The organism is Streptomyces filamentosus, assembly GCF_014654895.1.
GTDB lineage: Bacteria > Actinomycetota > Actinomycetes > Streptomycetales > Streptomycetaceae > Streptomyces > Streptomyces filamentosus.
The window spans coordinates 55,581-165,126 of sequence record NZ_BNBE01000005.1 but is presented as its reverse complement, the minus strand read 5'-3'; the positions used below and the strand labels follow the sequence as shown (position 1 = coordinate 165,126).

General features: G+C 74.9%; 110 protein-coding genes and 1 tRNA gene (2 of these 111 only partly in view). 41 read left to right on the top strand and 70 right to left on the bottom strand.

Annotation, left to right across the window (positions count from 1 at the left end):
* From IE326_RS40295 to IE326_RS40225, 15 genes are all read right to left on the bottom strand, one after another.
* Positions 1-291, bottom strand: partial view of an aspartate aminotransferase family protein gene (locus IE326_RS40295; protein WP_190045147.1) — the 5' portion only. Its footprint begins 1,095 nt before the window's first position; 291 of the gene's 1,386 nt are visible here — the first part of the coding sequence; its start codon is at positions 289-291; its stop codon lies off the left edge, out of view.
* 10 nt (positions 292-301) lie between these two features.
* A complete protein-coding gene (hpnH, locus tag IE326_RS40290; protein WP_150234945.1) occupies positions 302-1,318 on the bottom strand; it encodes an adenosyl-hopene transferase HpnH in 1,017 nt (338 codons plus the stop codon).
* A gap of 7 nt (positions 1,319-1,325) precedes the next feature.
* The gene (locus IE326_RS40285; RefSeq protein WP_190045146.1) at positions 1,326-2,072 is read right to left on the bottom strand and encodes a phosphorylase family protein; all 747 of its coding nucleotides are present in this window, start codon (positions 2,070-2,072) and stop codon (positions 1,326-1,328) included.
* Positions 2,072-4,099, bottom strand: coding sequence for a squalene--hopene cyclase (shc, locus tag IE326_RS40280; protein WP_150234949.1), 2,028 nt, complete (start codon positions 4,097-4,099; stop codon positions 2,072-2,074). Before shc ends, IE326_RS40285 begins: the two co-directional genes overlap by 1 nt.
* Positions 4,100-4,207: 108 nt before the next feature.
* Positions 4,208-5,308, bottom strand: a complete 1,101-nt coding sequence (locus IE326_RS40275; protein WP_150234951.1) for a polyprenyl synthetase family protein — start codon at positions 5,306-5,308, stop codon at positions 4,208-4,210.
* Entirely contained in the window at positions 5,305-6,738 is a 1,434-nt protein-coding gene (gene hpnE, locus IE326_RS40270) for a hydroxysqualene dehydroxylase HpnE (RefSeq protein ID WP_150234954.1), read from the bottom strand. The genes IE326_RS40275 and hpnE overlap by 4 nt, the downstream gene beginning before the upstream one ends.
* Positions 6,738-7,682, bottom strand: coding sequence for a presqualene diphosphate synthase HpnD (gene hpnD, locus IE326_RS40265; RefSeq protein WP_190045145.1), 945 nt, complete (start codon positions 7,680-7,682; stop codon positions 6,738-6,740). Before hpnD ends, hpnE begins: the two co-directional genes overlap by 1 nt.
* Complete coding sequence (gene hpnC, locus IE326_RS40260) at positions 7,679-8,602, bottom strand: squalene synthase HpnC (protein WP_229915928.1); 924 nt, start codon at positions 8,600-8,602, stop codon at positions 7,679-7,681. Before hpnC ends, hpnD begins: the two co-directional genes overlap by 4 nt.
* A gap of 291 nt (positions 8,603-8,893) precedes the next feature.
* The gene (locus IE326_RS40255; RefSeq protein ID WP_030751929.1) at positions 8,894-9,529 is read right to left on the bottom strand and encodes a TetR/AcrR family transcriptional regulator; all 636 of its coding nucleotides are present in this window, start codon (positions 9,527-9,529) and stop codon (positions 8,894-8,896) included.
* Between the two features lie 120 nt (positions 9,530-9,649).
* On the bottom strand, positions 9,650-10,438 hold the full coding sequence (locus IE326_RS40250) for an ABC transporter ATP-binding protein (protein WP_150234958.1): 789 nt from the start codon (positions 10,436-10,438) through the stop codon (positions 9,650-9,652).
* On the bottom strand, positions 10,431-11,354 hold the full coding sequence (locus IE326_RS40245) for an ABC transporter permease (protein ID WP_150236239.1): 924 nt from the start codon (positions 11,352-11,354) through the stop codon (positions 10,431-10,433). Before IE326_RS40245 ends, IE326_RS40250 begins: the two co-directional genes overlap by 8 nt.
* A gap of 171 nt (positions 11,355-11,525) precedes the next feature.
* Positions 11,526-12,305 (bottom strand): CDP-alcohol phosphatidyltransferase family protein, encoded by a 780-nt coding sequence (locus IE326_RS40240; protein WP_150234960.1) that lies wholly within the window; start codon positions 12,303-12,305, stop codon positions 11,526-11,528.
* On the bottom strand, positions 12,283-13,344 hold the full coding sequence (locus tag IE326_RS40235; RefSeq protein WP_150234963.1) for an iron-containing alcohol dehydrogenase family protein: 1,062 nt from the start codon (positions 13,342-13,344) through the stop codon (positions 12,283-12,285). Before IE326_RS40235 ends, IE326_RS40240 begins: the two co-directional genes overlap by 23 nt.
* The gene (locus IE326_RS40230; protein WP_150234965.1) at positions 13,332-14,069 is read right to left on the bottom strand and encodes a phosphocholine cytidylyltransferase family protein; all 738 of its coding nucleotides are present in this window, start codon (positions 14,067-14,069) and stop codon (positions 13,332-13,334) included. Before IE326_RS40230 ends, IE326_RS40235 begins: the two co-directional genes overlap by 13 nt.
* Positions 14,066-15,871: a DUF5941 domain-containing protein gene (locus IE326_RS40225; protein ID WP_190045161.1), complete on the bottom strand. Its 1,806-nt coding sequence runs from the start codon at positions 15,869-15,871 to the stop codon at positions 14,066-14,068. Before IE326_RS40225 ends, IE326_RS40230 begins: the two co-directional genes overlap by 4 nt.
* A 409-nt stretch (positions 15,872-16,280) precedes the next feature.
* Between IE326_RS40225 and IE326_RS40220 the strand changes: the two genes are divergently transcribed.
* The 3 genes from IE326_RS40220 to idi all read left to right on the top strand — a co-directional run bounded on the left by IE326_RS40220 (position 16,281) and on the right by idi (position 19,495).
* Positions 16,281-17,222, top strand: a complete 942-nt coding sequence (locus IE326_RS40220) for a cation diffusion facilitator family transporter (RefSeq protein WP_150234976.1) — start codon at positions 16,281-16,283, stop codon at positions 17,220-17,222.
* A gap of 212 nt (positions 17,223-17,434) precedes the next feature.
* Entirely contained in the window at positions 17,435-18,700 is a 1,266-nt protein-coding gene (locus IE326_RS40215) for a bifunctional class I SAM-dependent methyltransferase/N-acetyltransferase (protein ID WP_229915927.1), read from the top strand.
* 156 nt (positions 18,701-18,856) lie between these two features.
* Positions 18,857-19,495, top strand: coding sequence for an isopentenyl-diphosphate Delta-isomerase (gene idi / locus IE326_RS40210; RefSeq protein ID WP_373310418.1), 639 nt, complete (start codon positions 18,857-18,859; stop codon positions 19,493-19,495).
* Here idi and IE326_RS40205 read toward each other — a convergent pair.
* Together IE326_RS40205 and IE326_RS40200 are read right to left on the bottom strand one after the other, a co-directional pair.
* Complete coding sequence (locus tag IE326_RS40205) at positions 19,461-19,976, bottom strand: ATP-binding protein (RefSeq protein ID WP_150236242.1); 516 nt, start codon at positions 19,974-19,976, stop codon at positions 19,461-19,463. The two genes, idi and IE326_RS40205, sit on opposite strands and share 35 nt — an antisense overlap.
* Positions 19,977-20,106: 130 nt before the next feature.
* A complete protein-coding gene (locus IE326_RS40200) occupies positions 20,107-20,805 on the bottom strand; it encodes an HdeD family acid-resistance protein (RefSeq protein ID WP_150234978.1) in 699 nt (232 codons plus the stop codon).
* Between the two features lie 72 nt (positions 20,806-20,877).
* Here IE326_RS40200 and IE326_RS40195 point away from each other — a divergent pair, with 72 nt between their 5' ends.
* On the top strand, positions 20,878-21,630 hold the full coding sequence (locus IE326_RS40195) for an enoyl-CoA hydratase/isomerase family protein (protein WP_190045144.1): 753 nt from the start codon (positions 20,878-20,880) through the stop codon (positions 21,628-21,630).
* 3 nt (positions 21,631-21,633) lie between these two features.
* Here the strand turns inward: IE326_RS40195 and IE326_RS40190 are convergent, their stop codons facing one another.
* The gene (locus IE326_RS40190; protein ID WP_190045143.1) at positions 21,634-22,275 is read right to left on the bottom strand and encodes a DJ-1/PfpI family protein; all 642 of its coding nucleotides are present in this window, start codon (positions 22,273-22,275) and stop codon (positions 21,634-21,636) included.
* Between the two features lie 14 nt (positions 22,276-22,289).
* The gene (locus IE326_RS40185; RefSeq protein WP_190045142.1) at positions 22,290-23,276 is read right to left on the bottom strand and encodes a GlxA family transcriptional regulator; all 987 of its coding nucleotides are present in this window, start codon (positions 23,274-23,276) and stop codon (positions 22,290-22,292) included.
* 244 nt (positions 23,277-23,520) lie between these two features.
* Here IE326_RS40185 and IE326_RS40180 point away from each other — a divergent pair, with 244 nt between their 5' ends.
* Positions 23,521-24,387, top strand: coding sequence for an SCO6745 family protein (locus tag IE326_RS40180; protein WP_190045141.1), 867 nt, complete (start codon positions 23,521-23,523; stop codon positions 24,385-24,387).
* A 119-nt stretch (positions 24,388-24,506) separates the two neighbouring features.
* Positions 24,507-26,909 (top strand): Tex family protein, encoded by a 2,403-nt coding sequence (locus IE326_RS40175; protein WP_190045140.1) that lies wholly within the window; start codon positions 24,507-24,509, stop codon positions 26,907-26,909.
* Positions 26,910-27,111: 202 nt separating this feature from the next.
* Here IE326_RS40175 and IE326_RS40170 read toward each other — a convergent pair whose 3' ends face one another.
* The 5 genes from IE326_RS40170 to IE326_RS40150 form a co-directional block, all read right to left on the bottom strand.
* On the bottom strand, positions 27,112-27,516 hold the full coding sequence (locus tag IE326_RS40170) for a hypothetical protein (protein ID WP_150234986.1): 405 nt from the start codon (positions 27,514-27,516) through the stop codon (positions 27,112-27,114).
* Positions 27,513-28,244 carry a 2-phosphosulfolactate phosphatase gene (locus IE326_RS40165; RefSeq protein ID WP_190045139.1) on the bottom strand — a complete coding sequence of 244 codons (732 nt, stop codon included), beginning with the start codon at positions 28,242-28,244 and terminating at the stop codon, positions 27,513-27,515. Before IE326_RS40165 ends, IE326_RS40170 begins: the two co-directional genes overlap by 4 nt.
* Entirely contained in the window at positions 28,244-29,881 is a 1,638-nt protein-coding gene (locus IE326_RS40160; protein WP_150234990.1) for an ABC-F family ATP-binding cassette domain-containing protein, read from the bottom strand. The genes IE326_RS40165 and IE326_RS40160 overlap by 1 nt, the downstream gene beginning before the upstream one ends.
* 73 nt (positions 29,882-29,954) lie before the next feature.
* Complete coding sequence (locus IE326_RS40155; protein WP_150234992.1) at positions 29,955-30,260, bottom strand: hypothetical protein; 306 nt, start codon at positions 30,258-30,260, stop codon at positions 29,955-29,957.
* 116 nt (positions 30,261-30,376) lie between these two features.
* Positions 30,377-31,687, bottom strand: a complete 1,311-nt coding sequence (locus IE326_RS40150; RefSeq protein WP_229915925.1) for a M14 family metallopeptidase — start codon at positions 31,685-31,687, stop codon at positions 30,377-30,379.
* A 204-nt stretch (positions 31,688-31,891) separates the two neighbouring features.
* Between IE326_RS40150 and IE326_RS40145 the strand changes: the two genes are divergently transcribed.
* Positions 31,892-33,445 carry a M1 family metallopeptidase gene (locus IE326_RS40145; RefSeq protein WP_190045138.1) on the top strand — a complete coding sequence of 518 codons (1,554 nt, stop codon included), beginning with the start codon at positions 31,892-31,894 and terminating at the stop codon, positions 33,443-33,445.
* Positions 33,446-33,469: 24 nt separating this feature from the next.
* Here the strand turns inward: IE326_RS40145 and IE326_RS40140 are convergent, their stop codons facing one another.
* Positions 33,470-34,378: an oxygenase MpaB family protein gene (locus tag IE326_RS40140; RefSeq protein WP_190045137.1), complete on the bottom strand. Its 909-nt coding sequence runs from the start codon at positions 34,376-34,378 to the stop codon at positions 33,470-33,472.
* Positions 34,379-34,517: 139 nt separating this feature from the next.
* The gene (locus IE326_RS40135; protein WP_150235000.1) at positions 34,518-35,009 is read right to left on the bottom strand and encodes a F0F1 ATP synthase subunit B family protein; all 492 of its coding nucleotides are present in this window, start codon (positions 35,007-35,009) and stop codon (positions 34,518-34,520) included.
* 172 nt (positions 35,010-35,181) lie between these two features.
* On the opposite strand from IE326_RS40135, the gene sph reads away from it, so the two are divergent.
* Complete coding sequence (gene sph, locus IE326_RS40130) at positions 35,182-36,162, top strand: sphingomyelin phosphodiesterase (RefSeq protein WP_190045136.1); 981 nt, start codon at positions 35,182-35,184, stop codon at positions 36,160-36,162.
* A gap of 22 nt (positions 36,163-36,184) precedes the next feature.
* Here the strand turns inward: sph and IE326_RS40125 are convergent, their stop codons facing one another.
* Both IE326_RS40125 and IE326_RS40120 read right to left on the bottom strand, forming a co-directional pair.
* Entirely contained in the window at positions 36,185-36,655 is a 471-nt protein-coding gene (locus tag IE326_RS40125; protein WP_190045135.1) for a hypothetical protein, read from the bottom strand.
* Between the two features lie 94 nt (positions 36,656-36,749).
* Positions 36,750-37,232: a macro domain-containing protein gene (locus IE326_RS40120; protein WP_150235006.1), complete on the bottom strand. Its 483-nt coding sequence runs from the start codon at positions 37,230-37,232 to the stop codon at positions 36,750-36,752.
* Between the two features lie 83 nt (positions 37,233-37,315).
* On the opposite strand from IE326_RS40120, the gene IE326_RS40115 reads away from it, so the two are divergent.
* From IE326_RS40115 to IE326_RS40105, 3 genes are read left to right on the top strand one after another with little or no spacing between them, the layout of a single operon-like run.
* A complete protein-coding gene (locus tag IE326_RS40115; RefSeq protein ID WP_150235008.1) occupies positions 37,316-37,525 on the top strand; it encodes a helix-turn-helix domain-containing protein in 210 nt (69 codons plus the stop codon).
* Entirely contained in the window at positions 37,525-38,067 is a 543-nt protein-coding gene (locus IE326_RS40110) for a Clp protease N-terminal domain-containing protein (protein WP_150235010.1), read from the top strand. Before IE326_RS40115 ends, IE326_RS40110 begins: the two co-directional genes overlap by 1 nt.
* A gap of 41 nt (positions 38,068-38,108) precedes the next feature.
* A complete protein-coding gene (locus IE326_RS40105; RefSeq protein WP_150235013.1) occupies positions 38,109-38,846 on the top strand; it encodes a MerR family transcriptional regulator in 738 nt (245 codons plus the stop codon).
* Here the strand turns inward: IE326_RS40105 and IE326_RS40100 are convergent.
* The 4 genes from IE326_RS40100 to IE326_RS40085 are packed head-to-tail and all read right to left on the bottom strand — an operon-like array spanning position 38,833 to position 44,648.
* Entirely contained in the window at positions 38,833-41,022 is a 2,190-nt protein-coding gene (locus IE326_RS40100; RefSeq protein WP_190045134.1) for a 3-hydroxyacyl-CoA dehydrogenase NAD-binding domain-containing protein, read from the bottom strand. The genes IE326_RS40105 and IE326_RS40100 overlap by 14 nt on opposite strands.
* 39 nt (positions 41,023-41,061) lie before the next feature.
* Positions 41,062-42,276 carry an acetyl-CoA C-acetyltransferase gene (locus tag IE326_RS40095; RefSeq protein WP_190045133.1) on the bottom strand — a complete coding sequence of 405 codons (1,215 nt, stop codon included), beginning with the start codon at positions 42,274-42,276 and terminating at the stop codon, positions 41,062-41,064.
* A 54-nt stretch (positions 42,277-42,330) separates the two neighbouring features.
* Positions 42,331-43,482 carry an acyl-CoA dehydrogenase family protein gene (locus IE326_RS40090; protein WP_150235018.1) on the bottom strand — a complete coding sequence of 384 codons (1,152 nt, stop codon included), beginning with the start codon at positions 43,480-43,482 and terminating at the stop codon, positions 42,331-42,333.
* Positions 43,479-44,648 (bottom strand): CaiB/BaiF CoA transferase family protein, encoded by a 1,170-nt coding sequence (locus IE326_RS40085; RefSeq protein WP_190045132.1) that lies wholly within the window; start codon positions 44,646-44,648, stop codon positions 43,479-43,481. The genes IE326_RS40090 and IE326_RS40085 overlap by 4 nt, the downstream gene beginning before the upstream one ends.
* Before the next feature lie 189 nt (positions 44,649-44,837).
* Between IE326_RS40085 and IE326_RS40080 the strand changes: the two genes are divergently transcribed.
* Positions 44,838-46,055: a saccharopine dehydrogenase family protein gene (locus IE326_RS40080; RefSeq protein ID WP_190045131.1), complete on the top strand. Its 1,218-nt coding sequence runs from the start codon at positions 44,838-44,840 to the stop codon at positions 46,053-46,055.
* A gap of 30 nt (positions 46,056-46,085) precedes the next feature.
* Here the strand turns inward: IE326_RS40080 and IE326_RS40075 are convergent, their stop codons facing one another.
* The 3 genes from IE326_RS40075 to IE326_RS40065 all read right to left on the bottom strand — a co-directional run bounded on the left by IE326_RS40075 (position 46,086) and on the right by IE326_RS40065 (position 47,590).
* Positions 46,086-46,517, bottom strand: a complete 432-nt coding sequence (locus tag IE326_RS40075) for a RidA family protein (RefSeq protein WP_150235024.1) — start codon at positions 46,515-46,517, stop codon at positions 46,086-46,088.
* Between the two features lie 181 nt (positions 46,518-46,698).
* Positions 46,699-46,839 carry a morphogenic membrane protein MmpA gene (gene mmpA / locus IE326_RS40070; RefSeq protein ID WP_158718690.1) on the bottom strand — a complete coding sequence of 47 codons (141 nt, stop codon included), beginning with the start codon at positions 46,837-46,839 and terminating at the stop codon, positions 46,699-46,701.
* A gap of 49 nt (positions 46,840-46,888) precedes the next feature.
* Complete coding sequence (locus IE326_RS40065) at positions 46,889-47,590, bottom strand: endonuclease V (protein ID WP_190045130.1); 702 nt, start codon at positions 47,588-47,590, stop codon at positions 46,889-46,891.
* A 64-nt stretch (positions 47,591-47,654) separates the two neighbouring features.
* On the opposite strand from IE326_RS40065, the gene IE326_RS40060 reads away from it, so the two are divergent.
* Entirely contained in the window at positions 47,655-48,206 is a 552-nt protein-coding gene (locus tag IE326_RS40060) for an SMI1/KNR4 family protein (protein WP_308440366.1), read from the top strand.
* 71 nt (positions 48,207-48,277) lie between these two features.
* Positions 48,278-48,577, top strand: coding sequence for a YciI family protein (locus tag IE326_RS40055; protein WP_190045129.1), 300 nt, complete (start codon positions 48,278-48,280; stop codon positions 48,575-48,577).
* A gap of 9 nt (positions 48,578-48,586) precedes the next feature.
* On the opposite strand, the gene IE326_RS40050 is transcribed toward IE326_RS40055, so the two are convergent.
* The gene (locus IE326_RS40050; protein ID WP_190045157.1) at positions 48,587-49,654 is read right to left on the bottom strand and encodes a WD40/YVTN/BNR-like repeat-containing protein; all 1,068 of its coding nucleotides are present in this window, start codon (positions 49,652-49,654) and stop codon (positions 48,587-48,589) included.
* 150 nt (positions 49,655-49,804) lie between these two features.
* Between IE326_RS40050 and IE326_RS40045 the strand changes: the two genes are divergently transcribed.
* The 3 genes from IE326_RS40045 to IE326_RS40035 all read left to right on the top strand — a co-directional run bounded on the left by IE326_RS40045 (position 49,805) and on the right by IE326_RS40035 (position 52,893).
* Positions 49,805-50,284 (top strand): (4Fe-4S)-binding protein, encoded by a 480-nt coding sequence (locus IE326_RS40045; protein ID WP_190045128.1) that lies wholly within the window; start codon positions 49,805-49,807, stop codon positions 50,282-50,284.
* Positions 50,285-50,440: 156 nt separating this feature from the next.
* Positions 50,441-50,857 carry a spore wall synthesis regulator SsgD gene (gene ssgD, locus IE326_RS40040; protein WP_030751803.1) on the top strand — a complete coding sequence of 139 codons (417 nt, stop codon included), beginning with the start codon at positions 50,441-50,443 and terminating at the stop codon, positions 50,855-50,857.
* Between the two features lie 383 nt (positions 50,858-51,240).
* On the top strand, positions 51,241-52,893 hold the full coding sequence (locus tag IE326_RS40035) for an ABC-F family ATP-binding cassette domain-containing protein (RefSeq protein WP_190045127.1): 1,653 nt from the start codon (positions 51,241-51,243) through the stop codon (positions 52,891-52,893).
* On the opposite strand, the gene IE326_RS40030 is transcribed toward IE326_RS40035, so the two are convergent.
* Positions 52,879-53,355: an ATP-binding protein gene (locus IE326_RS40030; RefSeq protein ID WP_229915924.1), complete on the bottom strand. Its 477-nt coding sequence runs from the start codon at positions 53,353-53,355 to the stop codon at positions 52,879-52,881. The genes IE326_RS40035 and IE326_RS40030 overlap by 15 nt on opposite strands.
* A gap of 204 nt (positions 53,356-53,559) precedes the next feature.
* Here IE326_RS40030 and IE326_RS40025 point away from each other — a divergent pair, with 204 nt between their 5' ends.
* The 3 genes from IE326_RS40025 to IE326_RS40015 all read left to right on the top strand — a co-directional run bounded on the left by IE326_RS40025 (position 53,560) and on the right by IE326_RS40015 (position 55,892).
* Positions 53,560-54,405: a helix-turn-helix domain-containing protein gene (locus tag IE326_RS40025; RefSeq protein ID WP_150235035.1), complete on the top strand. Its 846-nt coding sequence runs from the start codon at positions 53,560-53,562 to the stop codon at positions 54,403-54,405.
* A gap of 15 nt (positions 54,406-54,420) precedes the next feature.
* Positions 54,421-54,690, top strand: coding sequence for a hypothetical protein (locus IE326_RS40020; RefSeq protein WP_190045126.1), 270 nt, complete (start codon positions 54,421-54,423; stop codon positions 54,688-54,690).
* A gap of 227 nt (positions 54,691-54,917) precedes the next feature.
* Positions 54,918-55,892 (top strand): acyl-ACP desaturase, encoded by a 975-nt coding sequence (locus IE326_RS40015; RefSeq protein WP_150235036.1) that lies wholly within the window; start codon positions 54,918-54,920, stop codon positions 55,890-55,892.
* 165 nt (positions 55,893-56,057) lie between these two features.
* On the opposite strand, the gene IE326_RS40010 is transcribed toward IE326_RS40015, so the two are convergent.
* The gene (locus IE326_RS40010; protein ID WP_051804365.1) at positions 56,058-56,333 is read right to left on the bottom strand and encodes a WhiB family transcriptional regulator; all 276 of its coding nucleotides are present in this window, start codon (positions 56,331-56,333) and stop codon (positions 56,058-56,060) included.
* 126 nt (positions 56,334-56,459) lie between these two features.
* The gene (gene ligD, locus IE326_RS40005) at positions 56,460-57,482 is read right to left on the bottom strand and encodes a non-homologous end-joining DNA ligase (RefSeq protein WP_150235039.1); all 1,023 of its coding nucleotides are present in this window, start codon (positions 57,480-57,482) and stop codon (positions 56,460-56,462) included.
* A gap of 52 nt (positions 57,483-57,534) precedes the next feature.
* Between ligD and IE326_RS40000 the strand changes: the two genes are divergently transcribed.
* The 3 genes from IE326_RS40000 (at position 57,535) to IE326_RS39990 (ending at position 61,388) form a co-directional block, all read left to right on the top strand.
* Positions 57,535-58,593 carry an ATP-dependent DNA ligase gene (locus IE326_RS40000; RefSeq protein ID WP_150235041.1) on the top strand — a complete coding sequence of 353 codons (1,059 nt, stop codon included), beginning with the start codon at positions 57,535-57,537 and terminating at the stop codon, positions 58,591-58,593.
* A gap of 356 nt (positions 58,594-58,949) precedes the next feature.
* Complete coding sequence (locus IE326_RS39995) at positions 58,950-59,198, top strand: hypothetical protein (RefSeq protein ID WP_373310420.1); 249 nt, start codon at positions 58,950-58,952, stop codon at positions 59,196-59,198.
* Positions 59,199-59,282: 84 nt separating this feature from the next.
* Positions 59,283-61,388: an MDR family MFS transporter gene (locus tag IE326_RS39990; RefSeq protein ID WP_190045125.1), complete on the top strand. Its 2,106-nt coding sequence runs from the start codon at positions 59,283-59,285 to the stop codon at positions 61,386-61,388.
* Positions 61,389-61,478: 90 nt separating this feature from the next.
* On the opposite strand, the gene IE326_RS39985 is transcribed toward IE326_RS39990, so the two are convergent.
* Positions 61,479-61,925, bottom strand: coding sequence for a YchJ family protein (locus IE326_RS39985; RefSeq protein ID WP_150235045.1), 447 nt, complete (start codon positions 61,923-61,925; stop codon positions 61,479-61,481).
* Between the two features lie 102 nt (positions 61,926-62,027).
* Here IE326_RS39985 and IE326_RS39980 point away from each other — a divergent pair, with 102 nt between their 5' ends.
* Positions 62,028-63,371: a 6-phospho-beta-glucosidase gene (locus IE326_RS39980; protein ID WP_190045124.1), complete on the top strand. Its 1,344-nt coding sequence runs from the start codon at positions 62,028-62,030 to the stop codon at positions 63,369-63,371.
* Between the two features lie 52 nt (positions 63,372-63,423).
* Here IE326_RS39980 and IE326_RS39975 read toward each other — a convergent pair whose 3' ends face one another.
* From IE326_RS39975 to IE326_RS39965, 3 genes are all read right to left on the bottom strand, one after another.
* A complete protein-coding gene (locus IE326_RS39975; RefSeq protein WP_150235049.1) occupies positions 63,424-64,242 on the bottom strand; it encodes an SAM-dependent methyltransferase in 819 nt (272 codons plus the stop codon).
* 77 nt (positions 64,243-64,319) lie between these two features.
* On the bottom strand, positions 64,320-64,556 hold the full coding sequence (locus tag IE326_RS39970) for a DUF397 domain-containing protein (protein ID WP_030495614.1): 237 nt from the start codon (positions 64,554-64,556) through the stop codon (positions 64,320-64,322).
* Positions 64,557-65,429 carry a Sco1979 family transcriptional regulator gene (locus tag IE326_RS39965; protein WP_190045123.1) on the bottom strand — a complete coding sequence of 291 codons (873 nt, stop codon included), beginning with the start codon at positions 65,427-65,429 and terminating at the stop codon, positions 64,557-64,559.
* 262 nt (positions 65,430-65,691) lie between these two features.
* Here IE326_RS39965 and IE326_RS39960 point away from each other — a divergent pair, with 262 nt between their 5' ends.
* From IE326_RS39960 to IE326_RS39950, 3 genes are read left to right on the top strand one after another with little or no spacing between them, the layout of a single operon-like run.
* Positions 65,692-66,198: an ATP-binding protein gene (locus IE326_RS39960; protein ID WP_150235053.1), complete on the top strand. Its 507-nt coding sequence runs from the start codon at positions 65,692-65,694 to the stop codon at positions 66,196-66,198.
* Positions 66,192-66,629, top strand: a complete 438-nt coding sequence (locus IE326_RS39955; RefSeq protein ID WP_373310414.1) for a hypothetical protein — start codon at positions 66,192-66,194, stop codon at positions 66,627-66,629. Before IE326_RS39960 ends, IE326_RS39955 begins: the two co-directional genes overlap by 7 nt.
* Positions 66,630-66,663: 34 nt before the next feature.
* Entirely contained in the window at positions 66,664-67,374 is a 711-nt protein-coding gene (locus IE326_RS39950) for a class I SAM-dependent methyltransferase (protein ID WP_190045121.1), read from the top strand.
* Here IE326_RS39950 and IE326_RS39945 read toward each other — a convergent pair.
* The 5 genes from IE326_RS39945 to IE326_RS39925 form a co-directional block, all read right to left on the bottom strand.
* Positions 67,371-68,921, bottom strand: coding sequence for a hypothetical protein (locus tag IE326_RS39945; protein ID WP_190045120.1), 1,551 nt, complete (start codon positions 68,919-68,921; stop codon positions 67,371-67,373). The genes IE326_RS39950 and IE326_RS39945 overlap by 4 nt on opposite strands.
* A 74-nt stretch (positions 68,922-68,995) precedes the next feature.
* Positions 68,996-69,083: transfer RNA gene (locus IE326_RS39940), tRNA-Leu, on the bottom strand.
* Positions 69,084-69,362: 279 nt separating this feature from the next.
* Positions 69,363-70,010: a class F sortase gene (locus IE326_RS39935; RefSeq protein ID WP_190045119.1), complete on the bottom strand. Its 648-nt coding sequence runs from the start codon at positions 70,008-70,010 to the stop codon at positions 69,363-69,365.
* A gap of 87 nt (positions 70,011-70,097) precedes the next feature.
* Entirely contained in the window at positions 70,098-70,631 is a 534-nt protein-coding gene (locus IE326_RS39930; RefSeq protein ID WP_150235060.1) for a hypothetical protein, read from the bottom strand.
* 165 nt (positions 70,632-70,796) lie between these two features.
* The gene (locus tag IE326_RS39925) at positions 70,797-71,741 is read right to left on the bottom strand and encodes a beta-ketoacyl-ACP synthase III (protein WP_150235062.1); all 945 of its coding nucleotides are present in this window, start codon (positions 71,739-71,741) and stop codon (positions 70,797-70,799) included.
* Positions 71,742-71,961: 220 nt separating this feature from the next.
* On the opposite strand from IE326_RS39925, the gene fdhD reads away from it, so the two are divergent.
* Positions 71,962-72,804: a formate dehydrogenase accessory sulfurtransferase FdhD gene (gene fdhD, locus IE326_RS39920; RefSeq protein WP_150235064.1), complete on the top strand. Its 843-nt coding sequence runs from the start codon at positions 71,962-71,964 to the stop codon at positions 72,802-72,804.
* Between the two features lie 64 nt (positions 72,805-72,868).
* On the opposite strand, the gene IE326_RS39915 is transcribed toward fdhD, so the two are convergent.
* Both IE326_RS39915 and IE326_RS39910 read right to left on the bottom strand, forming a co-directional pair.
* Positions 72,869-73,282 (bottom strand): (2Fe-2S) ferredoxin domain-containing protein, encoded by a 414-nt coding sequence (locus tag IE326_RS39915; RefSeq protein WP_150235066.1) that lies wholly within the window; start codon positions 73,280-73,282, stop codon positions 72,869-72,871.
* 25 nt (positions 73,283-73,307) lie between these two features.
* On the bottom strand, positions 73,308-74,336 hold the full coding sequence (locus IE326_RS39910) for a bile acid:sodium symporter family protein (protein WP_150235068.1): 1,029 nt from the start codon (positions 74,334-74,336) through the stop codon (positions 73,308-73,310).
* A 165-nt stretch (positions 74,337-74,501) separates the two neighbouring features.
* On the opposite strand from IE326_RS39910, the gene IE326_RS39905 reads away from it, so the two are divergent.
* From IE326_RS39905 to IE326_RS39890, 4 genes are all read left to right on the top strand, one after another.
* Positions 74,502-75,374 carry a LysR family transcriptional regulator gene (locus IE326_RS39905; RefSeq protein ID WP_190045118.1) on the top strand — a complete coding sequence of 291 codons (873 nt, stop codon included), beginning with the start codon at positions 74,502-74,504 and terminating at the stop codon, positions 75,372-75,374.
* A gap of 467 nt (positions 75,375-75,841) precedes the next feature.
* Entirely contained in the window at positions 75,842-77,683 is a 1,842-nt protein-coding gene (locus IE326_RS39900) for an AMP-dependent synthetase/ligase (protein ID WP_229915923.1), read from the top strand.
* A 186-nt stretch (positions 77,684-77,869) separates the two neighbouring features.
* Positions 77,870-78,664 carry an aldo/keto reductase gene (locus IE326_RS39895; protein ID WP_150236249.1) on the top strand — a complete coding sequence of 265 codons (795 nt, stop codon included), beginning with the start codon at positions 77,870-77,872 and terminating at the stop codon, positions 78,662-78,664.
* Positions 78,665-78,683: 19 nt separating this feature from the next.
* Positions 78,684-79,148, top strand: a complete 465-nt coding sequence (locus IE326_RS39890) for an RICIN domain-containing protein (RefSeq protein ID WP_190045117.1) — start codon at positions 78,684-78,686, stop codon at positions 79,146-79,148.
* Between the two features lie 91 nt (positions 79,149-79,239).
* Here the strand turns inward: IE326_RS39890 and IE326_RS39885 are convergent, their stop codons facing one another.
* The 3 genes from IE326_RS39885 to IE326_RS39875 all read right to left on the bottom strand — a co-directional run bounded on the left by IE326_RS39885 (position 79,240) and on the right by IE326_RS39875 (position 83,210).
* The gene (locus IE326_RS39885; protein ID WP_190045116.1) at positions 79,240-80,190 is read right to left on the bottom strand and encodes a class I SAM-dependent methyltransferase; all 951 of its coding nucleotides are present in this window, start codon (positions 80,188-80,190) and stop codon (positions 79,240-79,242) included.
* Positions 80,191-80,453: 263 nt separating this feature from the next.
* Positions 80,454-82,634 carry an FG-GAP-like repeat-containing protein gene (locus IE326_RS39880; RefSeq protein ID WP_190045115.1) on the bottom strand — a complete coding sequence of 727 codons (2,181 nt, stop codon included), beginning with the start codon at positions 82,632-82,634 and terminating at the stop codon, positions 80,454-80,456.
* Positions 82,635-82,907: 273 nt separating this feature from the next.
* A complete protein-coding gene (locus IE326_RS39875; protein ID WP_150235080.1) occupies positions 82,908-83,210 on the bottom strand; it encodes a 4a-hydroxytetrahydrobiopterin dehydratase in 303 nt (100 codons plus the stop codon).
* A gap of 105 nt (positions 83,211-83,315) precedes the next feature.
* On the opposite strand from IE326_RS39875, the gene IE326_RS39870 reads away from it, so the two are divergent.
* A complete protein-coding gene (locus IE326_RS39870) occupies positions 83,316-84,122 on the top strand; it encodes a helix-turn-helix domain-containing protein (RefSeq protein ID WP_190045114.1) in 807 nt (268 codons plus the stop codon).
* Here the strand turns inward: IE326_RS39870 and IE326_RS39865 are convergent.
* Entirely contained in the window at positions 84,112-84,528 is a 417-nt protein-coding gene (locus IE326_RS39865; RefSeq protein ID WP_150235084.1) for a hypothetical protein, read from the bottom strand. The two genes, IE326_RS39870 and IE326_RS39865, sit on opposite strands and share 11 nt — an antisense overlap.
* Before the next feature lie 264 nt (positions 84,529-84,792).
* Between IE326_RS39865 and IE326_RS39860 the strand changes: the two genes are divergently transcribed.
* Complete coding sequence (locus IE326_RS39860) at positions 84,793-86,004, top strand: low temperature requirement protein A (protein ID WP_190045113.1); 1,212 nt, start codon at positions 84,793-84,795, stop codon at positions 86,002-86,004.
* A 39-nt stretch (positions 86,005-86,043) separates the two neighbouring features.
* Here IE326_RS39860 and IE326_RS39855 read toward each other — a convergent pair whose 3' ends face one another.
* The 6 genes from IE326_RS39855 to IE326_RS39830 form a co-directional block, all read right to left on the bottom strand.
* Positions 86,044-87,855 (bottom strand): alpha/beta hydrolase, encoded by a 1,812-nt coding sequence (locus tag IE326_RS39855; protein ID WP_190045112.1) that lies wholly within the window; start codon positions 87,853-87,855, stop codon positions 86,044-86,046.
* 134 nt (positions 87,856-87,989) lie between these two features.
* Positions 87,990-88,223, bottom strand: coding sequence for a hypothetical protein (locus IE326_RS39850; protein WP_190045111.1), 234 nt, complete (start codon positions 88,221-88,223; stop codon positions 87,990-87,992).
* A 62-nt stretch (positions 88,224-88,285) separates the two neighbouring features.
* Complete coding sequence (locus IE326_RS39845; protein ID WP_150235091.1) at positions 88,286-88,666, bottom strand: hypothetical protein; 381 nt, start codon at positions 88,664-88,666, stop codon at positions 88,286-88,288.
* A 66-nt stretch (positions 88,667-88,732) separates the two neighbouring features.
* Positions 88,733-90,169: an amino acid permease gene (locus IE326_RS39840; protein WP_190045110.1), complete on the bottom strand. Its 1,437-nt coding sequence runs from the start codon at positions 90,167-90,169 to the stop codon at positions 88,733-88,735.
* Between the two features lie 83 nt (positions 90,170-90,252).
* Positions 90,253-92,412, bottom strand: coding sequence for a phage holin family protein (locus IE326_RS39835; RefSeq protein WP_190045109.1), 2,160 nt, complete (start codon positions 92,410-92,412; stop codon positions 90,253-90,255).
* A gap of 208 nt (positions 92,413-92,620) precedes the next feature.
* The gene (locus IE326_RS39830; RefSeq protein ID WP_150235098.1) at positions 92,621-93,025 is read right to left on the bottom strand and encodes a recombinase family protein; all 405 of its coding nucleotides are present in this window, start codon (positions 93,023-93,025) and stop codon (positions 92,621-92,623) included.
* A 116-nt stretch (positions 93,026-93,141) separates the two neighbouring features.
* Between IE326_RS39830 and IE326_RS39825 the strand changes: the two genes are divergently transcribed.
* Complete coding sequence (locus IE326_RS39825) at positions 93,142-93,921, top strand: MBL fold metallo-hydrolase (protein ID WP_150235100.1); 780 nt, start codon at positions 93,142-93,144, stop codon at positions 93,919-93,921.
* The gene (locus IE326_RS39820; protein WP_229915922.1) at positions 93,918-94,580 is read left to right on the top strand and encodes a DedA family protein; all 663 of its coding nucleotides are present in this window, start codon (positions 93,918-93,920) and stop codon (positions 94,578-94,580) included. Before IE326_RS39825 ends, IE326_RS39820 begins: the two co-directional genes overlap by 4 nt.
* Here the strand turns inward: IE326_RS39820 and IE326_RS39815 are convergent.
* From IE326_RS39815 to IE326_RS39805, 3 genes are all read right to left on the bottom strand, one after another.
* A complete protein-coding gene (locus tag IE326_RS39815) occupies positions 94,560-95,600 on the bottom strand; it encodes an MBL fold metallo-hydrolase (protein ID WP_150235102.1) in 1,041 nt (346 codons plus the stop codon). The genes IE326_RS39820 and IE326_RS39815 overlap by 21 nt on opposite strands.
* Positions 95,601-95,693: 93 nt before the next feature.
* Positions 95,694-96,929: an aminotransferase class I/II-fold pyridoxal phosphate-dependent enzyme gene (locus IE326_RS39810; RefSeq protein WP_150235105.1), complete on the bottom strand. Its 1,236-nt coding sequence runs from the start codon at positions 96,927-96,929 to the stop codon at positions 95,694-95,696.
* Between the two features lie 105 nt (positions 96,930-97,034).
* Entirely contained in the window at positions 97,035-98,231 is a 1,197-nt protein-coding gene (locus tag IE326_RS39805; protein ID WP_190045108.1) for a sulfite oxidase, read from the bottom strand.
* A 476-nt stretch (positions 98,232-98,707) separates the two neighbouring features.
* On the opposite strand from IE326_RS39805, the gene IE326_RS39800 reads away from it, so the two are divergent.
* Positions 98,708-99,544: a methyltransferase domain-containing protein gene (locus IE326_RS39800; protein WP_190045107.1), complete on the top strand. Its 837-nt coding sequence runs from the start codon at positions 98,708-98,710 to the stop codon at positions 99,542-99,544.
* A 13-nt stretch (positions 99,545-99,557) separates the two neighbouring features.
* Here the strand turns inward: IE326_RS39800 and IE326_RS39795 are convergent, their stop codons facing one another.
* Positions 99,558-101,519, bottom strand: coding sequence for a DUF5107 domain-containing protein (locus tag IE326_RS39795; protein ID WP_190045106.1), 1,962 nt, complete (start codon positions 101,517-101,519; stop codon positions 99,558-99,560).
* 201 nt (positions 101,520-101,720) lie between these two features.
* Between IE326_RS39795 and IE326_RS39790 the strand changes: the two genes are divergently transcribed.
* The gene (locus tag IE326_RS39790) at positions 101,721-102,056 is read left to right on the top strand and encodes a DUF6204 family protein (protein WP_150235113.1); all 336 of its coding nucleotides are present in this window, start codon (positions 101,721-101,723) and stop codon (positions 102,054-102,056) included.
* Here the strand turns inward: IE326_RS39790 and IE326_RS39785 are convergent.
* The 3 genes from IE326_RS39785 to IE326_RS39775 all read right to left on the bottom strand — a co-directional run bounded on the left by IE326_RS39785 (position 102,037) and on the right by IE326_RS39775 (position 103,324).
* Entirely contained in the window at positions 102,037-102,588 is a 552-nt protein-coding gene (locus IE326_RS39785) for a GNAT family N-acetyltransferase (protein WP_150235115.1), read from the bottom strand. The genes IE326_RS39790 and IE326_RS39785 overlap by 20 nt on opposite strands.
* Before the next feature lie 131 nt (positions 102,589-102,719).
* Positions 102,720-103,076 carry a hypothetical protein gene (locus IE326_RS39780; RefSeq protein ID WP_190045105.1) on the bottom strand — a complete coding sequence of 119 codons (357 nt, stop codon included), beginning with the start codon at positions 103,074-103,076 and terminating at the stop codon, positions 102,720-102,722.
* Complete coding sequence (locus tag IE326_RS39775) at positions 103,073-103,324, bottom strand: lipopolysaccharide assembly protein LapA domain-containing protein (RefSeq protein WP_150235119.1); 252 nt, start codon at positions 103,322-103,324, stop codon at positions 103,073-103,075. Before IE326_RS39775 ends, IE326_RS39780 begins: the two co-directional genes overlap by 4 nt.
* 158 nt (positions 103,325-103,482) lie before the next feature.
* Between IE326_RS39775 and IE326_RS39770 the strand changes: the two genes are divergently transcribed.
* The 3 genes from IE326_RS39770 to IE326_RS39760 all read left to right on the top strand — a co-directional run bounded on the left by IE326_RS39770 (position 103,483) and on the right by IE326_RS39760 (position 106,271).
* Positions 103,483-104,262, top strand: a complete 780-nt coding sequence (locus tag IE326_RS39770; protein WP_190045104.1) for a GntR family transcriptional regulator — start codon at positions 103,483-103,485, stop codon at positions 104,260-104,262.
* Between the two features lie 211 nt (positions 104,263-104,473).
* Positions 104,474-105,562: an adenosine deaminase gene (locus IE326_RS39765; protein WP_190045103.1), complete on the top strand. Its 1,089-nt coding sequence runs from the start codon at positions 104,474-104,476 to the stop codon at positions 105,560-105,562.
* A gap of 55 nt (positions 105,563-105,617) precedes the next feature.
* On the top strand, positions 105,618-106,271 hold the full coding sequence (locus IE326_RS39760) for a GntR family transcriptional regulator (RefSeq protein WP_150235125.1): 654 nt from the start codon (positions 105,618-105,620) through the stop codon (positions 106,269-106,271).
* 34 nt (positions 106,272-106,305) lie between these two features.
* On the opposite strand, the gene IE326_RS39755 is transcribed toward IE326_RS39760, so the two are convergent.
* The 3 genes in view from IE326_RS39755 to IE326_RS39745 are tightly spaced (at most 26 nt apart) and all read right to left on the bottom strand, a layout consistent with a single transcriptional unit that may run on beyond the window.
* A complete protein-coding gene (locus IE326_RS39755; protein WP_190045102.1) occupies positions 106,306-107,250 on the bottom strand; it encodes a S66 peptidase family protein in 945 nt (314 codons plus the stop codon).
* Positions 107,247-109,247, bottom strand: coding sequence for a S9 family peptidase (locus IE326_RS39750; RefSeq protein WP_190045101.1), 2,001 nt, complete (start codon positions 109,245-109,247; stop codon positions 107,247-107,249). Before IE326_RS39750 ends, IE326_RS39755 begins: the two co-directional genes overlap by 4 nt.
* Positions 109,248-109,273: 26 nt before the next feature.
* A protein-coding gene (locus tag IE326_RS39745) for a M20/M25/M40 family metallo-hydrolase (RefSeq protein ID WP_190045100.1) crosses the window boundary here: on the bottom strand, positions 109,274-109,546 show its 3' end. The gene runs 1,098 nt beyond the window's last position; the window shows 273 of its 1,371 coding nt (coding positions 1,099-1,371); the start codon falls outside the window, past its right edge — the gene reads right to left on this strand; its stop codon occupies positions 109,274-109,276.

The window sequence follows — 109,546 nt, the reverse complement described above, 5'->3', positions numbered from 1 at the left end:
GTCGAAGCGGGTGAGGTCGGGCAGGTCCGCGTCGAGGACGTCGTGCAGGGCCTTGCGGACGACGGGGTGGTGCCGGCCGAGGCCCATGACGCCGAAGCCCGCGAGCATGTCGAGGTGGTCGACGCCGTCGGCGTCCCAGAAGTGGGCGCCGGCGGCCCGCTCGTAGACCTTGTCGAAGCCGATGGTGTGCAGCATCCGGGGCAGCTGCGGATTGAGGTACCGGGCGTGCAGCTCGTACCGCTCGCCGCCGCGCTCGGCGAGGAGCGCCCGCAGGTCGAACCCGTCGGTCATGGCCGGCCCCTCAGCCGCCGGAGACGGTCTCGCGGACCGCCCGCAGCGACTCCTTGAGCGAGCCCATGGTGGCGAGCACGGCGGTGGGTTCGTAGCCGCAGTGCGCCATGCAGTTGGCGCAGCGCGGGTCCTTGCCCCGGCCGTACTTGTCCCAGTCGGTCTCCTCGACGAGCTCGCGGTAGGTGGGGACGTAGCCGTCGCTCATCAGATAGCAGGGGCGCTGCCACCCGAAGAGGGAGTAGTTGGGGATCGCCCAGGCGGTGCAGGGGAAATCGGCCTTCCCTTCGAGGAAGTCCAGGAAGAGCGGCGAGTGGTTGAGCCGCCAGCGGCGCCGGTTGCCGCCGGCGAACGCCTTCTTGAAGAGTTCCCTGGTCTGCGCGACGCCGAGGAAGTGTTCCTGGTCGGGCGCCTTTTCGTAGGCGTAGGCGGGCGAGATCATCATTTCGTCGACCTGGAGGTCGTCGTTGAGGAAGTTCAGCACCTCGATGATCGTCTGCGGGGTGTCGGTGTTGAAGAAGGTCGAATTCGTGGTGACCCGGAATCCGCGCCGCTTCGCCTCCTTGATCGCCGCCACCGCCTCGTCGAAGACGCCCTCCTTCGCCACCGATTCGTCGTGGCGCTCGCGCAGTCCGTCGATGTGCACGGCGAAGGCGAAATACGGCGAGGGCGTGAACTTGTCGAGCTTTTTGCGCAGCAGCATCGCGTTGGTGCAGAGGAAGACGTACTTCCTGCGGGCGACCAGCTGGCGGACGATCTCGTCGATCTGCGGGTGCATCAGGGGCTCGCCGCCGGCGATGGAGACCATCGGGGCGCCGGACTCCAGGACGGCGCCGACCGCCTGGGCGACCGGCATGCGCTGCTTGAGCACCCCGGCCGGGTGCTGGATCTTGCCGCAGCCCTCGCACTTGAGGTTGCAGGCGTAGAGCGGCTCCAGCTCCACGATGAGGGGGAACTTGTCCCGCTTGCGGAGCTTCTGTTCGAAGAGATAGGTCCCGACCCGGACGGACTGACGGAGCGGCATGGCCATGACCGGCTCACCTCCTGGGGAGCAGCAGAGAACGGTGCCATTCGAAGAAAGCGGGAAGGACGGCACGAAGGACGCGGAAGGCCGATATTCCCCCGCGTACCGTGCCGATCCGGACCAGTTCGTGTTCGGGGGCGTCCACGACCACCCGTACGGCGGCAAGGGGGCGGGGTCCGGCCGCCCGTGCGGTACGGAGGGTGGCGGCGGACTCCATGTCGACGGCGATCGCCCCGCCGGCGGCCAGCGCGGCCCGCTCGGGGCCCCGCACCACGTGGTCGGAGCCGGTCAGCGGGCCGGTGTGGACGGTCCGCCCGGGCACCGCCCTGGCCAGTGCTTTGACGAGCAGGTCGGTGCCGTCGCAGGCGAGCGGGCCGCCGGGGCCCCGGGTCTCCTCGGCGACCACCAGGTCGCCGGGGTGCATGCCGGGGGCGAGCCCGGCGCAGAAGCCGGAGGCGATCACGGCGGCCCCGGCCCAGCCCTCGCGGGCCAGCGCCCGCTCCACGCCGCGGGCGGCGTGGGCGGGCCCCATGCCCGTGCGGACCACCCGGACCGGTCCCGGCGCCCCGCCGCGCTCGCCGCCGCCGCGCAGGGCGAGGCGCTCGATGCCGAGGGCGCAGGCGACGAGGAGCGGGGGGACGCCGGCCCCGGCTCCTCCCGGCTCGCCCGGCCTTCCGGGTGCCCCCGGTCCTTCCGGCGCTCCCGGCCTTCGCGGCACCCCCGGCGGGCCCGGCTCGCCCGGCGGGCGGTCCCGGCCCATCACCGCCTCCCGCCGGGCTCGGGCTCGCCGTGCACGTACCGGCCGAGCGCGGTGAGCGGGAAGACCTGCCGGTAGAGGTGGTAGTTGATGGAGAAGTCCCAGGGGAAGCCGGTGCCGGTGAAGTACGGCTCGTCCCAGGAGCCGTCCTCGCGCTGGGTCTCGGCCAGCCAGGCCACGCCCCGCCGGACGGTCTCGGAGTCGCGCTCCCCGGCGGCGAGGAGGGCGATGAGGGCCCAGGCGGTCTGCGAGGCGGTCGAGGCGCCCCGGCCGATCCAGGAGCGGTCGTCGTACGAGCGCAGGTCCTCGCCCCAGCCTCCGTCCCGGTTCTGCGCGGAGGCGAGCCAGGCGACGGCCCGGCGGACCGCCGGATGGGAGCCGGGGACGCCGGCGGCGGCGAGCGCGGGCAGCACCGCGCCGGTGCCGTACACGTAGTTGACGCCCCAGCGGCCGAACCAGGCGCCGTTCGGGTCCTGTTCGGCGAGCAGCCAGTCGATGCCCCGGCGGGTGCGCGGGTCGGCGGCCAGGCCCTCGTAGGCCAGCATCTCCACCACGTGGGCGGTGACGTCGGCGGAGGGCGGGTCGATGACCTCGCCGAAGTCGCAGAAGGGCAGCTTGTTCGGCAGGACGCTGGTGTTGTCGGCGTCGAAGGCGGCCCAGGCGCCGTTGCCGGACTGCATGCCGGCGGTCCAGCGGACGGCGCGGGCGACGGCCGCGTCGACCCGGGCGGGGTCGGGGTGGCGGACCCGGCGCAGCGCGAGGACCACCTCGGCGGTGTCGTCGATGTCGGGGTAGTTGTCGTTGTGGAACTCGAACGCCCAGCCGCCCGGCGGGAGTCCGGGGCGGCGCACCGCCCAGTCGCCGGGCCGGGTGATCTCCTCGTCGAGCATCCAGTCCGCGGCCTTCACCAGCGCCGGGTGGTCGGCGGGCAGGCCCGCGTCGGCGAGGGCGACGGTGGCGAGGCAGGTGTCCCAGACCGGCGACTGGCACGCCTCGACCATGCGGACGGGACCCTCGGGCTCCTCGCGCCAGACGGCGAAGCGGTCCAGGGACTCCAGGCCGGCCCGCATGACCGGGTGCCCCAGGTCGTAGCCGAGGAGGTGGAGGGCGATCAGCGAGTAGACGGCGGGCGGCTGGATGCCGCCCCAGCAGCCGTCGTTCTCCTGCCGCTCGACGATCCAGCGGGCGGCGGTGTTCATGGCCGCCCGGCGCAGGGCGCGCGGCGCGAAGCGGTGGTAGACGTGCAGGGCCTTGTCGAGGCGCTGGAAGAGCCCGTCCCAGCCGGTGAGCGGGGCGAGCGGGCGGGGCGGCGCCGGGCGGTCCGGGTCGGCGTGCAGTTCGTCGAGGGAGAAGGGCGCCGGGCGGACCGGGCGCTTCGCGGAGACGACGGTGAGCGGCACGATGGTCTGCCGGGCCCAGCAGCCGAAGTCGTAGATGTTCAGCGGGAACCACGACGGCAGGAAGATCAGCTCGGGCGGCAGCTCGGGCAGGTCCTCCCAGCGCCACCAGCCGAAGAGGGCCAGCCAGATGCGGGTGAAGACGCGGGCGGCGGCGAGCCCGCCGCGCTCCCTGACCCAGGCGGCGGCGCGGGCCATGTGCGGGTCCTCGGGCCGGTCGCCGGCGAGCCGGAGGGCGACGTACGCCTCGACGGTGGCGGAGAGGTCGCCGGGGCCGCCGTGGAAGGTGGGCCAGGTGCCGTCCTCGTACTGCCGGCTGCGGATGTGGCGGGCGGCGGCCGCGGTGGTGTCGGGGTCGAGGATGCCGAGGAAGCGGCGGAGCAGCAGGTCCTCGGCGTCCATGGTGACGTTGGTCTCCAGGTCGCCCTTCCACCAGCCCTCGGGGGCCTGGCGGGCGAGGAGGTGGCCGGTGGCCGCGCGGACGGCCCGGGCGGCGGCCTCCTCCAGCTGTGCGGGGCCGGTCGTGGTGTGCTGCGGAGCGGTGGTCTGTGGAGTGGTGTGCGGTGGAGTGGTGCTGGCCGCGGGCGCGAGGGGGCCGAGAGCCCCGGCGTTTCCGTCGGTCGTCGCTGTCATGGCTTCCCCTTCGTGGCAGTCGGTCTCTTCTGCTCCTGCGGGTCTGCCGTCGGCCGGCGCCGGATGGCACCGGCCGGCGACTGCGCACTCATATCTGGCTGTGGATGATCATTTCTTCCGTACGACGACGAAGTCGGCGAGGGCGATCAGCTGGTCGCGCACCCGGGCGGGCATGTCGACCTCGTCCAGGGCGGCGAGGGCCTTTCCGTGCTGGCGGCGGGCCTCCTCCGCGGTCCACTCGCGGCCGCCGGCCTCCTCGATGAGGGCGGCGCGGTGGGCGAAGTCCTCCTCGGTGAAGGAGGCGAAGGCGGTGGACCGGGCGTCCTCGGCGAGGAGGAGGCCGAGCCGCTCGGACGCCTCGCCGCCCGCCGCGAGGGCGGCGACGACCGGCAGCGACTTCTTCCGCTGCCGCAGGTCGCTCCAGGTCTGCTTGCCGGTGGCGTCCGGGTCGCCCCAGATGCCGAGGAGGTCGTCGACGGCCTGGAAGGCGAGGCCGAGGTGGTGGCCGTACTCCTCCAGCTTGTCGGCGGTGCGGTCGTCGGCGCCGCCGAGGACGGCGCCGATGGAGACGGCGCAGGCGAGGAGGGCGCCGGTCTTGTTGCCCTCCATCTCCAGGCACTCCTCGACGGTGACCCGCTCGCGGTGCTCGTAGGAGATGTCCTGGGCCTGGCCGTCGATCAGCTTGCGGTTGGCGGTGGTGAGCCGGCGGGTGGCGCGGCCGGCCTCGACGGTGCCGAGTTCCAGGAGGACCTCGTTGGCGAGGGCGGAGAGGGCGTCGCCGACCAGGATCGCCTGGGCGGGGCCGTACACCTTCCACACCGTGTCGCGGTGGCGGCGCTGCTCGTCGCCGTCCATCAGGTCGTCGTGGAGCAGCGAGAAGTTGTGGACGAGCTCGACGGCGACCGCGCCGGGGATGCCGACCTCGGGGGCCGCGCCGGCGGCCTCGGCGGAGAGCAGGGCGAGCGCGGGACGCACGGCCTTCCCGCTGTCGGCCTCGGTGGGGTTGCCCTGGGCGTCGATCCAGCCGAAGTGGTAGGCGGCCACGGTGTCCATGGGCGGCGCCAGACGGGCGACGGCCGCCCGCATGACGGGGGCGGACAGCGTCCGTCCCCTCTCCAGCAGGGCGTTGACGTCGGCGGTGTCGACGGCCGGGGTCCCCGGGGGCACGGTCGGCACGGTCTCTCCTCTGGTTCCTGTGATCACACTCATGCCGCCTCCTGCAGCGGGTGGTCGTGGCGGCGGCCGAAGGCGGAGAGCGCGGCGCCGGCGGCGCTGAAGCCGCTTCGGACGGCACTCTCCATGGTCGCGGGCCATCCGGTGGCGGTCCAGGCGCCGGCCAGGTAGAGGCCGGGCGCACGGGTGCGGGCGGCGGGGCGGAGGCGCCCGACGCCCGGTGTGGGGGCGAAGGTGGCGGTCCGCTCGCGGGTGACGAAGAAGTCGCGGACGCCGGCGCCGCGGGCGGCGGGCAGCAGCCGCTCCAGCTCCGGCAGGTAGCGCGCGCGGAGCGCGGCGACGGGCACGTCGATGTCGTCGTGGGCGGCGGACTGCGAGATGGCCAGGTACTGGCCGCCGCCGGTGAGTCCGGAGGAGTCGGTGCGGTCGAAGACCCACTGCACCGGGGAGCCGAGGGCGGTGAAGAAGGGCTGCTTCAGGACCTTGCGGTCGTAGACGACGTGCAGGCCGAGGATGGGCGCGGTGGCGATGTCGAGGAGCCGGTCGGCGTCGTCGAGCGCGCCCTCCGGGAGCAGTCCGTGGGCCTCGGCCTGGGGGACGGCGAGGACGACGGCGTCGGCCTCGACGCGCTCGCCGGGCACGTCCACGGTCCAGCGGCCGTCCTCGGTCCGGGAGATCCGCTCGGCCTTGGTGCGCAGCAGGGTGCGGACGCCGAGCCCGTCGAGGACCTTGCCGGCGAGGGTGTCGTGGAGGTGGCCGAGCGGCACGTGGGCCCAGCCGATGTCGGCGGCGCCGGGGTCGGAGAGCAGCCCGGTCCTGAAGACCATCGCGGCGAGGCCCATCGAGGCGTCGGGGGCCGCGGCGTTGAGGGTGGGGACGCCGACGAGGTCCCACAGGGCCTCGACGGTCCGGCGGGACTGGCCGTGGCGGCCGAGCCAGGTGGCGAAGTCGACGCCGTCGAGGGCGGGGTCGGCGGGGTCGAGCTTCTTGAGGGCGAGCGCGGCCCGTCCGACGGAGAGCCGCTCGGCGAGGGAGAGGTGGGGGTACGCGGCGAGGCTGCGGGCCAGGTGGAGGGGGACCGGCAGCGGGTCGCGGCGGATCCGGCCGAGGCGGGGGCCGCGGGGGTGGCCCACGTCGAGGACGGGCACGTCGAGCCGGTCCTGGAGGGGGGCGAGGCGGGCGCCGTCGACGCGGTCGAGGAACCAGCGGTAGGCGGTGCAGCAGCGCAGGTAGACGTGCTGGCCGTTGTCGACGGCGAGGTCGCCGCGGCGGAAGGAGAAGGCGAGGCCGCCGAGGCGGGGGCGGCCTTCGAGGAGGGTGACGGCGACGCCGGCCTCGGCGAGCCGGAGCGCCGTGGTGATGCCGGCGAGTCCGCCGCCGACGACGACGGCGCGGGGGCGGTCGCCGGTACGGGCTCCGCCGGCCGGGCGGGGGGCGTCCTCGGGGGTCCCGTCGGTGGCGGGCATCAGGCGGGCCTCCTGACGGTGCGGCGGGCGATGTGGCGGGCGTCGAGGCCGGAGAGGCCGCGGACGGCGACGTACGCCTTCTCGGGTCCGGGCAGCGAGACCCGGCCGCGGAGCACGGCGCCGGGGTCGCGCTCGATGCGGTCGAGGAGGCGGCGGTAGATGCCGGCCATGGCGGCGACGCAGGCGCCGCTGCGGCGGTCGAGCATCGGCAGGAGCCGGTAGCCCTCGGCGAAGAGGGCGCGGGCGCGTCGGACCTCGAAGTGGACGAGGCCGGCGAAGTCGGCGCCGGCCGGCAGGACCGGGGAGCCGAAGCCGGCCTCGCAGCCGAAGCGGGCGAGGTCGTCGGCGGGGAGGTAGGTGCGGCCGTTGCCGGCGTCCTCGCGGACGTCGCGGAGGATGTTGGTGAGCTGGAGCGCGAGGCCGAGGGTGTCGGCGTACTCGGCGGCCCGGTGGGCGTCGGCGGCGCCGGGCTGGGTGCCGAAGACGCCGAGGGAGAGCCGGCCGATGGCGCCGGCGACGCACCGGCAGTAGACCTTGAGCTCGTCCCAGGTGCGGTAGGTGGCGCCGCGGACGTCCATGAGGACGCCGTCGATCAGCTCGTCGAGCCCTTCGAGGGGGATCGGGAAGCGGCGGGCGGAGTCGGCGAGGGCGACCGCGACGGGGTCGGTGTCGTCCTCGGCGACGTCGTCCTTGCGGATCCGGTCGAGGAGGGTCCGGGTGGCCTCCAGGCGCGCGTGCTTCACCTCGGGGGCGAGGGGGCCGTCGCCGATGTCGTCGACGCGCCGGGAGAAGGCGTACAGCGCCGACATGGCCTGCCGCCGGTCGGCGGGCAGCAGCCGGATGCCGTAGGCGAAGTTGCGGGCCTGTTGTCCGGTGACGGCCTCGCAGTAGCTGTACGCGGCCTGGACCGGCGCGGACGGCCTGGTCGGTTCCTCGGCGGTCACGTTCCCCCCTCACGGCGCGCCCGGAGCAGGACCGTTCCCGCCCGGCGCGCGAGGCTCGGCTTGGTGGGCTTCGGCGGTCCGGCGAGGACGTCGAAGCCGGCGTCGGCGATGGCGTCGAGCGCGGCGAGGCCGCCGGCGGTGAAGCCGGCCAGGAGCAGGCGGAGGCGGCCGTGGACGCTGCCGACGAGCGGGGTGCCGGCGTGCAGCAGGGCGCGGGCGCGGTCGGCCTGGAAGGCGATCAGGGAGCGCACGGCGGCCCCGGCGGTGGGCCGGGCCAGGTCGTCCTCGGTGACGCCGAAGCGCTTCAGGTCCTCGGCGGGCAGGTAGACCCGGTCGCGGCCGAGGTCCTCGGCGACGTCCTGGAGGTGCTCGACGATCTGGAGGGCGGTGCAGATCTCGTCGGAGCGGCGGATCCGCTCGGGGGTGGCGGTGCCGGTGATGCCGAGGACGATCCGGCCGACGGGGTTCGCGGAGAGCTCGCAGTACGCGAGGAGGTCGTCGTACGTCTCGTAGCGGCGGACCAGCTGGTCCTGCCGGTTGGCCCGGAGCAGGCCGAGGAAGGGCTCGGGGGTGAGCCCGCGGCGGCGGACGGTGGGCCGGAGGGCGCGCAGCAGCGGGTGGTGCGGGGTGGCGCCGGCGTCGAAGACCCGCTCCAGGTCCCGCTCCAGGGCGTCGAGGAGGGCGAGCGGGTCGGCGGCCGCCTCGGGGCCGAGGCCGAGCAGGCGGGCGTCGGCGCCGCCGGGGGCCAGGTCGCCGTCGCCGATGTCGTCGACGAGGCGGGCGTAGCCGTAGACGGCCATGAGGTCGTCGCGCCAGGCGCGGGGCAGGAAGAAGGGGGCCACCGGGAAGTTCTCGTCCGCGGCCTTGCCGAGTGTGGTGCGCGAGGGGTCGTCGGCGCGCACGTGCCGGGCGGTCGTCACCGGGCGGCGCCCGGCGCGGGGACGGCGACACCCACGTGGAGCTGGAGATTCTGCGTCATGGCCGTCATATCTCCCGTTCTACACTGCCGATCCAATCCATCCTATTTCGGACACGCCGCCGCGCACGGAGCAGGCGTCCCCGGTGCTTTCCGGGGGCGCCGGGAGCGATGTGGATCAGACCGGTACAGCTTACGTTGTACGAGGGATGTCGCCATTCGGGGGGTGCGCGCCGCCACGCGGGGGCCCGGCGCCGGGCCCGCCCGGGGCGGCGCACCGGTGCCGGGGGCGGGGTCAGCGGGCGCGGGCTCCGGAGACGACCATGGCGAGGGTGGTCTCGACGACGTCGTCGCGGCGCTGGGCGGGGAGCCTGCGCAGCGGGCCTTCGAGGAGGAGCAGGGAGAGGCCGTGGACGGCCGACCAGGCGGCGGCGCCGGCGGCGGGCCGGCGGCCGGCGGTCCGGCCGAGGGCCTCCAGGGCGTCCTTGAGCAGGGTGAAGGCCCGGATCTCGGGCTCCGGCGGGCGCGGGGCGCCGGCCGGCGGCTCCTCGGGGGCGGGGCGGACGGCGCCGAAGGCGGCGCGGTAGAGGCCGGGGTGCTCGACGGCGAAGCCGACGTAGCCGCGGCAGAGGGCGGCGAGCCGGCGCTCGGCGGCGAGGGCGGGGTCGTCGGCACCGGGCTCGCGGGCGGCGGCCCGCTCCATGGCCTCGGCGAGCCGGGCCCTGGCGTGCAGGCGCACGGTGCGGAGCAGTTCGCCGCGGCCGTCGAAGTGCCGGTAGGCGGCGGTGGGCGAGACGCCGACCCGGCGGGCCGCCTCGCGCAGCACGACCCGTTCGGGGCCGCCCTCGCCGGCGAGGTCGACGGCCGCGCAGATGAGGGCGTTGCGCAGGTCGCCGTGGTGGTAGTTCTTTCCTCCCGAGATCCCTGGCATGGGCTCATCCTGCCCGATGTTGACCGCATGAACATTCCGTCCCGCGGGCCGACCGGCGAAAACCGGAAGCGCCCCCCGCCGTGGGGCGGGGGGCGCTCGGGGCGCGGTGCGGCGCGGAGGTCAGCGGGCGGTCTCGCGCTCGTACGCCTTGAGGACCTCGTCGGTCGGGCCGTCCATCAGGAGCTGGCCCTTCTCCAGCCAGAGCACCCGGTCGCAGGTGTCCCGGATGGACTTGTTGCTGTGGCTGACCAGGAAGACCGTGCCGGCCTCCTTGCGCAGCTCGCGGATGCGCTCCTCGGAGCGGATCTGGAACTTGCGGTCACCGGTGGCGAGCGCCTCGTCGATGAGGAGCACGTCGTGGTTCTTGGCCGCCGCGATGGCGAAGCGGAGCCGGGCGCCCATGCCGGAGGAGTAGGTGCGCATGGGCAGGGAGATGAAGTCGCCCTTGTCGTTGATCCCGGAGAAGTCGACGATGTCCTGATACCGCGCGTGGACCTCCTCGCGGCTCATGCCCATGGCGAGGCCGCCGAGGATGACGTTGCGCTCGCCGGTGAGGTCGTTCATCAGGGCCGCGTTGACGCCGAGCAGCGAGGGCTGGCCGTCGGTGTAGACCCTGCCGCTCTCGGTGGGGAGCAGGCCGGCGATGGCGCGCAGCAGGGTGGACTTGCCGGAGCCGTTGGTGCCGATGAGGCCGATGGCCTCGCCGCGGTAGGCGGTGAAGGTGACGCCGCGGACGGCGTGGACCTTGCGGACGCCCCGGCTGACCTCGGCCTTGCCCTTGCCGACGATCCGGCTGAGGGCGGCGGTGGCGCTGCCCTTGCCGCCGCCGCCGGCGTTGACCCGGTAGACGATGTGGACGTCGTCGCAGATGACGGTGGGCGCCTGCGCGCTCCGGTCGGTGTCAGCCACGGCCGTACCTCTCCTCTGCCTTCCAGAAGTAGACGAAGCCGCCGACGCCGGCGACCAGCGCCCAGGCGAGGGCGGTGAGCCAGACGTGGCCGGGCAGGTTCTCGGAGCCGTAGCCGTCGATGAGGGCGAAGCGGACGAGGTCCATGTAGACGGCCGCCGGGTTGTACATGAGGACGTCCGCGATCCACTGCGGCTTGTCCTTGAGCATCACGGTGATGGAGAACATGACGCCGGAGGCGTACAGCCAGGTCCGCATGACGAAGGGCATCAGCTGGGCGAGGTCCGGGGTCTTGGCGCCGGCCCTGGCCATGACCAGCGCGAGGCCCACGTTGAACACGAACTGGAGGAAGAGCGCCGGGATCACCAGCAGCCAGCTCGCCGAGGGGTAGCTGCCGGAGACCATCACGATCGCGACGAGCACGATCATCGAGTACAGCAGCTGCTGGAGCTGCTGGAGCGAGAAGCTGATGGGGAGGCTGGCGCGGGGGAAGTGCAGTGCCCGGACCAGTCCGAGGTTGCCGGAGATCGCCCGTACGCCGGCCATGACGGAGCTCTGCGTGAAGGTGAACACGAAGATGCCGGTGACCAGGAAGGGGATGTAGACGTCCTTGTCCATGCCCCGGTCGGCGCCCAGGATCAGCCCGAAGATCAGGTAGTAGATCAGGGCGTTGAGGAGCGGGGTCGCCACCTGCCAGATCTGGCCGAGCTTGGCCTGGCTGTACTGGGCGGTGAGCTTCGCCGAGGAGAAGGCCATGATGAAGTGGCGATGGCTCCACAGCTGCCGGACGTACTCGAACAGTCCGGGTCGGGCGCCGCTGACCGCGAGGCCGTACTTGGCGGCGAGCTCTGCCGGGGCCAGGCCCTCGTCGACGGAGGACGGAGGCGCGCTCGTCGCGACCGCCCCGCCCTGGTGCATGTCACTCACAGTCGAAACTTTCGTGTTCACGATGTGCGGCACGTCGGGGTGCCACGATGTCAGCTGACCGGTGGGCGGCCCCCTGCCGGGCCCGCCGCCACACCGTACGCCATCCGGGCGGCCCGCCGGGACGCCGGTCGATCTTCCGGCCGGCGGTCCGCCCGGGGGCTCCTACTTCAGTCTGCTGGACGCCAGGACCGAGACGAGGTGCAGCAGCGTCTGGAGCAGGGCGATGCCGGCGAGGACGGCGACACCGAGGCGGGAGAAGAAGAGGTCGCCGCGGAGCTGGTCGGCCACGGCCAGGACCAGGATCAGCAGGGACGCCTCGATGCCGAGGATCAGCCGGTGGAACTTGAGCGCGGCGGCGGCCCGGCGGGCCAGCGCCATGCCGGAGGAGCGGGGCTCCGCGGCCGACTCCTTGACCGGGGGCATGCCGTTCTGGTGGCGGGCGACGCCGACCAGGTCGGTCTCGGCCTTGATCAGGATGGCGCCGAGCGCGGCCAGGGTGCCGAGGAAGGCCCACAGCCAGTCGATCCGGCCCTCGCCCCACAGGTCGGCGGCGCGCAGGCCGAAGCCGACGAGCACGGCCGCGTCGCACAGGTAGGCGCCGACCCGGTCCAGGTAGACGCCGGCCAGCGAGTACTGCTTCTTCCAGCGGGCCAGTTCGCCGTCGACGCAGTCGAGCAGCAGGTACATCTGCACCGCGACGACGCCGAGGACGGCGCCCCACACGCCCGGCACCAGGAGCGCCGGGGCGGCGAGGACGCCGGCCAGGGTCATCAGGTACGTCAGCTGGTTCGGGGTGACCCGGGTGTTCGCCAGCTGGCGGGTGATCCGCAGGGAGATCTCCCGCATGTAGAGGCGGCCGCCCCAGTGCTCGCCGCTCCGCCGGTCCTTCACACCCGGCGGGTGGACGACCGGTCGGAGCTCAGCTACCGATGGCTTTGGCATAGTCGGCGTACGCGTCCCTGATCTCGTCGGCGGACAGGTCGAGGTGTTCCAGGATGGTGAACCGGCCCGGCCGGGTCTGCGGGGCGAACTCCACCGCGCGGACGAACTCGTCGGCCGTGAAGCCCATCTCCTCCGGCAGCACGGGCAGGCCGTGCCGGCGCAGGGTCTCCACGATCACGCCGGCCTCGTCGCGGGCACCGCGCAGGTGCATCGCGAAGGCCGCGCCGAGGCCGCACTGCTCGCCGTGGCTGGCCGCGCGCTCCGGGAAGAGCAGGTCGAAGGCGTGGCTGATCTCGTGGCAGGCGCCCGAGGAGGGGCGGCTGTCGCCGCTGATCGACATGGCGATGCCGGACATCACCAGGCCCTCGGAGAGGGTGACGAGGAAGTCGTCGTCGCCGACGCCGCCGGGGTGCCTCAGGACCGCCTCGCCCGCGCTGCGGGCCATGGCGGCGGCGAGGCCGTCGATCTTCTCGCCGGTCTCGCGGTGCGAGAGCTCCCAGTCCGCGAGGGCGGAGATGTTGGAGATCGCGTCGCCGATGCCGGAGCGGATGAAGCGGATCGGGGCGTCCCGGATCACGTCGAGGTCGATGACCAGCGCGATCGGGGTGGGCACGCCGTAGGAGCCGCGGCCGTTGTCGTTGTCCAGGGTGGAGATCGGCGAGCAGATCCCGTCGTGCGACAGGTTGGTCGCTATGGCCACCAGCGGCAGCCCGACGCGGGCGGCCGCGTACTTGCTGACGTCGATGATCTTGCCGCCGCCGAGGGCGACCACGGCGTCGTACCGCTTGCCGCGCATGGCGTCGGCGAGCTTGACCGCCTCGTCGATGGTGCCGCCGCCGACGGTGTACCAGTCGGCGCCCGGGAGCTCCGGGGCGAACTGGTCGCGGAGCTTCAGGCCGGAGCCGCCGCTGATGGCGACGGCGATCTTGCCGTTGCTGGAGATCCGCTGGTCCGCGAGGAGCGCGGACAGGTCGTCCAGCGCTCCCCTGCGGATGTCGACGACGACCGGCGACGGGATGAGTCGGGTCAGTACCGGCACGCGATCTCCCGGCCCTTGGCGAGGTCGTCGTGGTTGTCGATCTCGACCCAGGAGACCTCGCCGATGGGCTCGACGTCGACGGTGAAGCCGCGGTTGACGAGCTCCTGGTAGCCGTCCTCGTAGTAGAGGTCGGGGTCGCGCTCGAAGGTGGCCTTCAGGGCGTCGGCGAGCTCCTCGGCGGCCTCGGCCTCGATGAGGGTGACGCCGATGTACTCGCCGGTCGCCTCGGCCGGGTCCATCAGCTTCGTGATCTTCTGGACGCCCTTGCCCTCGGCGGTGACGACCTTCATCTCCTCGTCGGCGAGCTGCTTCACCGTGTCGAGGGCGAGGATGATCTTCTGGCCCTTGCCGCGGGCGGCGAGCAGGGTCTTCTCGACGGAGACCGGGTGCACGGTGTCGCCGTTGGCGAGGATCACGCCGCGCTTGAGGACCTCACGGGCGCACCACAGGGAGTAGGCGTTGTTCCACTCCTCGGCCTTGTCGTTGTCGACGAGGGTGATCCGGAGACCGTACTTCGCCTCCAGGGCCTCCTTGCGGGCGTAGACGGCCTCCTTGCGGTAACCGACGACGATCGCGACCTCGGTGAGGCCGATCTCCGCGAAGTTCTTCAGCGTGAGGTCGAGGATGGTGGTGTCACCGTCCACGGGCACGAGGGCCTTCGGGAGGGTGTCGGTGTACGGGCGCAGTCGCCGTCCGGCACCGGCTGCCAGAACGAGGCCGATCATGCTGTTTCTCCTTCGTCGTGAACGGCGGGTGCTCCGGAGGAGACCCAGAAGCGGATGGACTCCACGAGCACCACGAGGGCGAGCGCGCCCGCCAGGGCGGTCAGCGCCGACGTGAAGTCGTCGCCGCGGTCCACGAGGAGGGCGGCGAGGACGGTCACCAGGAGCGTGCGCCCCTCGTGTCCGCCGGTGATCCGCACCAGCCAGGCGGGCGGCGCGCCGGTGCCTCCGCGGATGCGGTACACCGTGTCGTAGTGATGGTAGGCGACCGCCGCGACCAGGCCGAATGCGGCGGGGACGGCCTGCGGGACGTCCGACCGGGCGGCGAGGAGCAGGACGGTGCCGTACTCCGCGGCGCGGAAGAGCGGCGGGACGAACCAGTCGAGGGCGCCCTTGAGGGGGCGGGCGACGGCGAGGCCGGCGAGGAGGACGTAGCCGCCGGCGGCGCCGACCGTGGCCCAGCTTCCGACCGGGGCGGTGGCGGCGACCGCGAGCATCAGGGCGGCGCCGAGGAGGGCGGCGACCGGGGCGGGCACCGGGAGGCGGCGCAGGACCCGGGCGGCCGCCGAGGCCAGGGGGCCGGAGTCCACGAGGTCGGCGAGGGCCCGGGCGGCGCGGTCGGTGCGCGGGCCCCGGCGCTTCACGGAGCGCAGCAGACGGCCCGCGGTGGTGTAGCAGGCGGCGAAGGCGCAGCCGAAGATCAGGGCCCAGAAGACGATCCGGGGGCTGGTCGCGGCGGTGAGGACGGCGATCATCGCCCAGCGCTCGCCGATCGGCAGGATGATCATGCGGCGGGCCCAGACGGTCCAGCCGACGCCGTCGAGCCGGCTGGAGAGGGCCAGGCTGGTTTTGGCGGTGGCGCCCGCGGCCTCGGCGTTCGACTCGTTGAACGCGAAGTCCACGACGTGCCGGCAGGTCATGAGGATCATCGCGGCGAGCGCGAGGGTCCACACGTTGTCTCCGTCGCGGGCCGCGCCGAGGGCGAGGCCGGCGTAGAAGGCGTACTCCTTGGCGCGGTCGAAGGTGGCGTCGAGCCAGGCGCCCATCGTCGAGTACTTGAGCGCGTAGCGGGCGAGCTGCCCGTCGGTGCAGTCCAGGACGAAGGAGACGAGGAGCAGGACGCCGGCGGCGACGTAGCCGCCGCGCTCTCCGGTGGCCGCGCAGCCGGCCGCGATCAGGGCGGTGAGCAGCGAGGCGGTGGTGACCTGGTTGGGGGTGAGGCCCCGGCGGGCGCACCAGCGGGCGATGTACCGCGAGTAGGTGCTGATGAAGAAGGTGGTGAAGAAGCCGTCGTGGGCCTTCACGGCGGAGCGGAGGCGGACGGCCTCGTCGTCGACGGCGTCGACGGCGGCGCGGGCCTCGTGGCGGGCCGCGGCGTCGGCGGGGACGGCGGCGACCAGGGTGCCGAGCTGCGGCCGGTGCACGGCGACGCCGTCGGCGTCGAGGGCGTCGGCGAGGGCGCCGGGCAGGTCGTCGGCGGTGTCGGGGGCGGCCGGGGCGGTGGGCGCCGGGGCGGCGGTCAGCGCGCGGACCAGGGCCGGGCGGGCCTCGGGCTGCGCGGCGAGCGCGCCGGACACGGCCGCGGCCGGGAAGCGGGGGTCGGTCAGCGCGAGGCGCAGGGCGTGCCGGTGCCCGACGAAGCGGGAGTCGACGAGGGCGACGCGCTCGCCCGCGGGGACGGCGGCCAGGAGGGCGCGGGCCTCCTCGGCGCCGGAGGCGCGGCGGACGTCGAAGCCGAGCGACCGCAGATCACCGTCGAGCGAGGATCCGGGTGCCGGCGGGCCGGTGAGGATGGCGGTCGACAGACGAACTCACTCCTTGGAACGGGCAGAGGGCCGACGGGGCACGACGGCCCGGGCACGGCGGTGCGTCCCGGCACCGGGCGGCGGCACGTCGGCTGAGGCTATCGGATGAACCGCTCAGGAGTTCACCGAGGCTTCGCGCCCCGGACTCCCCCCGGTCCCGCGGTCGCCGCCGGGGTGCGCGGCACTCCGGTGTGATCATCATCGGGGATCGGCGGCCCGCCCTCCAAACCGGTGACCCGGGGGCCTCGGAGGACGTTCCGGCAGGTGATCGCGGGGAAACCGTCCTTCTCGACATCGTCGCAGGTCAGAGCAATGACAACGGTGTTCAGTACCGTGTTGCACATACCCCCCACCCGTAGTTCACTGGCGATCCGGGGCACCGACGGAACAGGACTTGGGAGGCCACGTCATGGGGGCTGGACACGACCACGGGCACAGCCACGGGGGGACGCCGCCGACCGGCACCGCGGGCGCCGCGTACCGCAGCCGGTTGCGGATCGCGCTCGGCATCACGCTCTCCGTGATGGTGGTCGAGATCGTCGGCGGCCTGGTCGCCGACTCGCTCGCGCTGATCGCCGACGCGGCGCACATGGCGACGGACGCGATCGGCCTCGCGATGGCGCTGCTCGCGATCCACTTCGCCAACCGGCCGCCGTCCGGGAACCGCACCTTCGGCTTCGCGCGGGCGGAGATCCTGGCGGCGCTCGCCAACTGCCTGCTGCTGCTCGGCGTCGGCGGGTACGTGCTCTACGAGGCGGTCCAGCGGTTCATGGAGCCGGCCGAGACCAAGGGCGGGCTCGCGATCGCCTTCGCCGTGGTCGGCCTGGTCGCCAACGTCGTCTCGCTGTCCCTGCTCATGCGGGGCCAGAAGGAGAGCCTGAACGTCCGCGGCGCCTACCTGGAGGTGATGGCCGACGCGCTCGGCTCGGTGACGGTGATCATCTCCGCCACGATCATCCTGGCGACCGGCTGGCAGTACGCCGACCCGATCGCCTCCCTGGTCATCGGCCTGATGATCGTGCCGCGCACGGTGAAGCTGCTGCGCGAGACGCTGGACGTGCTCCTGGAGGCGGCGCCGAAGGGCGTGGACATGGCGGAGGTGCGGGCGCACATCCTGGCCCTGCCGGGCGTCGAGGACGTGCACGACCTGCACGCCTGGACGATCACCTCGGGGATGCCGGTGCTCTCCGCGCACGTGGTGGTGGACGCGGGGGCGCTGGACTCGGTGGGCCACGAGAAGATGCTCCACGACCTCCAGGGCTGCCTGGGCGACCACTTCGACGTGGAGCACTGCACCTTCCAGCTGGAGCCGGCCGGCCACGCCGAGCACGAGGCCAAGCTCTGCCTGTGACGCCCCGCCCGCCGGGGGCCGGACTGTTAGGCTCGGCGTACGAACACGTGCGTGAGAGGAGCTGGGGTTGATGACCGTCGCGATGGAGGCCGCCTTCCGCGGCCGCACCCGGTCCAGCTTCAGCTCCCGGGTCTCCGGCTGACCTGATCCCGGTTCTTCCACCGGTCCGTCACGTCGTCGGCCGGGACCCCCTTCACACGAGGGTCTCCACGTTGTCCGACCACGACATCCAGAACGACCGGGCGTCCCACGACGCCTTCTTCGCCCTGCACCACGGCCTGCCGCGCCAGGGTCCGGGCTCCGACGCCACCACCCGGCGTCTCCTCGCGCTCGCGGGGCCGCTCCCCGAGCGTCCGCGCGTCCTCGACCTGGGCTGCGGCCCGGGGCGGTCCGCGCTGCTCCTGGCCGCCGAGGCGCACGCCGAGGTGACCGCCGTCGACACCCACGAGCCGTTCCTCGACGAGCTGCGGGCGGCTGCCGCCGCCCGCGGTCTCGGCGGCTCGGTCCGGGCCGTACGGGAGGACATGGGTGCCCTGCCCTTCCCCGACGGCTCCTTCGACCTGGTCTGGGCCGAGAGCTCGGTCTTCGTCCTCGGCTTCGACCGGGCGCTCGCCGAGTGGCGCCGGCTGCTGGCACCGGGCGGCACGCTGGTCCTCACCGAGTGCGTGTGGACCACGGACGCGCCCGCCCCGGAGGCCCGCGCCTTCTGGGACGAGCACTATCCGCTGCGCACGGCCGGCGAGCTCGCCGCCGTCGCGGTCGGGACCGGGTACCACGTGCTCGGCACCTTCCTCCAGCCGGACGGCGACTGGGACGAGTACTACGTCCCGCTGGCCGCGCACGCCGACGCCGCCGACACCTCCCTGCCGGGGATGGCCGGGGCGGTGGCGGGGGCGCGCGCCGAGATCGCGCTGCGCCGGGCGCACGGCGGCGACTACGGCTACGCGGGCCTCGTGCTCCGTCCGGCCGATCCCCGCTGGCCCACCCGCCCCGAGCGGGAGGCCGACCACGGGGCCGTACGGGAGGTGACCGCGGCGGCCTTCGGGTCGCCGGCCGAGGCCGAGCTGGTCGACGCCCTGCGCGCCGACCCGGACGCCTGGCTGCCGGGGCTCTCGGTGGTGGCCGAGGCGCCGGACGGCACGGTCGCGGCGCACGCCCTGATCACCCGGTGCCGGGTGGGCGGGGCTCCGGCGGCGGCGCTCGCGCCGGTCTCGGTGGCGCCGGAGCACCAGCGGACGGGTGCGGGGCGGGCCGTCGTGCGGGCGGCGCTCGACGCGGCGCGGCTCGCCGGGGAGCAGCTCGTGCTCGTGCTGGGCCATCCGGAGTACTACCCCCGGTTCGGCTTCGTACGTGCGTCCGAGTATGGAATCAAGCCAGGTTTCGAGGTTCCGGACGAAGCGATGATGGCGCTCGTCCTGGACGGTTCCGGGCCGGTTCCGGCGGGCACGATCGCCTATCCGGCGGCTTTCGGGGTCTGACCTGCCCCTGACGGTCCTCCGTCGGCCCGCCGCTCCCCCGTGCCGGTGTACTCCGGTGCGGTGGGAGCGGCCGGGCTCCGGCGGCCGAAGTGCGGACAAGCCGCTTTTGTGCGGCAGACTGGGGTGGCCCCCACGGGCCGAGGACCGAAGCGAAGGATGGGTATGCCGACCACACAGGGCACCGCGGCCGCGATCGCGCCGGGGCTTGCGTCGAAGCTCTCGTCGAACGGCACGGAGCCGTCCGCCACCCCGGAGCCGATCATGCTGGAACTGGTCGACGAGGCCGGGAACACCATCGGTACGGCGGAGAAGCTCGCCGCCCACCAGGCACCCGGGCAGCTGCACCGCGCCTTCTCGGTCTTCCTCTTCGACGAGGAGGGACGGCTGCTGCTCCAGCGCCGGGCGCTCGGGAAGTACCACTCCCCCGGCGTCTGGTCGAACACCTGCTGCGGGCACCCCTACCCGGGCGAGGCGCCCTTCGCGGCGGCCGCCCGGCGCACCTTCGAGGAGCTGGGCGTCTCCCCCACGCTGATGGGCGAGGCCGGCACGGTCCGCTACAACCACCCGGACCCGGCCTCGGGCCTGGTGGAGCAGGAGTTCAACCACCTCTTCGTCGGCCTGGTGCAGGCCACCCCGGCGCCGGACCCCGAGGAGATCGGGGAGTACGCCTTCGTCACCCCGGCCGAACTGGCGGAGCGGCACGCGGCCGCGCCGTTCTCCGCCTGGTTCATGACGGTGCTCGACGCGGCGCGTCCGGCCATCAGGGAGCTGACGGGTCCCGCCGGGGGCTGGTGACCCGGTCGTCCGCCGCCCCCGGCCCCGGTGCCATCGGGGCCAGGGGCAGCGCCGCCCAGATGATCTTTCCGCCGCCCGCGGTGTGCTCGACGTCGCAGGCGCCGCCGGACTCCAGGGCGATCTCCTTCACCAGGAGCAGGCCCCGGCCGCCGGTCTGGCCGTGGTCCGCCTCCAGGGCCTTGGGCCGGTAGGGGTGGTTGTCCTCGACGGACACCCGGACCCACTCCGGCCCGATGGCCACCTCCACCGCTATCTCCGGGGAGAGCAGCGCCGCGTGCCGCACGGCGTTGGTGACCAGCTCGGAAACGATCAGCAGCAGCCCGTGCCGGATGTCCTCGTGGACCGGAACCCCCTGGCGGGCCAGCAGGTCGCGTACCGCGTGCCGGGCCTGGGGGACGGAGACGTCGACCGCGGGAGCGGTGAAGCGCCAGACTCCTTCGTAGGACGGTGGCCGGGCGGGGACACCTCCGCGGGTCTCCATGGTCCGGTTCCCACCCTCGTGCTCGATTCTCGCCACGCTTCGAGTCTTGGCAATCCGGAGGGGTCTCCCGGCCTACTGACCAGAAGTCGACACCTATCGGCCGACTTCTGATCGTTGGAGTATGCCGACGTCAGTTGTTCGACTGTTCCTGTCCGTTTTCCATGGACTTCGGGGCAGTCGCGGCATCCGGACCAGGGGCCGGTTCCGGCTTCGGCTCCCGCTTCGGTTCCGGCTTCGGGGTGACCATGCCGACGATCCTGCGGCCGCCGACGCCGATCGCGATCAGGCCGAGGCCGTCGAAGAGCAGCGCCAGGGAGAAGAAGCAGCCGAGGACGTACCGGCTGCTGTCCGGCCAGTCGAAGAGGACCAGCAGGCCCAGGAGCAGCCCGAAGGCGCCCTGGAGCAGCGTCCAGCCGAACTGCGGGCCCCGCACCACCACGCTGCCGACCAGCCGGAAGAGGCCCCCGGTGAGGAAGAGCAGCGCGGCGAACATCGTCAGCGCCTCGGCCGACCCCTCCGGATGGCGCAGGACCACGCAGCCGGCCGCGAGGTTCACCGCCGCGACCACCGCCGCCAGCCAGAAGTAGCTGGTGCCCCTCGACTGGAACGCCTGGAGGAGGCCCACCAGGCCGCCGATCAGCAGCAGCCACCCGAAGAGCCACATGGAGGTCAGGGTGGCGAGCCCGGTGTAGGCCAGGCCGACGACGCCGCAGACCACCAGGATCACGCCGAGCGCGGCCAGCCAGCCGAAGCTCCGGCCGAGCTTCTTCCCCTCGCGGGCCATCTCCTGCACGGGATCGACGCCGTCGTCCCGGTTCTCGTCGGCCATCGTGGCTCCTCTCGGCTGCCTGACGACCCCTTGCCGATCGTACGTTCGGCACCGGCGGATAGCATCCGGCCCATGGAGACCGTGGAGCCGCAGCTCGTCGCCGGCGTCGAGGACGGGGTCGCGACCCTCGTCATCAGCAACCCCGCCAAGCGCAACGCCATGACGGCCGGGATGTGGCGGGCCCTGCCCGCCGTCCTCGGCCGCCTCGCCGCCGACCCGGCGGTCCGGGTGCTGGTGCTGACCGGCGCCGGGGACACCTTCTGCGCCGGCGCCGACATCTCGGCGCTGCGCGAGCCGGGCGACGAACAGCAGGCGCTCGCGGTCCGCGCCGAGGAGGCGCTCGCCGCCTTCCCCAAACCGACCCTCGCGGCCGTCCGGGGCTACTGCGTCGGCGGCGGCAGCCAGCTCGCCGGCGCCTGCGACCTGCGGTTCGCGGCCGAGGGCGCCCGCTTCGGGATCACCCCGGCGAAGCTCGGCATCGTCTACCCCTCCTCCTCCACCCGGCGGCTGACCGCCCTGGTCGGCCCCGCCACCGCCAAGTACCTGCTGTTCTCCGGGGAGCTGATCGACACCGAGCGGGCGCTGCGGACCGGCTTCGTGGACGAGGTGCACCCGGCGGAGGGGCTGGACGAGCGGGTGGCGGAGTTCTGCCGGACCCTCGCCTCCCGTTCGCTGCTCACCCAGGCGGCGGCCAAGGAGTTCGCCGACGGGCGGCTCGACCGGGACGCGCACTGGGCCGGGCAGGCGCGCGGCAGCGGCGACACCGCGGAGGGGGTCGCCGCCTTCCTGGAGCGCCGCGCGCCCCGCTTCACGTACGGGCTCTGAGGCTCAGCCCTGCGGCAGGTCCGCGGCCGCCGTGCCGCGCCACCGCTCCACCAGGTGGGCGGGGGCCTTGAGCGGGGAGCCCGCGTCGTACGGCGGCTGCGGGTCGTACTCGGTGAGCAGCTGGACGGTCATGGCGGTGTCGTCGCCGGCGATCCGGCCGAGCAGGTGCAGTCCCATGTCGATGCCGGAGGAGACGCCGGCGGCCGTCACGTACTTGCCGTCGAAGACGACCCGCTCGCCGGTGGGTTCGGCGCCCAGTTCGCGCAGTTCGTCGTGGGCCAGCCAGTGGGTGGCCGCGCGGCGGCCGTCGAGCAGCCCGGCGGCGGCGAGCAGCAGCGCGCCGGTGCAGACGGACGTGGTCCAGGTGCTGGTGGCGTCGGCGGTGCGCAGCCAGTCCCGGATCTCCGGGTCGTCCATGGCCCGGCGGGTCTCCGGGCCGCCGGGGACGAGCACGACGTCGGGGTGCGGGACGTCGGCGAGGGCCTTGTCGGCGACGAGCGCGAGGCTGCCCTGGTCGTTGCGGACCGGGCCGGGCTCCTTGGCGACGAGGACGGTCTCCGCCCCGGGGAGCCGGGACAGGATCTCGTACGGTCCGACGGCGTCGAGCGAGGTGAAGCCCTCGAAGAGCAGGACGGCGATCTGCATGGGTGCGATCCCTTTCAGCTGACGGGTGCGGTGACGGGTGCGTGGAAGCGGCGGCGGTAGTCGGCGGGGGCGGTGGCGAGCGCCTTCACGAAGGCGCGGCGCATCGCCTCGGGGGTGCCGTAGCCGGCGGCGCGGGAGACCTCCTCGACCCCGAGGGTGGTCTCCTCCAGGAGCCTGCGGGCGTGTTCGAGGCGGATCCGGTCGACGTAACGGCCCGGGGTGATCCCGGTCTCGGCGTGGAAGGCGCGGGCGAAGTGCCGGGGCGAGAGCCTGGCGCGGGCGGCGAGCCGCTCCACCGACAGGTCGCCGTCGGGGTGCTCGGCGATCCACGCCTGGAGGTCGCGCAGCGGTTCGCGGCGGGCGGTCTGGGCGGCGAGCTGGACGCTGAACTGGGCCTGGTTGCCGGGCCGTCGCAGGAAGACCACGAGGAGCCGGGCGATGGTGAGCGCCGCCTCCCGGCCCAGGTCCTCCTCCACCAGCGCGAGGGCCAGGTCGATCCCCGCGGTGACCCCGGCGGAGGTGGCGATCCGGCCGTCCCTGACGAAGATCGGCTCGGGGTCGACCTCCACCTCGGGGTGGCGGCGGGCGAGGTGCTCGCAGGCCATCCAGTGGGTGGTGGCCCGGTGGCCGTCGAGCAGCCCCGCCTCGGCCAGCCGCAGCGCCCCGGTGCAGACCGAGACCAGCCGCTCGGCGCGCGGGCCGTGCGCGCGCAGCCAGTCGACGAGGGCCGGGTCGGCGCCGCGGGTGCCCTCCCCGCCGGGCACCACCAGGGTGTGCGGCGGCCCGTCGGCGACGGCCTCCTCCAGGGAGGCGTCGGGCAGGATCCGCAGGCCGCTGCCGGTGCGGACGGGTCCGCCGCCGAGGGACGCGGTACGGATCGGGTACGGGTCCTCCTCGGCGCCCGAGGCCCAGCCGGCGGCGTGGAACACCTCGACGGGCCCGGTGACGTCGAGGCTCTGCACGCCGTCGAAGAGGACGACGAGGACGGGACGCGGGGTCATGACCCCCATCCTTCGGGGCGGACGGGGAGGGCGGCAAGGTCGTCCACCCCACCTTTCCTGCCATCCGGGCGGCGGGGGCGGGCCCGTGGGCGTCTTCGCGCGGCCGGGCGGGCCCGCGGGGGGCGTTCGCGCGGCGGGGGCGGGCCTGTGGGCGTCTTCGCGCGGCGGGGGCGGGCCCGCGGGACGCCTCCGCGCGGCCGGGGGGCGGTTCCCTCCGTACCAAGCAGTCGGTTAGGTTCTGGGCATGACCACCACACTGGCCCCGAAGGCGGGGCGCCACTGTCAGGGCGTCCTCAACCCGATCCACTCCACGCTGTACTTCTCCCCCGACCTGGACCGGGAGTTCGGCGCGCTCGGCTTCACCGACACCAGCGCCATGCGGCTCGCCGCGCGCAGCGCCCCGCTCGGTGCCGTCGGGGCGGGCACGGTCGCCGCGACCTTCTACAACTACAACCACGAGCTGCTCGCCCGGCACCTCCCGGCCGTCTGGGAGACCGCCTCGCCCGCGGCCGTCCTCGACGCCCGGCTGCGGACCGCCGACGCCACCCTGCGCCGGCTGCTCGGCGAGGAGACCGTCTCCTCCCCGGAGATGGCCGAGGCCGCCGTCCTCGCCCTGCGGGCCGCCGAGGCGTGCACCCGGCACGCCCGCCCCCTGTACGCCGCCAACGCGGACCTGCCGGTGCCCGAGGAGCCGCACCTCGCCTACTGGCACGCGGCGACCCTGCTGCGCGAGCACCGCGGCGACGGCCACCTCGCCGCCCTGCTCTCCGCCGGCCTGGACCCGGTCGAGGCGCTGGTCTCCCACACCGCCACCGGCAAGGGCATGGCGCCGCGCTGGGTCCTCGGCTCCCGGGGCTGGCGCCGCGCCGACTGGGAGGCCGCGGGGGAGCGGCTGCGCGAGCGCGGGATCCTGGCCGAGGACGGCGAGCTGACGGAGAGCGGCGTCCGGCTGCGCGCCGACCTGGAGGACCTCACGGACCGCCTGGACGCCGCCCCGTACGAGCACCTCGGCGCGGCCGGCGTGGCGCGGCTGACCGAGCTGGGCCGGAAGCTGCTGATCACCGCCGCCGGCGCGGGCGCCTTCCCCGCCGACCTCATCGGCAGGGGCTGACCCGCCCCGGCACCGGCCCGGTTCCGGCGCGCGGAACCGGGCCGGTTGCCGCGTCCGGGTGACGGACGCGGCAGAATGCCCGTGCAAGCCAGTGGTACGAGCAGACGGGTCGGGACACGGTGACGACGTCCATCGAAGCAAGGATCGCCGAGGAACTCGGCGTACGCGAGCGACAGGTGAGGGCGGCGGTCGAGCTCCTCGACGGCGGTTCCACCGTGCCGTTCATCGCGCGCTACCGCAAGGAAGCGACCGAGACGCTCGACGACGCGCAGCTGCGCACCCTGGAGGAGCGGCTGCGCTACCTGCGGGAGCTGGAGGACCGGCGGACCGCCGTCCTCGACTCGGTGCGGGAGCAGGGCAAGCTGACCGGGGAGCTGGAGGCCCGGATCCTGGCCGCCGACACCAAGGCGCGCCTGGAGGACATCTACCTGCCCTTCAAGCCGAAGCGGCGCACCAAGGCGCAGATCGCCCGCGAGGCCGGGCTCGAACCGCTGGCGGAGGGGCTGCTCGCCGACCCGTCGGTGGACCCGGTCGCCGCCGCGACCGCCTTCGTCGACGCGGACAAGGGCGTCGCCGACGCCCCGGCCGCCCTGGAGGGCGCGCGGGCGATCCTCACCGAGCGCTTCTCCGAGGACGCCGACCTCATCGGCGAGCTGCGCGAGCGCATGTGGGGCCGGGGCCGGCTGGTCGCGAAGGTCCGGCAGGGCAAGGAGGAGGAGGGCGCCAAGTTCGCCGACTACTTCGACTTCGCCGAGCCGTTCACCGCGCTGCCCTCGCACCGGATCCTCGCGATGCTGCGCGGCGAGAAGGAGGACGTCCTCGCCCTGGAGCTGGAGCCGGAGGAGCCCGTCGACGGGCCGTCCTCGTACGAGCCGATCGTGGCGGGCCGCTTCGGCATCGCCGACCGGGGGCGCCCCGGCGACAAGTGGCTCCAGGACACGGTCCGCTGGGCCTGGCGCACCCGGATCCTCACGCACCTCGGGATCGACCTGCGGGTGCGGCTGCGGACGGCCGCCGAGGACGAGGCGGTGCGGGTCTTCGCGGCGAACCTGCGGGACCTGCTGCTCGCCGCCCCGGCGGGCACCCGGGCGACGCTGGGCCTCGACCCCGGCTTCCGCACCGGCGTGAAGGTGGCGGTGGTCGACGCGACCGGCAAGGTCGTCGCCACCGACACGATCCACCCCCACGTCCCGGCCAACAGGTGGGACCAGGCGCTGGAGCGGCTGGCGCGGCTCGCGAAGGAGCACGCGGTCGAGCTGATCGCCATCGGCAACGGCACCGCGTCCCGCGAGACCGACAAGCTCGCCGCCGAACTCCTCGCCAAGCACCCCGAGTTGAACCTGACGAAGGTGATGGTCTCGGAGGCCGGCGCCTCCGTCTACTCGGCCTCCGCCTTCGCCTCGCAGGAACTCCCGGACCTGGACGTGTCGTTGCGCGGTGCGGTGTCGATCGCCCGGCGCCTCCAGGACCCGCTGGCCGAGCTGGTGAAGATCGACCCGAAGTCGATCGGCGTCGGCCAGTACCAGCACGACCTCGCCGAGACGAAGCTCTCCCGCTCGCTCGACGCGGTCGTCGAGGACTGTGTGAACGGCGTCGGCGTGGACGTCAACACCGCGTCCGCGCCGCTCCTTTCGCGGGTCTCCGGGATCAGCTCCGGCCTCGCCGAGAACATCGTGGCGCACCGCGACGCCCACGGCCCCTTCCGCTCCCGCAGGGCGCTCAAGGACGTGTCGCGGCTCGGCCCGAAGGCGTACGAGCAGTGCGCGGGCTTCCTCCGCATCCGGGGCGGCGACGACCCGCTGGACGCGTCGGCGGTGCACCCGGAGGCGTACCCGGTGGTGCGGCGGATGGCGAAGACCACCGGCGGCGAGGTCGCCGCGCTGATCGGCGACACCGGCACGCTGCGGTCGCTGCGGCCCGCCGACTTCGTCGACGACTCCTTCGGCCTGCCGACCGTCACCGACATCCTGCGCGAGCTGGAGAAGCCGGGCCGCGACCCCCGGCCCGCCTTCAGGACCGCCACCTTCAAGGAGGGCGTCGAGAAGATCGGCGACCTGGTGCCGGGAATGGTCCTGGAGGGCGTCGTCACGAACGTGGCGGCGTTCGGGGCGTTCGTGGACGTCGGTGTGCACCAGGACGGTCTGGTGCACGTCTCCGCCATGTCGAAGACCTTCGTCAAGGACCCCCGGGACGTGGTGAAGCCGGGCGACGTGGTGAAGGTGAAGGTCCTCGACGTCGACATCCCGCGGAAGCGGATCTCGCTGACGCTGCGGCTGGACGACGCGGCGACGGCGGCGACGGAGGGCGGCTCCGGCGAGCACGGACCCCGGCGCGACCGGGGCGGGCGGCCGCCGCAGCAGCGGCAGGGCGGCCAGGGGCGTGACCAGGGGCGCGACCGGGGTCAGGGGCGCCAGGGCGGGGGTCAGGGCCAGAAGCGCCAGGGCGCCGCGCCGGCGAACAGCGCGATGGAGGACGCCCTGCGGAAGGCGGGTCTCCTCGGGGACGGGCGCCAGCAGCGCTGAGCCCGGCGGGGCACGGCGGAGCGGAGGCGCCCGCGAGGGCGCCGTTCCGCCGTGCCCACCCGCTGCGCCCCTTGCGGGACACCCGCCCGCGACGGAGCAGCGGAGCCGCGCGGGCGCCGGGTCCCGGGGTGGACACCGCCTTGGCGGAGGGCCCGCCCACGACGAGGGGCGGGCCGCCCCGGCGGAACGCCCCCGACGGGGATCACGGCAGGAAGCGGAGTGCCCAGTCGGCCCGGTTGGCCACGGTCAGGTCGTCGTCGCGGGTCATCGGCCGCAGGACGGTCTCCGCGGTCTTCGGGTCGGCCTGCACGAGGTCGACGATCTCCGCGGCCAGGCCGTCCTGGTCGTCGCCGAGGTCCACCGCCGAGGCGCGGACCAGGACCGGGAGGGTCTCCGCTCCGCCGAGGGCGGCGACGACGCCGCCGAGGAGTTCGCGGGCGTAGCCGTTGCGCTCGGCGACGGCCCCGGCCAGTTCGGACTCCAGGCGGGGCAGCAGCGCCCGGTCGCCGCCGGCGGCGATCTCGTCGGCGAGGTCGATCGTGGCGTCGACGTCCGCGTCGAGGTCGTCCAGCATCGCGAGGAGCCGGGTCACGCTGTCGTCGGTCATGGTGCCTCCGTAAATGCGCCGTCCGTGAGGACGGGGACGGCGGTCGACGCGTCGGTCTCGGCGGCCACCTCCACGTCCTGCGGATAGCCGTACTCGTACAGTTCACGGCCCGAGGCGCAGCCGTGCAAGGCGGCGGCCGGGTCGTCCGTCGCCGCCCACAGCGTGGCCGCCGCGGTCGCCTCGGGGGTCGGGTGGAGCCCGGGCGCGAGGGCGCGCAGGGCGTCGAGGACCGCGCCGGCCCCCAGGTGGTCCTCCAGGGCGGGGCGCAGCGAGCCGTCCGGCCACCGCTCGCCGGAGGCGATCACGGCGAGGGGGCGCGCCTCGGAGCCGTACCCCTGCCGGAGGAGCCACTGGGCGACGGCGGTGCGGTTGCGGAGCGAGGCGGCGACGACGGTCGCGCCGCCGGCCTCGGCGGCGATGGTGGAGCCGTTCGGGGAGGGCAGGACCAGCCGGGGCGGGGCGGGGGCGGTGCGGAGCGCCGCCGGGGAGAGCGACCAGGGGTGCGCGGCCGTGACCCGGCGGCGGCCGACCGCGAGGGCGGCGTCGTGCTCCCGGGCGTACGCGGCGGCCGTGGCGTCCCGCCGGCGGTAGGGGAGGACGGCGGTGCCGCGCTCGACGGCGACGCCGACGGCGGTGGTGAAGGAGAGCACGTCGACGACGACCAGGCAGGCCGCGGCGGGGGCCAGGGCCCGCGCCTCGGCGGGGCCCCAGCCGAAGGAGACCGTCATCAGAGCTCGGTCGCCTTGCCGTCCGCGACCTCGATCCTGCGGTTCACGCGGACCGCGTCGAGCATGCGGCGGTCGTGGGTGACCAGGAGGAGGGTGCCCTCGTAGGTGTCGAGGGCGGACTCCAGCTGTTCGATGGCGGGCAGGTCGAGGTGGTTGGTCGGCTCGTCGAGGACGAGGAGGTTGACGCCGCGGCCCTGGAGGAGGGCGAGGGCGGCGCGGGTCCGCTCGCCCGGGGAGAGGGTGGTGGCGGGGCGCAGCACGTGGTCGGCCTTGAGGCCGAACTTGGCGAGCAGGGTCCGCACGTCGGCCGGTTCGGTGTCGGGGACGGCGGCGCAGAAGGCGTCGAGGAGCGTCTCGGTGCCGTGGAAGAGCTTGCGGGCCTGGTCGACCTCGCCGACGACGACGCCGGGTCCGAGGGCGGCGTGGCCGGAGTCGAGCGGGAGGCGGCCGAGGAGGGCGGCGAGCAGGGTGGACTTGCCGGCGCCGTTGGCTCCGGTGACGGCGACCCGGTCGGCCCAGTCGATCTGGAGGGTGACGGGGCCGAAGGAGAAGTCGCCGCGGCGGACCTCGGCGTCGCGGAGGGTGGCGACGACGGAGCCGGAGCGGGGGGCGGCGGCGATCTCCATCCGCAGCTCCCACTCCTTGCGGGGCTCGTCGACGACGTCCAGGCGCTCGATCATGCGCTGGGTCTGGCGGGCCTTGGCGGCCTGCTTCTCGCTGGACTCGCCGCGCAGCTTGCGGCCGATCTTGTCGTTGTCGGTGGCCTTGCGGCGGGCGTTGCGGACGCCCTTGTCCATCCAGTTGCGCTGCATGAGCGCGCGGCTCTCCAGGGCGGACTTCTTGTCGGCGTACTCCTCGTACTCCTCGCGGGCGTGCCGGCGGGCGGTGGCCCGCTCCTCCAGGTAGGCGTCGTAGCCGCCGCCGTAGAGGGTGATCTGCTGCTGGGCGAGGTCGAGTTCGAGGACCTTGGTGACGGTGCGGGTGAGGAACTCGCGGTCGTGGCTGACGACGACGGTGCCGGCCCGCAGGCCCTTCACGAAGGCTTCGAGGCGCTCCAGGCCGTCGAGGTCGAGGTCGTTCGTCGGCTCGTCGAGGAGGAAGACGTCGTAGCGGGAGAGGAGGAGGGAGGCGAGGCCGGCGCGGGCGGCCTGGCCGCCGGAGAGGCCGGTCATCGGCTGGTCGAGGCCGACGGTGAGGCCGAGGGAGGCGGCGACCTCCTCGGCGCGCTCGTCGAGGTCGGCGCCGCCGAGGTCGAGCCAGCGCTCCAGGGTGGTGGCGTACGCGTCGTCGGCGCCGGGGGTGCCGTCGACGAGGCCCTGGGTGGCCTCGTCCATGGCGGCCTGGGCGGCGGCGACGCCGGTGCGGCGGGCCAGGAAGTCGCGGACGGTCTCCTCCGGGCGCCGCTCGGGCTCCTGCGGGAGGTGGCCCACGGTCGCGGTCGGCGGCGAGAGGCGGACCTCGCCCTCCTCGGGGGCGTCGAGTCCGGCGAGGAGCCGCAGCAGGCTCGACTTGCCGGCGCCGTTGACGCCGACGAGGCCGATGACGTCGCCGGGGGCGACGACGAGGTCGAGGCCGGCGAAGAGGGTGCGTTCGCCGTGGCCGGCGGCGAGGTCCTTGGCGACGAGTGTGGCAGTCATCAGACCACGCATCCTACGTGGGCGCGGGGCCGCCGGGGCGGGGCCGGGTGTCCGGTCCCGCCCCGGCGGTCGCTCACCTCCCGAACGGGGGGCTCACGATCTCGTCGGCGCGCTCGCACTGCCGGGCGCGGCGGTCCAGGGCGTCGGCGCGGGCGGCGGCGCGGCGGGCCTCCTCGCGGGCGCCGAGGCGCTTGAGCTGGGCGGCGCGGCTGCGCTCGGCGTGGGCCTGGCGCCGCAGCTGCTCCGGGTGGCAGGTGCCGCTGACGGCCGCCTCGGCGGCCGGGGCGGCGGCGGTCTGCCCGAGCAGCAGGCCCCCGGCCAGCAGCGTCGTGGCGAGCAGGGCGGGCAGGATGCGGCGCGCGGGCGTCGCGTGGTGCATGGGTTTCTCCAAGTCGGGGGCGTGGCGCCCCTGGTGAGGCATGGTCAGTACCGGTCGGTAACTTTACGTGTCCCGAAGGGACCGGCCGGACGTGACCCGCCGTGCGCACCCGATCGTCAGCACTTCTCCACAGGACGCCCATCGACCAGGGGGTGGGCCGCGCGCCCGTCGAGCAGCAGGGGGACGAGGAGCCGCAGCGGCTGGCGCAGCGGCACGAGGGCGCCGCCGTCCGGCTCCGGCCGCACCGTCACGCCGTGCAGGGCCAGTTCGTCGGCGACCTCCGCGTGGCGGGCGGCGTCGAGGCGGTAGCCGCAGGGCGGGTCGGCGATGACCTCGGCGGGCTCCGGCGGGTCGTTGTCGGCGCCGCCGAGGTGGACGGGGCCGCTGTCGGCGAGGCCGGTGAGCCGGGCGGCGGAGGTGGCGGCGGCGAGCGGGCCGCCGCGCTCGGAGACGTACGCGAGGACCGAGCGCAGGACGGTGCGGTGGGTGGCGACCCGGCGCAGGGGGCCGAGGGCGGGGTCGCGCTCCTCGGCCTCGCCGAGCGGGTCGGCCCGGGTCTCGGCGAGGAGGGCGGCCATGTGCTTGATGCCGGCCGTGTTGCGCAGGATGCGCTCCTGGCCGTCGCCCGCGACCTGCTTCACCGGCCGGCCGGTGAGGGGGTCGGTCCAGATGCCGTAGACGCCGTGGGTGTACCCGGCGAGGCCGGCGCCGGGGCGGACGTACTCCTCCGTGAGGGCGAGGGACTCGGCGTGGACGCGGGGGTCGGTGTCGAGGCTGCGCGGCCAGAGGGCGAGCAGGTCCTTGTCGTAGTACTCGGGGGTGGCCTCGTACTCGTGGAGGTCGTGGACGAGGTCGGGCCTGCGGTCGCGGAGCACGGCGGCGAGGGCGCGGGCCTCGGGGGTGCGCAGGGCGAGGTGGTCGCGGTTGACGTCGATGCCGGCGGCGTTGCCCCGGGTGCCGGCCTCGCGGCCGTCGGGGTTGGCGTCGGGCACGACGAGGACGGTGGTGCGGGCGAGGAGGCGCAGGGTCGCGGGGTCGCGGGTGAGGGCGAGGTCGCGGACGGCGGTGAGGCACGCCTCCCGGCCGGCGGGTTCGTCGCCGTGCTGGCTGCACACGAGCAGGAGGGTGACGGCGCCGTGCGGGGCGCCGAGGGCGGCGAGCCGCAGCGGCCTGCCCTGCTCGCTGGTGCCGATGACGGTGACCGCGACCCGGTCGCTGCCCCGGTCGACGGCGGCGAGGAAGTCCCGCTCCTCCGCCCCGGTGGTCCAGCGGGCGCCGCCGCTCGTCTCGAAGCCGGTCCGGGGCGGGGCGGGCCGCTCGGCGGGGGCGGCCGCCTTCGCCGGGAAGGTCACGAGGGGCAGTCCGAGCACGGCGGTCCCGGCGGCGAGGGCCAGGGCGCGGCGCGTGGCACGCGATCGCATCGGCATGGGGCGGAACGTACTCGCCGTCCCCGCCGGGACGGAAGACCGCGTACGGGAATCGGGTGAACCGGTGCTTCGTGTCGGCCGAATGGCGATCGTGTGACGGGACGCGCCCTTTACGTGACCCTGCGTCGCGTGGTTCATAGAGTCCGAACTAAGGACCGACGCCCACCCACGCGTCTTACGTTTCTTATGACTTGGGGAGCACCCGTGCACCGCAGAATCATCGTTCCGAGCGCCCTCGCCGCCTCCCTCCTGCTGGCGATCCCGGCATCGGCGGCCGACTACGTCCCGGGCGCGCCGGGCATCGGCGACTCCTACTACCCCGCCAGCGGCAACGGCGGCTACGACGTCTCGCACTACGACCTGCGCCTGAAGTACCAGCCGGCCACCGACCTCCTGGAGGGCACGGCGACGATCCTGGCGACGACCACGCAGAACCTCTCCCGCTTCAACCTGGACCTGGGGCTGAAGGCGAGCGAGGTGCGGGTCGACGGCCGGCTCGCGAGGTTCACCGCCACCGGGGAGCACGAGCTGGAGATCGTCCCGGCCGTGCCGCTGCCGAGGAACAAGCAGGTCACGGTGGTCGTGCGCTACGCGGGCAAGCCGTCCGGGTTCAAGGTCGACGGCTGGTCGGCCTGGCACCGCACCCCGGACGGCGGCGTCGCCGCGCAGGAGCCGGACTCGGCGGCCTGGTGGTTCCCGTCCAACGACCACCCGCGCGACAAGGCCACCTTCGACGTGTCGGTGTCGGTGCCGGACGGCACCCAGGCGATCAGCAACGGCGTGCTCCAGTCGCAGTCCTCGCGGCTCGGCTGGACCCGCTTCAACTGGCGTTCCAACAAGCCGCAGGCGACGTATCTGGCCACGCTCGCGGTCGGGAAGTTCGACATCACGACGGACACGACCGCGAACGGGCTGCCTGTCCTCAACGCCTACAGCAAGGACCTCGGCGACAACGCGGGCGCGGCCCGGGCCTCGATCGAGCGGACCGCCGAGGTCGCCGAGTGGCTGGAGGGGGTCTTCGGCCCGTACCCGTTCAACGCGCTCGGCGGCTACGTGCCCAACGTGACCAGCGGGTACGCCCTGGAGACGCAGACCAGGCCGTTCTACAGCCCGCGCCAGTTCGCGAACGGCGCGAACGTGTCGGTGGTCGTGCACGAGCTGGCCCACCAGTGGTACGGCGACAGCGTGTCGGTGCGCGACTGGAAGGACATCTGGGTCAACGAGGGCTTCGCCCGCTACAGCCAGTGGCTGTGGTCGGAGAAGGAGGGCGAGGGCACGGCCCAGGAGCTGGCGGACTACGTCTACGCGACGCGGACGGCCGAGGACCCGTTCTGGACGGTGCGGCCGGGCGACCCGGGTCCGGACAACCAGTTCCACATCGCCGTGTACGACCGGGGCGCGCTGGCGCTCCAGGCGCTGCGGAACGAGATCGGCGACGAGGACTTCTTCGCGATCCTGAAGGGCTGGCCGCAGCGGTTCGCGCACGGCAACGCCCGGGTCGCGGACTTCGTCCGGTACGCGGAGCAGGTCTCCGGCAAGCCGCTGGCCGCGCTCTTCGACACCTGGCTGTACGAGCCGTCGAAGCCGGCCGCCGGACCCTCGCCGGCCGCCTCCGCCGCCTCCGCGCCGGCTTCCGCCGCGGCTTCCGCGCCCGCTTCCGCCGGGCGGACGGCGGCTTCGGCGGGCAAGCCGGTCCAGCCGAAGTCCTGGAAGAAGATCGCGGCGACGAACACGGTCCACGAGCACGGGGACCACTGAGGCACCGCCCCGGGAGGCCGCCCGTCAGCGACGGGCGGCCTCCCGGGCGCGCCGGGCGAGCGGGAGGTAGCGCAGCCGCTCGGGCAGGGCGGGGACGACGGCGCGGACGACCCGGGCCAGGCGGCGCAGCCGGCGCTCCTGCTCCGGCGTCCACTCCAGGCCGATGGCGGCGCGGGCGTCCGGCGGCATCAGGCCCACGGTGAGGAAGGCGCGGACCCGCTGGAAGGGGCGGCGGAGCAGCGGCCACAGGGGGCGCAGCGCGAGCCGCAGGAGCAGCGGGCCCCGGTCGGGGGCGGGCACGGGGGCGTCCGGGTCGATGAGCTCGCGGACGACGGCGGTGGCCTCCAGCTCCTCGGCGAGGACCCGGCGGTAGTAGGGCCAGAACTCCTCGGCGGTCTGCGGCATGTCGCGGTCGTGGATGCCGAGGATCCGGCCGACCTGGAGCCACTCCGCGTAGAGCCGGCGGTCCTGGGCCGCGGTGAGGGGCCGGTGGAGCAGGGCGAGGCCGTGCCGGTAGACGGGGTAGCCGGTGGCGTGCACCCAGGAGTAGTAGGCGGGCGTCAGCGCGTGGTAGCGGCGCCCGTGGGCGTCGGCGCCCTGGATGTCCCGGTGCAGCGCGCGCAGCCTGCGCCCCTCGGCGGCGGCCGCCTCGCCGCCGTACACCCACAGCTGGAGGGAGCGCAGCGAGCGCTCGCCCCGGCCCCAGGGGTCGGTGCGGAAGACGGAGTGCTCGTCGACGCCCGCGCCGATCGCGGGGTGGGCGACCTGCATGGTGAGGGCGGCGGGGAGCATGAGGAGCGCGCGGACGTCCCCGGCGACGCTCCACAGGACGCCGCCGACGGGCGGCGGGGCGGGGTCGGCGGGTGCGGACCGGCCGCGCGGGCCGGGCCCGCCGGCCGGGGCGCCGGTGACGGCCTCGCTGCGGGTGCTCATACGGGGGTCCCCTGCCTCTCGCGTCGGTGGCGGCCCCTCCAGGGTGCACCCCCGGGGGCGGTACGACGACGCCGGGGCCGTGCCCGGGGGCTCTCGCCCCGGGCACGGCCCCGGCGGTGGTGGTGCGGGTCGGTCGCGGTCAGGCGCGGTCGGCGCCGACCGGCTCGCCGACGATGCGGCCGGCGAGGGCGTGGGCCCAGGCGTCGACGTCGGCGTTGAGCTCGCGCTCGGCGGCCTCGCGCTCGCTGGCGATCTTCGCGGTGCCGGCGGCGAGGATGGCGTCGCGCTCGGTCTGGCCCTCGGCGCGGGCGGCGGCGATGGCGGCGGAGCCCTCCTCGACGGCCTTGGAGCGGATGCGGGCGGCCTCGTGGCGGGCCTCGGCGAGCTCGGCCTCGTACTGGGCGCGGATCTCGGCGGCCTCGGCGCGCAGGTCGTCGGCGCGGCCGGTGGCGCCCTCGGTGGCGTCCTCACGCTTGTCGAGCGTGTCCTTGATCTTCGGCAGGATCACCTTGGCCATGAAGAAGAAGGTGATGAAGAACACGACGAAGCCGAGGATGAGCTCGGCCCAGACGGGGTTGAGCGGACCGAGGTCCATGTTGAAGATCTTGGCGTTGGAGGCGAGGGTCGTCATGGCGCGCATTCTACCTGGTCCCGGAAGCGGCGAATCGTACACCCGGGCGATCGTTGGCGCGCTCGTACGACGCAGGCAAGATTCCCGGCACCCAGAGGCTACCGGAAGGTAACTACGGCTGGTTGTATGGCCCGCGCCGAGTCCAACCCCCCACTCCTCGAAGGGAGTTCACGTGTCCCTCAGCACGTTCCGCCGCATCTCCGGTGCCGCCGTGTCCCTCGCGCTCGCCGCCGGCGCCCTGGCGGCGGCCGCACCCGCCGCCTCCGCGGCCCCCACGGAGGCCCCCCGCCTGAAGGTGCTCACCTACAACGCCTTCCTCTTCTCGAAGAGCCTGTACCCGAACTGGGGACAGGACCACCGGGCCCGGGCGATCCCCGCCGCCCCCTTCTTCCAGGGCCAGGACGTCGTGGTGCTCCAGGAGGCCTTCGACAACTCCTCCTCGGACGCGCTCAAGGCGAACGCCGCCGCGGCCTACCCGTACCAGACGCCCGTCGTGGGCCGCTCCAGGACCGGCTGGGACGCCACCGGCGGCGCCTACTCGGCCACCACCCCCGAGGACGGCGGGGTGACGATCCTCAGCAAGTGGCCGGTCGTCCGCAAGGAGCAGTACGTCTACAAGGACGCCTGCGGCTCCGACTGGTACTCGAACAAGGGCTTCGCCTACGTCGTCCTCGACGTGAACGGCAGCCGCGTGCACGTGGTCGGCACCCACGCCCAGTCCACCGACCCGGGCTGCTCGGCGGGCGAGGCGGCGCAGATGCGCAGCCGGCAGTTCAGGGCGATGGACGCCTTCCTCGACGCGAAGAACATCCCGGCGGGCGAGCAGGTGATCGTCGCGGGCGACATGAACGTCGACACCCGCACCCCCGAGTACGCCACGATGCTCGCCGACGCGGGCCTGGCCGGCGCCGACGCCCGGACCGGGCACCCGTACTCCTTCGACACCGAGCTGAACTCGATCGCGGCGGACCGCTACCCGGACGACCCCCGCGAGGACCTCGACCACGTCCTGTACCGGGCGGGGAACGCCCGCCCGGCGAACTGGACGAACCACGTGGTCCTGGAGTCGACCGCGCCGTGGACCGTCTCCAGCTGGGGCACGACGTACACGTACACCAACCTGTCGGACCACTACCCGGTGACCGCCTCCTGATCCCCGGGCCGCTCCCCGGGCGTCAGTAGCCGGGGCCGCCGAAGACGCTGTAGACCCAGGCGGCCACGGCGACGCCGACCAGCAGCAGCACCACCCAGGAGCCGGCACCCGTGTGCCGGCTCCCGGCCGTGCGCCGCGCCTTCCCCCGCTTCCGCTCCCCCGCTGGGCGGCCGGCCCGGGACGGCCCGGGGTCCGGGTCGGCCGCGGCGGCGACCTCGGCGAGCATCCGGCGGCAGACGGTGGCCAGTTCGGCGACCGGCACGGTCAGGTCGACCACGACCTCGGTACGGGCCGGGGCCGTGGTCCCCCCGTCGAGGAGCCGCCCGGCCCGCAGCAGCGCCTGGTCCTTGCCGCCCGTCGGCGCGAGGCTGATCCAGCGCCCCACGTGCTCCCCCCGGATCACGACGCCCCCGCCCCGCTCCCGGTACACCGTGTGCTCCCGCCACAGGACCCCGGCCAATTCCGCCGCCGTCTCCCTGAGTTGCGCGTACATCCCACTCCCCTGTCCCGTGCCCGCCGACGCGGACCGGCCGCCGACTCTAACCCCCGCGCGACCGTCCCCCCGGCCCGGCCCCGGCCGCCGCCCCTTACGCGCCGAAGTCGTACACGGTGACCGGTATCCCCCGCGCCACCAGCCGCTCCCCGACCAAGGGCTCCACCCGGTCCCAGGTGCCGCCGGCGAGCCCGCAGCCGATCCGGGGCATGTGGACGGAGGCGCCGAGCCCGACGGCCCTGTCGGCGAGCGACCCCAGCGCCCGGTCGATCGCCTCGTAGCGGACGGGGACGGCGGTGCTCCGCGCGGTGCGGATCCCCCGCTGCCCCACCAGGTTCGCCACCCAGAGCCGCGGCGCGACCTGGACGAACTGCGCCGCGCCGAGGCCGAAGTCGTTGGTCGCGCGCTCCCGGTACCAGCGGCGGTACGCCGCCTCCGGCTCCGGCCAGCGGCGGGAGACGGCGAGCACGAAGCCCCTGCCCCAGCCGCCCAGGTCGTTGCAGACGTGGGCGACGATCCGGACGCCCTCGCCCCGGGGGGCGGTGGCGTCGCCGTGCGCGTAGGTGATCCCGGTCATGAGGAGACCGTAGACGGCCGCTCCGACAGCGGGGTATGTCAACCCTGGTTGACAGAGGTCGACTGTCAACCTACATTGACAGAATGACCGATGCGACCGATCTCGCCGCGCGGGCCGGTGACCGCGATCCCCGGGTGGGGCTGCGGGCCGTGTCCGCCCTGCGGCGGCTGTTGGAACAACTGGAGGCCGTCCAGGTGCGCAGCGCGCGCAACCAGGGGTGGTCGTGGCAGGAGATCGCCACCGAGCTCGGCGTCAGCCGGCAGGCCGTTCACAAGAAGCACGGGAGGCAGTGATGTTCGAGCGGTTCACGAAGGCGGCACGGAACGTGGTGAAGGGGGCGGTCGGGCACGCGGAGCGCGGCGGGGCCGGATCCGTGGGCGCCGAGCACCTGCTGCTCGCGCTGCTCGACCGGGAGGACACCCGGGCGGCGGCGGTGCTCGGGCGGCTGTGCCCGGCGGAGCGCCGGCCGGCGCTGGTCGCCGCGCTCGCCGACGCGCGCCGGCGGGCCGGGCTGTCCCGGGCGGACTCCGAGGCGCTCGCGGACCTGGGCATCGACGTCGACGCGATCGTCGCCCGCGTCGAGGAGACCCACGGGACCGGGGCGCTCTCCGGCGGCCGCAGGTCCTCGGGGCGCAGGCCCTTCTCCCGGGAGGCGAAGACCGTCCTGGAGAAGTCCCTGCGGATGGCACTGGCCCGCAAGGACCGGGAGATCGGCGACGAGCACCTGCTCCTGGCCCTCACCGCGGCCGGCGGGGTCGTCGCGGAGGCGCTGGCCGACCACGGGGTGACCCACACCGCCGTCGAGGCCGCCCTCGCCGCGCCCGCCCCGCTCTGAACCCTTTTACAGCGCTGGTGAGACAGCAATACTGTTGAACCATGGAGGACGTGAGCGACGAGGGACTGCCGCCGGGCTTCACGGTCGACGAGCTGGCCGCTCGGGCCGGGGTCACGGTGCGGACCGTGCGGTTCTACGGGACGCGGGGGCTGCTGCCGCCGCCGGTGATCGGGCCCCGGCGGGTGGGGCGGTACGGGCCGGAGCACCTGGCCCGGCTCGCGCTCATCGAGGAGCTCCAGCGGCAGGGCATGACGCTCGCCGCGATCGAGCGGTACCTGGAGCAGCTGCCCGCCGACCTGAGCGCGCAGGACCTCGCCGTGCACCGGGCGCTGGTGGCGTCCTGGGCGCCCGAGTCCGCCGAGACGATCACCCGGCGCGAGCTGGAGCGGCGGGCCGGGCGGGAGCTCGCCGACCGGGACGTCGAGCGGCTCGCCGCCATGGGGGTGCTGGAGGCCGGCGGGGATCCGGACGTGTTCCGGCTCGACGGGTCGCTGCTGCGCCTCGGGGTCGAGATGCTGGACGTGCCCATCGAGCACGACACCATCCTGGCCTCGCGGACCGTGCTCCTGGACCACGCCCGGTCCGCCGCGCAGGAATTGGCCCGGCTCTTCCAGGAGCAGGTGTGGAACCCGTACCGGGAGAGCGGGGAGGACCCGGACCACCTGACCGCCATGAAGTCGCTGTCCGCGCACATGCAGCCGATCGTGGTCCAGGCCCTCGTCACCGCCTTCCAGCGGTCCCTGAGCGAGGAGTTGCGCTCCGCGTTCAGGAACCGCTGACCCGCTGGTCCGTGAACGTCTCGCCGCGCTCGGCCTTCTCCACCAGGAGGGCCGGCGGGGCGAAGCGCTCGCCGTAGGTCTCCGCCAGTTCGCGGGCGCGGGCGACGAAGCCGGCGACGCCGCCCTCGTAGCCGTTGACGTACTGGAGGATGCCGCCGGTCCAGGCGGGGAAGCCGATGCCCATGATGGAGCCGATGTTGGCGTCGGCGACCGAGGTCAGGACGCCCTCCTCCAGGAGGCGGACGGTGTCCAGTGCCTCGGAGAAGAGCATCCGCTCCTGCATGTCGCGGAAGGGGATCTCGTACCCGGGCCTGGTGAAGTGCTCGCGCAGGCCCGGCCAGAGCCTGCCGCGCTTGCCGGACTCGTCGTAGTCGTAGAAGCCGGCGCCGCCGCTGCGGCCGGGGCGGCCGAACTCGTCGACCATGCGGTCGATGACGACCTCGCCGGGGTGGGTGACCCAGGTGCCGCCCTCGTCCTCGATCGCCTTCTTCGTCTCGTTGCGGATCTTGCGCGGGAGGGTGAGGGTCAGCTCGTCCATGAGGGAGAGGACCTTCGCCGGGTACCCGGCCTGGGCGGCGGCCTGCTCGACGGAGGCGGGCTCGATGCCCTCGCCGACCATGGCGACGCCCTCGTTGATGAAGTGGCCGATGACCCGCGAGGTGAAGAAGCCTCGCGAGTCGTTGACGACGATCGGCGTCTTGTTGATCTGGCGGACCAGGTCGAAGGCGCGGGCCAGGGCCTCGTCGCCGGTGCGCTCGCCCTTGATGATCTCGACCAGCGGCATCTTGTCGACCGGGGAGAAGAAGTGCAGGCCGATGAAGTCGGCCTGGCGCTCCACGCCCTCGGCGAGGACGGTGATCGGCAGGGTGGAGGTGTTGGAGCAGAGCAGCGCGTCGGCGTCGACGACGTGCTGGATCTCCTGGAAGACCTTGTGCTTGAGCGCGGTGTCCTCGAAGACGGCCTCGATGACCGCGTCGCAGCCGGCCAGCGCCTGCGGGTCGGAGGTCGGGGTGATCCGGGCGAGGAGGGCGTCGGCCTTCTCCTGCGTGGTGCGGCCCCGGGAGACGGCCTTGGCGCAGAGCTTCTCCGAGTACGCCCTGCCCTTGGCGGCGGCCTCGTCGGTGACGTCCTTGAGGACGACCTCGATGCCGGCGCGGGCGCAGGAGTAGGCGATGCCGGCGCCCATCATGCCGGCGCCGAGCACGGCGACCTTGCGGACCTGGCGCTTCTCGACGTCCTTGGGGCGGCTGGCGCCGGAGTTGACGGCCTGGAGGTCGAAGAAGAACGCCTGGATCATGTTCTTCGCGGTCTGGCCGGTGACCAGCTCGGTGAAGTAGCGGGACTCGATGACCTGCGCGGTCTCGAAGTCCACCTGGGAGCCCTCGACGGCGGCGGCCATGATGTTGCGCGGGGCCGGGTAGGGGGCGCCGTTGAGCGTCTTGCGCAGGTTGGCGGGGAAGGCCGGCAGATTGGCGGCGAACTTCGGGTTCGACGGGGTGCCGCCGGGGATCCGGTACCCGGGGACGTCCCAGGGCTGGGCGGACTCCGGGTGCGTGTCGATGAAGGCGATGGCCTTGGCCATCATCTCCTCAGGCGTGGACGCCAGTTCGTGGATCAGACCGCTGTCGAGGGCGCGCTTCGGCGTGTACTGGGTGCCCTGGAGGAGCACCTTCAGGAGGGCGTCGGTGATGCCCATGAGGCGGACCGTGCGGGTGACGCCGCCACCGCCGGGCAGCAGGCCGAGGGTGACCTCGGGGAGGCCGATCTTGGAGCCGGGCGCGTCCAGCGCGATCCGGTGGTGCGAGGCGAGCGCGATCTCGTAACCGCCGCCCAGGGCGGCGCCGTTGAGGGCGGCGACGACCGGCTTGCCGAGGGTCTCGATGCGGCGCAGGGCGCGCTTCATGTCCATCGCGGCGTCGAAGATGTCCTTGGCGTGCTCGGGGCCCGCCTGGATCATGTCCTTGAGGTCGCCGCCGGCGAAGAAGGTCTTCTTCGCGGAGGTGTAGATGACGCCCCGGATCGAGTCCTTCTCGGCCTCCAGGCGGTCGGCGACGGCCGTGATCGACGCGCGGAACGCCTGGTTCATGGTGTTGGCGGACTGGTTCGGGTCGTCGAGGACGAGGGTGACGATCCCCGTGTCGTCCTGCTCCCAGCGGATGGTGGTGCTCTCGCTCATGACTGATGCTTCTCCGGTTGAAGGGTGCGGACGGGGAGGTCAGACGCGCTCGACGATGGTGGCGATGCCCATGCCGCCGCCGACGCAGAGGGTGGCGAGGCCGTAGCGCTTGTCCTGGCGCTCCAGCTCGTCGACGAGGGTGCCGAGGATGATCGCGCCGGTGGCGCCGAGCGGGTGGCCGAGCGCGATGGCGCCGCCGTTGACGTTGACCTTGTCCAGGGAGACGCCCATGTCCTTGACGAAGCGCAGGACGACCGCGGCGAAGGCCTCGTTGATCTCGATGAGGTCGATGTCGTCGATGGTCAGGCCGGCCTTGGCGAGCGCCTTGCGGGCGGCCGGGGCGGGGCCGGTGAGCATGATGGTGGGCTCGGAGCCGGAGACGGCCGCCGCGACGATCCGGGCGCGGGGCGTCAGCCCGTACCGCTCGCCGATCTCCTTCGAGCCGACGGCGACGAGGGAGGCGCCGTCGACGATGCCGGAGGAGTTGCCCGCGTGGTGGACGTGGTCGATCTCCTCGACCCAGTGGTACTTCTGGAGCGCGACCGCGTCGAAGCCGCCGAGCTCGCCGATGTCCTTGAAGGACGGCTTGAGCTTCGCGAGGGAGTCGGCGGTGGTGCCGGGGCGCATGAACTCGTCGTGGTCGAGGACGGTCAGCCCGGCCCGGTCGACGACGGGGACGACCGAGCGGGCGAAGCGGCCCTCCTTCCACGCGGTCGCGGCGCGCTCCTGGGAGAGGGCGGCGTACTCGTCGACGTCGCGGCGGCTGAAGCCCTCGATGGTGGCGATGAGGTCGGCGCCGATGCCCTGCGGGACGAAGTTCGTCTCCAGGTTGGTCATCGGGTCGGCGAACCAGGCGCCGCCGTCGGAGGCCATCGGGACGCGGGACATCGACTCGACGCCGCCGGCGAGGACCAGGTCCTCCCAGCCGGAGCGGACCTTCATCGCGGCCATGTTGACCGCTTCGAGGCCGGAGGCGCAGAAGCGGTTCTCCTGGACGCCGGCGACGGTCTCGGGGAGGCCGGCGGCGATGGCGGCGATGCGGGCGATGTCGGAGCCCTGGTCGCCGACCGGGCCGACGACGCCGAGGACGATGTCGTCGACGGCGGCCGGGTCCAGGCCCGGGTTGCGGGTCTGGATCTCGCGGATCAGGCCGGTGACGAGGTCGATCGGCTTGGTGCCGTGCAGGGAGCCGTTGGCCTTGCCGCGTCCGCGCGGGGTGCGGATCGCGTCGTACACGTACGCTTCGGTGCTCACGGGAAGCCTTTCACGGTGAGGGTTTTCTCGGAGGGGTGCGGGAAGGGGCGGGACTCAGCCGAGGAGGGAGCGGCCGATGATCTCCTTCATGATCTCCGTCGTGCCGCCGTAGATGGTCTGGATGCGGCCGTCGGTGAAGGCGCGGGCCACCGGGAATTCGCTCATGTAGCCGTATCCGCCGTGCAGTTGCAGGCAGCGGTCGGCGACCCGCTTCTGGAGCTCGGTCGCCCACCACTTGGCCATGGAGGCGTTGACGGGGTCGAGCCCGAGCCCGGTCGGGTCGGCGTGCTCGGCGATGCAGCGGTCGACGAAGGTGCGGGTGACGGCGCACTCGGTGGCCATCTCCGCGATCTCGAAGCGCACGTGCTGGAGCTTGGCCAGCGGCCGGCCGAAGGCCTCGCGCTCCTTGACGTAGCGGGTGGTGAGCTCCAGGAGGTGCTCGGCGCCCGCGATGCCCGCGACGGCGATGGCGAGCCGTTCCTGGGCGAGGTTGGTCATGAGGTGGACGAAGGCGCCGTTCAGCTCGCCGAGGAGGTTCTCCTTGGGGACGCGGACGTCCTTGAAGAAGAGTTCGGCGGTGTCCTGGGACTTCTGGCCGATCTTGTCGAGGTTGCGGCCGCGTTCGAAGCCCTCCATGCCGCGCTCGACGACGAGGAGGGAGAGGCCGTGGGCGCCGCCCTCGGGGGTGGTCCTCGCGACGACGATCACCAGGTCGGCGAGGATGCCGTTGGAGATGAAGGTCTTGGAGCCGTTGAGGATCCAGTGGTCGCCGTGGTCCTCGGCGGTGGTGCGGATGCCCTGGAGGTCGGAGCCGGCGCCGGGCTCGGTCATCGCGATGGCGGTGACGATCTCGCCGGAGCAGAAGCCGGGCAGCCAGCGGCGGCGCTGCTCCTCGGTGGCGAGCTTGGTGAGGTAGGGGCCGATGATGTCGTTGTGCAGGCCGATGGCGAGGCCGGGGGCGGCGGCCCTGGTGAACTCCTCGGCGAGGACGGAGGCGTACCGGAAGTCGGGGTTGCCCCCGCCGCCGTGCTCCTCCTCGACGGCGAGGCCGAGCAGGCCCTGGCGGCCGGCGGCGAGCCACGCCTCGCGGGAGACGATGCCGTCCTTCTCCCACTGCTCGTAGTGGGGCAGCACCTCCTTCTCCAGGAAGGTGCGGACGACCGCCCGGAAGGCTTCGTGGTCCTCGGTGTAGAGCGTGCGCTTCATGCGGTCTTCGACTCCTGGGTGGGCGGGACGTCCTGGGCGGGGTGCAGGGCGGGGACGCCCCAGTCGCGGACGACCTCGGCGGTGTGGGCGCCGGGCAGGGCGGGGCCGGTACGGAGGGTGCCGGGGGTGGCGGAGAAGCGGGGCGCGGGCGCGGGCTGGACAAGGCCGCCGTGCTCGGCGAAGGTGGCGCGGGCCGCGAGGTGCGGGTGGGCGGGGGCCTCGCGGAGCGAGAGGACCGGGGCGACGCAGGCGTCGGTGCCCTCGAAGACCTCGGTCCACTCCGCGCGCGTACGGCTCCGGAAGCGCGCGGCGACGGCCTCGCGCAGCTCGGGCCAGCGGGCGAGGTCGCCCCGGAGGGCGTCGGCGTCGGGGAGGCCGAGGAGGCGGGCGAACTCGGCGTAGAAGCGCTGTTCCAGGGCGCCGACCGCCATGTGGCCGCCGTCGGAGGTCGCGTAGACGCCGTAGAAGGGGCAGCCGCCGTCGAGGAGGTTCGAGGCGCGCCGGTCCTGCCAGCCGCCGGCGGCGAGCATGGCGTGGATCATGCTGGTGAGGTGGGCGGTGCCGTCGACGATGGCGGCGTCGACGACCTGTCCCTCGCCGTGCGTCCGTGCGTGCTGGAGGGCGGCGAGGACGCCGATGACGAGGTAGAGGGAGCCGCCCGCGTAGTCGCCGACGAGGTTGGCGGGGACGGCCGGCGGGCCGTCGGGGTCGGGTCCGATCATGCCGAGGGCGCCGGTGACGGCGATGTAGCCGATGTCGTGTCCCGCGGTGTGGGCGAGCGGGCCGTCCTGGCCCCAGCCGGTCATCCGGCCGTAGACGAGCCGGGGGTTGCGGGCGAGGCACTCGGCGGGGCCGACGCCGAGGCGTTCGGCGACGCCGGGGCGGTATCCCTCGACGAGGACGTCGGCGCGCTCGACGAGGTCGAGGATGGCGGCCGGGCCGCCGGGGGCCTTGAGGTCGAGGAGGACCGAGCGCTTGTTGCGGTTGGTGAGGTCCTTGGCCGGGTCGACGCCGAGGCCGGGGCCGCCGGGGCGGTCGACGCGGACCACGTCGGCGCCGAGGTCGGCGAGGAGCATGGCGGCGAAGGGCCCGGGGCCGATGCCGGCGAGTTCCACGACCCGGACGCCCGCGAGCGGTCCCGTCCGCTCGGTCTGCCGCGTGTCCATCGAGCCCCCAGAGTGTGTGACACCAATGATGTAACACCGAAGATGCTAGGAACGTGTTCCACTCGGCACAAGCCCCCGGGCCGAGCAAGCGCTTGGAGATCCGGTGGGGCGGGCCGGTCCGCTATCCTCCGCCGACGGCGCGGCGACCGGACGTGACGACGCGCGACCAGGCGACGGGAGTGGGGCTCGATGGAGACAGGGGCGGACGCGGGGCGGGAGACCGGACCGGGTGCCGGGGCGCGGCCGTACGACGTGGTCCTCTACGGGGCGACCGGGTTCGTCGGGGAGCTCACCGCGGAGTATCTGGCCGGGCACGCCCCCGCCGGGTGCCGCTGGGCCCTCGCCGGCCGCTCGCGCGCGAAGCTGGCGGCGCTGCGGGACCGGCTCGCCGCGGACCGGCCGCACCTCGCCGGCCTGCCGCTGCTGGTCGCCGACTCCGGCGACCCCGCCTCGCTGCGGGAGCTGGCCGGGTCGGCGCGGGTGGTGGCCTCCACCGTCGGTCCGTACGTCTGGTACGGCGAGGGCCTGGTCGCGGCCTGCGCGGACGCCGGCACCGACTACCTCGACCTGACCGGCGAGGCCGAGTTCGTCGACCTCGTGTACGTCCGCCACGACGCCCGCGCCCGGGAGACCGGCGCCCGGCTCGTGCACGCCTGCGGCTTCGACTCGGTCCCGCACGACCTGGGCGTGCTCTTCACCGTGGAGCAGCTGCCGGAGGGCGTGCCGCTGCGGATCGACGGCTTCGTCCGGGCCGGTGCCGTCTTCTCCGGCGGCACCTTCGCCTCCGCCCTGACCGCCTTCGGGCGCGGCCGGGAGATGCTCCGGGCCGCCCGCGAACGCCGCCTGCACACGCCCCGGTTGATGGGCCGCCGGGCCCGCGCGCCGCTCGGCGCGCCCCGGTTCAGCACCGAGACGGGCACCTGGGCGCTGCCGCTGCCCACCCTGGACCCGCAGGTGGTGGCCCGCTCGGCCGCCGCACTCGCACGGTACGGCCCCGACTTCCGCTACCGCCACTACGCCTCGGTGAGGACCCTCCCGATGGCGCTCGGCGGCACGGCGGCGCTCGGCGCGACCGTCACGGCGGCCCAACTGCCGCCCGTGCGGCGCTGGATGATGGACCGTTACGGGGCGGGCGAGGGCCCGTCGGCGGAGCGGCGGGCGCGCAGCTGGTTCACGGTCCGCTTCGTCGGCGAGGGCGGCGGACGGCGGGTGTTCACCGAGGTGTCCGGCGGGGACCCCGGGTACGACGAAACGGCGAAGATGCTCGCCGAGTCGGCGCTCTGCCTCGCCCTGGACCCGCTGCCGAAGACGGCGGGCCAGGTCACGACGGCGGTGGCGATGGGCGACGCCCTCATCGCCCGGCTGCGGGCGGCGGGGCTGCGCTTCCGGGTGGCCCACGCGGAGTAGCGGGGCCGCCCGGCCCCTCGGGGGCGCGCCTCACCAGCCGATCATGTCGGGGGCGGCGTGGTCGATCACCACCGCGTCGATCTCGATCTCGACCAGCCACGCGGGGTCGATGAACCGGGACACCTCCACGAAGGTGCAGGCCGGGCGGACGGCGGCGAAGCGCTCGCCGTGGGCGCGGGCCGCCTCCCGCCAGGTGGTGGCGTCGGTGAGCAGGACGCGGGTGCGGACGACGTCCTCCAGGCGGGCGCCCGCCTCACGGAGGGCCGCCTCGGCGATGTCGAGGCAGCGGACGGTCTGGGCGTGGACGTCGCCGGGCGCGGTGGTGGTGCCGTCCGGCGCGATCGGCGCGGTGCCGGCGACGGAGACGTACGGCCCGTGGCGCACCGCGCGGGAGAAGCCGATCTCCGGTTCGAGCGGGGAGCCGGAGGAGACGAGCCGGCGGGAGGTCGTGTGCAGGTCCATCCGCTCTTCCTTCCCGCCTCCGGGGCGACTGAAGCCAGGGCCCGCAGGCGAACGGGAGAGCCCCGCGGCCGGGGCCCGTGAGCCCGTGGTCAGGGCCCCGTGGGGCGGAGGGGCCGGCGGACCGGGGCCGCGTGGACGCGCCGCGGCGGCGCGTCCCGCTCCCCGGCGGGCGGCCGCCCGCTCACCCGGTGGTCCAGTCGGCGAGCACGTACAGGATGGCGCAGGTCCAGGCGAGCGCGGAGAGTGCCGCGACGGCGAGGACGAACGGCAGCGCGCGGCCCCCGGAGGGACGGCGCGGGGAGGTGGTCACCGGAGTCGTCATGACGGCCACTGTGCCGTGGGGGTCTGACAACGGGCATCCGTACGGGTACTCAGCTCCGCTCGGCCGCCAGGGCCTCGGCGAGGGCGCGGCGGCAGAGCGCGTCGGCGCGCCGGGTGGTCTCGGGGACGCGGTAGCGCGGCGCGAGCGCCAGGGTGTGCGCGCAGGCGCCGGCCAGGGAGATCCGGTGCCCGGCGGAGACGAAGACGGGCTTCACCCCGCGGCGGGTGCGCAGCGCCCGGCCGACCTCCTCCCCGCCGTCGAGCAGCGGCGCGAAGTCGCCCCGCTCCGGCCCCGGTTCGTCGTGGGAGAAGGTGAAGGGGTTCTTGGCGACGCCGATCGAGGGCCGTCCGGTGAGCACCCCGAGGTGGCTGGCGAGCCCGAACCCGCGCGGGTGGGCGACGCCGTAGCCGTCGCAGACCAGCAGGCCGGGGTCGGCGGTGAGGGAGGCCAGGGCGGCGAGGACGGTGGGGACCTCCCGGAAGGCCAGCAGGCCGGGGACGTACGGGAAGGAGACCCGGCCCACGGCGGTGGCCTCCTCGACCACCTCCAGGGTCGCCGCGTCGAGCACCACGGCCGCCGCCGCGACGAGGTCGCGCCCGTCGTCGTAGGCCACGTCGAGCCCGGTGACGTGGCCCTCCCCAGCCGCCGGCCCCTCCTCGTCGAGCACGAGCCGCTCCCGCAGCTCCCGCTGGACGGCCAGCGCCGCTTCCTCGTCGGCGGGCCAGCCCGCCGGAACCCCGATGATCCCCATGCCGGCCACCCTACGGGCGCCGCCCGGCACGCGGTCCCACGGCCTTTCGGTAGCGTCCCTCCCCGTGACCGCGATCGACGCCCTCGTGCGCCTCTGCCCGCCGCCCGCCGTGGCGTGGGAGGAGGTCGAGCGTTCCCTCGGCCTGCCGCTGCCCGCCGACTACAAGCGGCTGGTGGGGACGTACGGCTGCGGGGTCTTCGACGAGACGGTGTGGCTGCTCGCCCCGGGCGCGCCCCGCGCCGACGAGGACCTGCTGGCGCAGACCGCCGAACGGGCCGGGGTCCTGGAGTCGTTGTGGGAGATCGGCGAGGAGCGGCCCGGGGAGCTGGAGGAGCCGGGTGCGCGGGTGGTGCCCTGGGCGTACGAGGAGGGGTCGGGGGCCTTCCTGTACTGGCTGGTGCGGCCGGGCAGGCACCCCGACGAGTGGACCGTGCTCTACAACGAGGGGCGCGGCCCGCTCTGGGAGGCCCACGCCACGGGCTGCGCCGCCTTCCTGCACGCGGTCCTCACGGGCACGGCGGAGACCGCGTACTTCGGCTTTCTGTACGAGGTCCTGGCGCCGGCCGCGCACCGCTTCGAGTCCGCCGCGGACGTCCTCGGCGGGTGTTCGCCCTGATCGCCGTGCCCGGACCGCCGACGGCCCGGGCACTCGATCGTCGTGTCGGAGGCCGCCGGTAGCCTGGGCGCATGTTCGTACTCGAATTGACCTACACCGGGCCCGTCGAGCGTGCCGACGCCCTGATGGACGCGCACATCGCCTGGCTCGACGCGCAGTACGCCGCCGGGGTGTTCCTCGCCTCGGGGCGGAAGAACCCCCGGGACGGCGGGGTGATCCTGGCGGCCGGGGCCGACCGGGCCGAGATCGAGCGGATCGCGGCGGCCGACCCCTTCTCCGCCGAGGGCGTGTGCGCGTACCGGATCACCGAGTTCTACGCGACGAAGACCGCGGAGGGCCTGGCCGGCTACCGCGAGCAGCCGCCGGCCTGACCCGCCGCCTCAGGGACGGACGAGCCGGGCGGCCCGGCCCTTCTCGCCAGAGGCCCAGCAGCCGCCGTCCGGGGCGCAGTCCACGGTGTCGTAGGAGCCGGTGTCCACGGTCCGCCAGGTGCGGCCGCCGTCGCGGGTGAGGTCGGTGCCGGTGGGTCCGACGGCGAGGGCGGCGTTCCGGTCGTGCGGGAGCCAGGCGACCCCGGAGCGGTACGCGGGCGGGGGCGTGCCGGCCGGGGTCCAGGTGCGGCCGCCGTCGGCGGTGACGGCGGCGGCCCTCGGCGAGGGCTGTCCGGTGCGGTAGTCGCCGCCGACGGCGAGGCCGTGCGCGCGGTCCCGGAAGGCGAGCGCGAAGACGCCCCGGGCCGGGTCGCCCGCCGGGACCGGGCTGTCGGTGACGGTCCAGGTGCGGCCCCGGTCGGCGGAGTGGAAGACCCGGGCGGTGGCGCCGCCGCCGGTGGCGAACCAGACGTCCTTCCCCCGCCCCTTCGTCCCGGCGGTGACCAGGCACTGCCCGCTCGCGGCGAACCCGGCCTCGCCGGGGAGCGCTTCGGGCATGCCGGTGTCGGGCAGGACGGCCCAGCTGCGGCCGCCGTCGCGGGTGGCGAGAATCCGGAACCTGCCGTCGACCGGGTCGCTCAGGGCGAGGCCGTGGCGGCGGTCGAGGAAGGTCACGCAGTCGTAGAAGGCGCGCGGATCGGTGTTGCGGAAGGACTCGGTCCAGGTGGCTCCGCCGTCCTCGGTGCGCAGCAGCCGGGACGCCTCGCCCTCGCCGATGGCCAGGACGACGGCCCGGCGGGCGTCGAAGGCTTCGACGTCGCGGAGCTCAAGCCCCTCCGCCCCGGGCGGCGAGACGTTTCTCCAGGTGCGGCCCGCGTCGGTGGTCCGCAGGACGGTGCCCTTCGACCCGGCGGCCCAGGCCGTGCGGTGGTCCACCGCGGCCAGGCCCCGGAGGCGGACGTCGGTGCCGGTGGGGGTGGACTGCCAGCCGGGCGCGGGGGCCGCGGGGGTCTCCCCGGCCCGCGCGGGGGCCGCCAGGGTCAGCGCGAGCGCCGCCCCCACCAGTCCCGCCGTCATCGTGCGCCGCGGCGTTCGCAACTTTCGCACAGGTGTCATGGCGCCGGAAGCTAGTGGCGCCGGCCCGGTCCGTCCAGAGGGCCTCCGGCCCGGGCTCCCGGTCGGCCCCGCCGGAGTGCGGGGCGCCCCGGGCGTTCCTAGGCTGGGCGCATGACTGAGGGAACAGCTGGGCCGGGGGCGGAGCCCCCGATCGCGGAGAAGCCGCGGATCAAGGAGTACGACGGCGAGGGCATCACCGTCACCTTCGAACCGCGCCGCTGTCTGCACGCGGCCGAGTGCGTCCACGGCCTGCCCGAGGTCTTCGACCTGTCCCGCCGCCCCTGGATCCTGCCGGACGCCGCCGCGGCGGAGCGGGTCGCCGAGGTGGTCCGGCGCTGTCCGTCCGGGGCGCTCCAGCACCACCCGCCCCAGGGCGGCCCGGAGGAGCGGCCGGACGTCCCGACCACCGTGCGCCGCTCCCCCGCGGGACAGCTGGTGGTACGGGGCGACCTGCTGGTCACGGGCGAGCACGGGGTCCGGCACGAGACCCGGGTGATGCTCTGCGGCTGCGGGGCCTCCGGGAACCAGCCGTACTGCGACCACTCGGGTCCCTGCGCGGAGCCGGACGACGACGTGGCCGAGGAGCGGTAGGCCGGGAGCGGCGGGAGGGTGGTCGCCGTCCGGCGGTGACGCACCTCACGTGGGGGTCGGGTGCACGTTCCGGCGGTTCCGCTCGTCTTCATGGGTGTCAGGTGCCCTGGTGTCGGGGAGACGCACAGGATCGCAACCCCGCGAGAGGAGCCCGCCGTGTCCGCCGTGATCGAGCAGCCCGTCCAGGCCCGTCTGGTCGCTTCCGCTCCCCGGATGGAGACCGTTCCCGCCACCCTGCGCTACGACCGCGAGGATCCCTACGCGGTCAGCATGGCCTTCCCGCCGCCGGCCACCCTGGAGGGCGTCGAGGTCTCCTGGGCGTTCGCCCGCGAGCTCCTGGCGCAGGGCGTCGAGCGCCCCGCCGGTGACGGGGACGTACGGCTGCGCCCGTACGGCTACGACCGCACGGTCGTGGAGTTCCACGCCCCCGAGGGCGTGGCCATGGTGCACGTGCGCACCTCGGAGCTGCGCCTCTTCCTGGAGCGCTCGCAGCACCTGGTGCCGGCCGGCCGCGAGCACCAGTACCTGGACTGGGACCGGGACCTGGACGAGCTCCTGGGCGGCCTGTCGTAGGCCGACGCCCCCGTCCGGCCTTCACGGCGGTCCCGTCGCGGCCCTACGGCGGCCCCGTCGCGGTCCTTCCGTCGGCCTTCCGCGGTCCTTCCGGCGGCCTTCCGGCGGCCTTCCCCGGGATCCTCCGGGGCCGCCGTAATTCGCTTGCCCCCTCCCCCGGCGGCTCCTACCGTCGGTGAGGTCCCATCGCCTCCAGGTCGGAGAAGGAACGTTGTTCATCTGAGGTCCGAGACACCGTGCCGCGCGCGCCTCCGTGCTGCCGTGCGTGCCCTTCTCGACCTCGTGGACGAGCGCCCGTTCCCCCCGTGCCGCCCGCGTCCCGGTGTCTCACGCGTCGCACCACGCCCACACCCACGCTCGCGTTCGCGGTACCGGAGGCCCTCGTGTCATCTCGTCCTGTCTTCCTCTCCACCTCGTCCCTCTCCTTCTCCTGGCCCGACGGGACCGGCGTCCTCGACGGCCTCGACCTGACGGTCGGGCCCGGCCGCACCGGCCTGGTCGGGGTGAACGGCTCGGGGAAGTCCACCCTGCTGAAGCTCCTCGCCGGCGAGCTCGCACCGACCTCCGGCACCGTCCGGACGTCCGGCGAGATCGGCCACCTGCCGCAGGACCCCGCCCTGGACACCGGCCTGCGGGTCGACGGGATCCTCGGGATCGCCCGGAAGCGGGCCGCGCTGCACGCCGTCGAGGCCGGGGACCCGGCGGAGGAGCACTTCGCCGTGATCGGCGACGACTGGGACGTCGAGGAGCGGGCCAGGGCCGTCCTCGACCGGGTCGGCCTCGGCGGGATCGGCCTGGACCGCACGGTCGGCGAGGTGTCCGGCGGCGAGTCGGTGCTGCTGCGCCTCGCGGCGCTGCTGCTGGCCCGGCCCGACGTGCTGCTGCTCGACGAACCCACCAACAGCCTGGACCTGTACGCCCGTTCCCGTCTGTACGAGGCGCTGGAGGGCTGGTCCGGGGTGCTGGTGGTGGTCAGCCACGACCGGGAGCTCCTGGAGCGGGTCGACCGGATCGCCGACCTGCGCGAGGGCGGGGTGAGCTGGTACGGCGGCCCCTGGTCCGCGTACCAGGAGGCGCTCGCCGCCGAACAGGAGGCGGCGCAGCGGATGGTGCGGGCGGCCGAGGCGGACGTCCAGCGGCAGCGGCGGGAGCTGTCGGACGCCGGGATGCGGCTGGCGCGCCGGCGGCGGTACGCGCAGAAGAGCTTCGAGAACAAGGCCGTGCCGAAGGTCGTGGCGCACGCCCGGCGGGGCGAGGCGCAGGTCTCGGCGGGCAAGTACCGCGCCCTGCACGCGAACCGGCTGGCGGAGGCGCGGGAGCGGCTGGACGCGGCCGTGGAGGCGGTGCGGGACGACGACGGGATCCGCGTCGAGCTGCCGCGGACCTCGGTGCCGCCGGGGCGCGAGGTGCTGCGGCTGCGGAACCTGGAGCTGCGGTACGGGGCGCGGGTCGCGGGGGAGTTCGAGGTGCGGGGCCCGGAGCGGATCGCGCTGGCGGGCCGCAACGGCGCCGGCAAGACGACGCTGCTCCGGACGATCGCCGGGGAGCTGGCGCCGGTGGCGGGCGAGGCGGAGGTGCTGGTGCCGCTCCGCTTCCTGCCGCAGCGGCTGGACGTCCTGGACGAGTCGCTGAGCATCGTGGAGAACGTGGGGCGCTTCGCGCCGGGGGCGTCGGGGAACACGATCCGGGCCCGGCTCGCGCGGTTCCTCTTCCGGGGGGCGCGGGCGGAGCAGCCGGTGGGCACGCTGTCGGGCGGCGAGCGGTTCCGGGCGACGCTGGCGGCCCTGCTCCTCGCGGAGCCTGCCCCGCAGCTGCTGCTGCTGGACGAGCCGACGAACAATCTGGACCTGGCGTCGGTGCGCGAACTGACGGCGGCGCTCGACGCGTACGAGGGGGCTCTGGTGGTGGCCAGTCACGACCTGGCGTTCCTGGAGTCGCTGGGGATCACCCGCCGGCTGCTCCTCGACGGCACGCTGCGGCCGACGTCGGCGGAGGAGCTCCGGGCGGTGCTGGAGGACCCGTCAGCGGTGGAGTAAGGCCCAGGACTTGGTGCCGCCCTCGGGTGTGAGGGCGGGCGCCAGGCCCCAGTCCCCGCCCTGTTCGTCGACCGCCGCGGCCAGCAGCCACATGCTGCGGCTGCGGCGGTCCCTGCACGCCTCGGCGGCCTCCGGCCGGGAGTGGGCCGGATGCTGGTCGTAGAGGACGATCCGCAGGGCGTCGTACTGCCAGCGGACGCGCAGGGCCATCTCCCGGTCGGGGGTGAACCGGTAGGCGGTGGCGACGAGTTCGGAGGCGGCGAGGGCGGCGGTCTCGCGGAGCCCGGTGAGGTCGTGGCGGGTGAGGAGGTCCCGGACGGCCCGGCGGGCGAGGCCCGCGCAGTAGGCGCCGCCGGGGAGCAGCATCGAGTAACTGAGGTTCTCCGCCGCGGGGGGTATGGGTTCGGCCGCCGGGGGGACGGCCGGAAGGCAACGCAGGGCGCCCTTCATCGGATTGCTCACATTTCCTGTACATGGGGGTGCTCTGCACACGGTCACGGTCGCCCCGTGTGAGACTTGCGCTACCGACCGTAGCGCAGAAGCGGAGCACAGTGCTACTACTTGCTCGTATCGCGCGCCACGGGTGTCGTTTCCGGACAGAAACCGATCGACGGCTCGGGAACGGGGGCGGCAGGGGGCCGCCCCGGCAGGACGAGGGAGAAGCACGTGCCACCCAGGAGCAGTCCGACCGCGCGCCAGCAGCGGCTCGGCGCCGAACTGCGCAAGCTGCGCGAACAGTCGGGGATGTCGGCCCAGCAGGCCGCCGCCCTCCTGGGCGTCGACCGCACCCGCATCCCCAACGTGGAGTCCGGCCGCTTCGGCATCAGCCCCGAGCGAGTGCGGACCCTGGCCTTCAACTACGGCTGCCCCGACACGGCCCTGGTGGACCTGCTCGCCGGCATGGCCCAGGAGCGGGACCGCGGCTGGTGGGAGGAGCACCGCGGCCTCCTCCCGCCCGCCCTCCTGGACATCGCCGAACTGGAGTACCACGCGTCCGAGTTGGCCACCGCCGTGACCACCCACGTGCCCGGACTGCTCCAGACCGAGGAGCAGGCGCGGGCGGTCTTCGACACCGCCGTGCCGCCGCTGCCCGGCCCCGACCTGGAGGCCCGGCTCGCCCTGCGGCTGCGCCGCCAGGAGGTCCTGGACCGGCCGGTGCCGTACGAGGCGGTGATCCACGAGGCGGCGCTGCGCATGCAGTTCGGCGGCCCGAAGGTCGCCCGCGCACAGCTGGAGCACATCCTGGAGCAGTCCGAGCGGGCCACCGTCACCGTGCGGGTGATCCCGTTCGCCGCCGGGGGTTTCCCGGGGGCCGGGCAGTCGTTCACCTATGTGTCCGCGCCCGTGCCGCACCTCGACACCGTGCAGCTCGACTCCTCGCACGGCTCGATCCTCCTCGACGCCGACATGAAGCTGCGCCGGTACCGGGGACTGCTGGACCGGCTGCGCGGACTCGCCCTGTCCACCGCCGACTCACGCGCGTTCGTCCACTCCCTGGCCCAGGACCTGTGAAGGACCCCCTCCACCATGCCCCACACCCTCGACGCCGCCGCCGCGTCCCCCGCCGCCCGCCCCGCCGCCAAGCCGGCCGCCGCCACCGCCCCCTCCGCCGACATCGCCTGGGGCGAGGCGTTCTGCAGCGAGGGCGCCAACTGCTTCCGCTTCGGCCTCGACGACTCCGGCCGTGCCTACATCGGCTCGACCCTCGCCCCCGGCGAGTACGTCAGCGACTCGGTGGAGGCACTGCGCGCGCTGATCTCCGCGGTGAAGTCGGGGGCCGCGGACCATCTGCTCTGAGCGGCCGTTCAGTTGTTCACGGGTGATCCCCTCCCGTTCACGGGTGACCTCCCCCGACGTGACCTGTGTCTCTTTTCCCAGGACTGACCAGGGAACATAACAGAACGTAACCGGACATCGTCCGAGCGGGGGTTGGTCACGCTTTACGGGGGCCTTAACCTACGGTCTCGTAACCTACGAGTCCGTAGGTAGTTCCGTTTGCCCTGTCTCCGTCCCCAGGAGTTCCCGTGACGCTCACCTCTCCCCACCTCGACAGTTCGGCCGGGTGGACCGACGCCCGGTTGCTGTACGCGCTGGAAGAGGTCGTCGAGAAGGAGCTCAACCGGCACCTCAAGGTCGTCAAGGACTGGATGCCGCACGAGTACGTGCCGTGGTCGGACGGGCGGAACTTCCCGGGCTTCTTCGAGGACGGCGAGGCGTGGGACCCGTCGCAGTCCAAGGTCACGGACATAGGGAAGACCGCGCTCGTGGTGAACCTCCTGACCGAGGACAACCTGCCGAGCTACCACCACGAGATCGCCTCGCTCTTCGGCCGCGACGGCGCCTGGGGCACCTGGGTGCACCGCTGGACCGCGGAGGAGGGCCGGCACGGCATCGTCATGCGCGACTACCTGCTCGCCTCGCGCGCCGTGGACCCGGACAAGCTGGAGCAGTTCCGGATGTCCCACATGAGCGAGGGCTTCGAGTCGGACAACCGCCACTCGATGCTGCACTCCGTCGCGTACGTGGCCTTCCAGGAGCTCGCCACCCGCATCTCGCACCGCAACACCGGCCACCAGTCCGGCGATCCCGTCTGCGACCGGATGCTCGCCCGCATCGCGCTCGACGAGAACCTGCACATGATCTTCTACCGCAACCTGCTGAAGGCGGCGCTGGAGATCGCCCCCGACCTCGCCATGCAGGCCGTCCGGGACGTGGTGGTCGACTTCCGGATGCCCGGCCACGGCATCCCCGGCTTCGAGCGGGCCGCCGCGCAGATGGCGATCGGCGAGATCTACAACATGCGCATCCACCACGACGACGTCCTGGAGCCGGTCATCCGGCACCTGAAGGTCCTGGAGATCTCCGGCCTCGGCCCCGACGGGCTGCGCGCCCAGGAGGAGCTGGGCCTCTTCATGAACGGCCTGGACACCGAGGCCGCCAAGTTCGACGCGAAGCTGGCCGCCCGCAAGGCCCGGATGGCCGCCCGCGCCGCCGGCTGACCGGCCGCACCCGGGCCGGATCCGCACCCCGGCAGGACGCGTACCCGCCCCGGGTCCGGTTCCGGGTCCACATCCGGTTCCGGGTCCGCACCCAGGTCCGGGTCCGGGCCCGGCGGTACGGTCCGCTCCCCGGCTCCGGTCCCCCCGCGTCCGCTCGCGCGGCGGTCACTCGCCGCCGCGCAGGCGGCGGATCCGGAGCCGCTCCTTCTCCGAGAGCCCGCCCCACACGCCGAAGCGCTCGTCGTGCGCGAGCGCGTACTCCAGGCACGCGACGCGCCCCTCGCAGGCGCCGCAGAGCTGCTTGGCCTCGCGGGTCGAGGAGCCCGGGGCGGGGAAGAAGAACTCCGGCCCGGCCTGGGCGCACAGCGCGTCCTCGCGCCAGGCGAGGTCGGCCGCGGGGCGGGGGGCGGGGAGGGTCAGGACGTCGGTGTGGGTCTGCATGGCTCCACCGTGCCGGGCCGCGCTAAACACACCGTCAACGTCCGATCAATGCGGCTCGTCGAACACCCCCGATCCGTTTCCCTGCGCCCCCCGCACCCCGCATCCCCGCGCCTCCGCACCCCACCCCTACCCCTCCTCCTTCTTCGCCCGGCTCGGCCGCACCCGCTTCGGCTCGCCCGGCATCTTCGGGTAGTCGGGCGGATACGGCAGGTCCCCCAGGCCGCGCTCGGCCTCGTCGCGCCGGGACAGCTCCAGCAGCGACTCCAGGCCGAAGCGCTCCTCGTCCATGTCCGCGTGCACGTCGCCGAGTTCGGCGTACCGGGCGGGCATGGTGCGGATGTCGAAGTCCTCCGGCACCGCCTCGTCCAGCTCCTCCCAGCGCAGCGGGGCGGAGACCGGGGCGTGCGGCCGGGCGCGGACCGAATAGGCGGAGGCCATCGTGCGGTCGCGGGCCGCCTGGTTGTAGTCCACGAGGATCCGCTCGCCGCGCTCCTCCTTCCACCAGGCGGTGGTGACCCGGTCCGGCATCCGCCGCTCCAGCTCCCGCCCGCAGGCGATGGCCGCCCGCCGGACCTCGGTGAAGGTCCATTCGGGGCGGAGCGGGACGAAGACGTGCAGGCCGCGCCCGCCGGAGGTCTTGGGCCAGCCGCGCAGCCCGTGCCCGTCGAGGACGGCCCGCAGCTCGTGGGCGGCCCGGACGGCGTCGGCGTAGCCGGTGCCGGGCTGCGGGTCGAGGTCGAGGCGGAGCTCGTCGGGGCGGTCGGTGTCGGCGCTCCGGACCGGCCAGGGGTGGAAGGTGAGGGTGCCGAGGTTGGCGGCCCACAGCACGGCGGCCGGGCCGGCCGGGCACAACTCCTCGGCCGTGCGGCCGCTGGGGAAGGCGACGCGCGCGGTGGGGAGCCAGTCGGGCCGGTTCCCGGGAGCGTGCTTCTGGAAGAAGGACTCGCCGGTCACCCCGTCGGGCCAGCGCTGGAGGGTGGTGGGCCGGTCCCGCAGGGCGCGCGTGATCCCGTCGCCGACGGCGAGGTAGTAGTCCACCAGGTCGAGCTTGGTGTAGCCGGGCTCCGGGAAGTAGACCTTGTCCGGGTGGGAGATCCGGACGGTGCGCCCGCCGGCCTCCCGTTCCACCGCTGCCGCCTCGCGTGCCATGAGCGCCACCCTAGAACTGGTCGACATCCCCCGCACATCGGACAATCCACCCATGGATCTGCCGGTGATGCCGCCCGTGAAACCGATGCTCGCCAAGGCCGTGAAGAAGATCCCGCCCGGGATGCAGTACGAGGCGAAGTGGGACGGCTTCCGGGCCGTGGTCCACCGCGACGGCTCCGAGCTGGTCATCGGCAGCCGCACCGGCAAGCCCCTCACCCGCTACTTCCCCGAGCTCGCCGAGGCCCTCGGGGAGCGGCTGCCGCCGCGGTGCGTGGTGGACGGCGAGATCGTCGTCGAGCACGGCGGACGGCTCGACTTCGACCGGCTCGCCGAGCGGATCCACCCGGCCGCCTCCCGGATCCGGCTGCTCGCGGGGACCAGTCCGGCCCGTCTCGTCGTCTTCGACCTGCTCGCCCTCGGCGACGACTCCCTCCTCGACGTCCCGCTGGCGGAGCGCCGCGCGGCCCTGGAGCGGGTGCTCGCCGGGGTCGCCGCCCCCGTCCACCTCGCCCCCGCCACCCGGGACGCGGAGCTGGCCGCGCGCTGGTTCGAGCGGTACGAGGGCGCCGGGCTCGACGGGGTGGTCGCCAAGCCGCTCGACCTGCCCTACCGGCCGGACGCCCGGGTGATGTACAAGATCAAGCACGAGCGGACCGCCGACGTCGTCGTGGCCGGCTACCGCCTCCACAAGAGCGGCCCCGTGGTCGGCTCGCTCCTCCTCGGCCTGTACGACGACCGGGGCGTCCTCCAGCACGTCGGCGTCTGCGCCGCCTTCACCGCCCGGCGCCGGGCCGAGCTGGTCGAGGAGCTGGAGCCGCTGCGGACGGATCCCGGGGACGGGCACCCGTGGGCGGCGTGGGCGCGGGAGGAGGCGCACGAGGACGCCCGGCTGCCCGGCGCGCCGAGCCGCTGGTCCGGCGGGAAGGACGCGTCGTGGGTGGCGCTGCGGCCGGATCGGGTCTGCGAGGTGGGCTACGACCACATGGAGGGGAACCGCTTCCGGCACACCGCGCAGTTCCGGCGATGGCGCCCGGACCGCGCTCCGGAGTCCTGCGGTTACGCGCAGCTCGACGAGCCCGTCTCGTACGACCTGGCGGACGTGCTGGGCTGAAGATCATCCCGGTTCCGGCGCTCCGGCGCCACGTGATTTCCTTCACACAGGGATCACCGTCCCGGGGCTTGCGTCCCTCCCGCACGGCTGCCCCGCCGGCCGTCCGCACCCCCGATATGCAGGGACCTTGCGCCGTCCCGATCCGGCGCCGGGCCCCGTACCTGCGGGAACGCCGGAGTGCGCGATCACCGGGGGCGGGCGGTCCCCCGCGGGTGCGCCCGCGTGCGCCGGGGAGGCCGGGCGCCCCCGCCGCACCCCGGCCCCGGGGCCGTACCGGAACCGGCCCTGCCATCCGGTACGTATGGAGGTGAGAGCCCTTCCCGTACGCCCCCACGAACCGCTAGGACTGACCCGTGATCGCCTCGCCCTCGCCCCTCGTACCCGTCCCGATCCCCGACCGCGTGGCCGCCCTCATCGGCTCCTGTCTGCCCGCGCACGTCCTCCAGGCGGAGATCGAGGCGGACTGCGCGGCGCGCGAGGTCTACCGCTTCAGAGGACCGCTCTGCGCCGAGGACCGGGCCGACCGCGAGCACGCGCTGGCCGTCCTCGCCCGGGCCAACAAGATCCTCGCCAAGCACCACCCGAGCCTGCCCGTCCGCCCCTGAGAACGCCACCGGGCGGCGCCGGGCCGCCACCTGTTCGGCGGTGTCCCACGGGCAGCGGGACCGGGCCGGTGTGACGCTGCGAAGGTGACCACGACCAGCGACGCAGCACCCGTCTCCCCGGCCGCGCCCGCACCGCCCGTGCTCGACGGCCGCCGCCGCAACATCGTGTTCGGCACGATCATGCTCGGCGTGCTCCTGGCCGCGCTCGACCAGACGATCGTGGGCACCGCCCTGCCCACGATCGTCGCGGACCTCGGCGGCGCCGCCCACATGTCGTGGGTCGTCACCTCCTACCTGCTCGCCGAGACCGTGGCGACGGTCCTCGTCGGCAAGTTCGGCGACCTCTTCGGCCGCAAGCTGATCTTCCAGGTCTCCGCCGTCGTCTTCATCACCGGCTCGTTCCTCTGCGGCCTCGCCACCAACATGACGCTGCTCATCGTGTGGCGCGGCCTCCAGGGCATCGGCGCCGGCGGGCTCATGGTCACCTCGATGGCGCTGATCGCCGACGTGATCCCGCTGCGCGAACGCGGCAAGTACCAGGGCGCGATCGGCGCCGTGTTCGGCGTCTCCACCGTCATCGGGCCGCTGCTCGGCGGCCTGTTCACCGACCACGCGAGCTGGCGCTGGGCGTTCTACGTCAACGTGCCGATCGCGATCCTCGTCGTCATCGCCGCCGCCCGGACGATCCCCTCGGTCCGCTCCGCGAGCCGTCCGGTCATCGACTACCTCGGCATCGCACTCGTCGCCGTTGGCTCCAGCGCCCTGATCCTGGCGACCAGTTGGGGCGGCAACGAGTACGCGTGGGGCTCCGGCGTCATCATCGGGCTCTTCGCCGGCGGCCTGCTCGCCCTCGCCCTCTTCTGCTGGGCCGAGGTGCGGGCCGCCGAACCCATGCTGCCGATGCGGCTGTTCCGCAACCCGGTCTTCACCGTCTGCTCGGTGCTCAGCTTCGTCGTCGGCTTCGCGATGCTCGGCGCGATGACCTTCCTGCCGACCTACCTCCAGTACGTGGACGGGGACTCGGCCACCATCTCCGGCATCCGCACGCTGCCGATGGTCGTCGGCCTGCTCATCGCCTCGATCTACAGCGGCAACGTGGTCAGCAAGACCGGGCACTACCGGATCTTCCCCATCGTCGGCTGCGCCGTCATGGGCCTCGGGCTCTACCTGCTGTCGCTGATGGACGAGAACACCGGCACCTGGCTGGAGTCGCTGTACATGTTCGTGCTCGGCGTCGGCATCGGCCTGTGCATGCAGGTCCTCACCATCGCCGTGCAGAACACCGTCGACTACGCCGACCTCGGCACCGCCACCTCCGGCGTCACCTTCTTCCGCACGCTGGGCAGCTCCTTCGGCACCGCCGTCTTCGGCACCATCTACGCCAACTCCCTGAAGCCCAACCTCACCACCGGGATCACCGAGGCGTCCGTCCTCGGCGGCCCCGTCGGCATCCCCCCGGAGACCGTCGCCCAGGCCGCGCAGAGCCCGGCCGGCCTCCACTCCCTGCCCGGCGGCGTCGCCGCCCCCATCGTGCGGGCCTACGCCGAGACCCTGCACACCGTCTTCCTGTGGACCGTGCCCGTCGCCGTCGTCGGCTTCGTCGTCGCCCTCTTCCTCAAGCAGGTGAAGCTGCGCGACTCGGCCCGGGAGGCCGCGCCCGACATGGGCGAGGGCTTCGCCTCCCCCACCGGCAGCGGCGACTCGGCACAGCTCCTCGAACTGGCCGTGGGACGGCTGCTGCGCCGGGTCGACACGGACACCGCCCGCCGGATCGTCGCCGGCTCCGACACCCGGCTCGACACGGCCGGCGCCTGGGCGGTCATGCAGGTGGAGCTGTACACCCGGACGGTCGGGCACGCGAGCCTCGGGCTGATCGCGGCGAGCCGGCGGCTGCCGCCCGAGGTGATCTTCCCGGTCTTCGACCGGATGGTCGACGAGGGCTTCCTCACCCGGGACGGCAACCTCCTCTCGCACACCGCCGCCGGGGCCCGCGAGGCGGAGGTCATCACCCGCGCCTGGGGCGACTGGCTCGCCGACCGCCTGGAGCAGGAGCGCGACCGCCCCAGCGGCCCCCAGCTCCGCGCGGCCGCCGACGCCATCGCGAAGAAGGCCGTGGCGGAGGACCTCGCCACGGGCCTCCCGGCGAGGCGCGCGGAGCGGACCCCGGCGGGGACCGCGCCGGGCCGCTGACGCCGGGAGGCCCGGCAGGGCCGGCCGGGGGAACCCGCACGGCCACCGGCAGGGCCAGAGGAACCGGCGCGGCCGGGGGAACCGACGGGGTCAGTCGTCGAGGAAGTCGCCGTCGACGTAGACCCAGGCGCCGTCGTGGCGGGCGAAGCGGCTGCGCTCGTGCAGCGAGCCGGGCTCGCCGCCGTGGACGTACGAGGCGCGGAAGGTGACCGTGCCCCGCTGGTGGAAGGCGCTGCCCTCGGTGGCGGCGCCGATCTCCAGTCCGGTCCAGCGCATGCCGGGGTCCAGGTCGAGGGTGTCCGGCCGGGTCCCGGGGGCCCAGGTGCGCAGCAGGTAGGCCGCGTCGCCGACGACGAAGGCGCTGTAGCGGGAGCGCATCAGCAGTTCGGCGGTGGGCGCGGCGTCCGTGCCGCCGTGGAAGCGGCCGCAGCAGGCGCCGTACGCGGCGTCGAGCCCGCAGGGGCAGGGCGAGGCGGCGGTGACGGTCGGGGCGGGCGCGGGCGGGCGGCGGCGGGGGCCGGTCTTGCGTCGGGACATGCCGCCATTCTCCCCCGGCCGGTGCCCGGGATGCGGACGGCGGCGTGGACGCCGGTCCCGCTTCGGTCCGCATCCCGGGGGCGGCCCAGTAGCGTACGGGGCATGCGACTGACGATTCTCGGAGGCGGCGGGTTCCGGGTGCCGCTGGTGTACGGCGCGCTGCTCGGCGACCACGCCGAGGGGCGGATCACCCACGTCACCCTGCACGACCTCGACCCCGGCCGGCTGGCGGCCGTCGCGCGGGTCCTCGCGGAGCAGGCCGAGGGAGTGCCGGACGCGCCCGCCGTCACGGCCATCACCGACCTCGACGAGGCGCTGCGCGGCGCGGACTTCGTCTTCTCCGCGATCCGGGTCGGCGGCCTGGAGGGCCGGGCCGCCGACGAGCGGGTGGCGCTGGCCGAGGGCGTCCTCGGGCAGGAGACGGTGGGCGCGGGCGGGATCGCGTACGGCCTGCGGACGGTGCCGGTCGCCGTCGCCCTGGCCCGCCGGATCGCCGTGCTCGCCCCGGACGCCTGGGTCATCAACTTCACCAACCCGGCGGGGATGGTGACGGAGGCGATGTCCCGGATCCTGGGCGACCGGGTGGTCGGCATCTGCGACTCCCCGGTGGGCCTGGGCCGCCGGGTCGCCCGGGTGCTCGGCGCGGACCCGGACCGGGTGTGGATCGACTACGCCGGCCTCAACCACCTGGGGTGGCTGCGCGGGCTGCGGATCGACGGGCGGGACGAGCTGCCGCGGCTCCTCGCGGACGAGGAGCTGCTCGGCTCCTTCGAGGAGGGCCGGCTCTTCGGCCCCGAGTGGCTGCGGTCGCTGGGCGCGGTGCCCAACGAGTACCTGCACTACTACTACTTCAACCGGGAGGCGGTCGCCTCCTACCGGGGCGCGGAGAGGACCCGGGGGGCGTATCTGCTGGACCAGCAGGCCGGGTTCTACGCGGAGGCGGCGAAGCCGGAGGTCCGGGCCCTGGACGCCTGGCACCGCACGCTGGCCGACCGGGAGGCCACGTACATGGCGCACAACCGGGAGGCCGCCGGGGCCGGGGACCGGGCCGAGGAGGACCTGGAGCCGGGCGGCTACGAGAAGGTGGCGCTCGCGCTGATGCGGGCCATCGCGCGCGGCGAGCGGGCCACGCTGATCCTCAACGTCCGCAACGGCACCGCGCTGCCGGGGCTCGACGCGGACGCGGTGGTCGAGGTGCCGTGCCTGGTGGACGCGGGCGGCGCCCGGCCGGTGGCGGCCGACCCGCTGCCGTACCACGCGATGGGCCTGGTGACCGCGGTGAAGGCGGTGGAGCGGGAGGTGCTGGCGGCGGCGGAGAGCGGGGCGCGGGCGGACGCGGTGAGGGCCTTCGCGCTGCACCCGCTGGTGGACTCGGTGGCGGTGGCCCGTCGGCTGCTCGACGGCTACGCGGCCGTCCACCCGGGCCTCGCGTACCTGCGGGGATGAGGAAGCGGGGGGAGGGCCCTCGGGCCCTCCCCCCGCCGACGCGCTCGTACGGTCAGGGCTTGCGGGCCACGGCGGCCCAGCCCGGGATCGGGTCGTCGCCCTGGACCTGCACCGGCTCGCCCAGCTCGGGATGCCACTCGGCGGTGAGGGACACCCCGGGCTCGACGATCTCCAGGCCGTCGAAGAAGGCGGCCAGCTCGTCGCGGGTGCGGGGCCGCAGGGTCAGCCCGCGCGCCTTGTACATGCCGACGGCCTTCGCCGCGCCCTCGGGGTCGAAGTCCCCGGTGACGTGGGAGAGGACGAGGTAGCTGCCGGGCGCCAGCTTCTCGACCAGCTTGGCGACGATGTCGTGGGCGCCGTCCTCGTCCCCCAGGAAGTGGAGCAGGGCGAGCATCGACAGCGCGATGGGCCGGTCGAAGTCAAGGACCTTTCCAGCCCTTTCGAGGATGATCTCCGGGTCGCGGGCGTCCGCCTGGATGTACTCGGTGGCCCCCTCGGGGGTCGAGCGCAGCAGGGCGGCCGCGTGCGCGAGCACGATCGGGTCGTTGTCGCAGTAGACGATCCGGGACTCCGGCGCGGCCGTCTGCGCGATCTGGTGCAGGTTGGGCTCGGTCGGGATGCCGGTGCCGACGTCCAGGTACTGGCGCACGCCGTGGGCGCTGAGCCAGCGGATGGCGCGGTGCATGAAGGCGCGGTTGACCCGGGCCATGTCACGGCCCCGGGCGTCGACGGTGAGGAGCTGGCGGGCCATCTCCTCGTCGACGGGGTAGTTGTCCTTGCCGCCCAGGAACCAGTCGTACATGCGCGCGGGATGCGGCTTGCTGGTGTCGATCCGCGTCTCGCTGCGGACGGATGCGGGGTCCTGGGTCATCGTCGGCTCTCCTGGTCGGGACGAACGGGTGGCGCTGCTACAAGAGTTACGTGACGTGAGGGGCGTGGCGGAAGGGGTCAGGTGAGCAGGAAATCAGCCTGACCGGATTTCGCTCCCGCGATGAAGGCGGCGATCTCCCCGTGGGTGTAGATGAGGGCGGGTCCTTCAGGGTCTGCGGACTGTCGCACGGCGACCCTGCCGTCGGCCAGCTTCATGGCCTCCACGCAGTTGCCCCCGTTCCCGCCGCTCCAGGGCTTGTGCCATCCCTCGGCACCGAGCTCCGCGGCGGGCATGCCGTTGTATATGCGATCCATTCACAGCTCCTTGCGGAGGTCCCGGAGGATCTCCTTCGTGCGTTGTGCAGTCGCGGCCTGCGCCGCCATACGGTCCATGACCTCCAGGTGGGACGCCACCTCCGGTCGCGCGTCGAGGTAGACGGCGCCGGTCAGGTACTCGCTGTAGACCATGTCCGGGAGTTCGGGCATGGCGAAGCGGAAGAGGACGAAAGGACCGTACGTGCCGGGGTGGTGGCCGGACGCGAACTCCGCGATCTGCAGGGTGACGTTCGGCAGCTCGGACGCTTCGAGCAGCCGGTCGAGCTGGTCGCGCATCACCTCGGGCCCGTCGCCGACCGGCCGGCGGAACACCGTCTCGTCCATGATGACCCAGAACTTCGGGGCGTCCTCCCTGGTCAACAGGGACTGGCGCTCCATCCGCAGGGCCACGTGCCGAGCGATGTCCTCTTCCCTGGCGTCGCCGCCACCGCCGACCGCACCGCTGCGCAGGATGGCGCGGGCGTATTCCTCGGTCTGGAAGAGACCGGGGACGAACTGGGGTTCGTAGGAGCGGATGAGGCTCGCGGCCCCCTCCAGGCTGACGTACATGGAGAACCAGCCGGGCAGCACGTCGTGGAACCGCTGCCACCAGCCGGGCAGGTTGGCCTCCTCGGCGAGGGCGACGAACGCCTCCGCCTCGGCGTCCGTGATCCCGTACGCCTGGAGCAGCAGCTGCACGTAGGGGATCTTCAGCGCGACCTCGGCGGTCTCCATGCGGCAGATCGTGGCCGGGGCGACGTGGAGGACCTTGGCGGCCTCCTCGCGCTTCAGGCCGGCGCGCTCGCGCAGGTCCTGAAGACGACGGCCGAGGACGACCTGTCCCACCGTGGGGGCGGACCGCGGCTCGCTCACTTCAGACCTCCCCGACGCGCTGTTTCGATGAGTGTGCCACGAAGGTCGGCCAGAGAGAACACGGCACTCTGCAATTTTCAGAGTGCCACTTGCCAAGTGTCCGAGTCAGGAGGACAGTGTTCCGGTGAACCAGTACACACTGCCGCCGGTGCGCCCCCGGGCCCCGGCGACAGCGACGTACGGCAGCCCTGCCCACTGTTGTGAGGAACCGGTCGTGGCCTCTGGTAACGCGCAGCCCTCAGGTCTCATGAGCTCCCGAGTCATGGCCCAGCGCCCACAGCCCCGGCACGATCCGCTGCCCCACGAGCCGCACCACCACGCCCCGCTCCACCCCGAGGCGCTCCCCCGCGAGCCCCGCCGGTACGAGCCCCGCCACCGCTTCGCCTTCGAGCTGCCCGCCCGCACCCAGTCCGTGGGCCGCGCCCGCCGCCTCGTGGAGGAACGGCTGATCCTCTGGGGCTGCGCGGCCGGGACGCGCGACACGGCCGCCCTGGTCATATCCGAGCTCGCCACCAACGCGGTGCTGCACACCGCCAGCAGCCGGATCGTCTGCGAACTCCGCGAGAACGCCACCACCCTCCGCATCTCCGTACGGGACGAGGGCGGCCCCGCGGGCCCCCGGATACGCGACTGCGGCGCGGAGGAGCGAGGCCGCGGCCTCCTCATCGTCGACGCGCTGTGCGCGGCCTGGGGCGCCGAGCGCACCGGCCACGGCACGGCCCAGATCGTGTGGGCGGAGCTCTCCCGCGGACTGGGGGACCCATGCTGAGGTCCATGGCGACCCTGCTCGTCCCCCGCGCCCGCCGTTCCCCCGAGAACGGCCCCCGCCCGGCCGCCGTGACCGCCACCCGCCTCGCGGTCCCCACCGGCCTGCACACCGGACTCGGCTGCGACGCCGTCGGCGTCCCCGCCCGCTTCGGCTTCAAGATCCTCTCCCGGCTCCCCGCCAAGGGCTGCGTGTACGCCGACACCGACTGGTGGTGGTGGCTCGTCCCCGGCGGCTCCGACCTGGACCTGACCTGGCCGCTGCCCGCCTGCTACGCCCCCGGCGCCGAGATCCCCGACCGCGGGCCGCGCCTGATCCACCACCCCGACGGCACCTCTCCCTACACCCCGCCGATCCCCCTCTACCTGCTGGCCTGCCAGCTCACCGGCACGGCTCCCGCCTGGCCCGCCCCGCCGGTGCGCAGCGCGCTCTGACCCGGGCGGCCCGCACCTGCGTAGAGTCGGCCCCATGTTCACCCCGCAGGGCCCGACCCTCCGCGAACTGACCAGGCAGGCGCTCTCCTCCGTCGAGCAGGGCTACGACCTCCTGGCGCCCAAGTTCGACGCGACGCCGTTCCGCACCCCGGACCGGGTCCTCACGGCGGTGACCCGCGCCCTGGGGGACCTGGGCCCCTTCGAATCCGGCCTGGACGTCTGCTGCGGCACCGGCGCCGGCCTCCCCGTCCTCCGCTCGGTCTGCGCGGGCCGCGTCACCGGCGTCGACCTCAGTACGAACATGCTGGCCGAGGCCCGCCGCCGGCACCCCGACGCGACCCTGGTCCGCGCCGACGCCCTCGCCCTCCCCTTCGTCTCCGCCTTCGACCTGGCCGTCAGCTTCGGCGCCTTCGGCCACTTCCTCCCCGCCGCCCAGCGCACCCTCTTCGCCCGGGTCCACACCGCCCTCCGCCCCGGCGGCACCCTCGCCTTCCCCCTCCCCGCCCCGCCCCCCGTCGGCTCCCTCCCCTACTGGACCCTCTGGGCCTTCGACGCGGCCATGCGCCTCCGCAACGCCCTCTGGCGCCCCCCGTTCGTCATGTACTACCGCACCTTCCGCCTCCCCAACGTCCGCACCCGCCTGGAACGCACCGGCTTCACCGTCACCCACCAGCCCCTCCCCGAATTCGGCACCCGCCCCGACGGCAGCCCGAACTGCCGGCTGGTGGTGGCGCGGAAGTCCTAGCCCTTCGGCCCGGCGGACCCGCACGTGACGCGCGCGGAGTCCGCCGGGGCGAGGCGCAGCCGCTCCAGGGGCACCTTCAGGGCCGCCTTCTCCCCGGCGTCCCACAGCACCACCACTCCCCCGGAGTCGCCGAGCCTCAGGTAGGGGCGCTTCGGCTCCAGGACGCCCCCGTCCACCGGGACCTCCGCGAGCTTCCCGACCGGGGCCAGGCACACCCACTCGGGCTCGATCCCGTAGTACCCCTTCGGGGTGCGGCCCGCGGCGGCGGTGGCGGCGGCCTTCTCGCCGGCGATCTCCGCGCCGAGCAGGCCGAGACCGAGGAACCCCATGCCGACCAGCAGGACGCTCAGCAGGAACACCACGAAGTTGCCGAACATGCGGTCCTTGACGTGCCAGTGGAAGTGCTTCATGTACCCGAGCACGCTCGGGGCCAGGAACCACAGGCCGAGGCACGCGGTCAGCTTCAGCATCGCCATGAACTGGAAGGCCCGCGGCACCTCCACGTCCTCCAGGTCGACGTCGAAGGCGTCCAGGTACAGGACGTGCAGGGCGGTGCCCACACCGGGCAGCAGACCGAAGGCGAGGGGGATCAGCGCCGGGAGCAGCCAGGGGGCCACTCGCTGCCAGCTCCACTGGCGCACCAGGAGGCGAATGCCGTTCGCGACGACCGCCCCCGCCAGCAGGGCCACGAGAACCGGGGCGGCGAACCCCTGGTCCGGGACCTGCCGGCCCACGTAACCGCCTCCTCCGGCTCCGAGGAGGACGAGGAAGGCCGCGAAGGCCGCCGTGCCGAAGGGGGAGCCGTCCTGCGGGATCCGCCACCCGGCGACCGCCGCGCACCCGGCGACGCCCGCCAGCACCGCGGTGCTCGTCCATGACCACCGGTCCTGGGAGACGAGGACGTCCGCCAGGTGTGCGCCCAGCAGGAAACCCAGCAGCACGAACACGAGGAGGCGGCTCATCATCCGCAGGGAGTCCCGGCGGCTCCCGATCCTTCGCGAGGGCGTCGGCGCGGCGCCCATCGCACGCCGCGCCACCGCCGCCGGGCGGGCCGGAGTGCCGGGCAGCGGTCGGGTGGCCAGCCACCCCGCGGCCTGGGGCGTCGTCGCCATGATCAGACGCCCCGTGTCCCGGGTGCCGAGGTTCTCGGCGCTCCAGCGCAGGAACCTGCCCCGCAGCCGGGCCGTCGCGCTCGCGCCGGCGGGGACCTCGGGCGGCTCGTGGACGAACCACCTCGGGAGGTCCTTCGGGTCCCGGCCGACGCACTCCACCGCCTGCACCTGCAGATCGAGCCGGAGCTCGTCGGCGACGAGTTCGATCCGCTCCCGGGCGCCGAAGGCCGCGTTGAACCGGCTCCCCGGAAACCGCGCCTCGATCACGTAACGGACGCGGCGCTCGACCAGCGGGTCCGTGTCCCGGCCCTGCCGGTCCAGCACCGGCCAGCCCCTGGCCGCCAGGGCCTCCTCGAACAGCTCGTGCTCGCTCCGCAGTCCGCGGAGTTCGACGAGTGCCGTGGCCCGCTGGTCGAACCTGAACGCGCGCGACATCCGCCGCCCCTCCCCCGAAGGTACAGATGAATGACGAAAAGGCCGGTCGATACGAGATCGACCGGCCTGCTCCGTGGTGTCCGAGGGGGGACTTGAACCCCCACGCCCGATAAAGGGCACTAGCACCTCAAGCTAGCGCGTCTGCCATTCCGCCACCCGGACAAGGTGTCTGTCGTCTCGCGGGTTCTCCCCGCGGCGACATGGATAACTCTACCAGGGGTTCGCGGGGGCTTTCACCAGCGTTTTCCGTGGTCAGTCGTGGTGGGTGGAGGGGGCGGTCCCGTGCGCCGGCGGACCCCGGGTCCCGGCCGGACGCACGGGGACCGCCCATCCCCGGGGATGCCGCCGTGGCGGCCGGGAGCCCGGCGCCCCCCGACGCCTGCTCCGGGGGACACGATGACCCTGGGGGGCTGGTCCAGGCCAGTCGGTGTCCGGAATACGTCAGGTCAGGGAGTGTGAGCGGACGGTGGTGAGGCGGGCGGAGACGACGACGTTGCCGGTGTAGCCGGTGGCGGGGGCGTAGGAGCCGCCGCAGGTGATCACGCGGAGTTCGGGGGCGGCGGTGGAGGCGTAGACGCGGTCGGCGGGGAAGTCGGCCTTGGGGACGAGTTCGACGGAGTGGACCGTGAAGACGGCCGTGCGGCCGTCGGCCCGGCGGATCTCCACCGTGCGGCCCCGGGTGAGGGCGCCGAGGGCGTGGAAGACGGCGGGGCCCGCGGGGGTGTCGACGTGGCCGACGACGACGGCGGTGCCGGGTTCGCCGGGGGTGACCGCGCCTCCGTACCAGCCGGCCCGGTCGGGGTGGTCCGGGGACGGGGCCTCCAGCCAGCCGTCCGGGTCGAGGCCGACGCGGGTGAGGGGGGCGTCGACGCCGAGCGCGGGAATGGTGACGGCGAGGGGCGCGGAGGCGGGCAGGCCGGGGCGGGCCGGGGGCGGGGGCTGGGCCGGGGCGGCGGCCTCGGCGGCGAGGGGGCGGGGCGGGCCCGCGGCGGTGAGCTGCTGCGTACCGCCGCGAACGAGGTGGACGCCGGCGAGGAGGAGGACCGCGACGACGCCCCAGGCGCCGCGCCGGCCGTACGCGCTGTCCACCGGCTCGGGCCTCCTCGTCTCGGGTGCGGGGCGGTGCTGGTCGCCCCTCCGCCCCGGACCTCGTCACTCCGGGGCGGAGGGGCCGTCTCAGGGGCGCCCGCCGGCGCGGCGGCGGGTGAGGACGACGGCCGTGCCGAGCGCCCCGGCGATGAGGGCGGCTCCGGCGGCCAGTTCGGCGGCGCCGAGCGCGTCGGAGCCCGTGGAGCCGCCGAATCCGGCCTTGACGCCCTTGTGGGGGGTGAGCGGGGCGGGCGGGGTGGTGTGCGCCGGGGCCACCGTGAGGGTGGTGGTGCCGCGCTCGCCCTTGCAGTCGAAGGCGATCTCGTACTCGGCGCCGATCCGGGCGTCGGCGTCGACGGTCGCGCTGCCGGGCCGGCCCTCGGTGAGGGTCACGGTGTCGAAGACGCCCGAGGTGACGGTCACGGACGGCACCTCGCAGCCGTCGCTGGTCAGGGTGACGGTGCCGCCGGGGGCGACGGTGCGGGGGGTGACGGAGAAGCCGAAGGACGTGACGTTCCGGCCGGTGCCGTCCTCGGCGGGGGCCGCAAGGGCCGCGGGGGCGGACAGGGCCACCGCCGCCGTGGCGAGCAGGGCGGCGGAAGCGGTGCGTATCGCGCGCATGCGGTCCTCCGGGTCGCGGCGGGGCGCGGGCGCGGAGCCGCTCCGCGTCCGGGGCCGGCGCGGGCGGCGCCGGTACCCCCACCGCGATCGAAGCTAGGTCCGCGCGGGGGGCGCCGCCACCGGGCTCCGCCCGCGCTCCGCCGTACGGGGCACGCGGTGGTGCGCTCAGGGGACGCGGACGACCTGCCCGGCGTAGGAGAGGTTGCCGCCGAAGCCGAAGAGGAGGACGGGGGCGCCGGAGGGCAGCTCGCCGCGCTCGACGAGCTTGGCGAGGGCGAGCGGCACGGAGGCGGCGGAGGTGTTGCCGGAGTCGACGACGTCCCGGGCGACGATCGCGTTGACCGCGCCGATCTTCGCGGCGAGCGGTTCGATGATGCGCAGGTTGGCCTGGTGGAGGACGACGCCGGCCAGGTCCTCGGGGGCGATGCCGGAGCGGGCGCAGGTCTCGCGGGCGAGGGCGGGCAGCTTGGTGGTGGCCCAGCGGTAGACGCTCTGGCCCTCCTGGGCGAAGCGGGGCGGGGTGCCCTCGATGCGGACGGCGTTGCCCATCTCGGGGACCGAGCCCCACAGGACGGGGCCGATGGCGCCGGTGTCGGTCTCGGTGGCCTCGACGACCGCGGCGCCGGCGCCGTCGCCGGTGAGGACGCAGGTGGTGCGGTCGGTCCAGTCGGTGATCTCGGTCATCTTGTCGGCGCCGATGACGAGGGCGCGGCGGGCCGCGCCGGCCCGGACGGCGTGGTCGGCGGTGGCGAGCGCGTGGGTGAAGCCGGCGCAGACCACGTTGAGGTCGAGGGTGGCGGGCGAGCCCATGCCGAGGCGGGCGGCGACGCGGGCGGCGGTGTTGGGCGAGCGGTCGATCGCGGTGGAGGTCGCCACGATGACGTAGTCGACGTCGGCGGGGGTGAGCCCGCCGGCGGCGAGCGCCTTGCCTGCGGCGTGCGCGGCGAGCTCGTCGACGGGCTCGTCGGGCCCGGCGACGTGCCGGGTGCGGATGCCGACCCGGCTGAGGATCCACTCGTCGCTCGTGTCGACCAGCTCGGCCAGTTCGTGATTGGTCAGTACCTTGGCGGGCTGGTAGTGCCCGAGCGCGGCGATACGAGTGCCGGTCATCCCGGGACCCCCTCGATTGGTTCCGTCGGCGGCAGGAATCACCCAGTCTTGCCAGCGACTCACGGGTAACCGGTGACGTAAACCACCAAGAATCACCCGACTCGCTTGGCCGACCGCGACAAGGACCCCGGTGGGACACCGCGAGCGGTGGGGTTCCGCCGCGTGACGGAGAATGGTGCGGTCAGGGACGGGATCGGCGAGGGAATCGAAGGCGGCGGCGATGGGACGGGTCACCGAACGACGGCGAGTCACGCGGATCCGCGGCGGCGCGGTGACCGCGCGGCCGGACACGCTGGTGGCGGAGGAGCCGCTGGAGATCCGGCTGAACGGGCGGCCGATCGCCATCACCATGCGGACGCCGGGCGACGACTTCGCGCTGGCCGCGGGCTTCCTGGTGAGCGAGGGGGTGCTGGCCTCGGCGGCCGACGTGCGGTCCATCGTGTACTGCGCGGGGGCCAGGGAGGACGGCACCAACACGTACAACGTGGTGGACGTGAAGCTCGCGCCCGGCGTGGCCGTCCCCGACATCACGCTGGAGCGGAACGTCTACACGACCTCCTCGTGCGGGCTGTGCGGCAAGGCGAGCCTGGACGCGGTGCGGACGACCGCCCGCTTCCCGATCGCCGACACGCCTCCCGTACGGGTCTCCCCCGCGCTGCTCTCGGAGCTGCCGGAGCGGCTGCGGGCCGCGCAGAAGGTCTTCGACACGACGGGCGGGCTGCACGCGGCGGCGCTCTTCTCCGAGGCCGGCGACCTGCTGGACGTGCGGGAGGACGTGGGCCGGCACAACGCGGTGGACAAGCTGGTCGGACGGGCGCTGCGGGAGGACCTGCTGCCGCTGGACCGGGCGGTGCTGCTGGTGTCGGGCCGGGCCTCGTTCGAGCTGGCCCAGAAGGCCGTGATGGCGGGGATCCCGGTGCTCGCCGCGGTCTCCGCGCCGTCCTCGCTGGCGGTCGACCTGGCGGCGGAGACCGGACTGACGCTGGTCGGCTTCCTGCGGGGACCGGACATGAACGTGTACGCGGGCGAGCACCGGATCGCGCTCCAGGGGGCCGGGGTCTAGTCCCCGGCCGCCCCGGTTCTCCGGCGGGGTCCGGTTCCCGGCGGCCCCGGTCCTCCGGCGGGGGCTAGTTCTTCGGCGGGTCGATCAGCTGGAGGGCGAGGGCGTCCGGGAGCGGGGCGAGGCCGGGGCCGCCGGCCTCGGTCCAGGCCAGGATGTCGTCGAGGCAGTCGTCGTCGAGGGTGTAGCCGATCCAGGCGGCCCGGCCGCCGCGCCGGCGGCCTTCGGTGGAGGGCTGGACCACGACGACGTTCGCCCGCTCGCACACGCCGAGGCAGTCGCTGGTGCGGACGGAGAGCCGGCCGCCGGAGGCCGCCGCGGCGGCGCGGAGCCGGTCGAGCTGGCCGGCGTGGTCGGTGCCGGGGGTCTTGCGGGGATCGCCGCAGCAGCAGCCCCGGCAGACGACGAGGGAGCAGGGGCGGGCCCCGTACCGTATCGGGACGCGGGGCGCGCGGGTGCGGCCGGGATCGGATGAGGGCATGGGAGCACCGTAGCGGGCCGGACGATCACCCCGGGAGGGCGGCCGGGGCCCCGGCGGGGGCGGCCGGGCCGGCGGCGGGCTCCTCCGGGTCGCGGGCCCGGCGCCTGGCGAGGACCGCGCAGACCATGAGCTGCATCTGGTGGAAGAGCATCAGGGGCAGGACGGCGAGGGAGGCGTGGGCGCCGAAGAGGACGCTGGCCATGGGCAGGCCCGCGGCGAGGCTCTTCTTGGACCCGGCGAACTGGATCGCGATCCGGTCGGCCCGGCCGAAGCCCAGGCGGCCCGCCCCGTACCAGGTGAGCGCCAGCATCAGCGCGAGCAGGACGGCCTCGGCGGCGAGCAGCAGGGCGAGCCGGCCGGGGGTCACCAGGTGCCAGATCCCGGCGACCATGCCCTGGCTGAAGGCCGTGTAGACGACGAGGAGGATCGAGCCCCGGTCGACGTACCCGAGGACCTTCTTGCGGCGGACCAGGAAGCCGCCGACCCAGGGCCGCAGCAGCTGCCCGGCGAGGAAGGGCACGAGGAGCTGGAGGACGATCCTGAGGAGCGCGTCGGCGGAGAGGCCCCCGGTGCGGCCGCCGAGCAGCGCGGCGGCGAGCAGCGGGGTCAGCACGATGCCGGCGAGCGAGGAGAAGGAGCCGGCGCAGATCGCGGCGGGGACGTTGCCGCGGGCGATCGAGGTGAAGGCGATCGAGGACTGGATGGTGGACGGCACCAGGCAGAGGAAGAGGAAGCCGCCGTACAGCTGCGGGGTGAGGATCCCGGGGACGAGGCCGCGGGCGGCGAGGCCGAGCAGCGGGAAGACGAGGAAGGTGCAGCCGAGGACCGTGAGGTGGAGCCGCCAGTGCCGCAGGCCGTCGAGCGCCTCGCGGGTGGAGAGCCGCGCGCCGTAGAGGAAGAAGAGCAGGGCGACGGCGCCCGTGGCGGTGGCCTCGGCGATCCGGGCGGCGGTGCCGGAGGCGGGCAGCAGGGCGGCGAGGCCGACGGTGCCCAGCAGGGCGAGGACGTAGCCGTCGACCGGCAGCCGGGACGGCAGGAGGGGGCGTCGGTTCATGGCTCCACGGGGGCTGGTCAGGGGGGGTCGGTACGGGGCTGGTGCGGGTCTCGGTGGCCGCCCCCGCCCCGGGCGGCGCGCCCCTCCATCCTGGTCCACCGGCCGGTCATCGGGAATCCCGTACAGTCCACTGACTGTCATCACGTACCGCGATAACGTGGCGGGGTGTACGAGCCCTCGCAGCTGCGCACCTTCCTCGCCGTCGCCCAGACGCTGAGCTTCACCCGGGCCGCCCGCCGGCTCGGGGTCCGCCAGTCGACCGTCAGCCAGCACGTGCGGCGGCTGGAGGAGGCGACCGGGCGACCGCTCTTCACCCGGGACACGCACAGCGTGGAGCTGACCGAGGACGGGGAGGCGATGCTCGGCTTCGCCCGCTCGATCCTCCAGGCGCACGAGCGGGCGGCGGCCTTCTTCGCCGGGACGCGGTTGCGCGGCCGGCTGCGGTTCGGGGCCTCGGAGGACTTCGTGGCGACGCGGCTGCCGGAGATCCTGGAGTCCTTCCGGCGGGCCCACCCGGAGGTGGACCTGGAGCTGACGGTCGAGCTGTCGGGGACGCTCCAGGCGCGGCTCGCGGCGGGCCGGCTCGATCTGATCCTGGCGAAGCGGGGGGTCGGCGCGGGCGACGACGGCGGGACGCTGGTGTGGAGCGACGTCCTGGTGTGGATCGGAGCGCCGGGGCTGCGCGTCGATCCGGACCGGCCGGTGCCGCTGATCGTCTATCCGCCGCCGGGCATCACCCGCGCGCGGGCGCTGGCCGCGCTGGAGGCGGAGGGCCGGGCCTGGCGGATCGCGTGCACGAGCTCCAGCCTGAGCGCCAACGTGGCGGCGGCCCGCGCGGGCCTCGGCGTGATGGCCCACACCCGCGGCCTGATGCCGCCCGGCCTCGTCCCCGTACCCGCCAGGTCGGGGCTGCCGGAGCTGGGCGGGGTGGAGTTCGTGCTGCGCCACGGGCGGCGCGGCGGGGCAGCGCAGGAGGCGGCGGACGCGCTGGCGGAGGCGATCCTGGAGGGCGGCGACGGGCTGCGCCGGGCGGACTGAGGGGCCCGCCGGGCACCCCGGCCCGAACCCGCCGGTCACCTCGCCCGGGACCCACCGGTCGCCTCGCCCCGGCCCCGCCGGACCCTCTGACCCGAACCCCCTGGCCCCTGTGGCCCGAACCCACCGGTCGTCTCGCCCCGCCCCCCCGGACGCCCTGACCGGGGGCCCACGGGACCCCGGCCGCGCTCCTCGGGCACCACCCGGTGGATACCGGCCGGTCACGGGGGCGTGGCTGGGCGGTACAGATTCCGTGGAGACTTCGGGGGCGGCGGGCGTACCGCTCGGTAGACACGGGGGCGCTTCCCGCCGTCACTTCCTCCCCCACCTGCCCTGACCAGTACGAACGGGGAATGTCGCGGCTTGGTGAAGGTCCTGCCGCCGCCGCTCCGGGTGGGGTACGGTCACGGCGCCGCAGCCGTCACAGCGGCCCCTTTCAGCCACCGAGCCGTCGAGGGAGGAGCAGGTCCGTGCGCGAGTTCACCGTGCCGCCCGTCGAGGCGGCCCCGCTCGACGGCGGGCTGGCCGACGCCGTCTTCGCCCGCGCCGCCGAGACGCCCGACGCGGTCGCCTTCGGGCGGCGGGCGGCGGACGGCTCCTGGGAGGACGTGACCTGCGCCCGGTTCCGGGACGAGGTGGTGGCGCTGGCGAAGGGGCTGGTCGCGCACGGGGTCCGGTTCGGCGACCGGGTCGCCGTCATGTCCCGCACCCGCTACGAGTGGACGCTCTTCGACTTCGCGCTGTGGACGCTCGGCGCCCAGCCCGTGCCGGTCTACCCGACCTCCTCCGCCGACCAGGTGCTGTGGATGCTGCACGACGCCGAGGTCACCGCCTGCGTGGTGGAGCACGAGGACCACGCCATGACGATCGGCTCGGTGGTGGACCGGCTGCCCCGGCTGACCCGGCTGTGGCAGCTCGACCCGGGCGAGGACGCCGGGCCGGGCGCGGTCGCCGAGCTGACCGCCGCCGGGGCGGGCATCGACGAGGAGGTCGTGCACCGGCACCGGCGGGCGGTGACGCCCGAGACGGTGGCGACGGTCATCTACACCTCGGGCACCACCGGGCGGCCCAAGGGCTGCGTGATCACCCACGCCCACTTCCTGGTCGAGACGGACGCCGTGCTGGCCGGCTGGGAGCCGCTCTTCCGCTCCCGGCCCGGCGACCAGGCGTCCACCCTGCTCTTCCTGCCGCTCGCGCACGTCTTCGGGCGGATGGTGGAGGTGGCGGCGGTGCGGGGCGGGGTGAAGCTGGGGCACCAGCCGTCGATGACCGCGTCGGTGCTGCTGCCCGACCTGACCTCCTTCCGGCCGACCTTCGTCCTCGCCGTGCCGTACGTCTTCGAGAAGATCTTCCACGCGGCGCGGCGGAAGGCGGAGGCGGAGGGCCGGGCGGCCGTCTTCGACAAGGCCGTGGACGTGGCCGTGAAGTACGCCGAGGCACTGGAGCACAAGGCGTTCGGCCTCGGGCCCGGTCCGTCGGCGGCGCTGCGGATGCAGCACCAGTTCTTCGAGAAGACGGTGTACGCCAGGGTCCGCGAGGCGCTCGGCGGGCGGATCCGGTACGCGATGTCCGGCGGCTCGGCGATGGACCGCCGGACGGGGCTGTTCTTCGCGGGCGCGGGCGTCGGCGTCTTCGAGGGGTACGGCCTGACGGAGTCGACGGCCGCCGCGACCGCGAACCCGCCCGGCCGGGTGCGGTACGGCACGGTGGGCCGGCCCGTGCCGGGCACCACCGTGCACATCGCGGAGGACGGCGAGGTCTGGCTCCACGGCGGGCAGGTCTTCTCCGGCTACCTGAACGACCCGGCGGCCACGGCGGCCGTGCTCAACGACGGCTGGCTCGCCACCGGCGACCTCGGCTCGCTCGACGCCGAGGGCTATCTGACGATCACCGGGCGCAAGAAGGAGATCCTGGTGACGTCCGGCGGCAAGAGCGTGTCGCCCGGCGGCCTGGAGGAGCGGGTGCGGGCGCATCCGCTGATCGCCCAGTGCCTCGTCGTCGGCAACGACCGCCCGTACGTCGCGGCCCTGGTCACGCTGGACCAGGAGGCGGTGGACCACTGGCTCGCCATCCAGGGCCGGCCGCCGCTCTCCCCCGCCGAGCTGGTCCGCGACCCGGACCTGGAGACGGAGATCCGGCGCGGGGTGGTGGCCGCGAACACGCTGGTGTCGCAGGCCGAGTCGATCCGCACCTTCCGGATCCTCGCCCACCCCTTCAGCGAGGAGCACGGGCTGCTCACCCCCTCCCTGAAACTGAAGCGGAAGGCGATCGAGCGGGCGTACGCGGCGGAGGTCGAGGCGCTGTACGGCTGACGCGGCCGCCGGAACCCGCGGTGCGGCATCCGGAATGTCCCGGGGCGGATGATCGTTGGAAGCACGGGGGCGGCGTTCGCGCGCCCGCCCCGCGTACGACCCCGACGACGTAAGGACTCATCCCACGTGAGCACGGACAGCACCGCCAGCACGGTCCCCTCGGTCATCCTGAACAACGGCGTGGCGATGCCGCAGCTCGGCTTCGGCGTCTGGCAGGTGCCGGACGACGAGGCGGAGAAGGCCGTGGCCACCGCCCTGGAGGCCGGCTACCGCTCCATCGACACGGCGGCGATCTACGAGAACGAGCGGGGCACGGGCAAAGCCGTGGCCGCTTCCGGGATCCCCCGCGAGGAGCTCTTCGTCACCACCAAGCTGTGGAACAGCGAGCAGGGGTACGACTCCGCCCTGCGCGCCTTCGACGCCTCCCTGGAGCGGCTCGGCCTCGACCACGTCGACCTGTACCTGATCCACTGGCCGGTGCCGGCGAAGGACGCGTACGTCGACACGTACCGGGCCCTGGAGAAGATCCTCGCCGACGGGCGCGCCCGCGCGATCGGCGTCTCCAACTTCCTGCCGGAGCACCTGGAGCGGCTGACGGCCGAGACCTCGGTGGTGCCCGCGGTGAACCAGATCGAGCTGCACCCGCAGCTGGCGCAGGCGGAGTCCCGTGCGCTGCACGCCCGGCTGGGCATCGCGACCGAGGCGTGGTCCCCGCTGGGCCAGGGCCGCGGTCTGCTCGACGTCCCGGCGCTCCTCGCCGTCGCCCGCAAGCACGACCGCACCGCCGCCCAGGTGGTGCTCCGCTGGCACCTCCAGACGGGCAACGTGGTCATCCCGAAGTCGGTCACCCCGTCCCGTATCCGCGAGAACATCGCCGTCTTCGACTTCGAGCTGGACGCGGAGGACATGGCCGCGCTCGCCGCGCTCGACGAGGGCAAGCGGCTCGGCCCGAACCCGGGCGAGTTCAACGTGGGCGCCTGAGACCCCGGCGGTGGGGACGGTGACCGGGGGACCCGCCCCCGTCCCGGAGGGGACCTACCGGGTGCGGAACGTGGGGAGCGGACTGCTCCTGGAGGTGTACAAGGGCTCGCGGCGCGGTGGCGCCAAGGTGCAGCAGGGCGCGGTGAAGGACGGCGCCGGGCAGCACTGGCGGGTCTCCGCCGTGCCGAACGGCGGCGGGCTCTACCACCTGGTCAACGCGGAGAGCGAGAAGCGGCTCGACGTCGTGAACGCCTCCACGGAGCCGGGCACGCTCGTGCAGCAGTGGCGGCCGAACAACTTCGGCGCGCAGGAGTGGATCATCGAGCAGGACCTGGCCTCGCCCGGGACGGTCGCGCTGGTGAGCTTCATCAGCGGGCTGCTCCTGGAGGTGGCGGAGGGCGCGGACGAGGGCGCCGACGTGCGCCAGGGGGAGGACACCGACTCCCCCTACCAGTGGTGGCGGCTGGAGCCGGTGGGCTCCTGACCGGCCCCTCGGCCGGCCTCCCCTTCCGGCCGTCCTCCCGGGGAGACGTCCTGCGGCGTCTCCCCGGGAAGTCCGCGCGGCCGGTCGGCCCTCAGCCCTTGCGGGCGGTGTGGACGGTGTGGGCCGTCAGGTGGAAGAGGTCCGTGCGGTGGTGCAGGGACCGCTCGTCGGCCGGGTCCAGGAGCACGTCGAGGGTGGCGCGGTCCTCGGCGTCGAGCTGCTCGCCCAGGCTCTCGCGGAGCCGCCCGAAGTGGCTGACGGCGAGCTCGCGGACCGCCTGCGGGACCGGGGCGGGGACGTCCACGAGGAAGGTCCGGGTGCCGGCCGGGACGAGGCCCGCGGCGGTGAACAGGGCGCGCCAGTCGTCCGGCTCGCGCTTGGCGCCGGGCAGTTCGGCGCGCATCCGGGCGAAGCGGTCGGCGTGCTCGGCGTCGAGGCGGGCCTCCAGGCCGGGGCGGCCGATGCCGGTGTCGCGGGGCAGGTGCCGGGGGGCGAGCCCGCCCTCGACGAGGGCGACCAGGCCGCCGGGACGGAGGACCTTCGCGAAGTCGGCGAGGGCCGCGCCCTGGTCGCCGATGTGGTGGAGGGAGTTGCCCGCCCACAGGAGGTCCGCCTCGCCGAGCGCGGCGGCGTCGCCGGGGAGTTCGGCGCTCAGGGTGGTGACGCGGGCGCCGAGCCCCTGAGCCTCGGCGCGGGCGCGGGCGCGGTCGAGGAGCTCCGGGGTGCTGTCGACGGCGACGACGTCGGCGTACGGGAACGCCCGGGCCAGCAGCGCGGTGACGACGCCGGGACCGCTGCCGACGTCGAGGAGCCGGCGCACCCCGCTCGCCGGGACGAGGGTGCCGAGCCAGGCGGCCGCCTCGCCGTAGGCGGTGCCGGCGACCTCGGCCTGGCTCTCCAGAAGGGGGGCGAGCCGCCCCCAGTCGGGCGCGTGGTCGTGCCCGGGGCCGTGGCTATGGCCGTGGTCGTGCCCGGGGCCGTGGGCGCCCTGGTGGCCGTGGCCGTCGCCGTGGTGGACGTGGGGTGCGCGATGCTGGGTCATGGGACCAGGGTGCGCCGGAGCCTGCGGGAAACGCGAGAAAAGTTGCCGGTACGGCAAACGTGTCGCGGGCCGGCCGGAGGGTGGCCCGGAGTCCCGCCGTCCCTCACGGCGGGTGGGTGCCCGGCCGCGTCCGGGTGCGCGGGTCCGCCGAAACCCGCGATCGCATCGCGCAGTTGCACGAGACCCTGGCGGGACCCCCGGTCCCGGAAACGGATCGGCCGCGGGCGGGACGCACGCGGCCGATCCGTGGGAGGGGCCGGGCGCTAGAAGAGCCTGCCGATGTTCGCACGCTGTTCGATGTCGCGGGACTGGGCGGGGGCGAAGGGCGCATTCCACTGGCCGGTGCCGTGGTAGAGGCGCAGGACGGTGTCGTCGCGGTTGGCGGCCAGGTCTTCGGCGAGGAGGTCGTTGCGGCCGTCGCCGTTGACGTCGCCCGTGCCGATGAGGTTGCGGAACCCGCCCCAGCCTCCGCCGATCCTGGTGCGGGGAGCGAAGGTGCCGTCCCCCTTGCCGAGGTAGAGCCACAGGACGCCGTCCTTGCCACGGGCGACGAGGTCTCCGGCGGTGCCGCCGGCGAGGTTTCCGGTGGCGGTGAGCTGGTTGTAGGCCCCCCAGCCGGCACCGATCTTCTTCCTGGCCGCGAAGGGGGCCTTGATGTCGCCGGTGGAGCGGTAGAGCCACAGGACGCCGGTCTTGTCGGCGGCGAGGAGGTCGGGGCGGCCGTCGCCGGTCACGTCGGAGCCGGCCGCGAGCTGGTCGTAGGTGTTCCAGCCGCCGCCGATCCGGGCCCGGGGGGCGAAGGGCGTCTTGTGGCTGCTCTTGCCCTCGTAGAGCCACAGGACGCCGGTCTTGTCGCGGGCGACGGTGTCACCGTTGCGGGCGCCGCCGAGGTTGCCGGCAGCGAGGATCCGGTCGTACGCGTTCCAGCCGCCGCCTATCTCCAGCTCGTACGGCTCCTCGTGCGCCTGCAGGCCCCACACCTGCCGGATGTCGTACGCCGAGAGTGCGCCGTTCCTGTCGACGGCCAGGACGTCCGGGGATCCGTTGTCGTTGAAGTCGTGCGGACGGGGGGTGCGGGTGAGGGTGAAGGATCCCCGGCGCTCGACGGCCTGGCCGATGCCGTTGGCGGGCACGCCCGTCATGGTCCACGTGTAGGCGCCGTTGAAGGCAGGAAGACCGTCCTTGTACATCCCGTCCCAGGTGAGCGAGTGGACGGTCACGCCCTCACGGGGCTCTTGCACGAGTTTCACGGTCCGGCCGGATGCCGTGTGCGTCAGTGTGAGCGTCGTCCGGGCGTTGAAGCGGCTGAGCGCCCAGCTGGCCTTCAGCTTTCCGCCCGCGCGGTCGAAGTCGAACGTCCCCGTCGGCGGGAGAGCCTGCTTCACCACGGTCAGGGCGGTCGGCCGGTCGAAGGTGCGCAGGAGGGTGGCGGCGGGCTTGCCGGTGACCGGGTCCGGGGCGATCCGGTACAGGCCCTCGCCCTGGGCGAGGGTCCCGCCGAGGACGAGCAGGCTCCCGTCGGGGCTGTATGCCACCGAACCGGCGTGGTCCAGCAGCGGCACGTCCGTCCCGCCGTCCAGCGGGCGGGCGGTGAGCGGGGTGTACGGGTGGGGAGAGATCGCGGTGCCGCCGCCCGGCTTGACCAGCGCCACCCAGTCACCCACCTGGTGCGCCGTCAGGTCGCGCGTCTCCTGGGGCAGCAGCGGCGTGGTGGCCACCGGTGCGTCCGTGGCGCGGGAGAGCACCTGGAGTCGGGGGTTGCTGCCGTACGGGTCGAGCACCCAGGTCAGGTGGTTCGGCGTCACGGCGATCGCGGTGTGGAGCGCCTCCGGGAGGAAGTAGTGAGACGCGGTGAGCGCCCCGGTGGCCACGTCAACCGTGCTGAGCCGCCCACGGTAGTAGCCGTTCTGGATCGGCTCTCCGTAGGAGACGGCGAGGCTGTCCGGACCGGACGAGTGGCTGAACATCGGCCTCGAACCCTCGGCCAGATCGAGCACGCGATCGCTGATCCGGCCGTCCGCGCCCCGGGAGACGAGGTGGAATTCCTCGGCGCCGCCCACGGTTGCCGTCATCAGCAGCGTTTCGCCCACGACACGGTCCACCACGTAGGGAGTGGCGTCCGTGTTGAACGCCGACGTGTCCAGTGCCACCGGCTCCGTCGCCCCGCTCATGTCCGTGAGCGTGAACACGGCCCCCTGCCGGGACACGACCAGATCGGTACCGGCGCTGCCCCAGTACGACCCGGCCGGCAGGGCGGTGGTGACGCCGTCCGCCAGACGCGTCCACCGGTGAACGGCCGAAGCCCCGGTACCCGTACGGCTGAGGATGCCGGTCCTCCCGGCGCTCAGCAGTACGGAATCGGCGGGGATCGACAGGGGCGCGACCGCCTCCGCGACCCCGGCGGGAGCCTCCACCGGCACCGGGCCCTCCGCTCCGGCTGCCATGGCCGGCGTGCTCAAGGCCCCTGCGGTCACGGTCAGAACGAGGGCGACGGCCGGGCTGAGATGTCTCAAGGGGATGCCTCCGCGGTGCAGTGGTGGTGAGGAACTCTCAACACCGCCAGACTCACGACAACCGTCCAAGGTTGCACGATTCCGGCTCCCCCGGAGAAGAATCCGTGAGGTCCGCAAGCCACCCGTCCCGATCGATCGCTTTTCTCGCCCTCCGCCAGGCGAGGCCGAGGAGGGTACGGGGGCGGCCCGGTGGGCGACGGGGCGTCAGTCGGCGCCGTGGCCGGGGGCGGCGGCCTCGACGCGCTCGGCGAGGTCGAAGTCCTTCTCGGTGAGGGCGTCGGCGGAGTGGGTGCGCACGGCCAGGCCGACCGAGTCGTAGCCGAGCGTCAGGTCGGAGTGGTGGTTCAGCTCCTGCTGGATCTGGGCGACGTGGACGACGAGGGCGGTCGCCGCGAAGTGGTCGGGGAGCCGGTAGGAGCGGACGAGGCGGCCGTCCTCGACGGACCAGCCGGGAAGCTCCCGCAGTCGGTCCTCGATCTCCTTCTGCGACAGCGGCTGCGTGGTCACGGGGGTGCTCCCTCCGGTCGGGTGGTGCGCGGGGCGGGGTACGGGGTGCGGCGTCGGTCCCCGGGGGTACGTACCCGGGTCGCCCCTCTGGGATACCGTCTGGGCATGACGACGGTCGTGAGCGACACGGGGGTGGGGGCGCTGCTGCGCGACTGGCGCGAGCGGCGGCGGCTGAGCCAGCTGGAGCTGGCGCTGCGCGCGGACTCCTCGGCCCGGCACATCTCCTTCGTGGAGACGGGCCGGTCCCGGCCGAGCGAGGAGATGATCCTGCGGCTCGCCGAGCACCTGGACGTGCCGGTGCGGGACCGCAACGCCCTTCTCCTGGCGGGTGGTTACGCGCCCCGGTACACGGAGTCGCCGCTGGACGCGCCGGAGCTGGAGACGCTGCGGGAGGGCATCGCGCGGCTGCTCCGGGGGTACGAGCCGTATCCGGCGCTGGTGGTGGACGGTTCGTACACGGTGGTGGCGGCCAACCGGGCGATCGGGCTGCTCCTCGACGGGCTGCCGGAGCACCTGCTGGCGCCGCCGATGAACGCCATGCGGGTCACCCTGCACCCGGAGGGCCTGGCGCCCCGGATCCGCAACTTCCGGGAGTGGCGGGGGCATCTGCTGGCCCAGATGGAGCGTCAGATCGCCTTCGCCCGTTCGGAGGCGCTGCGGGCGGTGTACGAGGAGGTGACGGCGTATCCGCTGCCGGAGCCGGCGGAGGCGGGCGACGCGGAGGACCCGGAGCCGTATCCGTACTTCGCGCTGCCGCTGCGGATCGAGCACGACGGGCGGGTGCTGTCCTTCGTGTCGTCGATCTCGACCTTCAACACGCCGATGGACGTGACCGTCGCCGAGCTGGCCATCGAGACGATGCTCCCGGCCGACCCGGCGACGGTGGAGTACCTGCGTTCCCTCAGCGGGTAGCGGCGCGCAGCGCGGTCCACTGGAGGAGGGCGAAGCCGGCGACGGTGCCGGCCTGCACCGGGGTCCAGACGAGTCCGGCGGTGGTGGGGTCCAGCCAGGCGGCGAGGGCGACCAGGCTGAGGACGGCCCACAGCAGGTTGGCGTCCACGACGAGCTTCACGGCGAGCGCCGGGGGCTGCGGGCGGCTCGCCAGCCAGGCGACGCCGGCGGCGAAGGCCGTGAGGAAGAGGCCGAGTTCGAGGAGCAGGGCGGAGTCCACGCCGAGGAGGTCGCCGAGCGGACCGGAGGCGAGGGCGTAGGCGAGTCCGTTGGCCCCGGTGACGACGGCGTCGAGGGCGAGGAACCGGCGGACCATGGACTGCGGCTGGGTGGTGCGGGCGAGACCGGCGAGCAGGGCCTGGGACATGGCGGATCACCCTCCTGAAGGGGGTCGTTCGTACGGTGGGGAGCCGGCGCCCGGGCGGAGTGCGCCGCCCGGGTTCCGGTGTTCCAGAGCTTGCCGCCGGGGGCGGGTGCGGGTCGATTACCCCGGAGGTCATGCCGGGGCCGGGGCGGTCTCCCGCCGTGTCTCGGGCCGGAGTTCGGACTCTCCCGGCGGCGGGCCGGGCGGCGTGTGTAGGGTGCGCGCCGGGCGGCGCGCGCCGCCCTGTCACAGGGGGAGGACGCGCGGATGGCGTGGGGCAGAGGGAAGGCCGGCCTGGTGGCCACCGGGGGCGATCACGCGGTGACGCCCGCCGAGCTCTTCTTCGACCTGGTGTTCGTGTACGCGATCACGCAGGTCACGGCGCTGATGGCGACGGCGCCGTCGCCGGTGCGGCTGGCCGGCGGCATGGTGGTGCTGGCGCTGCTGTGGTGGTGCTGGTGCTGCTTCGCCTGGCTGGGCAATGTGGTGCGGGCCGACTCGGGCGGTCTCTTCGCGGTCCTGGTGACCGTGATGGCGGTGGTCCTGGTCGTGTCCTTCGCGGTGCCGGAGGTCTTCGCGGACCGGCCGGGCGGGCTGCCGGCCCCGCTGCTGTTCGTGCTCTGCTACGGCGCGGTGCGGGTGCTGCACCTGGTGTCGTACTGGGTGAGCAGCCCCGGGGACACGGCGCTGCGGCGGACGCTGCGGCGGACCGCGCTGGTGTCGGTGCTGCCGCCGCTGGTGCTGCTGCTGGCCGGCTCGGCGTACACCGGCCGGGCGCAACTGCTGCTGTGGCTGGCCGCGGTGGCCGTGGACTACGGCGGCATCTACGTCACCGGCTCGTCGGGCTGGCGGGTCAACTCCCCCGGGCACTTCGCCGAGCGGCACGGCCTGATCGTGATCATCGCGCTGGGCGAGTCGATCGTGGCGATGGGCGTCGGCGTCGGGGGCCTGCCGCTGACGCCCGCGGTGCTGGTCGCGGCGGCGACCGGGCTGCTGCTGTCGGCGGCCCTGTGGTGGCTGTACTTCCGGCAGCTGGGCGAGGGCGCGGAGCACCGGCTCGCGGGGCTCGGCGGCGACGACCGGACCCGCTTCGCGCGGGACGTGTACACCTTCCTGCACCTGCCGCTGGTGGCGGGCGTGGTGCTGTGCGCGCTGGGCATGAAGAAGGTCCTCCAGCAGGTCGCGGACACCGGGCACCACGGGCTCGCGGAGCCCCTGCACGGGGTGGTGGCCTGGTCGCTGCCCGGCGGGGTGGGCGTCTACCTGCTGGGCGCGGCGGCGGTGGTGTGGCGGACCTCGGGGCGGCGGCCGGTGGCGCTGCTCGCGGGCGGTGCGGGCGGGGTGCTCGCGGGGCCGCTGGTCGCCCTGGTGCCGGGTCTGGTGGCGCTGGTCACGCTGACCGGGGCGACGCTGGCGCTGCTGACCGTGCACGGGCGGCGGGGCGCGGACGCCGCCCCGGCCGCCGTCGCGGGGGCGTAGCCCCCGCCGCGGAGTCTCGGCGGGGCGCTCCGGGAGGTCTCAGTAGGCCGCCCTCCGGTGGCCGATGTAGGCGCGCAGACGGGTGGTGTCGGCGTCGGTCCAGTCCTCGGGCGGGGCGACGGCGGCCCATCCGTCGACGGCTCCGGCGCCGTAGCGGTGGCCGTGCGGGGCGTCGACGCCGTACGAGACGGCCATGTCGACCGAGGTCTGCCAGAAGGTGACGAAGGGGAACCAGCGGATCTCGGGGGTGATGTCCGGGCCGAGCGGCCGGGAGAGCCAGGCGGGCCGGTCGAGGAGCAGGTTGGGCGACCACCAGACGACGGGGTCGGAGGCGTTCTGGAGGTAGACCACGCGGGGGTGTTCCCAGCGGGCGGCCGGGCGGGCGAGGTCGGTGGCCGGGAACTGGCCGAAGCGGACGTGCCGGCCGCCGTCGTACCGGGGGCGCCAGACGGGGCTGCCGGGGTCGCGGTCGCGGCGGAGCTCGCGGGAGACCGGCGAGAAGTCGGGCGGGCCCAGGAGGAGGGCGCCGTCGGTCTCGGCGAGGAGGCGGGCCGCGCTGCCGAAGGAGGCTTCGACGGCGTAGGCGCCGAGGCTCTCGCCGGTGACGACGAGCCGGGGCCTGTGGTCCGGGGGCAGGGTGTCGAGGCGGGCCCGGACGGCGTCGAGGAGGGCGCGGGTGGCCTGGCCGGCCTTCTCCTTGTCGACGAGGAAGGAGACCCAGCTCGGCAGGTACGAGTACTGGACGGCGACGATCGCGGTGTCGCCCCGGTGCATGTACTCCAGGGCCTCGGCGACGTTCGGGTCGACCCAGCCGGTGCCGGTGGTGCCGGCGACGGCGAGGACGGACCGGTCGAAGGCGCCGGTGCGGTCGAGTTCGCGGACGGCGAGGGCGGCCTGGGCGGCGAAGGGGCTGGCGTCGGCGAAGGCGACGGGCGGGGTGGAGGGGACGTAGACGCGGACCGGGTCCCGGGCGGGGCGTCCGCTCCAGGCGGTGAGCGCGGCCCGGGTGGGGGTGGAGCCGGTGAAGTTGCGCCCCTCGTAGCCGAGGGAGTCCCAGCCGAGGAGGGAGCCGGGGCCGCCGGAGACGTAGCGGGAGACGGGCCGTTCGATGCCGGCCTTGGTGCCGCCGTTGGTGGCGGCGGCGATGCGGTCGGCGACGTCGACGATCCCCCGGTCGTAGACGATGTCGCGGACGCCGACGAGGACGGCGAGGGCGGTGAGGAGCGCGCCGGTGACGTAGGCGACGGGCCGGGGCAGGAGCCGGCCGAGCAGCCGGATGAGGGTGACGGCGCCGAGCCGGACGAGACGGGCGAGGAGCAGGGCGAGGGCCAGGAGCGCGAGGGCGATCAGGGCGATCATCGGCGTGTGCCAGGTGAGCGAGGGCGGCAGGTCCTGGAGGACCCGCAGCCGGCGCTGCGTCCGGGCGGACTCGGAGACGAGCCAGAGGGTCGCGAGCGGGGCGAGCAGCCAGTACGCCTGCCAGCAGCGGGTGCGGACCGGCTCGCCGGGCCGGCGGCGGACGAGGGCCCGGAAGAGCCAGGCGAGGGTGGAGCCGAGGGCGTAGCCGATGGCGGCGGTGATGCCGCCGACGATGCCCTGGAGGTACCAGGGGCGGGGCACCAGCGAGGGGCTGAGGCTCGACCAGAAGAAGGCGGTGGCGAGGCAGAGCGCGGTGAGGTCGGGCCAGCGCCGGACGCGGTACGCGGGGCTCGCCCGGTCCCAGTAGGGGTGCCGGGCGAGGCGGAGGAGCCGGTCGGCGGCCCGTCGGGCGGGCGGTGCGCCGCCGGGTTCGGGGCCGGGGGCGGTTCCGGCGGACCGATCGGGGCGGGTGTTCCGGTCGGTCGAGGTCATCGGATCAGCCTGGTACGGGCCGCCGCGCGGACGCAAATCGGATTCTCCGATGACCGTCCGGTGAGCAGCGGTCCGGGGGGCGGCCGCCCGGCACGAGGGGCGGGGCGGCCGGTCCCCGGGAGGGGTGCGGCGGATCAGCGGACCGGCGGCTCGCGGCGCGGGCGCGGTCCGGCGGGGGCGGAGCCGGGCGGGACGGAGCCGGGCGCGGCCCGGCGGGTCCGCTCCGGGGCCGCCGGAGGGACGACCGCCGGGGAAGGGGCGGCCGCAGGGGCGGGGGCCGGTTCGGACGGGACGTCGGCGGCGCGGCGGCTGCGGGCGGCCTCGGCGCGCAGCAGTGCCTGGAGGACGGCGTACGGGTCGGTGGGCATGACGGTGCTCCTCGCGATGCGGGGGGGGTGGTGGAAAGGGGCTGCTGGGAGGCGGGGCCTCCTCAGCAGCGCATCACCACCCGCCGGGACGCGGCGGGGCGCGGAGCGGGTACGGGGGCGGGGGCGCCGCACGCGGCGGCGCGGCGGTCCGGGCGGGCGCGCCGGGGCGCCCGGACGGGGCGGATCCGGGTCCGCCGGTGCCGGGCGCGGCCGGGGAGGGCCGCCTCGGCGGGGCCGGGTTCGTGGGTCTCGCCCACGGGGTCGGCGGGCGCGGAGGCCGGGCGGGCCTCGCCGGCGCCGGGCGGCCCGGCCGCCGCCCCGGCCGTGCCGAGGACGGCGAGCACGAGGAGCGCTCCGCAGAGCAGGGTGAGCAGCCGCCCCAGGCGCGCCGGGAGGCCCGCCGGGGCGGCGGGCTCGCGGGACGGGAGGGGTGCGGGGCTCACGGTGATCCGTACTGCCCCGCCGGACCGTCCGGCGCTCCGCCCGGGCGGGAGATCCGCCCTCCTGGACTACGCCCCCGGGGCCTGATTCACCGTCACGGGGGTCCCGGGGGCCTCGGCGGTCCCACCGGCCACCGCGGCTCCGGCCGGGGCGGCGGCGCGCTTGCGGGCGGCCATCCAGGCGTAGACGAGGACGCCGGCGAAGAGGAAGAGGACGCCCTGGTAGACGGCGGCGTATCCGGACCCGGCGACGAGCCAGAGGGAGAAGCCGAAGGCGGCGAGGGCGAGGGCGGCGTCCCGGGCGAGGCGGGCCCCCCGGACCCGGTCGGCGCGGCCGGAGAGCAGGAAGTACACCTGGGCGGCGGCGGAGAGCAGGTAGGGGACGGTGGCGGTGAAGGTGGTGACGAGGACGAGGGCCTCGAAGACGCCGCCCGGTCCGGCCGTGTAGTTGTAGACGGTCAGCAGCGAGGCGAGGACGACGGTGACCACGACGCCGACGGTGGGGACGCCGCGCCGCTTCACGGTGAAGACCTGCGGGAAGAGGCCGTCGCGGGCGGCGGCGTAGGGGGTCTGGGCGCTGAGGAGGGTCCAGCCGTTGAGGGCGCCGAGCATGGAGACGAGGGCCATGCAGGCGACGGCGGCGCCGCCCCAGGTGGAGCCGGACATCAGGTTCACGGAGTCGGCGAAGGGCGCGGTGGAGACGACGAGCCGGTCGTGCGGGACGGTGCCGAGGACGGAGACCATCGTGAGCAGGTAGAGCCCGGCGGCGGCGAGGGTGCCGAGGACGGTGGCGCGGCCGACGTTGCGGCGCGGGTCGCGGACCTCCCCGGCGCTGACGGCGGCGGACTCGACGCCGAGGTAGCTGAAGAGCAGGATCGCGGCGGAGGCGGAGACCGCGCCGAGCGCGCTCTCGTCGCCGGCCCGGAAGGGGCCGAGGTTGGCGCTGTCGAAGAAGAGGAGGCCGCCGACGGCGACGATGAGCAGGGGCACGAACTTGAGCACGGTGGCGACGACCTGGACGGCGCCGACGTACCGGGTGCCCGCGAGGTTGGCGCAGGCCGGCAGCCACTGGATCAGCAGGGCGGCGCCGAGGGCGGCGGCCGTCGAGTGGTGGACGGGCACGAGGACGTCGAGGTAGCCGACGGCGGCGACGGCGAGGGCCGCGTTGGAGACCCAGGTGGTGATCCAGTAGGACCAGGCCGCGAGGAAACCGGCGAAGTCGCCGAAGGCCTCGCGGGCGTAGACGTACGGGCCGCCGGTCACCGGGTGGCGGTGGGCGAGCCGGCCGAAGACCAGGGCGAGGGCGAGGGCGCCGAGGGTGAGGACGCCGAAGGCGACCAGGCTGATGGTGCCGAAGGGGGCGACGGAGGCGGGCAGGAGGAAGATGCCCCCGCCGATGATGTTGCCCATGACCAGGGCGGTCGCGACCGGCAGCCCGAAGCGGCGGGCGTGCTGTCCGCCGGTGTCGCTCCCGGGGAGGGTGGGGGCCGTGGGGGCCGTGCTCATGGGGTGGTGCGCCTTCCGTCGTGCAGGACCGGACAATCCTCCGGAACCGGACCATGGTCGGGTACGGCGAACACCCGTCCAAATCAGTGGTTTTTGTCTGGCACGACCGGCCCCTCGACCGGAAGAAGTGATTCCGCTTCGGTCTGGGGCGGGGAAATCTCCTGGCTCCCCGCCGGGCGCTCCAGCGGCACCTGCGGCCCGTCGCCCTCGCGCAGCCAGCGCCGCAGCACCCGGTGGACCCGCTCGGCGCCCACCAGCTCCTCCCCCTCCGCGACGGGCGGGGACAGCTCCGGCGGGGAGAGCAGGAAGGGGCGCGCCTGCTCGCCGCCCAGCCCTCCGTGCGAGCCGATCTGCTCCTCGAAGGCGTGCACGGTCCCGGTCGCCGGGTCGTACATCGAGTTGACCATGATGTCGGCGACGTGCGGGAAGCCGTCGGTGCGCCGGACGGCGTCGGCCGCGCCCCGGCCGAAGACCGCGAGCGGCCCGTCGTCGGCCAGCTGCGCCACCGGCACCTCCACCCCGTCCCCCGCCAGCACCACCGAGCCGTGCTCCGCGCTCGCCACCAGGAGGAAGCCGATCCCCGGGTGCTGGGCCAGCGTCCGCAGCAGCGCCGGATGGCGCCGGTCGATCTCCTCCTTCGTCAGCCGGTGCGGCACGTCGGGGAAGGAGACCAGGCCGAGGTTCCCCGAGGCGAGGACGACCGGCTCGGAGGGCCGGGCGGGCAGCTCCCGCTCCTCCTCGCCGCCCGTCTCCACCGGCCGGTGCAGGGCGCTGCGCAGCGCGTCGCGGGCGGCGGCCCGGGCCTCGGCGCCGCTGCGGGTCCGGCCGGCCCGGCGCGACACCGGCAGCCCGCAGCCCGCCCGCACCAGGTCCTTCAGCGTCAGCCCGTACGCCCCCTCGAAGGTCTCCCCCGGGCTCTGCCCGTGGTCGGAGAGGAGCACGATCCGGTACGGCCGCGGGGCGTGCTCGGCGACCCGGGCGATCAGCCCGACGGCGCGGTCGAGGCGGCGCAGCACCTGGTCGGTGTCCCGGCCGCGCGGCCCCGAGTGGTGCGCCACCTCGTCGTACGCCACCAGGTCGGCGTAGACGGCGGTGCGGCCCGCGAGCATGTCGCCCATCACAGCGGCGACCACGACGTCCCGCTCGACCACCGTCGCGAAGGCGCGGACGAAGGGGTAGGTGCCTCCGCGCGGGATCCTGGGGGTCTCGCGGCGCAGCCGGGACCGGGTCGACTGGACCACCTCGCGGACGACCTCGCCGACGAGGGAGCCCGCGGTCCGGACGGCGTTGGCCGGGTCGGAGAAGTACGCGAAGTACCCGGCCCGCGAGCGGTTCCTCCGGCCCCGCCGGGCGGCCACCGTCAGCACCAGCGCCACCTCGTCGGCGCCGCCGCTGAAGAGGTTGCCCCGGGAGGCGCCGTCGAGGCTGAGGAGCCCGTCGTCGCCGGTGCGGCGCACCGCCCGGCGCTGGAGCTCGACCGCGCTCGCCGGCCGGTTCGACACCATGACGCGGCCGGTGTCCTTCTCGTACCAGCGGAAGGCCGGCACGTCCTCGTTGCTGCCGTGCAGGATGCCGAGCTGGCTGGCACCCGTCTGGCTCGACCAGTCCGTGCGCCAGGGGGTGAGCCGGTGGCCCGCGTCGAGCCAGCCCGCCACCGTCGGCATCAGGCCGTCGGCGACGGCGTCCCGCAGCGCCCGGTGGCCGACGCCGTCGAGCTGGAGGAAGACGGTGCCGGGGGCGGGCGCGGAGCGCGGGTCTCGGGGGCGGGTGCGGCCGGTCAGCCGGTAGAGCCGGCGGCGGTAGGCGTCGTCGTCCCGCACCGCGAGCGCGGTGGAGGTGGCGGAGGCGACCGCCGACATCACGGCGGCGACCACGACCGCCGTCTCCGGGTCGGCGGCCCCGCGCCCGTCCGGGATCAGCCAGAGCGCGACGAGGAGGAGCGAGCCGTTGAGGAAGAAGGCGAGCAGGCCGAGGACGAGGGCGGGGACGAGCAGCAGCGCCCGTACCGCCAGCGGCCAGACGAGCGCGGTCAGCAGGCCGAAGGCACCGGCGGCCCAGGCGGCCGTCAGGGCCGTGCGGGTGAGGCTGTCGCCGTCGGCGGACTGGAGCTGGAAGTCCGGGAGCAGACCGGCGAGCAGCAGCAGGGTGAGCGTCGACACGGCCCACACGGTGAGCACCCGCACGGCCGTCCGGCCCGCGGTGCGCCAGCGGCCGGCGCCGCCTCCCCTTCGCCCGTCACCCACGCCGCCCGTCACCTTTCACCCAAACGTCCCCCTACCCTGACACATCTACCCACCGCCGGGCGTCCGGGCACGGCCGGGACGGGAAAGGGGCGCGGGAGGGGAGCGGGGACGGGGGCGGCGACGGGCGGGACGGCGACAGGACGCCGGGTTCCCGCCGTCTCCGGCGCCGTGCGGCGCCGGGTCTCCGCCGTCGCCGCCCCGGGCGGCCTCAGGTCCCGTCGTACCCGGCCGTGGGCATGGAGAGGCGGCGGTGGACGGCCGCCCGGGCGGCGGAGTCGTAGACGGGGGGCTGCGCGTCGGCGGTCTCCAGGCGCACGCCCCGCCGCGCGCACTCTGCGCGGAAGCCCGGGACGGAGGTCAGCGCGCGGTCGAGGACCCGCTCGTTCGCGGCGACGAAGAGGTCCACCTCCCCGGACTCCACGTCGGCCCACAGCTCGTCGTGGTCGGGGCGGACGCCGTAGAAGAGGAGTTCGCGGGCGAGGACGTAGCCCCGCTCGTCCGCCCAGCGGGCGCACGCGGCCCGCTGGCCGCGCGTGTCGACGAGGAAGGGGACGGAGTCGAGCTCTTCGAGCGGGGTGAGGCTGGCGATCGCCGCGACCCGGACGTCGTTCATGGGGCGACCCTACTGCCCCGGGAAGGCCCGCGGGAGGCCCGCGGGGGTGTGGGGGAAGCGGCCCGCGGACATCTACCCTCGTCAGGAGAGGCGCGAGCGGGCGACGGAAGGGCGGCATGCCGGTGGAGGTCACCTGGTGGGGGCACGCGACCTGCACGGTCGAGGACTCCGGGGTCCGGTTCCTCACCGACCCGCTGTTCGCGCGGCGCCTCGCGCACCTGCGCCGCCGCCGCGGCGCCCCGCCGCCGCCGGAGGCCGCCGTCGCGGAGGCGGTCCTCGTCTCGCACCTGCACGCCGACCACCTGCACCTGCCGTCGCTGGCCCGGCTCGCGCCGGGCACCCGGCTGCTGGTGCCGCGCGGCGCGCCGGACGCCGTGCCGGGGCTGCGCCGGCTGGCCGCGGGAGGGCTGCGGCTGACGGAGGTGTCCGCCGGGGACGAGGTGGCGGTGGAGGGCGTGGCGGTACGGGCCGTCCCCGCGCGCCACGACGGCCGGCGGCTGCCGGTGGGCCCGCACCGCTCCCCCGCGCTCGGGTACGTGATCGAGGGCGGGGCGCGGACGTACTTCGCCGGGGACACCGGCCTGTTCGACGCCATGGCGGAGGAGGTCGGCCCGGTGGACGTGGCGCTGCTGCCGGTGGGCGGCTGGGGCCCGTTCCTGGGCCAGGGGCACCTGGACGCGGCCCGCGCCGCCGAGGCGCTGGCCGCGCTGTCCCCCGCCGCGGCGGTGCCGGTGCACTACGGCACGTACTGGCCGGTCGGTCTGGACGGGGTCCGGCCGCACGAGTTCCACGCGCCGGGCGACGAGTTCGTGCGCCAGGCGGCCCGGCTGGCGCCGAAGGTGACGGTCCACCGGCTCGGGCACGGCGAGCGGGTGCGCCCGGAGGTCGCCCGGTGACCGGAGGACTGCTGGCGGCCGTGCGCGACCTGCCGCCGGAGTCGACGCAGCAGGCGGTCGGCTATCCGTCGCTGTTCCTGCTGGTGGCGCTGGGCGCGCTGGTGCCGGTGGTGCCGACGGGGGCGGTCGTCAGCTCGGCGGCGGTGGTGGCCTTCCACCAGAGCTCGCCGTTCTCCCTGCTCTTCGTCTTCCTGCTGGCCGCGTCCGCCGCCTTCCTCGGCGACCTGGCGCTGTACTGGCTGGGGCAGCGGGGCGTCCGCTCGCGGGGCGGGTCCCGCTGGCTGGCGGCGCTGCGCGGCCGGGTGACGCCGGAGCGGCTGGCGCACGCGCAGGAGCGGCTCGACAGCCACCAGGTGTCGGTGCTCGTGCTGTCGCGGCTGGTGCCGGCCGGCCGGATCCCGGTGATGCTGGCGTGCCTGCTGGCCCGGATGCCGCTGCGCCGGTTCGCCCGGGGCGACGCGGCGGCGTGTCTGGCGTGGGCGGCGACGTACCAGCTGATCGGCATCCTGGGCGGTTCGCTCTTCCCGGAGCCGTGGCAGGGCGTGGTGGCGGCGGTGGGCCTGACGCTGCTGGTCGGGGCCGTTCCGGCGGGGTGGCGGCGGCTGCGGGGCGGTCGGCGGGGCGGTCGGCGGGGCGCGCTACGGCACGAGGACGCGTGAGCCGCCGACCGGGAGGTCCCACAGGTCCTCGCGGGGCAGCCCGGCCCGTTCCCAGGCGGCCCTGACCCGGGTGAGGGGTTCGAGGACGGGCTCGGAGGAGAGGACGAAGGTGGCCCAGTGCATGGGGGCCATCCGGCGGGCGCCCAGGTCCTGGTGGGCGCGGACGGCCTCCTCCGGGTCGGTGTGGACGTCGCTGAGCCACCAGCGCGGGTCGTAGGCGCCGATGGGGAGGAGCGCGAGGTCGATGCCGGGGTGGCGGCGGCCGATCTCGGCGAACCAGTGGCCGTATCCGGTGTCCCCGGCGAAGTAGACCCGCCGACCGGCGGGGTCGGTGAGCACCCAGCCGCCCCACAGGGAGCGGCAGGTGTCCAGGAGGGTCCGCTTGGACCAGTGGTGGGCGGGGACGAAGTCGAAGCGGACGCCGCCGAGTTCGACCGCCTCCCACCAGTCGAGCTCGGTGACGCGGGTGAAGCCGCGGCGGACGAACCAGCGGCCGAGCCCGGCCGGGACGAGGACCGGGGTGGCGCGCGGGAGGCGCCGGAGGGTGGGGGCGTCGAGGTGGTCGAAGTGGTTGTGGCTGATGACGACCGCGTCGACCGGCGGCAGGTCCTCCCAGCGGACGCCGACCGGGGTGAGCCGGGCGGGGGTGCCGAGGATGCGGCGGGACCAGACGGGGTCGGTGAGGACGGTGAGGCCGCCGACGCGCAGGACCCAGCTGGCGTGCCCGGCCCAGGTGACGGCGACGGTGCCGGGCCCGGCGGGCGGCGGCGGGCCGGGCTCGAAGGGCAGCAGCGGGATGTCCCGCAGGCCCTCGGGCCGGGGGCGTACGGCTCCTTCGCGGGCGAGCCGGGCGAGCGCGCGGACGCCGGGCAGCGGCGCGGTGAGCCGGTCGGCGAAGCTGCGGGGCCAGTCGTGGCGCAGCCGGCCGAGGGGCTGGAGGACGGAGGTGGGGAGCGGGGCGGGCGCGGGCGGGCGCGGGGCCTCGGCGGCCGGGGCGGGGCGGGCCGTCCGTTCGGTCATCTGCGGGCTCCGTTCTGCGCGGCGGGGGAGGCGGTCCGGCGGGGGACCGTCCGGTGGGGGTGGTCCGTGGGGGCGGGGGCTGTGGGAGCGGGTTCAGGCGAGTTCTCGCAGGGCGGCGGAGAGGGCGGCCAGGGCGTTCGTGACCTGGGGCAGGCGTTCGGGTTCGCGGGCGGCGAGGGTCTCGGCGCGTTCCGGCGGGGTCGTGCCGAGCAGCGGGGCGGTGTCGAGGCGGACCCGGAGGGCGCCGAGTTCGTCGCCGAAGCGGTGGCCGCCGGGGACGGGCCGGCCGAGGCGGGCGGTGAGGTGGTTCTCCAGTTCCAGGGAGTCGGTGACGCCGTGGGCGGCGAGGCCGGGCCGGAGCGGGCCGAGGTCGGCGTAGAGGTGGCGGCCGGCCCGCGGGGGCCGGGCGAGGGCGCCGGCGTCGAGGACGGCGCGGTGGGCGGCGGCGGCCAGCCGGCCGTGGACGCCGGCTGCGCGGCGGGCCGGTACGGAGACGTCCTCGGGTTCGCCGAGGGCGTGGGCGACGGCGGGGGCGACCGGGGCGGCCGTCACGGCACCGAGGGCGGTGAGCACGTCGAGGACGCGGGCCCGGGGGTCGCGGTAGCGGTCGGCGCGGGCCGGGCCGGTGGGCGGGAAGCGGGCGATCGCGCAGGGCCAGGAGCCGGGGACGAGGCCGCCGCCGGCGAGGTCGGCGAGGACGGTGACGTCGTCGGGGCACATCTCGGCGGGGCTGACGAGGACGGTGTCCTGCGGGTGGTGGAGGGTGTCGCGCCAGGTCTCGTCGCTGATGACGTGGAGCCCTTCGGCGACGGCGGCCTCGCAGCTCTCGCGGACGAGTTCGGGCGGGGCGACGCCGGCGGTGGGGTCGTCGGCGACGGACAGCAGCAGCACCCGGGGGTCGCCGCCCTCGGCACGGACCCGGCGGACGGTCTCCAGGAGGGCGTACGGGTCGGGGACGCCGCCCGCCTCCGGGGCGGTGGGCACGTGGTACGCGAACCGGCCGAGGAGCCGGACCTGCGGGGTCCACCAGGCGGGGCAGGGCCGGGGCAGCAGCACGTCGCCGCCGTGGGCGGCGAGGAGCGCGAGGAGGAGGGCGGGGGCGCCGGGGGCGACGAGGGAGTCCTCGGCGTGGCCGCGCAGGCCGCGGCGCCACCAGTAGCCGGCGGCGGCCTCGCGCAGCACGGGTCCGCCGCCGGGCGGTTCGGGGGCGGTCCGGCCGGCGGCGGCCGCGAGGAGCGCGGCGAGCTCCGGGGGGACGGACCGGCCGCTCTCGGGCACGGGCGGGCCGTAGCGCACCGGCCCGCGGCCTTCCGGAGCCGTCTCCCGCATGTCCCGTACCTCCTGAGCGCACGGGGGCGCCGGGCAGGGCGTCCCCCTGCCCTGTTATAAGCGCAAATGCGCCGTTCTACATTCTCGGGAGGCCGTGGTCCGCGCTCAGGAGACCGTGACCGGGTGACGGACGACCGCGTCGAAGAGGTAGCCCTGGGTGTTGGCGACGGCGGTGTCGGGCTGGACGTTCCCGGCGGCGTCGGTGGTGCGGGAGAGCAGGGTGGCGGGTCCGGTGCGGGCCGGGCGCCAGGCCGCCGACCAGCGGACCCAGGCGGCGCGCCGGGGGTCGTCGTGGAGGCGGGCGGGGCGCCAGGTGGCGCCGCCGTCGGTGGAGACGTCGACGGAGCGGACGGGCGCGTGGGCGGACCAGGCGCGGCCGGTGAGCCGGTGGACGCGGCCGGCCTCCAGGGCGGCGCCGAAGGGCAGCTGGAAGCCGGACTTGAGCGTCTGCTCCGTGATCGGGGCGCTGCCGCCGGGCGAGTGGGCCTCGCCGAAGAGGCGGTACCAGTCGGTGGACCAGGGGCTGGCGAGCGGGCGGGTGGCGACCTCGATGTCGCCGAGCCACTTGATGGAGGCGATGCCGACCCAGTGCGGCACGATGAGCCGGACGGGGTGTCCGTGGTCGTACGGGAGCGGCTCGCCGTTCATCTCGTACGCAAGGATCACGTCGTCCAGCGCCTTGGCGACGGGCAGCGGGCGGCGGACCCGGCCGAAGTCGGTGCCGCCGGAGACGTACGGGGCGTCCAGGCCGCGCGGCAGCAGGTCGACGGCGTCGTGGGCGAGGCCGGCGCGGTGCAGGACCTCGCGGAGGGGGACGCCGCGCCAGCGGGCGGCGCCGACGGCGCCGAGGGTCCAGGGGGTGCCGGAGACGGTCTGGCCCTGCTGGGTGGCGTAGAGGCTGCGGCCGTTCCCGGCGCATTCGACGAGGGCCGTCCGGGTGACGGAGGGCAGGTCGCGGAGCTGTCCGAGGGTGAAGTGGACGGGGGTGCGGCCGTGGAGTCCGTCGCCCCAGAGGGTGAGCCGCCAGTCCGCCGCGTCGAGGACGGGGGTGGAGGTGTGGTTGCGGACGAAGAAGCGGGCGGCGGGGGTGAGGGGTCCGGTGTCGCCGAGGGCGTCGAAGCGGGCTTCGGCGTTGGTGCCGCGCACGGTGAAGTGCGCCTCGGGCAGCGGTTTGACGATGCCGGGGGCGGCGAGGGGCGCGGCGGCGGCCGGGCCGGCGGCCCCGGCGAGCGCGGCGGCGGCCGGGACGGCGGTGAGGGCCTTCAGGAGCGAGCGGCGGGCGGGCTCGGACGGGTGCGGCACGGGACTCCTCGGCGCGGTCACGGGTCGGGCCGCCGGACGGCGGCGGGCCGATCGTAGGGGCGCGCGGGGGTGGTGGGGCGGGGTCCCGGCGCCTGTTCACGAGGCTGTCACAGGAAGCGCGGGGGAGGGTGGGGGGCGGCCTCAGGCCGGCGGGAGGCGCGGTGGAGGGGCGGTGGAGGCGCGGTGGCGGCCCGGTTCCCCCACGGTCCGGGCCGCCTCCGCGGAACGCGCTCCCCCGGCGCGTCCCCCCGCACGGAAACATATAGAAGTCTTTTCTAGAAACCAACTCCACTCGCCCCCCGCCGCCCCGGCCCCCCGACCCCCTCCCCCGACGGACCGCCGAACTCCCCTCCCCCGGATGCCGCTTGACCGCGCTCCACCGAGGCCAGCTCGTCCACATGGCAAGACACGGGTCTCACCATGCGGCGAGCGGATCTACGGTGGAGGCACGCACCCACACCGAGGGAGTCGCTTCCATGACGCACGCCGCCGAGCGGTCCACGACCCGCGAGACCGCCGTCTACACCCACGGCCACCACGAGTCGGTCCTCCGCTCCCACACCTGGCGCACCGCCGCCAACTCGGCCGCCTACCTGCTGGGCGAACTGCGCCCGGGACTCGACGTGCTGGACGTCGGCTGCGGACCCGGCACCATCACCGCCGACCTGGCCGCGCTGGTCGCCCCGGGACGGGTCACCGGCGTCGACAGCGCCGGGGACGTCCTGGACAAGGCGCGGGCCACCGCCGCCGAACGGGGCCTGGAGAACGTCACGTTCGCGGTCGCCGACGTCCACTCCCTGGACTTCCCCGACGACTCCTTCGACGTCGTCCACGCCCACCAGGTGCTCCAGCACGTGGGCGACCCGGTGCGGGCGCTGCGCGAGATGCGCCGGGTGTGCCGGCCGGGCGGGATCGTCGCGGCCCGCGACAGCGACTACGGCGCCTTCGCCTGGTACCCCGAACGGCCCGGGCTGGACGGCTGGCTGGACCTCTACCACCGGGTGGCGCGGGCCAACGGCGGCGAACCGGACGCCGGGCGGCGGCTGTTCGCCTGGGCCCGGCGGGCCGGCTTCACCGACATCGCCACCACGGCGGGCACCTGGACCTTCTCCACCCCCGACGAGCGGGCCTGGTGGAGCGGGCTGTGGGCGGACCGCACCACGGCCTCCTCCTACGCGGCCCTGGCGGTCGACGGCGGCCACGCCACCCGCGCCGAGCTGGAGGAGATCCACGCGGCCTGGCGCGAGTGGGGCGCCCAGGAGGACGCCTGGTTCATGGTCCCGCACGGCGAGATCGTCTGCCGGGTCTCCTGACCCGGCCGGACCCTCAGGGCCGCATGCGGAACTCGTAGGCGGCCGGGAGGGGTTCCGCGCCGGTCCGGGACCAGAGGTCGCCGAGGACCTCCGCGCCCTCCCGGAGGTCCGGGACCTCGAAGCCCGCGTCGAAGACCGCGCGGGCCTCGGCCGGGCGGTGCTCGGCGAGCAGGAGGCGGACCTCCAGGAGCCTGAAGGCGCCCCGGGCCCGCACCTCCCCGGGCAGCGCCTCCCACAGGGCGCGGGCCCGGCCGGTCCGGCCGACCGCCAGCTGGGCGTCGACCGCCTCGCGGGTCAGCGCGGCGGCGGCCGTCACCGCCGCCGGGCCGTCCACCGCCCCGGCCAGCTCCGCGCACGCCTCGGCGAAGCGGTGGGCGGCCCGCTCCGGATGCCCCTCCTCGCGGTCGGCGACGGCCAGGCAGTACAGCAGCGGCCAGCGCACCGCCGCCCCGGCCAGCCCCCGCTCCCAGCTGCGGACCGCCTGGGCCCGGTCGCCCGCGTGCCACTGGGCGATGCCGAGGTGGTACTCGGTGGACGGGTCGGCGGGGGCGGTCTCCAGCATGTCCCGCCAGGCCGGGGCGGTCTGCGGCGGGAAGGGCACGGCGCCCTTCGCGGGCGGCGGCAGGGCGCCGGTGCGCAGCAGGTCCCGCCAGGGCTCCTGCTCGGCGCCGAGCGTCGTCTCGGGGAAGGGGGTGCCGGGGAGGACGTGCCCGGCCCGCAGGACGTCGAGGGCGCCCCAGCCGGACCCCGCGGCGAGGACCGCGGCCGGCTCCGGGTCGGTGTCGGCGGCCCCCTCCCGCCAGGCCGCGTGCGCGGCGTCGACGGCGCCGCGGGGCAGGGCCAGGTCCAGGGCCCGCTCGGCCTCCGCCCGGGCGGCCGCCCAGTCGGGGCCCAGCGCCGCGGCCGGATCGGCGGCCAGCGGCCCGTACGCCTCCAGCCAGCTCAGCTCCGACTCCGGCGCCAGTTCGAGGTGTTCGAGCTGGGTGCGGGCGAGACCGGCCTGGATCTCGGCGTACCCCTCGGTGCCCGGCGCGGTGAGCCACTCCTGCCAGCGGCGGCCGCCGGGGCCGGTGCCCCAGACGAAGAGCTTGCGGCCGCGCAGCCGGTCGGTGGAGGTCTGGACGAGGCCGGTGCCGTCCTCGTCGAGCGCGGCGATCCAGCGGCGCCCGCCGTCCGGGAGGTCGTAGAACCAGTCCCCGGCGTGGGTGCTGTGCTCCGGCCGGGAGCGGTCCGTGCCGTCCTCGCCCGCCGGTACGGGGACCTTGCGCAGGCCCCGCTCGTAGCCGTGGTGCCAGGCGGTGTCGGCGGGGGCGAGGACCCTGCGGCGCTCGGGGACGGCGGTGTTGGACCACCAGTAGACGGGCGCGGGGCGCTCGTGGGGGTTGCGGATCCGGACGCCGACGAGGAGGAAGTCGGAACCCTCCGGCAGCCACAGGTCGACCTGGAAGGGCAGGTCCCGCAGCCGCTCCCACTCCCAGAGCCGGAGCATCGGCGTGCCGTCGGGGGCGGGCACGGTCGCCGCGTGCAGCGGGGCGCAGGAGAGGGTGGTGTGGCCGGTGGCGCCGGTGTTCCACTCGACGCCGCCGGAGAACCAGGCGCCGTTGAGGGCGAAGGCGGCGGGCTGGAACACCGGGTTGCGGTAGACGAGTTCGCGGCCGGTGGGCTTGTGGTGCAGGGAGTGGATCCGGCCGCCGAGGCCGGGCAGGACGGTGACCCGCAGCCGGTCGTTCTCCAGGACGAGGGCGTCCAGGGACGCCTCCCGGCGGTCGCGGCCGTAGCCGTCGCGGACCGGAGCGGGCAGCAGGCTGCGCAGCGGCGCCCGGCCGATGCCCCGCGCCATGTCGCGCGGCAGGGCGGCGAGCTCCTCGGGCCCGAGGGCGTGCGCCGGGCCGGGGGTCCGGAGGGCGGGCAGCGGGTTGTCCGGGCCGAGCGGGGCCGCCGGGAGGGTGAGCACGGCACGTCGTACGGTCGTCATCCGCCCATGGAACACGCCGGGGCCCGCCCTGAACAGACCGCGTGACCAGGGCTTTCCCGCGCGGTCCCGAGGGCTCCGGCGTGCGGTGCGGAGGGCTCCCCGGCGCGGTTTAATGGCGCGCGCCGGAACCGGGCCCCGGCCTAGGGTGGAGGGTCGCCCGCCGCCGTGGCGGGCACCGGGAGCACCACGGGAGTACGAGAGATGGGCACGCCACACACCTACCGGGTCATCGTGCGGGGCACCTTCGACGGGCTGTCGCCCGAGAGCCGGGAGCGGCTGCTCGCCGAGGTGGAGGAGCACGGCCTGGCGGCCATGCGGTTCACCGAGGAGGGCTCCCTCACCTACGACCGGGCGCTCAAGCACTTCTCGTACCGGCTGGTCGTCGCGTCGGACGCGGAGGACGGCGACGAGATGGCCGGGGCGCTCGCCGAGGAGCGGGTGGAGGCGGCGCTCGCCGCGCTCGGTCACGGCTACAAGGGGCTGAAGTCCACGGTGACCGACCTCGACACGATGAAGATCAACCGCAAGGGTCGGTGATCGCCCACCGCTCGTGGTCCCGCCAGGCCCCGTCGATGAACAGCATCGCGGGCGAGAAGCCCTCCAGACGGAAGCCGGCCCGGCGGACCAGGGCGCGCGAGGGGGCGTTGCCGGGCTGGATGTTGGCCTCCAGGCGGTGCAGCCCCATCGTCGTGAAGGCGTGCTCCAGGAGCAGGTCCAGCGCCTCCCCCATCAGTCCGCGCCCGGCGGCGTGCGCGAAGGCGCCGTAGCCGAGGGCGCCGCTGCGGAAGGCGCCGCGGACGATGTTGTTGACGGTGAGGAAGCCGGCGATCCCGCCGCCCGCCGCCCGCTCGCAGACCAGGAACCCGGCCCGCGCCGCCTCCCCGGTCAGCGCGGCCGCGTACGCCGCGTACTCCTCGGCCGTCCGGGGCGGGAACAGCCACGGGCGGTGCAGCCCGACGCTCTCCTCGGCCCGTGCGGTGAACTCCGCCCCGTCCTCGGGCGTGAAGGGCCGCAGCCCCACGCGGGGGCCTGCGGCGAGGCAGCGGGAGCGGTGGAGGTCGTCGGGCACGGGCCCAGGCTAACGGGAGGCCGCGCGGGCGGGTCGGCGGCGCGGCCCGTACGGGCGGGTCGGCGGGGCCGGTACGGGCGGGGTCGGCGGGGCCCGTACGGGCGGGGTCAGCGGCGGGCCGTAGGGCGGGGTCAGCGGCGGGCCGCCGTCACGCGGACCGGGCAGGGCTCGTCCTTGCGGAGGACGCCGATGACGACCGTGGTGCGGCGGTCCAGGCCCGTGCCCGCGGCCGGGTACTGGGTGCAGACCCGCCAGCGCGGGGGCCACAGCACCCGCCGGTCCCGGCCGCTCGCGTCGTGGACGTCGAGCCGGGTGCGGTGGTCGAGGCGGGTGAAGACCCGCCACAGGGCCCGGCCCCGGAAGTCCGGCATCCGCGGCCACGGACCGGACGTCTCCCGGGCCCGCCGGGAGCCCGCCCCGCCGGCCGCGCCGACCGCCGCCGCGAGGGCCGCCGCCGCGAGGGCCCCGGCCAGGGGCCCGCGCCTCACTTCCTCCTCCTCGGACCCCTCCGGGCGACGTACCAGCCGCAGAGGCCGCCGAGCAGGGCGGTGGCGAGCAGCGCGAGGTAGAGCGGCATCGTCACCTCGGGGATCAGCAGCCGGATCTTCACCTCGCGGGTGTTCTCGAAGATGAAGACGAGCAGGAGGACCGCGACGACCGCGATCGCGATCCGGCCGGGGGTGACGCCGCCGAGCCGCTCCCCCCGCTTCGTGCCTGCCGTGTCCTTGGGACTCATGCGCGGCCCTCTCCTCCGTCGTCCGTCTCGGGCGTGCCCGTGGCACCAGAATGGGGGGACCGGCGGGTCCGCGAGACGGTGGACGGCTCCGTCCGGGTGACTTGTCAGACAACCAGGGGCGGCTACGGTGGTGGCCGGACGACGGACGAGGAGGGGCCTTGGCGGTCAGCGGGCACCGGCGGCGACCCGTGGTCGCGCTCTACGAGCGGATCGCGGACGCCGTCCACGACGGCACCTACCCGCCCGGCTCCACCCTCCCCTCCGAGCCGAAGCTCGCCGCCGAACTGGGCGTGAGCCGGCCGGCCCTGCGCGAGGCGCTGCTGCTGCTCCAGGAGGACGGGCTGCTCACCGTGCGCCGGGGAGTGGGCCGGACGGTGAACGCCCGCCCGCCGCACCGGGGCTTCGAGCACGTCCAGCCGCTGGAGGAGCTGATCGGCGGGGGCACGGGCCCGCGCGTGCGGGCCCTGCTGCGCACCCTGGAGGAGCCCACCGACTTCACCACCCAGCACCTGCTGGCCCCGGCCCGCGCCGAGCTGCGCTTCTGGGAGTCGGTGCTGGCCGGCGAGGCGGGCCCGGCGGCGCTCTGCCACGAGTGGGCGGCGGCCGACGAGGTCCTGGACCGCGTCCATCCCGCCTTCGCCCGCGCGCTGCGGGAGTGCGGGACCCCGGCGGGGGGCGCCCCCCCGGGACCGGCCGGCGACGCCGTGTCGATGCTCTCGGTGCTGCTCGGGGCCTCGCGGGAGGTCGCCCTGCACGCCCGCAGCGGCATCACCGCCACCCTGCTCGGGCGCCGCAGGGGCGAGCAGCTGGACCGCCCCGCGGACACCCCGGCGGTCCTGGTCACCCAGGTGGTGCGGGTCGGGGACGTCCCCGTCCTGGCCGCCAAGCACATGCTGCCCACCGGCGCCCCCGCCCTGCCGGTCCTCCAGTCCCACTGACCCCGGCGCCCGCCGGACCCCGCGCCCCGGACCGCCGGGCCGGGGCGGACGCGGGCCTCCGCCCTCGGAGCCGTACGGGAAGATCCAGCGGGGGTCCGCGCGGGGAAGACCCGGCGGAGGGGATCCGGCGGAGGGGATCCGGCGGGAGTCCGCACGGAGAAAATCCGGCGGGGGGTTCCGCGCGGCGCGGGATCACGTACACTTCCCCGCCATGCACTTGTCTGACAACCCTGCCACGTCCGCCCGGCCCGCCGTCTCCGACTGGATCCGCCGCGCCCCGAAGGCCGTCCTCCACGACCACCTCGACGGCGGGCTGCGCCCGGCCACCATCGTCGAGCTGGCCCGGGAGTGCGGCTACACCGCACTGCCGACCGAGGACCCGGCCGAGCTCGCGGTCTGGTTCCGGGACGCCGCCGACTCCGGCTCGCTGGAGCGCTACCTGGAGACCTTCGCCCACACCTGCGCGGTGATGCAGACCCGGGAGGCGCTGCTGCGGATCGCGGCCGAGTGCGCCGAGGACCTGGCGGCCGACGGGGTCGTCTACGCCGAGGTCCGCTACGCCCCCGAGCAGCACCTGGAGGCCGGGCTGACCCTCGACGAGGTCGTCGAGGCGGTCAACGAGGGCTTCCGCGAGGGCGAGCGCCGCACCGGCGGCCGGATCACCGTCCGCGCGCTGCTCACCGGCATGCGGCACACCGACCGCTCCCTGGAGATCGCCGAACTGACCGTCGCCCACCGCGACAACGGCGTCGCGGGCTTCGACATCGCCGGCGGCGAGATCGGCAACCCGCCCGCCCGCCACCTGGCCGCCTTCCAGCACCTCAAGCGGGAGAACTGCCACTTCACCATCCACGCGGGCGAGGCCGTCGGCGCCGAGTCGATCCACGAGGCGGTGCAGGTCTGCGGCACCGAGCGGATCGGGCACGGCGTGCGGATCACCGACGACATCGCCGAGGACGGCACGCTCGGCCGGCTCGCCGCGTACGTCCGCGACAACCGGATCGCCCTGGAGGTCTGCCCCACCTCCAACCTCCAGACCGGCGCCGCCAAGGACTACGCCTCGCACCCGATCGACGAGCTGCGCCGCCTCGGCTTCCGGGTCACCCTCAACACCGACAACCGCCTCGTCTCCGGCACCACCATGAGCGAGGAGTTCCAGCACATGGCGGACGCCTTCGGGTACGGCCCCGAGGTCTTCGAGGAGTTCACGGTCGCCGCCCTGGAGGCAGCGTTCCTGCCGCTGCCGGAGCGCCTGCGGCTGATCGAGGACGTCGTGCGCCCCGGGTACGCGGCGCTCTGACCTGCCGGGGAGGGAGGGCGGCGCCCGCCGCCCTCCCGGTGGGAGAATGGCGGCCATGACAGCTGCTGAGGAGTTCAGGCCCGAGTCGGAGCGGATCACGCGCACCCTGCGCGACCAGATCATCGACGGGACGCGGGCCCCCGGCAGCAGGCTGGTCGAGCGGGAGATCGCGGCCGAGCTGGACGTGAGCCGCCTCCCGGTCCGCGACGCCCTGCGGGACCTGGTCAACGAGGGGCTCGTGACGCCCCGGCCGCGCACCTGGGCGGTGGTCCGAGAGTTCACCAACTCCGACATCACCGACCTCATCGAGGTCCGGTCCGCCCTGGAGGTCCTGGCCTTCCGCCTCGCGGCCCAGCGCCGCACCCGCGCGGGCCTCGCCAAGCTGCGCGCCGACCTGGACGCCGAGCAGTCGGCGGCGGCGCGGGGCGACGGGGCGGAGGCGCGTCGGGCCGCCGCCGACTTCCACGAGACCGTCACCGAGCTCGCCGACAACGCCCTGCTGACCGAGCTGGAGGGCACCCTGCGGAGCCGGATGCGCTGGCTGCTGGGCCAGCACGACGACTTCACCGTGGTGGCCGAGGAGCACGAGGAGCTCTACCGGCGCATCGAGGCCCGGGACGTGGCCGGCGTCGAGGAACTGGCCCTGCGCCACCTGGAGACCAGCCAGAGCAAGGCGACGGAACACCGGCGGAAGCTGGCGTCGGAGTAGCGGCGGGGGCGGTGGCGGGGGCGGCCGGGGCGGGTCAGACCAGGGCGGGGACGTCGAAGGCGAGCGTGCCCGCGTCGGCGTCGAGGACCGCGGGGACGCCGAGCGGCACGGTGGGCGCGGCGGGGTCGTGGCCGAAGCCCAGCCCCTCCAGGACCGGCACGCCGAGGCCGCCGAAGCGGTCGGCGAGGAGCGCGCGGACCTCCTCGTACGGCCCGCACTCCTCCCAGGAGCCGAGGACGATCCCGGCGACGCCGTCGAGCCAGCCGGAGCGCAGCAGCTGGGTGAAGATCCGGTCGAGGCGGTACGGCTCCTCCCCCACGTCCTCCAGGAGGAGCAGCCCGCCGCGGGCGGAGGGCCGGGCGTGCGGGGTGCCGAGGTCGGCGGCGAGCAGGCTGGCGCAGCCGCCGAGGGTGACGCCGGCGGCCCGGCCCGGCACCAGGGCCCGCGCGGTCGCCGCTCCCGGCGCGCGGACCCTCTCCGGCTCGAAGAGGGTGGACCGCAGGGACTCGCGGGTGCGGGGCTCCGTGAGGAAGGCGGCCGTGGCGATCATCGGTCCGTGCAGGGTGGCGAAACCGGCGCGGACGGCGAAGGCCTCGTGCAGGGCGGTGACGTCGCTGTAGCCGACGAAGGGCTTGGGTCCGGCCGCGCGGACCGCCGCCCAGTCGACCAGGTCCACCATGCGCTGGGCGCCGTAGCCGCCGCGCGCGCAGATCACGGCGGCGACGGCCGGGTCGGCGTACGTCTCCGTGAGGTCGCGGGCCCGGGCCGCGTCCGCGCCCGCGAGGTGGCCGAGGGCCGGGTGGGCGTCGAGGACGTGCGGGGCGACGACCGGTTCGAGGCCCCAGCCGCGCAGCAGGTCGAGGCCCGGCCGGAGCCGCTCCTCGGGGACGGGGCCGCTGGGGGCGACCACGGCGATCCGGTCGCCGGGGCGCAGCCGCGCGGGCCGGGCGAGCGCCGGGACGGCGGGGGCGGTGGTCACGTGCGCAGCTCCAGGGCCGGGACGTCGGGCCGGTCGAAGCCGAAGACCCTCGCGTAGAGGGAGAGTTCGGCCTCCAGGGCGCGGATCATGGTGTCGGCGGCACGGAAGCCGTGGCCCTCGCCGGGGAAGAAGAGGGCGGCGTGCGGGACGCCCCGGCCGGCGACGCGGGCGAGGAACCGTTCGGCCTGGACGGGCGGGCAGATGACGTCGTCGAGGCCCTGGAGGAGGAGGAAGGGCGCGGTGATCCGGTCGACGTGCTCGATCGGGGAGCGCTCCTCGTACCGCTCGGGCACCTCGTCGAGCGGGCCGACGAGGCCGTCGAGGTAGCGGGACTCGAAGTCGTGGGTCTCGTCGGTGGCCCAGCCCTTGAGGTCGAGGACGGGGTAGACGATCGTGCCGCAGGCGTAGACGTCCGTGTGGACGAGGGAGGCGGCGCTGGTCCAGCCGCCGGCGCTGCCGCCGCGGATCGCGAGGCGGGCGGGGTCGGCGGTGCCCTCGGCGGCGAGGGCGCGGGCGACGGCGGCGCAGTCCTCGACGTCCACGACGCCCCACCGGCCGCGCAGCCGCTCGCGGTAGGCGCGGCCGTAGCCGGTGGAGCCGCCGTAGTCGACGTCGGCGACGCCGATGCCGCGCGAGGTGAAGTAGGCGGTCTCCAGGTCGAGGGCGAGCGGGAAGTGGCCGGTGGGGCCGCCGTGGGCGCGGATGACGTAGGGCGGGAGCTCGCCCTCGGGGCCGGTGAAGGCGGGGTTGCGGGGCGGGTGGACGTGGGCGTGGATCTCCCGGCCGCCGGGTCCGGTGAAGATGCGGACGACGGGCTCGGGGTAGTGGGCGGGGTCGACGCGGTCGGTGTGCGGGGAGCCGACGACGCGGGTGCGGCCGGTGCGGGTGTCGAGTTCGACGACCTCGTGGCGGCGGCCGGGTCCGGCGGCGACGCCGAGGACGCGGGTGCCGTGGACGGCGAGGGTGGGGGTCCAGACGGTCCAGGGGCCGGAGGCGTCGGCGAGGACGCCGGTCTCGGGGTCGAGTATGCCGAGGACGGCGTCGCCGCGGCCGTGGAGGACGGCCACGGGACCGGTCTCCAGGGCCCGGAACCAGGTGAGCCCGGTCTGCCAGAGCGGTCCGGCGAACTCCTCCTCGCGGGGGCAGAGCGGCCGGGCCGGGCCGGGGGTGCCGTCGTCGGCGAGCTCGGCGCGGTAGAGGTTCCACCAGCCGGTGCGGTCGCTGCTGAAGAGGAGCCGGCCCGCGGCGTCCCAGTCGGCCTGCGGCACCGACTCCTCCGGTCCGCCGGCGACCGTCCGGGCGCGGGCGAAGGTGCCCTCGGGGGTGATGTCGGCGAGGACGGCCTCGGTGCCGTCCCAGGGCATCAGGGGGTGGTCCCAGCCGATCCAGACGGCCCGGCGGCCGTCGGGGGAGATCCGGGGCCCGGTGACGAACCGGTGGCGCCCGTCGGAGAGTTCGCGCACCGCCGTCCGGTCCTCGGCGGCGGAGCCGTCGAGGGGGACGGCGGCGAGCACCCGGCGGACGTCGGTGGGCGCGGGCCCGGTGAACTCCTCCAGGACGCACCAGACCTCGCCCCGCTCGGGCAGCAGCACCGGGTCGGCCCAGCGCAGTCCGCCGCCCACCGGGGAGACGGGGGTGAGCGGCCGGGGCTCCGCGCCGGGTCCCGCGTCGGGCTCGTGGGCGTAGAGCCGCTGGTCGGGGAAGTGGCAGAAGACCAGCAGGGGGCCGGTGCCGGGCCGTTCGACGGCGGCCCAGGGTCGGCCGCCGTACTCGACGACCCGGCTGCGGACGTTCCACGGCGGGGGCAGGACGGTCTCCTCGGTGCCGTCGGCGCGCCGCCGGACCAGGGTCCGGCGGCCGCCCTCGGTGGGCCGGGGCGCGGTCCACCACACCTCGTCCCCGACGGTGCCGAGTCCGTCGGGTCGTCCGTCGTCGGCCGCCGCCAGCGCGGCGGTGACGGGTGACGGCCAGCTGCCGTGGGCGGCCGTTGTCTGCATCCTCTGCTCCCCCGGGTCCGGTGGTCCTACGCGGTCTTCAGGTAGTGGTCGAGCACCCGCACGCCGAAGTGGAGGGCGTCGACGGGGACGCGCTCGTCGACGCCGTGGAACAGCGCCCCGTAGTCCATGCCCGGGGGCAGCCGCACCGGCGAGAAGCCGTAGCCGGTGATGCCCAGGCGGGAGAACTGCTTGGCGTCGGTGCCGCCGGACATGGTGAAGGGCAGGGCGCGGGCGCCCGGGTCGAAGCGCTCGACGGCGGCCCTCAGCTTGGCGAAGGTCGGGGAGTCGACGGGCGCTTC

Excerpts from the sequence above, each read along its gene's own strand:
- IE326_RS39895 (WP_150236249.1), top strand. The coding sequence starts at position 77,870 with ATGCCGCAGCTCGGCTTCGGCGTCTGGCAGGTGCCGGACGACGAGGCG.
- IE326_RS39810 (WP_150235105.1), bottom strand. The coding sequence starts at position 96,929 with ATGCGGGAGACGGCTCCGGAAGGCCGCGGGCCGGTGCGCTACGGCCCG.
- IE326_RS40055 (WP_190045129.1), top strand. The coding sequence starts at position 48,278 with ATGTTCGTACTCGAATTGACCTACACCGGGCCCGTCGAGCGTGCCGAC.
- IE326_RS39910 (WP_150235068.1), bottom strand. The coding sequence starts at position 74,336 with ATGAACCGACGCCCCCTCCTGCCGTCCCGGCTGCCGGTCGACGGCTAC.
- IE326_RS39830 (WP_150235098.1), bottom strand. The coding sequence starts at position 93,025 with ATGAACGACGTCCGGGTCGCGGCGATCGCCAGCCTCACCCCGCTCGAA.
- IE326_RS39915 (WP_150235066.1), bottom strand. The coding sequence starts at position 73,282 with ATGCCCTCATCCGATCCCGGCCGCACCCGCGCGCCCCGCGTCCCGATA.
- IE326_RS40160 (WP_150234990.1), bottom strand. The coding sequence starts at position 29,881 with ATGACTGCCACACTCGTCGCCAAGGACCTCGCCGCCGGCCACGGCGAA.
- shc (WP_150234949.1), bottom strand. The coding sequence starts at position 4,099 with ATGACAGCGACGACCGACGGAAACGCCGGGGCTCTCGGCCCCCTCGCG.
- IE326_RS40230 (WP_150234965.1), bottom strand. The coding sequence starts at position 14,069 with ATGATCGGCCTCGTTCTGGCAGCCGGTGCCGGACGGCGACTGCGCCCG.
- hpnE (WP_150234954.1), bottom strand. The coding sequence starts at position 6,738 with ATGCCCGCCACCGACGGGACCCCCGAGGACGCCCCCCGCCCGGCCGGC.
- IE326_RS40115 (WP_150235008.1), top strand. The coding sequence starts at position 37,316 with ATGACCGATGCGACCGATCTCGCCGCGCGGGCCGGTGACCGCGATCCC.
- IE326_RS39765 (WP_190045103.1), top strand. The coding sequence starts at position 104,474 with ATGCACTTGTCTGACAACCCTGCCACGTCCGCCCGGCCCGCCGTCTCC.
- IE326_RS39985 (WP_150235045.1), bottom strand. The coding sequence starts at position 61,925 with ATGTCCCGACGCAAGACCGGCCCCCGCCGCCGCCCGCCCGCGCCCGCC.
- IE326_RS40100 (WP_190045134.1), bottom strand. The coding sequence starts at position 41,022 with ATGAGCGAGAGCACCACCATCCGCTGGGAGCAGGACGACACGGGGATC.
- mmpA (WP_158718690.1), bottom strand. The coding sequence starts at position 46,839 with ATGACGACTCCGGTGACCACCTCCCCGCGCCGTCCCTCCGGGGGCCGC.
- IE326_RS40105 (WP_150235013.1), top strand. The coding sequence starts at position 38,109 with ATGGAGGACGTGAGCGACGAGGGACTGCCGCCGGGCTTCACGGTCGAC.
- IE326_RS40050 (WP_190045157.1), bottom strand. The coding sequence starts at position 49,654 with ATGACGGCGGGACTGGTGGGGGCGGCGCTCGCGCTGACCCTGGCGGCC.
- IE326_RS39855 (WP_190045112.1), bottom strand. The coding sequence starts at position 87,855 with ATGACCTCGACCGACCGGAACACCCGCCCCGATCGGTCCGCCGGAACC.
- IE326_RS39760 (WP_150235125.1), top strand. The coding sequence starts at position 105,618 with ATGACAGCTGCTGAGGAGTTCAGGCCCGAGTCGGAGCGGATCACGCGC.
- IE326_RS39945 (WP_190045120.1), bottom strand. The coding sequence starts at position 68,921 with ATGTCGCGCGCGTTCAGGTTCGACCAGCGGGCCACGGCACTCGTCGAA.
- IE326_RS39980 (WP_190045124.1), top strand. The coding sequence starts at position 62,028 with ATGCGACTGACGATTCTCGGAGGCGGCGGGTTCCGGGTGCCGCTGGTG.
- IE326_RS40170 (WP_150234986.1), bottom strand. The coding sequence starts at position 27,516 with ATGACCGACGACAGCGTGACCCGGCTCCTCGCGATGCTGGACGACCTC.
- IE326_RS40140 (WP_190045137.1), bottom strand. The coding sequence starts at position 34,378 with ATGAGCACCCGCAGCGAGGCCGTCACCGGCGCCCCGGCCGGCGGGCCC.
- IE326_RS40205 (WP_150236242.1), bottom strand. The coding sequence starts at position 19,976 with ATGGAGACCCGCGGAGGTGTCCCCGCCCGGCCACCGTCCTACGAAGGA.
- IE326_RS39795 (WP_190045106.1), bottom strand. The coding sequence starts at position 101,519 with ATGACGACCGTACGACGTGCCGTGCTCACCCTCCCGGCGGCCCCGCTC.
- hpnH (WP_150234945.1), bottom strand. The coding sequence starts at position 1,318 with ATGGCCATGCCGCTCCGTCAGTCCGTCCGGGTCGGGACCTATCTCTTC.
- IE326_RS40010 (WP_051804365.1), bottom strand. The coding sequence starts at position 56,333 with ATGCAGACCCACACCGACGTCCTGACCCTCCCCGCCCCCCGCCCCGCG.
- IE326_RS39800 (WP_190045107.1), top strand. The coding sequence starts at position 98,708 with ATGACGCACGCCGCCGAGCGGTCCACGACCCGCGAGACCGCCGTCTAC.
- IE326_RS39840 (WP_190045110.1), bottom strand. The coding sequence starts at position 90,169 with ATGAGCACGGCCCCCACGGCCCCCACCCTCCCCGGGAGCGACACCGGC.
- IE326_RS40240 (WP_150234960.1), bottom strand. The coding sequence starts at position 12,305 with ATGCCAAAGCCATCGGTAGCTGAGCTCCGACCGGTCGTCCACCCGCCG.
- IE326_RS40020 (WP_190045126.1), top strand. The coding sequence starts at position 54,421 with ATGCCCCACACCCTCGACGCCGCCGCCGCGTCCCCCGCCGCCCGCCCC.
- IE326_RS40180 (WP_190045141.1), top strand. The coding sequence starts at position 23,521 with ATGACCACCACACTGGCCCCGAAGGCGGGGCGCCACTGTCAGGGCGTC.
- IE326_RS40000 (WP_150235041.1), top strand. The coding sequence starts at position 57,535 with ATGGATCTGCCGGTGATGCCGCCCGTGAAACCGATGCTCGCCAAGGCC.
- IE326_RS40120 (WP_150235006.1), bottom strand. The coding sequence starts at position 37,232 with ATGACCGGGATCACCTACGCGCACGGCGACGCCACCGCCCCCCGGGGC.
- IE326_RS40065 (WP_190045130.1), bottom strand. The coding sequence starts at position 47,590 with ATGGGGATCATCGGGGTTCCGGCGGGCTGGCCCGCCGACGAGGAAGCG.
- IE326_RS39970 (WP_030495614.1), bottom strand. The coding sequence starts at position 64,556 with ATGGATCGCATATACAACGGCATGCCCGCCGCGGAGCTCGGTGCCGAG.
- IE326_RS40110 (WP_150235010.1), top strand. The coding sequence starts at position 37,525 with ATGTTCGAGCGGTTCACGAAGGCGGCACGGAACGTGGTGAAGGGGGCG.
- IE326_RS40190 (WP_190045143.1), bottom strand. The coding sequence starts at position 22,275 with ATGCAGATCGCCGTCCTGCTCTTCGAGGGCTTCACCTCGCTCGACGCC.
- IE326_RS40150 (WP_229915925.1), bottom strand. The coding sequence starts at position 31,687 with ATGCCGATGCGATCGCGTGCCACGCGCCGCGCCCTGGCCCTCGCCGCC.
- IE326_RS39870 (WP_190045114.1), top strand. The coding sequence starts at position 83,316 with ATGACGACGGTCGTGAGCGACACGGGGGTGGGGGCGCTGCTGCGCGAC.
- IE326_RS39825 (WP_150235100.1), top strand. The coding sequence starts at position 93,142 with ATGCCGGTGGAGGTCACCTGGTGGGGGCACGCGACCTGCACGGTCGAG.
- IE326_RS40185 (WP_190045142.1), bottom strand. The coding sequence starts at position 23,276 with ATGACCCCGCGTCCCGTCCTCGTCGTCCTCTTCGACGGCGTGCAGAGC.
- IE326_RS39865 (WP_150235084.1), bottom strand. The coding sequence starts at position 84,528 with ATGTCCCAGGCCCTGCTCGCCGGTCTCGCCCGCACCACCCAGCCGCAG.
- IE326_RS39885 (WP_190045116.1), bottom strand. The coding sequence starts at position 80,190 with ATGACCCAGCATCGCGCACCCCACGTCCACCACGGCGACGGCCACGGC.
- IE326_RS39750 (WP_190045101.1), bottom strand. The coding sequence starts at position 109,247 with ATGCAGACAACGGCCGCCCACGGCAGCTGGCCGTCACCCGTCACCGCC.
- IE326_RS39955 (WP_373310414.1), top strand. The coding sequence starts at position 66,192 with ATGCTGAGGTCCATGGCGACCCTGCTCGTCCCCCGCGCCCGCCGTTCC.
- IE326_RS40245 (WP_150236239.1), bottom strand. The coding sequence starts at position 11,354 with ATGCACCAGGGCGGGGCGGTCGCGACGAGCGCGCCTCCGTCCTCCGTC.
- IE326_RS39960 (WP_150235053.1), top strand. The coding sequence starts at position 65,692 with ATGGCCCAGCGCCCACAGCCCCGGCACGATCCGCTGCCCCACGAGCCG.
- ligD (WP_150235039.1), bottom strand. The coding sequence starts at position 57,482 with ATGGCACGCGAGGCGGCAGCGGTGGAACGGGAGGCCGGCGGGCGCACC.
- IE326_RS40255 (WP_030751929.1), bottom strand. The coding sequence starts at position 9,529 with ATGCCAGGGATCTCGGGAGGAAAGAACTACCACCACGGCGACCTGCGC.
- IE326_RS40085 (WP_190045132.1), bottom strand. The coding sequence starts at position 44,648 with ATGGACACGCGGCAGACCGAGCGGACGGGACCGCTCGCGGGCGTCCGG.
- IE326_RS40165 (WP_190045139.1), bottom strand. The coding sequence starts at position 28,244 with ATGACGGTCTCCTTCGGCTGGGGCCCCGCCGAGGCGCGGGCCCTGGCC.
- IE326_RS39975 (WP_150235049.1), bottom strand. The coding sequence starts at position 64,242 with ATGACCCAGGACCCCGCATCCGTCCGCAGCGAGACGCGGATCGACACC.
- IE326_RS39815 (WP_150235102.1), bottom strand. The coding sequence starts at position 95,600 with ATGACCGAACGGACGGCCCGCCCCGCCCCGGCCGCCGAGGCCCCGCGC.
- IE326_RS40075 (WP_150235024.1), bottom strand. The coding sequence starts at position 46,517 with ATGGACCTGCACACGACCTCCCGCCGGCTCGTCTCCTCCGGCTCCCCG.
- IE326_RS40080 (WP_190045131.1), top strand. The coding sequence starts at position 44,838 with ATGGAGACAGGGGCGGACGCGGGGCGGGAGACCGGACCGGGTGCCGGG.
- IE326_RS39930 (WP_150235060.1), bottom strand. The coding sequence starts at position 70,631 with ATGCGCGCGATACGCACCGCTTCCGCCGCCCTGCTCGCCACGGCGGCG.
- IE326_RS39880 (WP_190045115.1), bottom strand. The coding sequence starts at position 82,634 with ATGGCAGCCGGAGCGGAGGGCCCGGTGCCGGTGGAGGCTCCCGCCGGG.
- IE326_RS40135 (WP_150235000.1), bottom strand. The coding sequence starts at position 35,009 with ATGACGACCCTCGCCTCCAACGCCAAGATCTTCAACATGGACCTCGGT.
- IE326_RS40125 (WP_190045135.1), bottom strand. The coding sequence starts at position 36,655 with ATGTACGCGCAACTCAGGGAGACGGCGGCGGAATTGGCCGGGGTCCTG.
- idi (WP_373310418.1), top strand. The coding sequence starts at position 18,857 with ATGGGTATGCCGACCACACAGGGCACCGCGGCCGCGATCGCGCCGGGG.
- IE326_RS40195 (WP_190045144.1), top strand. The coding sequence starts at position 20,878 with ATGGAGACCGTGGAGCCGCAGCTCGTCGCCGGCGTCGAGGACGGGGTC.
- IE326_RS40275 (WP_150234951.1), bottom strand. The coding sequence starts at position 5,308 with ATGAGTGTGATCACAGGAACCAGAGGAGAGACCGTGCCGACCGTGCCC.
- IE326_RS39950 (WP_190045121.1), top strand. The coding sequence starts at position 66,664 with ATGTTCACCCCGCAGGGCCCGACCCTCCGCGAACTGACCAGGCAGGCG.
- IE326_RS39790 (WP_150235113.1), top strand. The coding sequence starts at position 101,721 with ATGGGCACGCCACACACCTACCGGGTCATCGTGCGGGGCACCTTCGAC.
- IE326_RS40220 (WP_150234976.1), top strand. The coding sequence starts at position 16,281 with ATGGGGGCTGGACACGACCACGGGCACAGCCACGGGGGGACGCCGCCG.
- IE326_RS40200 (WP_150234978.1), bottom strand. The coding sequence starts at position 20,805 with ATGGCCGACGAGAACCGGGACGACGGCGTCGATCCCGTGCAGGAGATG.
- IE326_RS39775 (WP_150235119.1), bottom strand. The coding sequence starts at position 103,324 with ATGAGTCCCAAGGACACGGCAGGCACGAAGCGGGGGGAGCGGCTCGGC.
- IE326_RS40090 (WP_150235018.1), bottom strand. The coding sequence starts at position 43,482 with ATGAAGCGCACGCTCTACACCGAGGACCACGAAGCCTTCCGGGCGGTC.
- IE326_RS39925 (WP_150235062.1), bottom strand. The coding sequence starts at position 71,741 with ATGACCGGCACTCGTATCGCCGCGCTCGGGCACTACCAGCCCGCCAAG.
- IE326_RS40285 (WP_190045146.1), bottom strand. The coding sequence starts at position 2,072 with ATGGGCCGGGACCGCCCGCCGGGCGAGCCGGGCCCGCCGGGGGTGCCG.
- fdhD (WP_150235064.1), top strand. The coding sequence starts at position 71,962 with ATGGGACGGGTCACCGAACGACGGCGAGTCACGCGGATCCGCGGCGGC.
- IE326_RS40045 (WP_190045128.1), top strand. The coding sequence starts at position 49,805 with ATGACTGAGGGAACAGCTGGGCCGGGGGCGGAGCCCCCGATCGCGGAG.
- IE326_RS39860 (WP_190045113.1), top strand. The coding sequence starts at position 84,793 with ATGGCGTGGGGCAGAGGGAAGGCCGGCCTGGTGGCCACCGGGGGCGAT.
- IE326_RS39850 (WP_190045111.1), bottom strand. The coding sequence starts at position 88,223 with ATGCCCACCGACCCGTACGCCGTCCTCCAGGCACTGCTGCGCGCCGAG.
- IE326_RS40155 (WP_150234992.1), bottom strand. The coding sequence starts at position 30,260 with ATGCACCACGCGACGCCCGCGCGCCGCATCCTGCCCGCCCTGCTCGCC.